This is a genomic window from Haloarcula sp. 1CSR25-25 (genome assembly GCF_032027985.1).
GTDB lineage: Archaea > Halobacteriota > Halobacteria > Halobacteriales > Haloarculaceae > Haloarcula.
Genome location: NZ_JAHYBW010000012.1, coordinates 1 through 110,124 on the forward strand (window position 1 = coordinate 1; position 110,124 = coordinate 110,124).

The window sequence follows — 110,124 nt, forward strand, 5'->3', positions numbered from 1 at the left end:
CTTTCCCGGATGCCGCGGCCCGCGGCATCCGGGCTGTAACGCCCATGACTCGGCTTCTTTCGCACACGGACCAGTCAGTACGACGTGCTCTGTGGCACGGATCATTAGTCGGTCTCTTGCGCCCCATGTCTTAAGTCACGCTCTCATGGCGTAGCAGCGTTTCCATCGAGTCAGTAATGCGCGTACCTTCAATCTCGCCTACCGTTGTGTGATGGAAGCTAGCCAAGGCTTCATTCACAAGAAGAAAGATTTCATCGCTATCAACGATGATGAAAAATCCTTGAACTGGGGCGTTTTCATGGCTGTGTAGTGGGTTAAGAGGAATCAGGAGTTAATTGCGGGTGTCGATTTCCTTCACGGTATGGTCTGCGAGCTGATAGAACTCGACTGTGTCTGGTATCACGTCCACCGTGATGCCGTGGTCCCGAATTGCACGGGCCGTCGGCGGTCCGATGGCCCCGATACACGTCTCCGCGACTCCCTGCTTAAGTGCGGAGACACCGTCTTGTTCGGCGGCAATCTCACAGAAATGGGCTACTGTTCTCGGTGACGTGAATAGGATTCCATCGAGTTGACCGTCCGTTGCGAGCGAGACTGATCGACCAGCACTCGTAGGGCGATCTAATCGATACAGCTGCGTCTCATCGATGTCTCCACCGGCGGCCTCTAATCCTTGGATCAATACGTCGCTGCCGTGGGCGCTGCGAGCGATCTCGACAGTCGACCCATCAACCTCAGCTGCGAGCTCCTCAACGAGGCCCCTGGACGTGAACATCGACGGCACAAAGTCGACTGGGACGCCGTAGTCTCGTAATGCCGACGCAGTCTGCTGGCCGACGGCGCACACGGTTGCACTGCTCGGATACCACCCTTGTTCGATAGCTATCTGTACTCCGGTTCGGCTCGTGAAGATGCAATAGTCTGCCGCCACAGGCGTCGCTCCAGTCGGTCGGATCGTCAGCATTGGATCTGCGACTGGCGAAACGCCGAGTGAGCGGAGATACTCGACTGCTTCGGTGATACGATTGTCATCGGGTCGAAGGACCGCTACAGTCGGCTTTGTCATACTTCGAGAAGTGGCATGGTTGGAGCTGCTCGTAGATTTTGAATTCGCGCGTACTGACCTACTGAATCCGTCATTTCTGGGCTCTACTCCGATCCGATTGCAGCAAGCCATGTCAGGGCTGGCCCGGCCGTAACTCGAACCGTGGCTGCGCCGAATCCAAAGGCGATGAGACTCATCAAGAGAACGAACTCGGCGTTGGCATCCTTCACACTCGCCAGGTGTGTGAGAAACGTGAGTGACCCGGAGAGCAGACAGATGGGTCCTCCGATGAGAAACCTTAGACTGGTGAACACAGGATCTGAGAAACTCATCATTGGGAATGGGAGCTTATAGATATCGGTTACATAGAGAGCACTCCCGATGTTCAGATACCCGACAAACCCGACTACTGTCACTACGCTTCCGACTGATGCCAGCCGGAACGCGCGATTTAGCGCTCGCTCAAGCGGCGTAGATGGGTGCCACGCTCGGAGAGCGGAGGGGTGAGACATCTGATTACGGCCACAACCCACGTGCTTCGTGCGCCTCAGCAATGCGGGACAGCGCCACGATATAGGCTGCATCACGCCACGTAACGTCGCGTTGCTCGAATTCTGACCGAACTGCATCCCAGGCAGCCTGCATCTCCGCTTCCAGTTCGTCGTTCACCCGTTCGAGCGACCATGCTCGCCGATTGATGTCCTGCAGCCACTCGAAGTAGCTCACGGTGACACCGCCGGCATTTGCGAGAATATCGGGAATCACGGCGACATCACGCTCAGCGAGAATCGAATCAGCCGTGGATGTCGTCGGGCCGTTCGCGCCCTCGACGACAAGATCCGCAGCGATCGCTTCCGCGTTCTCTTTCGTGATCACGTTCCCCAGGGCGGCCGGAATAAGTACATCGACGTCGAGAGTGAGCAACTCCTCGTTCGAAATCACGGTGTCCGCGTATGTGGTGACGGCTTCCGGCTCTTCGTCGTGCGATGGGACTGAGTCCGTGTCGATCCCGTCCGGCTCGTACATCGCTCCATTCACGTCGCTGATTGCGACGATGGTCGCGCCCCACTCGTCGAGGAGTCGGGCTGCATTCGCCCCGACGCTCCCGTACCCTTGGACTGCAATCGTTGTCTTCTCGAGTTGGCGGTCGTAGTACTCGCAGACCAATTGCGTGATGATCGCAACGCTCCGTCCAGGAGCCTCTTCACGGCCTTCACTGCCGCCGACGACCGGCGGCTTGCCGGTGACGACGCCCGGTGTCGTCTCGCCTTCCTGCATCGAGTAAGCGTCCATCAACCATGCCATCGTCTGCGGATCCGTTCCCATATCGGGAGCCGGGATATCCTGGTTAGGCCCGATAATGTCACGAATTTCCTGTGCGAACCGTCGTGTCAGCCGCTCCTTCTCTTCCGAACTCAGAACCTTGGGGTTGACAGCGACGCCGCCCTTGGCTCCGCCGAACGGGAGGTCCATGACAGCGCACTTCCAGGTCATCCACATGCCGAGCCCGACACACTCGTCTCTACTCACCTGGGGGTGGTACCGAAGTCCCCCTTTAAATGGACCTCTGACACTATCGTGTTGTGCCCGGTAGCCAGTGAACACTTCGACCGTGCCGTCGTCTCGTTCGACTGGAACCGTTACTTCGTGGACCTTTTTTGGATGTTTGAGCCGTTCGACGATATTAGAGTCAATATCCAAATGATTAGCAGCATGGTACAGCTGTCGGCGGGCGGTTTCGAGTGCCGATTCGGATTTGGCTGATTCTGCCGCCTCGTCGCCTGACTCGTCGTGGTTGCTCTCGGATTTCGTTGCCATGATTATTCGAGCGGCATTCGCCGGTTTCTCATCGGACCGCTACAGTCAGGGCACTGGCTAGGGCTGTTCTCTGCGATAATGATGTTGCCACACTCGAAGCACTCGTATGGGGTTTCTTCGTCGGATTCGGGGTCGATATCTATCATAGTGGGTTCACGAGTGCCAGCCGGAAATCCAGGGCACTCTATGTAGGTGTAATAAGTGTGTTAAGGAATACTCGGGCATTAACTACCAAACGGTACCTAATATTTAGGGTTAGTTATTGAACCCCCGCGACTCGCGGACTTGAAAAGTCGTTCTCCTCGAAGAGCGTTTCGAACAGTTTGCGCTGGACGGTCCGAGAGTGTTTATAAAACGCTGGCGGGGAGATTCCGAGTGTCTCCGCAACGTCTGCGCCAGTGCTCGCGCGTGGTGACTCGAAGAACCCGCTGTAGTATGCCGTCTGGATCACCTCGAGTTGCCGCTTAGTCAGCTTTTTGAGGAACTTCGAATATAAGTCGCGTTCCATGGACTGATCCAACGTTTGCTTCGAACGGAGTTCAACAGTGGAGAACGTCTCCTGGATGAGTTGTATGATCGTCCGGACATCGATACTGTCCGGGATGTCGATGACGAGGGTTGTGGATGTCGGATCGGCAGTCGCCTCGCGGAAGACGGCACCGTGATCAGCTAACTCCAGGGCGAGAAACGGTTGTGTGAGCCGAAGCCGGAGTACACCCCCCTCACCATCCGTACTGATCTGTTGCACCTCGTCAATCCCGACCAACTGCGAGGCAGCGTCTACAACGTCAGTTACTGCTCCGTCTTCGACAGTCACGAACACGTAGCTTCCCTCTGTGGATTGCTGAACGCCGCCCTGATATGAGAGTGTAGACTCTGCGTCTTGAGCGAGCCGTGAGAGAATGAATGCCGGATCATCAATGCCGAATTCGACGCGCGTCATCGATGTCGTGAGCAGTGCATTCTTTCGCTCGATAGCACTAAGCGCGGACGCGATGGTCTCGCCGAGTTCAGCAAGGACAGCCTTCGTCGTGTCGTCGAACGCATCCTGGGTAGGTGCGTAGACAGTCAACACCCCGTGTGTGAGGTCATTGTAGACGAGGGGGATGCTCAACACGGAGAGGTAGTCACGGGCGAGTGCGGCCTTCCGCCAGGGATCCTCGCGGAGTCCGGCGGCGACGTTCGTCACCATCGTCACGTCGCCAGTCGCTGCGGTCTGGCCGGCTGGCTCCCCAGCTTCCGCATCAATGGCGAACGCTTGGCTATCCAGATACCCCTGTTCGCTGCCTGCCCAAGCTCGTGGCTCGACGGTGTCGGTGGTTTGGTCAATCGTGCCGATCCAAGCGAACCTGAATCGGTCCTCGCCGGTCAACAGCTCACAGACGGTATGATCGATCTCCTCTTTTGTCTCGGCTTGGACGAGGGCTTGATCGATTTCCCGAATCGTCTCGTTGATTCGATTCAGCGCGGTAAGCTGTTCGTTTTGCGCCTGCAGTGTGCGATCTTGCTTTCGAAGTCGGGTCTCTCGTGTTACGCGGTCAAGGGCTGCCTCGGCGGTTGCAGCGAGAAGGTCAGCCAGTTCCCGGGTTACGTCGTCGAAGACGCCGACTCGGTCCGAGCCAGCGACGAACACCCCGTGGTTACCGAGTGGGATGTAGGCTGCACTACGAAGATCGGTCGCCCGGTTTTCGAGCCGGTCTGCCTCGTGAACGTCGTCGAAGAACAGCGCTTCGTCCTCGACGAAACTGTAACTCGGAAGCGTTTCGCCGTCGGCGTGTACGGTAGGGAGCGGGCCAGTAAGTTCTCTCATCCTCGCCGAGCGGGCCGCAGGTCGAAGCTCGTTGGCATCGGCATCGAAGAGATAGACCGCACTCGCATCCAGATTAAGAACACCAGGTGTGTCATCGACGACATGCTGGGCGATTTCCTGATGTGTTTCGGCGTACAGGAAATCACGCGCGGTCTCTTGAAGGGTCGCGAGCGCCTCCTCACGCTGCTTGCGTTTTGTGATATCCCGACAGCTGAAGAGGAGCGTCCCGTCTTGAATCGAGACTTCACGAATATTAACGAGGAGCGTATGTTCGCGACCCGCCTTGTCCGTCGCGGTCGTCTCGATGTTCTTCAGCACGCCGTCCTCTGCGAGCTCCTCCCGGTCGAAGAAATCCGTACCGAGGAGGTCGTCGATCTTTCCTTGCTCGTGAATTTCGTCGGCCGTGTAACCGAAAACGAAGTGCACGTTAGGACAGACGTATGTGTACTCGCCGTTCTCGTTCGTGATGAGGACGGTGTCGGTCATATTGTTGAGCGTGACACGATGGAGCTCCTCTGATTGTCGCAGATCGCGTTCCAGGCCGACGCGCTCGGTGATATCGACACCCTCGATGACGATCGAGACGATGTCACCACGTTCGTTCTCGACTGGACGTACGGAGAGATCGATGACGCGTGGATTTTCGATGTGTGGCGGCTGTGTGACGACCGCGTTGCCGAATCTCCCATCGAGGGCGTTCTCCACGATCTGCTGGACGTCTGTGTTCGCTGAATCGGGGTCTGCCCACCACGGAAGCGTCCAGAATGGTTCCCCAACGATCGTTTCGATATCTACCTTGACCATCTCCCGAGCTGTCTCATTCACACGCGCAAGTGAGCCATCTGGATCGAGCACCCACGTCGCGGTTCGCGAATCGTTGAATATGGCGTCGAACTGTCTGGCGCGGTCCCGTTGCGTGGCCGATCGCCGTGCGGATCGGATGGCCCGTTCAGTTCGTTCGATGAGTTCGTCGGCCATCTGTTCTGTCGGGTCCGTGAGTGCGATGTAATCGGTGACACCGGCTTCGATAGCCTCGCTGGCAATGGCTTCGCTCCCAGCGGCGGTACAGAGCAAGACCGGAAGCGTCGTCGTTTCGGTACGAATCTTCTTGAGGAGTTCCAGCCCCGTCGTCCCTTCGAGCGTATCTCCGCTGATGAGACAGTCAATAGTCCGCTTCCGTATGATATCACTCGTTTCTGCCGTGGTTCCAGCTGTATGCACAGTCGCGTCAGTCCGTTTCTTGAGCGTTGTAGCGAATCGCGAGAGCCAGTCGTTTGTTCCCACGAGCAGCACCGTCGACGAATCGAGGACGGATTGGGAAGCGACCATTATTCGCCCACTTGCGTACATGGAACGCGTCTCTCTGTGCCGATTCGAGCTTGGCCCCAGTTCTGCTGCTGGCCTGGGCCGGAAAGCACACACATTGCTAGTTAACTATCAAACCATTATTCGATAATAGAGTTTACCATCTAACCCTCGAAGGTATGCGGAGCGATACGTATCATGGAAACACGATCATCAGGACTCGTTGCAGGTACCTACCGATTTCCGATTTCCGCGGTTCGCCGACTGTCCACACTATCAAGTAATGACCACCCAACCGACCACCTACCCGGAAGAACCCACTAGCAGCGAACCGCAACAGACGCATCAGTCGACGTGGGGAATCGTCGCTGGAGCGAGTCTTATCTCGACAGGGTTAGCCGCCTACGAGATTGTTCCAGCGAGCGTCACCCCGCTCATTCGTGACTCGCTGGGTATCGGTCCAACAATCGCAGGCTTCCTCGTCGGCATCATGTTCGGTACTGCAGTGATTGCAAGCCTCCCAGCTGGAGCGTTGCTCGACCGAACAGACCCCAGAAATGTGATGGCACTCGCAGTTCTCACACTACTTGTCGCCGGAACGTGGGGATGGATCGCTGGACGGCAAGGGGACTACCGATCAGTGATTGCGTCGCGAGCGCTTGGTGGGGTCGCCTACGTCGTCGTGTGGAACGCTGGCATCGATATCGTGAGTCGAGCAGCGACCAGCGAGAACCGGGCAACGGCTGTCGGAATCTTCACCGCGAGTGGCCCGGTCGGCTTCGCGCTCGGGCAAGGAACCGGTCCACTGATTGCGCATCGATTCGGGTGGCCCGCGATCTTTGTCGCGTTCACGGGCCTCACAGTAGTCGGTCTAGTCATATTCTGGCCGGCAAGTCGAGGGTTTGGGAAGAGCCAGGGTGAGGCTCCCTCGATTCAGGAGTTCGGTGCGGTCCTCCGAAGCCGGAATGTCTGGATAGTCGGACTTCTCGGCTTTCTTGGGTATTCGTTATACCTGTTCGTGAATAGCTGGGGGTCGTCGTATCTCACGACCGAACTCGGACTGTTACTCGCTGTGAGTGGAGTTCTTGTGGCAGTGTTCCCTGCGATTGGCGTCATCTCTCGGATCAGTAGTGGACTCCTGTCTGATCGCGTCTTCGGTGGTCGCCGACAACCCGTCGTCCTCGGGTCCTTCGCAGCTGCCGCTCCACTCGTGCTAGTCTTCACCCGGTTTCGGTCACTTCCCCTTCTCGTTGCACTCCTGCTTCTCACCGGGTTTGCGGTCCAGCTAACGCTGGGTCTGTCCTTTACCTACGTCCGGGAGGTCGTCGATTCGAGGGTCGCTGCGACAGCCATTGCCTTCCAGACGAGTGTTGGATTGGCGGGAGCATTCCTTGCCCCGATAGCGGGTGGCGTCGTTGTCGATCTGGCTGGATTCGATACGGCGTTCCTCTTCGCTGGACTCCTCGGTATTTGCGGAATCGCGGTCGCATGGTGCGCTCCAGAGCCAGGTCACTCTTAACTGAGTGTTCATTCACTCCATTATCGGTCCTACTTCCGCTATTCAGCTCCCTTTCATGTGAGTCGGTTCAGTATCCGAGTCCAATTCTGATACGTATCCTCAACAATAACCAATCAAAAAGAGAACATATCTAAAACTCTATTTATCATCTACAAGACCTGATATGATGAGTCGCTTTATCCCACGTCGGAGGAGACCGCTGGCGGCTGGCTGTGAAATATCGAGCTTGGCGGCAACCTCGCTGAGCGTTACGTCGCGCGGTTCTTCGAAATAGCCTGCTTCGAACGCGACGAGCAGGGCCTCTCGTTGGTTGTCGGTTAATCCGGCGGCCGCGGTCACCACACTTGCATACTCGTTCACTTGTCGTAGCTCGATATCGATGTTGTTCGTTTCCGCGTAGTTCCAGAGGTTGACCAGTTTTTCTCTCTCGGGCATCCAGACTGTTATGAGCCACGCGCTGCCGTCGTTCTCCATATCGAGTGCGACACCGTTCGCTGTCGAAATTACTGGTGAGAAGGTCTTTGCTTCGTCAGTATACTCGAAGCTATAGAGTGCCTTTCCATCGCTTGTTTCGATAACTCGTTCGAATTCACTAATCGTATGATCATTCTGCAGACCATCTTCGAACCTACGGAAATCAGACGACTCAACGTGATAGAGAAATCGCTCTGAATTGGGATCAGTTCCTGCCTCTGACACCGGCTTGACTTTCGAACTATTGTCGTGCGCGATCGTCTCTGTGAGCACAATGTCAGGGTGTTCGACTCGGATGACGGCCTTAATATCGCTCATTGGCTCTATGAGGGTGTGGTTTTCACTGTTCGACCCTCAAAACAATAAATCATTATCGAGAATCTCAGTGATGAATCCCGTTTTACGACGCTTATGAACAGGATCGTAGTGATGCCAGTGCCGTGGCCTGTGTGAGTCTGGTCAGTCATGATATATAGGAACGGAACTTCGATTCACGTAGTCATTCACAGGTATGCTATCTCGAAGAATAGTATATTGAAAACTTCGGTATAAAATTTACATTCGACCGACAGTTTCGACACGCTCGGTGGCAACTATGTCAATGCTTCAGATGCGATGACTGAAGATATCCGACCAAACACGCTCGAACCAACTCGATTTAGACGATGGGCAGACCCCCGCGGGGAGATAGAATTTCGGTTCAGTGGCTTTTCCAGCACGATCGGCGTGGCTTCTCTGTGCCATACAATTGAATACATGGTTGGACCCGGCATCGGCATGAGGCTTAATCGTATAATCGGTTTACATCGGGTCTAAAAGATTCTGCTCTGCTGGATTGATGAACAACCCTAGCCTGCTCGCGCTGACGCGCTCGCTGATGGTGTTCCCGGCTGTTGGCAGTACACGGCAACGAACGTAACGGCGTAAAACCGACTAAGGCCTGTTCGATATCAATCGTATTCAGCACGAGAGTCATCCCTTGACGGAGTATCCGTTTTCCTCGAGGAGTTCGCGGACGCGCTCCTCATGATTGCCCTGCAGTTCGATGTGGCCCTCTTTGACCGTACCACCAGTTCCGAGTGCAGATTTCAGCTTGGAGGCGAGTGATTCGAGGTCGGTGTTACCTTCGAACCCCTCGATGATGACCATTTTCTTGCCATACCTCCGCTCTTCGGTCTGGACGGTCAACTGTTGTGTCGCACGGTCGAGGTCAGCGAGCGGATCCTCGGGCACATCGAGATCGTCGGATGGGTCGTCGTCTGGCATGTGTGGATCACCGAATTTACAGCCAGTCCTCTCCCCAGTCGTCGAGGGCGTCGAACACCGGGCAAAGGGCATCACCCTTCTCGGTCAGCGCGTAATAGCTCGCGACCGGGGATTCGAACTCCTTGTGATTGTCGACGAATCCCTCCGCTTCCAAGTCGTCGAGCACACGCGAAAGTGTATAGGAACTGGCCCCTGTCGACCGCTTGAGTTCGTTAAACCGCTTTTCGCCGTCACGCAGGTCGTTGAGGACGATGAGCTTCCACTTTGCCCCCATCTCCTCGACAGCCCCGACGACGTTGCAGACATCCGCATTGCGCTGTTCGACGTCGGATTCGGTGTCGGAGTCGGCTGAGTGTGGTTGGGTCGCCATTACCTGGTTATACAGTTGTTGCCTGAGCTATAAATAGATTTGGCAACAAACTAGGTAATGTAATGGAACTACAAAACTCGACGGTGCTCGTGACCGGTGCGACCGGCAACATGGGCCCGTATGTGACGGACCAACTCGTTGACCAGGGCGCCGATGTCGTCGGCACCTACGTTACCGAAACTGCGAGAGCCGATGTCGAGGATCGTGCTGAGTACGCTGAGGCGGTGTCGTACCACCAGGTCGATCTAACAGATCAGGCGGCAGCCGAAGCCTTCGCTGAGACTGTGGCCGACGAACACGGCTCAATCGACCACATCGTCGGCCTCGCCGGCGGATTCTCCATGGGCGGCGTCAGCGATACCGACGGTAAGGCGTTCCAGGCTGCCCTGAATCGCCACGCAACGACGGCGTTCCTGACCGTCAAGGCCTTCGCAGACCACCTCGGCGAGCAGAGCGGTATCGTCCTGTTCAGTTCAGACCGCGCCATCGAGCCGGTCGGCGGAACGCTCGCATACGACGTGGGGAAGGGAGCGGTCCGGACGCTGACCGAATCACTCGATGTCGAACTCAATGCCCGCGTCAATGCCGTCGCTCCGTTCCTCATCGACGTGCCAGGGAACCGCGAAGCGATGCCCGACGCCGACTTCTCGGAGTGGACGGCCCCCGAGGCCATCGTCGCTGAAGTGCTCCACCTGCTTTCGAACCAGGGCGTGAGGGGACAGATCGTCCAGATGACCGGGGGTCAGCCTGAGGTGGAGGCCTAATGGCGCTGGAGACTGCAGCTGGTGGGCTCGCCTTCCTGGTCGGCCGCCTCGTCTTCGGTATCCTGATCGGGTTCATGGGCCTGAGTCATTTCACGGGGCTCGACGGGATGAGTGGCTACGCCGACGCCAAGGGCGTTCCTGCCCCCCGACTTGCAGTCATCGTGTCCGGCCTCATGCTCATCGTGGGCGGGCTTGCCATCGCGATCGGCGTCTACCCGCTCCTCGGCGCAATAGCGATTGCGCTGTTCTTCCTCGTGGTGACGCCGGTGATGCACGACTTCTGGACGGTTGAGGATCCCGAACAGCGTCAGTCAGAGATGACGGACTTCCTGAAGAACGCGACGCTCTTCGGTGCTACGCTCGTCGTCGCTGCACTCAGTGGCACTGCATGGCCGTACGCCCTCAACATCGGCCTTTAACACACAAGAATGACCACGCAATCGACGCGACCAAATTCAGACACGCTTCCGCAGGGGACACGTATCGGCCGGACCGCGCTTCGCGTCGGTGATCTTGAGGAGATGACCGGGTTCTACCGGGATGTCGTTGGCCTCAGTATGCTCCGTACAGCCGATACTACCTCGGTTCTCGGGGTTGACGACACACCACTCCTCGTTCTGGAGGGAGCTGAAGATACCCTCCAGCGTCACCGATCAGCGGCCGGGCTGTATCACAACGCGTTCAGAGTGCCCTCGCGTACGGCCCTCGGTGACGCGTTAGGTCGGATACGGGACCAGTGGCAACTCGGTGGGGCCTCAGACCACTGGGTCAGCGAGGCGCTGTATCTCACCGACCCGGAAGGGAACGGTATAGAGATCTACCGCGACTACCCCCGCGAGGAGTGGCCCATCGCCGACGACGGTCGTGTTCGGATCAGCACCGAACCGCTCGACCTCGCCAGCATCGAAGCCGCTGCCACAGGTAATAGTCAGGTCCCGTCGGGAACGGATGTCGGACACGTCCACCTCGAGGTCTCTTCGCTCGACGCGTTCAGGGGCTTCTATGTGGACACGCTCGGGTTCGAAGTGCAGACGACCGTGCCCGCCGCATCCTTCGTCTCGGCGGGTGGATACCACCACCATATCGGAGCGAACACGTGGAATCACCGATCAAAGCCAGTCGGCGGCAGGGGGCTGTCCTGGTTCGAGGTCGTCCTCCCAGAAGCAGAGGCACTCGACGTGATCCGAGAGCGAATTTCCGACAGTCAGTACACGGTCACTGCGAGAGATGACGGAATAGCTGTTACCGGGCCAGATGAGATCGAAGTTCGACTCCGAGGGTGAAACCCTCACACCAATACCCAAACTGTGTGTACACCTCAACACTTCCACATTTCGTAGTTACTACTCCACTTCTAACTTGGTAGCTTTTCACGTTCTGTTCCGTAGTAACGGATTCCCGGTGAAAGACAGAACAAACTCCTCCAATACGCAATGACTGACCATCCCCCCGACAAGAATGGGAACGACACCTCCGGACCGCCACATAATGATCCCTATGTCTACGATATCCGGGCGGATGAATCACACAGCCAGGCTGTCGTCCGAGCTGTCGCCTCCGTTACGAACACGTCCGGAACGAACCTTGAACTGCTATACGAGGCCATTAATCCAGAAAATCTTGATGGCCTGTTCGATGGGAATATCTTACCCGAGAGTACAGTTGTATTTCACTATAACGGCTGCCAGGTGAGCGTGACTCCGGATACAGTTCGCGTCTCCGAACGAAATAAACCGGATACAGCGAGCGACACAACCTCGGACTCAAGATACTCATTTTAGTCTGAGCAGTAGCGATCCATCCACTCATCCAGTTCTCGGAACATCGGTTCGAGGTCGTTTAACATCTGTGTCATCTCGTATTCCACGCGGGGAGGGATCTCATCGTATTGTGTGCGTTCCAAGAATCCGGCTTCGACGAGTTCATCAAGCCGTCGAGACAGCGTATTCGGGGAGATATCGAGCTCATCTTCGAGTTCGCCAAACCGAATCGGTTCATCGTCGTCCAAGACGAATTCCTTGAGGATTGCCAGCGTGTGAGCCTTCCCGAGCAAGGAAAAAACCGTACTCATCCTATGGTTATGTTGCGTTTCCGCCCGATCGGATTCACTCATAGCCTTACTACGATTTCAGTGGTAATGTTTGTTGTGAGAAACCGAGTCTACATTCCTATACCCAAACTGTGCGAGTATGCTCCAACACTTCCATATCTGGTAGTTACTACTTTAATTCTAACTTGGTAGCTTTTAACTTCTAAATTCGTAGTAAAAGATACAGTGCGCACTGACAAACCCCACCAGAACCTGGCCATCATCGGCCACGTCGACCACGGTAAGAGTACACTCGTGGGGCGACTTCTCTACGAGACAGGGAGCGTCCCCGAGCACGTCATCAAACAGCACCGCGAGGAAGCTGAGGAGAAGGGTAAAGGCGGGTTCGAATTCGCCTATGTCATGGATAACCTTGCCGAAGAGCGTGAGCGCGGTGTTACGATAGACATCGCCCACCAGGAGTTCTCGACGGAGACGTACGACTTTACTATCGTCGATACGCCGGGGCACCGAGACTTCATCAAGAACATGATTACGGGCGCGTCCCAGGCTGACCACGCCGTCCTTGTCGTCGCCGCTGACGACGGCGTCGCACCCCAGACCAAGGAACACGTCTTTCTGGGCCGCACGCTCGGCATTAACGAACTGATCATCGCGGTAAACAAGATGGATCTCGTCGACTACAAGGAGTCCACATACGACGAGGTGGTCAACGAAGTAACCCAGTTGCTACAGCAAGTTCAGTTCGACACCGGCGATGCCTCGTTCATCCCCGTATCCGCCTTCGAGGGTGACAACGTTGCCGAACCCTCCGAAAACACGGACTGGTACGGTGGTGAGACGCTCCTGGAAGCGCTGAACGACTTAGCTGAACCGGAACCACCGTCGGATGCGCCCCTTCGACTGCCGATCCAGGATGTCTACACAATCGACGGCATCGGTACGGTCCCGGTCGGCCGCGTCGAGACGGGCGTCGTCAACACCGGCGACGACGTCTCGTTCCAGCCATCGAATGTCAGCGGCGAAGTGAAGACCATCGAGATGCACCACGAAGAGGTTCCGAAGGCCGATCCCGGTGACAACGTCGGGTTCAGCGTTCGCGGTATCGGCAAGGACGACATCCGCCGAGGCGACGTCGTCGGTCCTGCTGACGACCCGCCAACGGTCGCCGAGACCTTCCAGGCACAGATTGTCGTTATGCAGCACCCGAGCGTGATTACCGCTGGATACACACCGGTTCTTTACGCACACACGGCGCAGGTCGCCGGCACCATCGAATCTCTCGACCAGAAGATCGATCCCTCGTCCGGCGATATTGCCGAGGAAGGACCTGATTTTATCAAATCCGGCGATGCTGCAGTCGTCACCATCCGACCACAGAAGCCCCTCTCGGTCGAGCTCTCGAGCGAAATCCCCGAGCTAGGGAGCTTCGCCATCCGTGATATGGGCCAGACAATCGCAGCTGGCAAGGTTCTTGGAGTCACCGAGCGAGACTAAATCATCGGTGACGGACGCCATCATTGTTTGTGATGGCCTTGTCGGCCCGAGTGCCGTGCTGTTTCCCACAAAAAATCTCGATACCGTCGTCCTTGACTCCCCTTTATGCTCTCAGTAGTCCTTCTAACCAACTAGAGTGAGTAATTGTGAGTGACCAGGAACAGGAAAAGTCGGAGTCAGAGTTCCGTGAATCAATGGATCACGCCCCATCGGGAGCACCTGCAGTTGGGTGGGCGATCGGCGACCGCTTCTCAACGGAGGAAATCTTCGTTCGCGTGCTCGCAAGTGCTGAAGAAGAGATCGACACCCGCAAACAACAGCTATTTTTCAGCGGATTGACGGCCGGCTTTGCCATCGTCCTGACGTTCCTCGGCCATGCAGTCGGTGTGGCAGCATTCCCTGAGAGCCCCCTTCTGAGTGCGATTCTGTACCCGGTTGGCTTCATCTACATAATTATAGGCGGCTATCAGCTGTACACTGAGAACACGCTGCCGCCTGTCGCACTGGTCCTTTCTCGGATCGCCAGTTTCCCGATGTTGCTCCGCGTCTGGAGTATCGTGCTACTTGGCAACGTGGTCGGTGCCGCGCTCGGGGCATACGTCCTTGCAAACGGACAGGTGCTCTCGCCTGACGCAGTTCAGGCGGGTCTCGCATTTACCAGTGAAGGACTTGAGAAGGACTGGTGGGCGGTCTTTAATCGGTCGATTTTCGCGGGGTGGCTAGTCGCTGGCGTCGTCTGGCTCAACCATGCGGCGCGCGATACGATTTCTCGTTTCATTATCATCTATTTTATATTCTATCTGATCGCTGCTGCCGAACTCTATCACGTCATTACTGCAGCGTGTGAAGTGCTCTTCTTTCTGTTCGTCACTGGATTAGCGTCGGGTACTGTCGTGTCCGAATTCTGGCTTCCGATTCTTCTCGGAAACACGATTGGCGGGGTGTTGCTGTTTACCTTAGTGAACTACGCACAGACCGAGCAGCGCCGCTTTCCTACCATCCGAGAACTAAATATGCGCGAACTGTTGTTCGGTTGGCACGGCGGCACCAAGCAGCGGTCTGATTCCTTTGAACCGGCCTATCAATACTTCGAGAAAGAAGACTGACCGCTTCGTTTCGGCCTCGAATACCCGCCCAAATTACCGTGCTCTCGGATGATCCGGTAAAGGTGAGAATTTTACGGTGGATTGATCTGGAAATAGTAATGCCTCTACCTTTGTCCTGAGAGATGTCTCAGTTCTACGTGAGTCCGATGCCCTCGGCAATCAGTTCGTGCGACCGGAGTGCGTCGTCGTGGGTTGCGTGGATGTGCTGAATCATCATTTCGTCGACGCCGACACGGTCTGCAAGTTTTTCGAGAAGCGACGCGAGCGTCTCCGGACTGCCGGAAATTGCTCGTGGCCATTCACCAGTATCGAGTGTTTCGGGGGTCGGTTCGGGAACGCTATCGAGTTCGTCGATGGCTTCTTCGACGGCAGGCCTGGTTCCGACGACACCACGTTGCATCCGCTTGTACGACGCCTCGGCTACAGACCGGAGCCGTGCAGCCTCCTTGTCAGTCTCTGCGCAGACTGCATTCACCGCAATCATCCCCTCTGGTTCGTCAACGCCACCGGCCAGTGCAGACGACTGGAACTGTTCGCGGTACGCCTCAAATGATTGAGCGGCGAGCTGCGGTCGGATGAACGCGGCGAAGCAGTACGGGAGGCCGAGTTCGGCGGCTATCGCTGCACTCGACGGACTAGACCCAAGTACCCACGGATCCGGAGTTCCCGCCTCGGAACGTGGGATATGTAGGTCACTGTACGGATGGTCGACCGGGTAGTCGTCATAGAGATGGTTGACGACTGCCTCAATCTTCTCCGCGTGATCCTCATCGGGATTCTGCACGCGCGGGTCCGTCCCGAGCGCGCGGTCGGTGGCTGGCGACCCGTTCGCTCGGCCGACCCCCGCATCGATACGGCCTGGAGCGAGCGCGTCCAGCACGCCGAACTGTTCGGCGACTTTGAACGGGCTGTAGTGATTGAGTAACACCGCCCCCGACCCCAGTCGAATCGAGTCCGTCTCCGCAGCGAGGTGCCCGAGCAGCACCTCGGGCGTCGTCCCGGCAATCGAGTCTGCCATACCGTGGTGTTCGGCCACCCAGAATCGAGAATAGCCGAGTTGTTCGGCCTGCTGAGCAGCCTCGACGGTGTTCGCATACGCATCACGAGCGGTGCCACCGTCGGGAACGGGAGACAAGTCGACGACAGAGAGATCCATGTACGGACTCGGAGACTACGAGAGTTAACGGTTTGGTTAGCCACTGTTTATCCATGAGAGTGACACCCGGATTACAGGGTAGTAACCGATGATAGCGGTCTGCCGGTATTGGCGCTGGACGGTATGAGCATGGATTGGATGAGAAGGCTTTTCACACTAACTAACTAATTAGTTTGTATGGCGGATATACTCATCATCGGAGGCGGTCCCGCTGGGCTCAGCTCCGCATTGTTCACTGCGAAGAACGGGCTCGAAACAGCCGTCTTCGACACTGACGAGACGTGGATGCACAAGGCCCACCTGTTCAACTACCCAGGAATCGGCTCGATGGATGGCTCGAATTATATCGAAACGCTCCGCGAACAGGTGGACGATTTCGGCGTCACCCGGCATCAGGAGACCGAGGTTACTACAGTTACTACCGACAACGGAGGGTTTGTCGTCAAGACGGCTGACGAGGAGTACACCGCAGACTACGTCGTGCTCGCGACGGGCGCAAATCGAGAGATCGCCGACGACCTCGGCTGTACGTTCACCGACGAGGATGTCGTCGATGTAGACGTAACGATGGAGACGTCAGTCGACAATGCCTATGCGACGGGAGCGATGGTGCGGGCAGAGGAGTGGCAGGCAGTCATCTCCGCCGGCGATGGAGCCTCCGCCGCGCTCAACATTCTCTCCAAGGAGAAGGGTGAACACTACCACGACTTCGATGTACCGGCCGACGCCGAAGAGGTGTTCGGGTCGCTAGTCGACACTGACTGAGCTGGCCCTGTTGGAACCCACTTTGAGTCTATGGTCTATGACTACGCTGGTCCAGCGATCTCGTTGGAGACACCAGGCGATGATTCTCATACCGGTTGCTCCGTTCCAGCAGTCCCTGCTTCCGATTCGCGCTTTCGCGACTGTCGCCGTCGCGCTCCAGTCACTGACCTACTCCGCCCAGAACGGCCACCGCCTCTGAGAACTGTTGTAAGAGCCACGACAGCGACACACAGACTGACCAGCAACCGACTATCCCACAGCTGGGCTCACAGGAGCAGGTGTGGTATATAGTAGTCCATAGCGCTATACACTAATTCCTCGATTAGTGGGTTTATACGCCTTGAGAACGGTATTATAGGTATGATTCAACGGGTGTGGAAAACGGTCAAACAGTACCTTGACTCGGGTTCGGAGAACCACGCCGCAGTTGATACGTGTTTAGAGTGTGGGGAGCCATCCTTCCCTGGCGCTGGCCGTTGTGCTGATTGTTTGGACAACTAACGATACCGGTCCTGGGAGGTACTGTCCCTCACTGGTGACAGCAGCGCCAACACCCGAAAGGTGCAGTGTGACGTACAGTTCCAGTATGTACATTCATTCTGCAGTCTGGCAAACACTTATCCTCGACGCCAGTTGAATTTTAGATGGAAGAAACACTGTCACACGCTCCTTCCCTGCCCTTTCTATGCCTGATGACACGCAAAGTCTCGGTCGCTGCCCAAACTGTGATGAGCGCATCACGGCTGCGTGGGTCCTGGTTGAATACGAGCGAGATGATGGTACAGAAGGTATCTGGGCGGAGTGTCCAACGTGTGGTGACGTCGTTGCGCCAGAGTAGTTTCTTTTTGACGATCTCCGCTGTGAGTTGTTCTGTAGTTCGTTGAGTAACATAGTGAGCCACGTTGCCCTACCGTTTTCACCAATCACCACATACTCTTGGTCATGACCTTCGGGCCAACCTGGAACAATCTACTTGAGAATATTGAAACACTCCAGTCTGGTGCCACCCTTATTACCCCGCTGTCACGCAAAGCCTTCAGCATTGAAGATGTGCAGGACCATCGCGTACTGATTCAGTACCGAGACGACGACGAGACAATTCCACTCCAGAAAGACCAATTTGAGACGCTCTACGAGCGCGTGAGCGGCCCTCGGGGAAAATTCGATGTTGACCGCCTACCGCCGGATGCTGAGCCCTATGCAACTGTGTTGTCTCTCCATCCACGTTTCGAGGTGGACGATCGAACTGGAACACTGACCGAAAGCGACCAGTCCCTGGGGTCGCCGCTAGTAGAAGCCCAAAGCGGGAGTGAGGAACCCGACGAGACCGAGCGCGAAGAACCGGATCTGGATGTATATGCAGACGCATTACTGCTGATCGATGCGCTTGAGCGCCACGACATAGCTTCGCTGGAAGCTGTCGATACACCCGCGCTCGTGAACATTTACACCCTGCTGTCGGATGTGCAACGCAATGCAAACGATCTCCGGAAAGATGTTCGGAGCGTCTTGCTTGACCGACTCCATCACGACCAGCCAGTCTCTGGGCAGTTTGGGTCCGTCCAGCGGACGACGCGCCGGAACCGGTCGCTCAAAGACGACGAGCTGGTGTTGAACGCGTTCGAGTCCGCCGGTATCGAACGCGAGCGGTTGACGACAGTCGACTCCAGCAAAGTCGACGACGCACTCGAGGTGACCGACCTTTCCGAGTCCGATGTCTACGATATCGAACCGAGCGAGTACGTTCGCAAGGCCGACGTGGACGAACAGGAGAAAGAAACGCGCCTGCAAGGGCTGAAAGACCAGCTTGAGGCGACCGAGGGCGACGAAGCTGACGAACTCCGCACCGAAATCGAAGAACTGGAAGACCGAATCGCCGAACTGACCGAATTTCGATCGGGTCGGTCATTCCACGAATCTTCGGCCGGTGGGTAGCGTAACCACCGCCTACAACGGTTAATCAATCGTCGTCTTCGAGTGTCTCCGACGCATCCTGTAGCGCTTCCAAAGCGCGCTCAAGCTCCTCGGAAACGCCGGTGTCGTCCACGTCCTGCTTGGCAAGTCGGGTCTGTTTAATCGCTTCTTTCACTCTGTTTGTCACTTCCATGCATTATCAATCAACCATCGCTCACAAAAATATCTGAGGGTCCCTTGTGGTTCGAGTTCAGTTTTTGAGACATACCCGTAGATGAGAGTCAGCGCTGTCGACTAGATATTTGAGTAGCTTTCTAGCGTAAGGCCAGAGTCTTTGCACCACCCACCAGTACGCCAATGTGGGAACGTAAAAGCGCCCGTACAGTGCGATTCAGAACTCAGAACGCGGCAACCAGCGTTCCCAGCAACCCCGGAGTGCGGTAACTGTTCCGTGAAGGTGAAACGCGAGCACGGTTCCCGCATTTCGGGCATACAGTCCCCCAATTTCGCAAGTCAGCCGGTCCTGATTACTCATTTAGCACCCCCATCCGTCGCGGCGTGGCCGAACGGGCAGAAAGATTATATTTAAATCAGCCGTGCTATTTGATATGGAACCTATCGGCTTTCTTATCCTTGGTGTCGCCGGTGCATTGATTGTTGGTGTGATTTGGCTTTTGGGCCAGTGGTAGCGGTCGTCACATTCATCGGAAACCACCCAACGTGAGCGGCGGTACAACATCCGCCAGCGCATTGAGCACATCGCCCAGGACATAAAGAGACTCAACGGTGCCGGTGAGGAGAATTTGCTTGCGAAGTTCCACAACGAGACCGACAGCCCGGGCGATGTCGAAGCGCGATTGCAGCGGCTGGAACAGGAAGTGCATGGGGACGACGAGTAGTCTACTCGCTGTCGAAAGCCTCGGATAGTTTCTCTCGCATGAACTCCCGCCGTAGTTCGCGTTTCCGCTCGTCGGTCAGGTAGTCTTCGAAGACGACCTTTGCACTGCTGCTGCCTTGTTCGTCGGCGATATCTTGCACGTGCGTCAGGAGGTCCTCGGTCGTGCGCGAATACGCGTCGTACCAGAACCGCCGGCCCATGTGTGGCTTCCGGGCGACGCCGTTGATCTCCTCGGGCACGCCGGCCTTGTCGGCGAGGTCGTGGAACCAACCAGCCACTGTCGTTCCGGACACGTGGCCTGTCTTCGAGCGCTCGGACGGGAACAGGTAGCCATCAACCCGGGATACGTGCCGGCGGGCAACGTCCTCGCCGAAGACGATGGCAACGGTTCCCGGGCCGTTTTTTCGCTCATCGAATTGGATATAGGGTTCGTCGGCGTCGAGATACAGCTGGTCCTGGTGCAGCGCTGCGACCTCGCCGGCACGCAGTCCCCAGCCAGCGAGTGCAACGACGAGCATCCGGTCGCGGCTGGTCAGCGCAGCGTCGAACATCGCCCGGACGTGCTCCGCGTCCAGGGCGACAGGGTCGGTGTCCGAGGAGCGGGACCACGAGAACCAATCCTCCGCGCCGTTGGTGGGGTTGACCGTCGCCACACGCCGTTCGACGAGCCAGCCATACCACGTTCGGATTGCATCGTGGACACGCGCGATGGTCGATTCAGCGTACTCACCGGACATGTAGGCGAACGTCTCCCGGCAACGGTCGACGGCTTCGGTTTCCGAGATATCGCTGTCATCGTCGACGGGCGAGAGAAGATCGTCGGTGCCGTGGCGCTCTCGATAGGACCGGGCGTAGCGAGCGAGCCGATACCGGATGGTCTCACGCGTTCTGTCCGTCCAGTCGTCTGCGGCCGCTTGCTTTGCGTCGAGATACTCCTGAAAGGACTCCCGTGTCTCATCGTGTTCGATATCCCAGTCGTAGCCGCTGGCTTCGGTGTCGTACCCCAGCGTGTCCTCCCAGAACACGGCGAACGTGGTGTCGTGGTACTCTTTCAGCGCGTACGTGAGCCCGCGAAACCCGTTGTTCGAGAGCCACTCGTAGGATGGCCTGTCGGTTTCGGGGTCGTACCCGTCCCGCCGCAGCGCCGGGACGACCACAGCCTCGTAGGCGTCGGCGAGCTGGGGCTCGGTCAGCAGCGTCCAGGGGACGTCGTCGGCGGAGTGCCACGGCTTCGTCCGCTCAATCCCAGGGGAAGCGTCGTGCTTTCCGGGTTCTGAATCTGAATCAGCCGATTTCGGCATACAGAGTTAAACACATTGAATACTGATAGTTCTGTTGCCACAGCAGACGCGTGCCAGACTTATGGCTCTACGGTGGTTTGGCAAAATTTGCTTTAAAGTGTATACCGCTGTATAGAATGATCGTATATTCTCTCCCACAGTTTCCGAGGATGGGGTAGTTTCGAGGAGAATCGACGACTACTTGGGTAGATTTCGTGGGATTAGTCCTCGGGACCAGCACCGGATGACCTCTCCTCCGGAGCGTGCATCAATAATTGGCAGAAATTGGTGATTCTGTACAGTATTGCCACTCAACTACGACGAGCGTTCGAGTGTGCGAGTATTCAGTCGGGTGGTATCAGCGCCGAGGCGACGATCTCGACACACTCGGCCGCGGTCAATACGCGTAATCCATCTCCACATCGACACCCGCTTTCAGCAGGAAATCAGTTAACCGCCAGATGTTGTAGAGTAAGACCGCGAAGAGGAAGTAGAACAACCGCACGCGGTAGTCTTTCGAGGAGGTGTTTGCGAGGAAGTCGTGTTTGATGGACTTGTACTCGTTCTCGATCTGCCAGCGGCGGCTGTAGCGGCGACAGAACGACTCGGCCTCCTCCGGGCCGACTCGGAGATTCGTGGCAAAGACAGTCGTCCCCTCACCACTCGTCGACGGCACGTACAGGAACTGCATCGAGTGACTGCCCGACTCGACGTGAACGGACGCCGATTCAACCGCCACTCTTTGTCCATCGGCTTCCATCGTCTCGAAAACCTTACGCTCAGTGCTATTGATCCGTGTGGGAACGAGGGAGTTCACCCCAAGATTCGAGAGCGTCTGATAGACTCGCTTAGAATCGAACTCACGATCACACAGCACAGTCTCGACAGGGACGTGTTCTTTCGCTCGTCGAACGAGTCGCCGGACGACACGGTGAACCTGATTCGGTGGATTCCTATCCCAGGCTGAGCTCTCCTGAATCGGTTCCACAGCGAGCACCAGCGGGATGTTTTCACCGACAATCGACAGCGTCGCGAATTTGAAGGCTCGCTTTTCCTCGCCCTGCATCCCACTGACCATCGACATTCCTTCTACATCATCGTAGTACGGGATTGTCGTGATGTCGATTGCTGCAGTGACCGGCCGCCGAAACGATGTCTCCGAGGCAATAGCCGAGAGCAATCGGTCGCTGGCCTCATCGAAGCCCTCGATCAGCGCTTCCGGCTCGAATTGTTTGACCGCCCGCAGATGCGTATCACCGTGCGGGCCGTACTCCTCACCACGCTGGAACTGAAAACGAGCGGCTCCTTGAGCGGTGCCACAGCCGATCATTCCCATGAACGTCTGTAACTCGAAGAACTGCGTATCCTCGTAGGAGGCGTTCTGCGCTCGGCCAGAGTCGAATCCGTCAAATCCGTACTCACGAGCGAGTCGTGTCGTTCGGTGGATCTGCTTGTTGGAGAACTCAGCACCCACAGACTCGTCCTGTTCATCACCTTCGGTCGATTCCGACTTCGAGTCGGTGACTTCCGTTTTTGCGCGCACCGCGGGGCCCTCGGGACCGTAGTCGTGGATCTCTTTGACCACGTAGTGAGCGGCGACGCTCACGTATTCTCGGACCCCGTCGTCGAATCGATTCCGCCAAGAACGAGAGAGCACAGACTCGTCGGGGACGTGCTCTAACCCGAATGATTCAGCGAGTTCCTGATAGGTTTCTAGCGACCGATAGCTGTCGCCCGTGATTTCACGGTAGATGAACAGCCGGAGCGTCCCCTAGAACGAGTCGGGCGCTGGGTGCCAGTCCGGGTACCCGTCTTCGAGATGCTCCGGGTAAAGCGTGACCTCGCTCACAGCCACTCGGAGGCACACTCCATCTCGCAACATTTCGGTGAGCTCGATTCCCGTTTTGTAGGCATGGGTCAGCCTGCAGGCATGGTCCGACAGCGGGTCCAGCAACTTCGACATCGATTCACGCTTGTGTCGGCGGGATAGAAGTGGCCGTGGTCTCGTCTACATCAGCATCGGTCGTTGACACAGATTCTCCGTAGGGAGTTTACAACCAGGCACAGAACTACCGGAACCAGATCAGCCGCCAATGCCCAATCGCCTGACTGCTCTTCTCGAGGGGGTAACCCACGAACAGGCGGCTGAGCCGACCGGGGTGATCGACCCGAGCGTGGTTAAACGAATAACGACCGTGCTACCAGTTGTGGGACTACACGAGTAAAATGGGTGGCATCGAGAGTGTCGCCCCAGTACTCCCCAGAGCGTCTACCTCCCGCCGGCCTGACGTAGATGGAGTTCTATTCTCTTCCCGAACCGACTGGTGAGCGGGGGTTTCTCAATTCTTAGGATATGAGAAGCCACGCAGCCCCGAACGCAAGAAGAGAGATGGTCAGATTGCCGAGCGCATTCATGAATGCATCTCTCTGTTCGCCCTGCTCCCAGAGGCTAACAGTCTGAAAGCTAAACGACGAGAATGTCGTGAATGCCCCACAGAATCCGACACTCACCAAGAGGAGGATGTCGGAATCACTTACCCCAAAAATGACTGAGCCCAGGATGAAGCTTCCGAGCGCGTTCGCGCTGAGTAGTAGCCGTTGCGGAGGATCTGCTCACCGCTGATCACCGCGCCGGCGAAGTAGAGCAGCTCGGCGGTGCCGAACTCCCGCCCGACGACATTGACGAGCGTCACGTCGAGGCCCGTCAGCAGGAAATCCAGAATGAGGCCGACGACGAGCAACCCGCCGCCGATCCACGTCTTGATAGCACGTGGACTCAGCCAAACGTCTCTCGCCCGGCTGTCCTCGACGAGATCCCCTTCGTCGGTGTCCGGGCCACTGTCCTCGACGGCGTAGCCCGCACTCTCGATGGCGGCGACGAGGTCGGCACGCGAGGTCTGCTCGGGATCGTACGTGACGATGACGGTGCCGGTGGTCGGCAGCGTCTCACGGTCCTGAATCCCCGCGACAGTGTCGAGGGCGTTCTCGATCTTCCCAGCGCAGGACGCACAGTCCATCGTGGGGACGTCGAACCGTTCGGTCTGGAGGTCGTCGCGTGACTCGACGTCGTAGCCGGCGGCCTGGACACGTTCGACGACGTCGTCGACACCGACGTTTTCGGGGCGATATTCGACGTGGACGGTCCCCGTCATCACCTGGGGTTCGACGGTGACGACACCATCGAGTGTCGAGACGCTGTTGACGATCTTCTCGGCGCAGGAGGGACAGTCCATCTCGGGGACGTCCAAGGTTACGGTTCGGACGTCGAGATCATCCGACCCAGACGCATCTGTAGTCATTATCCACAGTGACGAGCCCAGCCGACAAGCCGCTTTGGTTGGTGTGTACCAACTCCTGTTAGGCGTCGGGCGACGAAAGGTGGGGAGACGAAGAGTGATCAGCAACGTAGGATTCGGCCAGTTGGGCCTCAGCACGGCGGAGTCGGTAGGAGAGGGTGGAGCCGGGGATATCGAGTTTCTCGGCGAGCTCGTAGGTCTCAATTTCGCGCGGCGTCTTGTAGTAGCCGTGTTCGACGGCAGCCCGGACGGCCGCATCCTGTTCGGGCGTCAGTGACGTGGCACCATCGTCCGGCGCGGCGTCGTCTGCGTCGCCGACCCGAACGAATGTGACTCCGGTCGTGTCGTCGATTTCGCTCTCGATGGCGCTCCGGAACGCGTGGTAGGTGGTGTCGCCGGGAGCGATGATGCGCCATTCGTAGCGGCGGCCGACCCACGTCGTCTCGAAGATGAGGCCATCGCCGAAGTGATCGAGGGCGAGATGCGGGATGGAGGTACACGACGGAGTGCGGGACCAGTAGGAGTAGAGGACGAGCGCGTCGTCTGTGCGGTCGAGGACCTGCGTTTCCCAGTCGGCTTCGCAGTCACGCCGGGCCAGACAGTCAGTGTAGTACTCGGCGTCGGCGACGGTCTCGGCGATGTCGTCGAGTGCGCTTTCTCTCCCAGTTACGTAATCGACGCGCCAGAGGGTATCGGGGGAAACATGGCAGGAGAGCGACCGGATTTTCGTCTCCGGGTTGTCGGCGAGAATGTCGGCGACAGCATTCGTCCCCGGAGTGTATTCCAAGGCGAAGACGAGTTCACGCATACTGTTCTCTAACGCGGAGACGGATATGAACGCGTTGACCGACACGCCTAGGACGTGTAGAGAGCGTCGGGTGTCTCACGATCCGGTTTTTCCTGCCCCCGGAGAGGGCGAGGGCTCCATCGAGGGTCCTCATCCAGAGGTGAATTCCGTGAGTCAACAACAGAGCGCCGACAACGTCTCGATCGACGAGATCCCCGTCGATATCGACACCACGCAATCAGCGGAGGTCGATTCCGCCGACGTCCCCGACGAAATCGAATCCATCACCCGTAGGCTCGCCGGTAAGCAGCCGCCAACGAATCCGCTGGTCGTGCTGAAAGCGGCCCGGTGGTGGTACATTCACGGCAAGGGCGGCACGGATCCCGCCTTCCAGTGGGCCATCGAGTGGGCACGTCACCTGGCGTCCGACACGCCCAGTGACGTCGAGCGGTTCGATGAGTTCCTCGAGTATCTCGTCACGGTCGGCTTCGCTGACGAACGCCACGAACTTCGGTGATCTAAGTCCGTGGTCTGGATTGTCGCACCGAGCGTTCAGTCACTCTGCCCAACATCGAGGTCAAATATCTGGTCAGGAGCATCTGGGACCAACCACGCGGGGACGACTCGTGTGAGGACGACCATGCCCGTCAGTTCGACGAGCGTCTGGGTGACCACGACCGCTGGTGCGAGCGCATAGCCAGATGGCAGCGCCAGCGCCAGCGGAAGAATGACCAGCGAGTTCCGCGTGACGGCGGTGAACACGAGCGCTCGGCTCTCGCCAGCCTCCATCCCCAGCACGCCCGCTACGAATCGACCGAGCAGCGGCATAATGACCAAGAACGCCACGTAGACGGGGACGACCGACGCGATCTGTCCGATCGAATCCTGTACGCGCGGCAGCTGGGAGGCGATCACGACGAACAGCGTCGCCCCCATCATCGGGACCGGCAACCACCCCATCGTGTCCTGCCACTGTGCGCCGCGGCTGGAGCGCTCCGCCCAGTATTCGGTCGCCCATGCGAGCGTCAGTGGCAGCGCGATGATGACGACGAACGCCTCGATGAACGGCCCGGCCTCGATGAACTCGGCTACCTGCTGACCCATGAACAGCCAGAGATACAGCGGGAGCAACAACAGCTGGATGAGCATCAGCGCCGGCGTCGCGGCCGTGATCTGCTCGGCGTCACCGCCTGCGAGTTCGGTGAACGTGATGACGTAATCGATACACGGCGTCAACAACACCATGAACGCGCCAACGAGGATGACCGGCTCCTGCGGGAGAAACCGCGTGAGGCCGAACACGACGATCGGCACGACAATGAAGTTCAGCCCGAGCGCGGCCGTCATGAACCGGCCGTTTCGGAACGCCCGCCGAATCCGGACGAACGGAATCTCGAGGAACGTGACGTACAACAGCACCGCGAGCACGGGGTTGATGAGCGGTTCCAGCACCGAGCTCGCGCTTGGAAGTCCGAGGCCGACACCAATTGCGAGGATCACTCCGACGGCGTAGATGCCGACTTGATTGTGCTGTACCCACTGTTTCGAGAGCCGTGTCATACTGTGAGTGTAGGAAGGCGACTGTGTGTGTCTATTGTAGTCGAATTCATTTGTGATGCGTGTTCGTCTATTCGGGGAGAGGACAGCCAGCGATTTCACCGCCTCGCATTCCGTCAGCTAACCAGTAGAGCGAGAGCAGCAACATGACCACCGCGAGCACGCTGAATTCAAGCCCATCGAGCGGTAGCGCGAGGAGGAGTCCGGACGCACCAGCGACCGAGAGGAGCCCGGCGAGCACCGCCGACCCGCATGCCGCACACCCAGCTCCGAGTGTTCCGAGGACGATCCCGCCGAGGCTCCCGGATCCTTGGCCGACCGACAACCTGTGTTCGCGGACGTGGTAGGTCGCGACGGACAAATTGATGCCGATGAGGACCGCTGTTAGGAGGAGTACTGTTCCCTGGAGTGCGGTATATGCAGTCCCAACGAACGGATACAGTTCAACGATGACCGTCGCCCGACTCTCCCACGGTAGACGGCTTCTAAAGACGACCTGCTGGAGGAGGGCAACATTCCGGGAGAACACGAACATCGAAAGCCCGAGGACAGCATATCCAGTTGCCAGGACGACGTACTGCGGGAGGGAAAGGACGAGTCGGACCGTGCGGCCAACCAGTCGCCACTCGGCAACGCTGGTCGGTATCCGCGGACGGAGGGTAACAGCCATCCGGAATCACACTCCGAGTGAACTCGCGAACACGTCGTACGATTGCGGACCGACGATTTTGGTTGCGAACGAACCCTCGCTAAACAGGAAAAACGTCGGTGTTCCCTGCACGCCCGCATCTTGCGATGCTTGTAGATCTACATCTACTACATCTCGTGGCATTTCGTTTTGTACATCGCTGATGACAGCGGCCGCGTCAACGTCGGTCTGGTCAGCCAGGTACTGCCTGGTGACCTCTTGCACGTTCTCCATCCCGATGTTCGCCTGTTCTCTGTAGTAGAACGTTTTGAGTCCCCAGAACGCCGCAACACTGCGGCTGTGGGTCGCCTCGAGAGCCAGAACAGCAGGGTCACCCCACTGGTAGACGACGGGGATCCCGCGGAACACGAACGAGACTCGCCCTGGGTCGATGAGTTCGGATTTCAATCGAGGGAACGTGGAGCGCTCGAACCGGGCACAGGCCGGGCACGACGGGTCCTCGAACGCGACGATTGTTCCCTCGGCCTCCGACGGCGACGGTCCAAGCGTTGGCTGCGCCCCGAGCTTCGTCGCCGCGGGGTGCTCCGCCAGCGACTTCCCACCTCCACCACCTGAGTCACTGAGGAGCGTCGCCCCAGCGACGCCACCAAGACCGAGGGCTCCTCCATACAACAAATGTCGCCTGCTCAGACTGGCGTTCGCGACCGCACTGGCGGGTCCTTGATATTCGAGCCGGTCGCGAAACGTCAGTTCGCCCACTTCGGCCGTTGCCCGCGCTCGCGCTTTGTTCGACAGGCTGTCGCCGTGGACTGCAAGCCAGTGTGCATACAGCGCGTTCTGGTCGTCAAACTCGGTGCCGCAGTGGTGACAGGCGCCATGAGCATCCCAGCAGTGGTCGTCGAGGCTGGATTCGGACGTGAAGCCGGCATCGCAAATCGGACAGGCGTGATCTGTCATACGAATCGAATCACCTCCTGGTTGTCAAGGCCGATGAGTATGACTGCTCCTACGAGGACACCAAGGTTCTGCCAGGTAGGCCCCGCAGTACTTGCGGCAACGATCATAATCGGGATAGTTAGGAACGCCGCCAGCCAAGAGCGCCGGTCGAGCAGCAACATCCCAGCAGCGACGAGCTCGATACCGCCGACGACCGGGACCAGCACAGTTGGGGCCGGGAGTCCCAGCGACCCAAAGAACCGAACCGACGTTCCGTAGGTGATGAATTTACTCGCTCCCGGCACGAGCAATAATGCCGCGATACCGATGCGGAGAACCGGGCGGAGATTACGTCGGAGACCGATGTCCCCGTCCTCTATTTCGTGAGCCATCGATCAGTTCCGAGGGTGCCCCTGCTCGTCGAGCGCCTCGCGAATCTCCGCAAGCGTCCCGTTCGTGGTGTACTCGTCGACCCACGCGCGATGTGCCTCATCTCGGCGGGCTTTCTCTTTGAGATGCTCTGCAACCTTGGCTCTCGCGAACTGTGCCTTCGCGTCCTCCGAGGAGTTACAGACCGGACAGTCTTCCTCAACGACGTCCGTCATGCGTAGTGTTCCTCCAGGTAGGCGACGATGTCGTTGGATTCGTACATCGTCACGCCGCGCTGGTGGTCGATAATGAACGGAATTTGGTCTCCCCCACCAAGCGTACGCAGCTGATCGTGGGTCTGTTCGTTCCGGGTCTCACCGGCGGCAGAGCGCGGGTTGTGGACGACGTACGAGACACCCAAGTCGGTCAGTGTCTCGCGGACGTTAGCCGAGTATTGGCACCTCTCTGCCTGATAGAGTTCTAACATGGAGCGTATGAGATAGCGGCTACACTGGGACGCTCAGGCGTGTGCGTGAGCGCGGTCGTGGACAGCTTCAGTGATTGCTTCGAGGTCGATCTCGCCGTCGTGCTCGTCTTTGTCCCAGACGAGGTCGTCGTCCGCGTGGACTTTGAACACGCCGTCGTGGCCGGGCTGGAGCCGGACGCCGTCGAGATCCTGCCCGAACTCTTCGAGCAATGTTTCCTGCGTCTCGACGGCGTATTCGAGCAGACCACACGGCACACAGTATTCGATGTTGACTTCCGTCATTACAAATCACCCGAGGAGCGCCGGGAGTATAATTATCATGTACCTGTTACGAAATGAGGTTTCGTCGGCGAAACCGTAGTTTCGTTTGTATACGACGTATCTTTGAGGAACTCCTATCCGTGGGGCTGTCCAACAGAGCGGTATGAGTGATTCGGCCGAGGTTCCGGAGGACGAATGTCTGGCAGTCTGGTGCGCGGGCGACGACTGGTGTGCAGTTACGTGTGCGATGGACGTTATCGGGAAGAAGTGGCACCCGGTTATCATCCACCGCCTGCTGCAACACGACGAACTCCGGTTCAACGAACTCAGTACCGAAGTCGGCGCGATTACGAACAAGATGCTCTCGCAGAGTCTCGACGACCTCGAAGAGAAGGAACTGGTCGACCGGGAAATCGTGAGTGAGAAGCCCGTCGCCGTCGAATACTCGCTGACCGATCGGGGAGAGTCGCTGCAACCAGTGATCGACTCACTCGAAGAGTGGGGGAAAACGTATCTCCGGCCTGCGGAAAGTGAAGAAGATGCTGCCTGCCAGACCGGGCGTTAGTGGGTGGTAATACACCCAGAAGGTCCAGGAGAAAGATCAGCCCCGCAGCAGTGTGCGTTGATCTTCACGATAACTGCATTCTAAGAAATTAGGAGCGCACCAACAGCTGACGATATCAAGAATATAGCACATGAGAAATTATATGTTTAGCCTAGTCTAATTCTTTCACAATGCTGAGCGCGGTCATGGAGGATTATCTCAAAGCGATTTATTACCTTCAGGGCGAAACAGACGACCGAGTACGAACCTCGGCTCTCGCTGAGTACATGGACGTTGAACAACCCTCCGTCACCAGCATGGTGAAAAAATTGGCCGAGCGTGATTTGGTACATCATGAGCCCTACAAGGGGGTTGAACTCACAGACACCGGCATTCCTATCGCGCTCGAAATCGTTCGCCACCACCGGCTTTTAGAACGATATCTGACGGATCACCTTGAGTACGATTGGGCTGAGGTGCACGACGAAGCAGATCGCCTCGAACACCACATCAGCAATCAATTCGCGGACCGGATAGCTGAGCAGTTAGGCGATCCCGCAGTTGACCCACATGGCGACCCGATTCCCACCGCGGAGCTGGATATTTCTGCACCGAAATGCGGTGAAACACTGGCCGATCAACAAGTGGGCGACAGCGTTCGAATCGAACGCGTGCCAGACGAAGACGCTGATCTACTCCGATATCTGTCCGAACACGGGATTCACCCGGGAACTGAAGTAGAAATCGTTGAGGTCACCTCATTTGGGATGGTGACACTCGATCTCGACGGTGGCGACGAACCAGTTGCACTTCCCGAGAAAGTCGCCCGCTCTGTATCCGTTCTATCTGTGTCTGAGGATACAAGCTAACCTAGTCGGAACCTCACCTGGCAAGATATTAGTTTAGACTCAATCAAAGTTTAGATGAGTCAAATATATACGTTGGATAGGTCAAAAGACTCTTATGGGCATCCAGAGGCTTGACCAGCGGAGGAGATCATGCCATCGATAGATTACAGTAGCGCAGCAGACGTCACAGAACGGCTCGAAGAGCGACTGGTCGAATCACTCACCGGTGAGACGAGCGTCAGTCGCCGCACGGTGCTCGGCGGTCTCGGTGTTGCCGGGAGTGCAGCCGTCGGACTCGGGAGTTCTCGGGCAAGTGCCGCCTCCGATCACGACGATGAGGATGAACATGGTAACTTCGGTGCGGTGGGCGAATACCGGGATTTGGATTTCGACCCCCACGAGTTCCTCACCGCATTCAATACGGGGGACAGCGGGCAAGATAACGTTCCCCAACAGGTCTACGAGGAGAATGGCCGAACCGTACGAGAGTTCGAATTCACCGCCGTCGACACCACGATAGCAATCGCTCCGGGCGTTGAGTTCCAGGCGTGGGCGTACAACGGCCAAGTACCGGGGCCGACGATCCGCGCCGTTGAGGGCGACCTGATCCGCGTGAAGTTCACGAATCTGGGACGACACGCGCACACGATCCATCCACACCTGAAGAACCTCAACCCGCGAATGGACGGGATCCCCCAGAACGGGCCTGGCGTCCTCGATACGGGCGAGTCATTCACCTACGAGTGGATCGCCCAACCCGCCGGCACGCACTTCTATCACTGCCACTCACTCCCGTTGAAAGAGCACATCCACCGCGGACTCTACGGCACGATCATCGTCGATCCGGACCCCGAACGCGTCAGGGAGAATCCACGCGAGTACGTCAACTACCCGGGCCCGATTACCGATGACTTCCGAGAGCAGCTCGTCGAAGAGGCGAAGAGCCGGAATCACGAGTACGCCGAAAACGACGCCGTCAACGAGATGGTCATGGTGATGAACTCGTTCGACACCAACTTCGACGGCGGTAACGAGGTCTACGCGGCGAACACACGGGCGTTCGGATACGGAGTCGGTGATACCGACGGCGAGGGCAACTGGACGGCGGGCGAGACGAAACGTCCCATCCAGATCGACAAGAACGAACGCCAGCGCGTGTATCTCTCCAATGCGACGGAGTTTGACCTCATCAATTCGTTCCACACCCACTCGCAGTTCTTCAACTATTACGACCACGGGACGACGCTAACGCCGACGCGCAAGACCGTGGACACGATCATGCAGTGCCAGGCCCAGCGCGGTATTCTCGAGTTCGATTATTCGGACCACGAGCCCGGGCTGTACATGTTCCACGCCCATCAGTCGGAGTTCGCCGAACTCGGCTGGATGAGCTTCTTCGAGGTGGTCTAACATGACGGACAAGACACGGGGTTCGACAACGGACGGTGGTGTACCAGCTGAGAACGAAATCACACAACCGCTCGGCCTTCCGAAATGGGTCAGTGCGTTACTCCCGATCGTGTTGCTCGTGCTCGTCCTGGGCGTGTTTGCGTTCACGTCACCGCTCGCCGGGGTTCAGAGCGGCGAACCACTTCCTGACGTAACGGTCACGCACACGACGCTTCCGAGCGACGAAACGGTCGTCCTGCACGTGACGAACAACGGGCCCGAATCCGTGACGATATCACAGGTCCTCATCGACGAGGCGTACTGGGATTTCCGGGTCGAAGGAGCCGGTGATGACCAAACGCTGGCCCCGATGGAAAGCGCACAGATCGTGATTCCGTATCACTGGAATCCGGGGTGGGACCTCGAGGTCGCGCTCGTGCTCTCTGACGGAGCGACGTTCCATAACACGATCGTCGCGCCGAGTCAGTCGCCCGGGTTTAGCCTCAGTCTGCTCGGGACGCTCGCAGTCATCGGACTGTTCGTCGGCGTCATCCCAGTCGCATTAGGGATGCTCTGGTTCCCCTACATCAAGACGATGAGCGATCGGTGGCTGCACGCCGTGCTCTTGTTCGCGGCCGGCGTACTGGGCTTCTTGGCGTTTGACGCTGGGTTCGAAGCGTTCGAGCTCGCCGAACGAGTTCCAGGTGCGTACGAAGGGAACCTCTTGGTCGTCTTCGGGATCTTCGGCGCACTCCTGCTCGTCCAGGCGATCAGTGCGTGGCGTGAGGGGCGTGTCGCCGCTGGTGATAGCCGGGCGAGTAGCGGTCTCTGGATCGCCTATCTGGTCGCAATCGGAATCGGCCTGCACAACCTCGCGGAGGGGCTGGCAATCGGGAGTTCGTTCGCACTCGGACGTGTGTCGCTCGGCGCATTCCTCGTGATCGGGTTCATGCTCCACAACGTGACGGAGGGTCCGGCTGTCGTCGCGCCGGTCGCCCGCGGAGAACGTCCAGCTCTCAAGCATTTCGTAGCGCTCGGCGTCATCGCCGGCGCACCGGTCATCCTCGGTGGCTGGATCGGCAGTCTCGCATACTCGCCGACGATCGGTGCCTTCTTCCTCGCGATCGGGGTTGGCGCAATCCTGCAGGTCGACTGGGAGATCGCGCGAATGGTTCGCGATGCCGGCGGTCGCGTGGCGAGTGCGACGAACCTACTCGCGTTCCTGTTCGGCCTCGCTATCATGTACGTGACTGACCTCTTCGTGGCGCTCTAATCGGCACCATCCATCTCTGTATCAATGTCACCCGAATTCTATGATCGGCGGACGGTGTTGCGACTCAGCACTGCCACCCTAGCGACGCTCAGCACCGCTGGCTGTTTGAGCGGGCAGGCGTCGTCGGGCCAGACCGTCACGATGCCCGCCAACCTCACGTTCGAGCCGAAGACTGCGACGGTCGAAACAGGTGGGACGGTAACGTGGACGAACGAGAGCGACATCGAGCACACAGTCACAGCGTATGAAGACGAGATTCCAGACGGGTCCGCGTACTTCGCAAGCGGTGGGTTCGAGTCAGAACGCGCAGCGAGGAACCGGGTCACCGAAGGGCTCATCGCTCCGGGCGAGAACTACGAACACACGTTCGATCAGCCGGGAACGTACGGATACTTCTGTATCCCACATGAGGGGTCTGGGATGGTCGGGACAGTGCGAGTAAAGTAAGCGGACAACCGAATTGCTATTCTCCAAACCGCTGACCTCCCTATCACACACATGGTTGAGGGCGTCACTCATGCTATACTTATATTCCGTGACGGCATACAAAGGGTATGTTCGTCGGACATTTTCTGGCTGCGTTCGCCATAGCGGCGACCCTCGCCGCCTGGCGAGGGTGGCCAGAGGAGCGTGCGCTTGCGGTTGGAGCACTGGCTGGCTCGTTTGCAACGCTCCCAGATATCGATATGCTGTACGCCGTAGTTGGGCTTGTCGGCAGCCTGGAAGGCGCATTCATAACTTCCGACGCGTTCTGGGATGTCGCAAACGAAATTCATCGGGGGGCCACCCATTCGCTTATCGTCAGTGTCATTGCAGCAATCGGATTTGCCGCTTGGCGCGCTCGTGATGACTACGGCTCCCGAGTCGGCACACTTGGGGGACTCATCTTCGGCGGCCTTATTGTCATCGTCACAGTCGTTGATGGAATCGCCCCGGGCGCTGTGGTCACCGCGTTCGTCCTTGCTGGAGTTGGGCTGGTTACATTTGCCGAGCGCGTCGGCCTCGGTCCGACAGCAGTTCTCAGCGCTGGAGTCCTTGGGCTCGTATCGCATCCGTTTGGCGACGTATTAGCTGGTCCGTCGCCGGCACTATTCTATCCTCTTCCGATCCAAGCCGGTTTATTGAACGGTCAGATTCTCCTCAATTCCGATCCGACGCTGCATCTCCTCGGCGCATTCTTCATTGAACTCACGATAATTTGGGCGGGGTTACTTGTCGTTGCAAGGCTGCGAGGATGGCGCCTCATGCGGCATATCAACCGGCGTGCAGCGCTCGGGGTTGCTTATGCAGGAGCGGTCTTCGCGATTCCCGCACCGACTGTTGAGACCGCGTCACCGTTCGTATTCAGCGTCCTCACAGTTGGTTTTATTGGTACTCCGAGTCGTTCGAGGTGGCGAGAGGACAGATCTACCCAGCTAATTGATGCTATTACGACTGCGCTGGCTGCTGTTACGCTCGCAGCCGCCGCGTACGCCGTGATGTATCTGATACTGTTCGCGTAGCCACACTGGCACCTCACAGTGGTGAGCCAAAAGATAAGACACAAATCCGGACGGCTTCAAAATTACATTCGAAGCCAAGCTCATGGAAGAGAAACACCTCCTACTGACGGTGTTACTCGGTGTTGTCTCACTGCTAGTACTCACCGTATTCGTCGTCCGATTGGTATAGGGTACACAGGATGGTCAATGATGTAGTTACGGATGCCTCCAGCTTACGACAGTGGGCTTGAATTAATATGAACCAACAAATCATAACATCGCAAATGAGACGATGAATCGACGAATGTTTCTCAAACAGGGAGCTGCACTCTCAGGTGGACTGCTGCTGTCTGGGTGTCTGGATCGTCTCGGGTTCGAGACGCAGTCTGCATGGCGAGATCCACCGCTCGTGGAAGATCGACCAGACGCCGTCTACTATCCCGCCATCATCGAAGGGATGGGAATGTACGGGACGACGACAGCCGGCGATATCGGATTTGCCTTGATGCACTCATTCCCGCATCGCTTCTGGAACCTCACCGGCTCTCGCAAAACGAAAGTCGTCGTTCGATCTGATGATTCGGTACATCTGATGGTGAGTGTCTGGGACACCGAGACGGAGACGATTCTCCCAGTCGACGTTTCTGTCGAAATCAACAATAGCGACGGTCGAGTGTCATCGACCACCCTCTGGCCGATGATTTCGCCGAATATGGGGTTCCACTACGGCGACAATATCGCTCTCCCAGGGGAAGGGCAGTATGATGTGACGCTTCAAGTCGGCCCGTTGCAGACATCTCGTACGAATCCATTCGACGGGCGATTTACAGAGGGACAGTCTGCCACGATGCAATTCACGTTCGATACGGATGAGACGTACAATTTGGAAATTCGCCGGTTGGGAAAAAAAGCGGGCACTCGTGGGACAGTCGATCTAATGGATATGGAAATGATCCCTGAACCGGTCGTACCGACAAAATCTGAGCTTCCTGGTCGACTTCTCCACGAAGGGCAATCTGGTGATGCGACGATATTCGTTGCTCTCGTTGATGGTGACCATCGGTTTAGTGAGAGTGGCGGACCCTTCTTGATCGTCTCTCCTCGAACACCTCACAATCGCGTAATGCTCCCGAGGATGGCTCTGTCTGCAACACTCAACCGAGGGGGAGACACAATTGCTCAGGGCTCACTCCAAGCATCTCTTGATCCCGGCCTCGGGAGTTTCTATGGCATGAGTCTTGATGAACTCAACTCCGGCGATACGATCAGAATTACGGTAGAGTCACCGCCCCAACTGGCGCGCCACGATGGCTACGAAACCGCGTTCCTCAACATGGCGCCGATTGAATTTACTGTTGAGTAAAGTTCCTATTGGACTGTGTCTGTCAGTCAGTATGGGAGTGGCTATACCATCGAAATTTGAATGAAATATAGAGGGGTAGTTCGGTGATTTGATTATTGTTCTGTGACTTCTCTGCGTTGTCCATAGAATTACGCAAGATCGCTCATCCGTAGCACATTGTTGATTTCACAACGTTGCTCGAAGAGCGTGTTTGAGAGCGTCTCGGCCGGGTTTCCGAAACAGCTCTCGGCGTAGTTGAAACGCTCTGAGATACTGTGTTAGCTTGTCTTTGGAGATACCTCGGTGGGGCGAGAGCCACCGTCGCACCCGCGACGCGTGGCTCTCGCAGGTGTTGACGTGCACCTCGTCGTCGGCGTATTCGCCGTCGCCGTGGACGACGTATTCGCGGTCGAATGCGTCGTCGTCTTCAAGCGGTTCGTACGCTCGAAAGCCGTCGGTATAGACAGTGAGTGACTCCTGCTGGCGGTCGGCCAGCAGGAGTCGAATCGTCGATTCGTCTGCGGCTTTCGCTGGAATCACGTACCGCTGTCCGGTGCCACGGTCGGCGATGATGAAGATTGGTGGCTTGTCGCTGCTATACGAACCACGCCCGCGCGTGGACAGGCCACGCGAGCGCGACTCCCGGTCGCGCTCGCGGCCTTTCTTCCCGGCAGAAACGTACACTTCGTCGATTTCGACCGGGCCGACGAGATTGAGGGAAGGCGCATCGAGCGCTCTGACAAAGCGCTCGATGCGCCGGTGCATCGTTTTGTGTGTCACCTCGATTTCGCACTGTAGTTGGCGGAGACTCGTGTTAAACCGGAGAAACGCGTAAATTGCGAACAGCCACCGTCGGAGCGCAATCTTCGAATGAGCGAAGATTGTGCCAGTCTTATCGTTGAACGTGCGGTCGCAATTCTTACAGAGATACCGTTGAAACTCTCTGTAGCTGCCGTTTCTGACCGTCCGGTCAGAACGGCAGCGAGGACAGGTAACACCATCACGCCAGCGAACCTGCTCCAACAGGTCCGCTGCGACCGATTCCGACCCAAACACATCTAGCGGAATCATTCGTGTCGGGCACCGCTGACGCGGTGTCCTTGTCCTCTTCGACTCCGCAGCCACCGCTCTGCAGTATCAACAATCTCCTACGCAAGAGCGACGCAAGATAATTATATTGCAGCAGCCAATGATCAGTACAAATGATGCCATGGGGACATTTTTTGATTGCCGTTATTCCTTATATAAGCTACAGCTTAATTCGCCATCGAAAGATGCCGAACGGACCGATATTACTGGTTTTATTATTCGGAACACAATTTCCAGATCTCGTTGATAAGCCACTCGCGTGGCAATTTGATGTGCTCATCAATGGCCGTATCTTCATGCACTCGCTCGTATTTGCGGTCCCCCTTTCAGTTGCCATACTCCTGCTGGCATGGATATATGACCGCAGGACGATAGGTGGAACCTTCGTTTTCGGTTATTTATTACATATCCCTGGCGATTTCTATACAGCGTTTATACGGAGTGGACTACACATTCCTAATAATATGCTCTGGCCTCTCTTTTCCCCAAGTCCAATTTCTAAACCTGAATTCGTAACCCAGCCAGGCTTGTTAACATTTACTGGGTGGGACATCGTAGCAGTCGGGATTGGAACGGTTCTGATTGGGTATACATTCATAACGACTATTAATTCAGCTCGAAAATATAGTACATCCCTGCGAATAATATAGCAAGAATCCAACAGTTCACTCGCAGTCTTTACGAATGATGGTTGTGCGATATTAAATTGGAACCGATAGATTAGAAAATAGTTCAGTCTAAGAAAGATATGGGGGGATAGCTCCAGTCAATGAGAGAATCCAGAGACTTACCGCAGTATATCCGATCATCACAAGAACAAATGGGTACTGGCTCCGAATTGCGACCATTCGACTGGAGAACGTGTTGTACGCGACCCCGTGAGCAGTAAAAACAGCTAACAAATGCCCAATGAGAACTGCTGCGATTTTTAATCCATCGAACCATGCTGGTATTGATAACACTGTGGGATTGGCTGGAGGCGAAAGTGGTGATAAAAGCCCCGTAGCCAATGCAGGAGCTAAAGTGACGAATAGTTCGGCGTAATGAGCGAAATGATAGCCGGCAGCAATTGCTATCAGCGGAGGTGCAAATCGGAATGCAATTTCGGTACTGTCGATATATGTTCTGGTCCACCGCCGCGACAATTGACTGGCATACCAATACGCATAAAAAAAGACTAGGTATCCCCCTATGAGAAGTAGGGTGTAAACTGGCACAGCAATATATTCAACTGCGAGCCCAACACTGGGGACAACAGTAACTATCGTCTCAATAACCGTTGCCCCAGTCTGCGTTGTTATGAACCCGCTGAATGTGAGTTCCCAAATAAGCGCTATAATGAATGCTATATCAGATAGATCTTCCAAGAAATCCGAATCTGTGAGTGCACTTGCGGGAAGTCTGAGGCCGATTCCATTGTTGTCACGATAAACTGGGGCGGCAGTTCCGAAGAATCTAAATAGTACTGACCAGGGATCAGCATTTTTAAACCACGATTTCGGCCCAAATATAATCCCCCCACTTATTGTGACAACCGAATAGACTGCAATTACTGCCACAAGCGTTCCAGGAACCGTACTAATTGGGAATATAAGTTCAACCCACACAAGGAGGAGTACACCAACTACTGCAGGCCACCGGTGCCAGGAATCTGGGTACTTGAGAAACCCAGATGGGACAACTGTTACTATCGTATGCCATGGGTTTAGCGCTGACCAGGCATTTCCTACTAAATATGCGAGTATCGGCAGCCCTGCACGTGCCCCGGCAAACGTAACCAAGATAGCAAGATTGGACGTTGGGAGAGAGGGCCCCGTGTAGCCCACGTACAGAACAAGGATAAGAATACTAACTCCAAGGAGTTGCGTGACCCGACGTAGCACTCGAATCCAGCTATGCTCAGCAATGAGGTGACGGTGGTATCGTTCGAGCCGTTGGATGAAGAACCGATCAGTAACGAAACTGGCCAAGAGCGCCGAAGCGCCAATCGCAGCGCTGCCCGTCATAAGATATAACCACTTCGGAATACTGAGGGTGTCTCGTGGCTGTTTTGAGAGGGTTAGACCGTTACCGGCAGCTGCAGGTCCTACTATTAACAAGAATACGCATACAGCCGCGACTCCGCCAACAATGATTGAGCTTCGAGCAGTTAGTGCCGATAGAGGTGTTAACAAACGGGTGGTGGAACTCTGACTTTCGTCGCCCCTATCCACAGGTGGCCTCTTACGCGAAGATGGCATACATAATGAGGAATGTGAAATAGATGAGCACTATCACAATCATACCCTTCAGCCGGAACGATTGAAGTCGTTCTTCTTCTTCTTCGTACGCTTGCTGAAATGCTTCCTTTTCTTCGTCGTCTAATTTAGCTGGGTGTTCCAGTCCCTTGTGTAAGACGAGTCGCTCGCGCTCTGGATAGGGATGAGCACAGTATTGACATGTGTAGGCAGGTGAGCGACTTGGAGGTATGTCGGGTTTCACGTCGACCATGGCCAGTAGTGTATTGTCGGATCTTCACTCTGGATAAATGAGTTAGTTGTGATTTGTCCTATGTGGTCAACCACGTAATGAACACTAATATTACCAACATTAAGATAGTGATATATTTGTATAGTACAAGTAAAGTCACAGCTTAAGATGTCCGCTCAAATATTGGGGTGGAACAATAGCATGGGAGAGAATTATAGCTCCAGAAAGCGCAAATATAGACGATACAAGTCGAGTCAATTTGATATCGCGGTCCGTTGGAACGGGGTTTTCATCATAGTGACCGCGAGTTCGATACTCAATCTTTTCCGCGAATCTGACAGTGTTAGCCGGTGCAAAAATTCCATACACTCCAAGTAGTAACAGGAATCCCCCGGCCATCATATATACATGTGGTGTTACCATATCTAACTATTAGTCCCGATGATTTATTCAAGTTTGTAGGTCTTCTCAGTATTCAGGCCCAGCCAATAACTTGGAGGGTGCAAGTGCAGAATCCAAGTTTGCTCCTCGGCGACCGGTCCTGACGATTCAATTATTTCCTCTCTCGCACTCATCCGTCTGCTGTGGATCGTGTATACGTTAGAGTAATTCGGTTGCTTGCGAGTTCTGAGCTTCCAATCGCCTCGCTTGCTTCTTCATTCGTCGTACCAGCAGGGGCATCTAACATCTGATCAAGCGCATATATCTGAAAACGATGTTCGTACGATTGACCACTCGGTGGACAAGGTGGCTTGTATCCGACGGTTCCACCTCGCTGCCGCCCTTGCCGTGCTCCACCGAGAGATTCGACTCTTTTTGTTCGTGGGATTCCAACCGGGATTCGTTCAGTTTCTGGTGGGATATTCCAAATCGTCCAGAACCGGGGCTCATTAATAGGCCCTTTGCTCCACTCACCAGTGATTGCCAGTGATTTCGTCGGCTCTGGAATTCGGTTGACAATGAACGGCGGTGACTTACCTGTGCCTTCGCAGGTAAACTGCGAGGGTAGTGTGTCCCCAGATTCAAATGCTGGACTAGAGCTAACGAAGGCAGGTTTTTTTGACTCTGATTTCCCGATGCACCCTGATATCACACTGACCGAAGTGGTGCCGAATATCTCCAAGAAATGACGTCGGCGCACGGTTACTGTTCGGTCGCAAGATACTTTTGGCCGTTGGTATCAATTTGCCCGATACCAACAATCTACGCCACAGGGGCATTCGATTAACGATGGCCAGGTTCGGTAATGCTGGTAAGCGTCGGCCTCACCTTCTTTGGAGTCCTTGCGCTTCTCCGGGAAATCAAACACAAGTAGTAACGAGCTACCCTGGCTGGGTCCGGAGAATGGAACGAATTAGCGGCCAAGTTAATAACTTAATCCAATTCTTTTATTAAGCTATGTCATATTTAGGCCGTTTAGTAGCAGTCGATTTAATAAACATGTAGTGGTTAGCAGTATGTAATGGCCTCACCTGAGGAAGAGCCTCATAGTAGAAGTAGTGGCCCACCCGACCACGAGGACCACAAGCACGGAGAGGATTCTCACGAGCATAGCCATACACATGACCACGATCACGAGGACCAAGAGCACACCCAGCATACCGGACACGATGGCGATGATAGTGCTCTACCGCTAGATCAAGAAGACGTAGCACAGTTCTCAGTCCCGGAGATGGACTGCCCATCGTGTGCAGGAAAGGTCGAAAACAGTGTCGAAAAGCTGGACGGCATCGACAGCGTCAATCCGCAAGTGACGACGGAAACATTAATAGTATCGTACGACCACGAGAAAACGAGTCCCACCGCGATAGCTGATCAGGTTGAAAAAGCGGGATACACCGTGGAGAACACTGGCGAAGTAACCTCGAAATTCACGGTCCCAGAAATGGATTGCGCATCATGCGCGGGCAAAATCGAAAATGCCCTCAACCGGGTTGGTGGAGTGACAACATACGAGACGCAGGCGACGACCGGAACCGTCGTCGTCACGTATGATTCGTCAAGGGCCGGGGTAACTGACGTCATCGACGCGATCGAAAACGCTGGGTACGAGGTCACGGACACGACAGGTGACGAATCGGGACGTCAGGAAGCAGGCGGAGAGCGCGAGAGCATCTGGACGAGTTCGCGCGCACTCAAAACGTGGGTGAGCGGTGGATTCGTCGCCCTCGGCTTACTTTTCGAGTTCTTCTTGACCGGCCAGAATATACAAATCGCAGGTCTTCTCGGGACGGATCTACTGGTCGCTGGCGTCCTGTTTCTGATTGCAGTGGCCACCGGCGGCCAGGAGATCCTTCGCAACGGCTACTACTCGGCGCGGAATCTGAACCTCGATATCGACTTCCTGATGTCGGTGGCTATCCTCGGCGCACTCGTTGCGAGTCTTGTCTTCGGTGAGGCACTCTACTTCGAGGCCGCCACCCTCGCGTTCCTGTTCAGCATCGCGGAACTGCTGGAGCGGTACTCCATGGACCGCGCCCGGAACTCCCTCCGCGAACTAATGGATCTCTCACCGGATGAAGCAACCGTCAAGCGGAACGGGAGCACGGAGACGATTCCCGTCGACGAGGTCGCCGTGGGAGACATCGTCGTCGTCAAGCCAGGGGAGAAAATCCCGATGGACGGAAGCGTCGTCGACGGTGAGAGCGCCGTCAACCAGGCACCGATCACGGGTGAAAGCGTCCCTGTCGACAAGACGACGGGCGACGAGGTGTACGCCGGTACTATCAACGAGGAGGGGTATCTCGAGGTCGAGGTCACCTCCGAGGCCGGCGACAACACGCTCTCCCGCATCGTGGAGATGGTTGAGGACGCCCAGTCGAACAAGACCGAACGCGAACAGTTCGTCGAGCGCTTCTCGACGTACTACACGCCAGTCGTCGTCGGCTTCGCCATCCTGACGACGGTAGCAAGCCCGTACATCTTCGGCACGACCTGGTCCACGGCCGTCGTCTACGGACTGACGCTGTTGGTGTTGGCCTGTCCATGTGCGTTTGTCATCTCAACGCCTGTCTCGGTGGTGTCGGGAATTACGAGCGCCGCGAAGAACGGCGTCCTGATCAAGGGCGGGAATCACCTCGAAGCGATGGGTGCGGTCGATGTCGTCGCGTTCGACAAGACGGGAACGTTGACGAAGGGTGAGCTCACCGTCACCGACGTCGTTCCCTTGAACGGGAACTCGGAGGAGGACGTGCTCCGGTGTGCACGGGGACTCGAACAACGGAGTGAACACCCCATCGGTGAGGCGATCGTCGCCGAAGCCGGCAGCGCAGGGGTCGCCGAGCGCCAGGTCGATGACTTCGAGAGCATCACCGGGAAGGGTGTTCGTGCCGATCTCGACGGGACGCCTCACTTCGCAGGCAAACCGGGTCTGTTTGAGGAGTTAGAGTTCGACCTTTCGCACGTTCACGCGACGACCGACGGTGGCGTCGTGACACAGACAGCCCGGCAGATGTGTAACCAGAACAACTGTCTCGACCTCCTCGAAGAGACCGTCCCAGAACTCCAAGCTGAAGGCAAGACTGTCGTCCTCGTTGGGACCGAAGACGAACTCGAGGGCGTCATCGCAGTCGCCGACGAGATTCGTCCGGAGGCCAAGCGAACGGTAACGCGACTCAAGCAGCTCGGCGTCTCGCGAACGGTGATGCTGACGGGCGACAACGAGCGGACAGCCCGCGCGATTGCCGAGCAGGTCGGCGTCGACGAGTACCAGGCCGAATTACTCCCCGAACAGAAGGTCGACGCTATCGACGAACTCGTTGAGGAGTACGACGGCGTTGCGATGGTCGGGGACGGGATCAACGACGCACCGGCGCTCGCCACCGCCACAGTCGGCGTGGCGATGGGGGCTGCCGGGACTGATACCGCATTGGAGACCGCCGACATCGCCTTGATGGGTGATGACCTCGCGAAGCTCCCGTACCTCTACGAACTCGCAAACGATGCGAACGGGGTCATCCGGCAGAACATCTGGGCAAGTCTCGGTGTCAAAGCCGGGCTGGCGGTCGCAGTCCCGTTCGGATACGTCCCGATCTGGCTCGCGGTTCTCGCTGGCGACGCCGGAATGACGACGGCCGTCACCGGGAATGCGATGCGACTCTCTCGAATTACGCCGGACACAGACATCGAAACCAACAATTCGGAGGGGTAAAATGGGTGCTGAGAATGAGGGAAATGCAACATCCCATACGGAGGGAGATCAGCACGAATACCCGTTCGGACTTTCGTCTCCGCAGTTTGCCGTCCTCATTGTGCTCGTTGGGCTCATCGGTCCCGGTTTATTGGTATACACCCTCGAACAGGCAAATCTCTCTGTCGTAGCTGATCTCGTGTGGATCCTCGGCTACGGCACGACCATATTCGTTGTCTGGTTCATGTGGATCCGTCCGTTGGATATCGTCGGATCCTCTGCGCAAGACGTGTCTCTCACCGAGGAATCAGAGCAGTCCGATAAAGCAACTGAGGAAGGCGATAGCGAGCCTGCACTCTCGGACCGTACTGAATCCTCGACGGAGAATTCGACGTTGGCGACCGAAGATAGGTCGAAGGAGTCCACTCAGGGAAACCCAGAGTTCTCAGATTCGAAATAGCTCTCCCGCCAAAGTGAATGTATGACGCTCCACGAACACACACAAGAGGATACGGCAGGACACGAACACCCGTCTGAAACAAGTGGTAGCACGCGTCGGCTTGCGCTCGTCGCGGTCGTTAATTTCCTCGGGTTCGTTATCGAACTGACTGGTGGACTCCTGTTCGGGTCGGTCGCCCTCATCAGCGACGCACTCCACATGTTGTTCGATATGCTTGCGTACGCGATGGCGTTTGGCGCGAGCTACACCGCAGAACGGTTCGAGGGTGGCGAGGCATGGTCGTACGGTCTCCACCGACTGGAACCGATTGCGGCCTTCCTGAACGGCGTCTTGCTCATTCCCATGGTCGGATACATCGTCTGGGAGTCCTACCAGCGGTTTCTCGAGCCAGTCGCGATCAATCCAGAGTTGACGCTAGTCATCGCGACGGGTGGCCTGCTAGTGAACATTGGCTCCGTGTACGTGTTGCAGGGTGGTGAGATGAGCCTCAACGAACGGGGGGCGTTCTACCACCTGCTCGGTGACGCCGGTGGCTCTGTTGCGGTAATCGTCTCGACTGCCGCCGTCGCAGTGTTCGACCTCCCTATTGCAGACCCTGTGGCGGCCGTACTCATCGGGCTCCTAGTGCTTGCGTCGGCTGGGAACGTCCTCCGGGAAAGCACCTCGATCCTGCTGGAACGGAGCCCGGTGTCGTCTGAAGAACTCCGGGGTGAATTGACTACACTCGACGGCGTCGACCAGATCGAGGATCTCCACGTCTGGCAAGTCTGTAGTCAACTCACCGTCGCAACCGTCCGGCTCACCGATACGGCGACCACACTTGAGGAGCAACGGACAATCCAGTCACAGGTCCACAACCATCTCACGGATCTAGGAATCGACCACGCAACCGTCGAGCTCGTCGGATATACCGACCCCGATACCGAACCTGTCGGTACTACGAACCATTCCCACTAATGATGTCCCACACAGCATCCAGTCGAATGTTCGAGCTGTTGGATGAAACGAGTGAGAACGTCATTGCGATTCGCGTCGAGGAGGGCACGCGAACCGGATATCAAGAGCTGTACTCGCTGTTCGTCGAAAAGAGCGACCAGTACGGGCGTATCCACGTGTACGAGGAAGTTCCAAACTGGACGTTCGGGACGTTTCTCACACACCTCCACGGGGTGATTCCGGATCTACGATACGGTCCTGAGTTCGATATCGACCGGTACGCCGGAGTCGGCGATACACGATGGGCGAAACTCCTGTTCGACTGGTGGCGTGTTATCCGGCCAATCTGGCCGGTCGCGCCCGACGAGATGCGCTATTTCGACCGGACCGAGAGCGAGAAGGCACTCGTCTGGCTTTCGAAGGAAGGATAGATGGCAGGCTGGACCCTGTTTCCCCTGCTGGGAAAAGAAAATCACGCGAAGCTGGTCGGGCTACTCGGGGTGAGTGGTGTCGCCTGTGTCGCAATTGGTATAGCGGTGCTCGTTTCTCCGGTGCCCATAGCAGCCCAGATCGGATACGAGTTCTCGACTCCTGGCGGTCAAGGAGAGTTTATGACGTTCTACGGTGGGTTCTACGCCGGTATCGGGCTATTCCTGCTGGCGGCCACGCGGGCCCGATCGTTGCGTCCCGGCGCGGTGGCCTTCTTAGCCTGCTCCGCCACGATAGCGATCCCGGTCCGGGTGTACAGTCTCACTCAGTTCGAAACGACAGCCATCGTGTTCTATCAACTGTTGGCGGGTGAGATCTTGTTCGCAATCGCCGGTTGGATTGGCTGGTACTGGGTCCGCCAAGCACGGCCAGTCTCAGGAGCTGAAGGGACGGGAGGACGTGTGTGAGTGGCTTGATAGAGATACGAGCGCATACCCCCGCTTCCCGTGAGTGACGAGTGTTCCGACAGAGCGTCGGAACCGAGGAGCGAACAGGCGGGGGTTGAGCGGACAGCATAGTGTGACAATCCACCGTTCTATTGCAGGGGATTTCCCACCGTTCCCACAGATATTTTTACACGATACGACTTTAGTGTGTAACACGGATGAAGACCACACGGAACGCAACCTATAACCTCAATTACCACATAGTGTGGCTCCCGAAGTACCGCAACGCGGTACTGACGGACGAGGTTGCCGTTCGTGTGGAATCCATCCTCCACGAAATTGCCGACGAGAAGGGTTTGGACATTCAAAACCTGACTGTTCAGCCCGACCACGTTCACCTGTTCGTCAGTAGCCCGCCTAAACACAGCCCATCACTGCTCGCCAACTGGTTCAAAGGAATTTCCTCACGGAAATACAACCACCGCCACGCCGACCACGACGGCGAGAAAATCCGGTGGGCACGCGGCTACTACGCTGGCACAGCCGGGCACGTCTCCAGCGAAACTGTCGAGAACTACATCAACCGACACAAGGAGGCCGAAGCGTGACCGAACTCACGAAAACGCTTGAACTGAAGCTTGTGGACCCGAACGTCCACAAGCGACAGAAGCTTCGTGAGACAAAAGACGCGTACCAGCAGGCACTTCAAGCCGCCTTCGCCGCTGGCTGTGCCACACAGTCAGCGGCCAACGACGTGGTTGTCGAGTACGACCTGAGCGGCTACGCAAAAAACGCTCTCAAAAAGTACGTCCCACAACTGCACAACAGCTACGACGCCAACGAGCTTCACGACGACCACCCGGTGCGGTTCACCAATGAGGGACTGCAACTTGACCACCAGCCACAGAACGCTATCGAGTGGTACGTCAAAATCCCGCACCACGAGGATTACCACCTCTGGATTCCAGCACGCGCCAACCCCGAACAGCGGGAGTGGCTCGAAGCGGTGTACGCAGACGACGCCGAGATGGGTGAGAGTCGGCTGTTCGAGCGGGATGGAACGTGGTATCTCCACGTCACCGCTACCCGTGACGTGGAGGACCAATCTGAGGCGTCCGCCGACGAGCGGACGCCGGTTGGTGTGGACATCGGAGAAGCGAGTCTCGTCACGGTGTGTCACCGCGACGAGAGCGGTTCCCCTGTTCGCCCTCGACTGTGGGCCGACGACGGCAAAGCCGTTCGTCGGCTCCGCAAAACCTACTTCACCGCCAAGCGACGGCTTCAGAAGCGTGGCAGTGAGCGAATCGCAGAGTCCTACGGTGACGCACTGTGGGACCAGATTGAGGATGTGTTCCACCGTGTGACCAGCGAGGTCGTGGAGTACGCCGAATCTGTCGAGAACCCAGTTCTGGTGCTGGAAGACTTGACGTACATCCGCGAGAACATGGACTACGGCGAGTACATGAATCGACGGTTGCACGGGTGGGGCTTTGCGAAGCTCCACGCACAGATTCGCTACAAAGCCGCCCAAAGGGGGATTCCCGTCGAGACGGTGAATCCCCGGAACACGTCGAAGGCGTGCCACGCCTGCGGTGAACACGGCTACCGGCCACGACAGGCGACGTTCCGATGCTCGAACGACGGCTGCTGGGTCGGTGAGTATCAAGCCGACGTGAACGGGGCGATAAACATTGCAGACCGCTACCGTAGTGGAGAGAGTCACCACCGAAGCGACCGGGTTTCCCGGCAGAAGGCCGGTGACGATGACTCGGCTACGGATGGGGCCTCTTTGACCGGGCCACAAGACAGCCACGCCGATGCTGAAACCCAGCAGACGACGCTTGGAACGTATGCGTCTTGAAACCAACGGGCCGTTACACTTGGCCTGAAATCCCGTGGTGGGATTCCTCCGCCACGCGGAGGAGGAGGTCAAGCATTAGCTAAATTCTCGTTCAGGGTTAGTTCCCGGGATCAGCCGCAGAGTTGGGTTTTGAGACAATCATTGTTGTATGTAGAGAGAGTACATAATGACCGCGAGGCCAACAGCGACGAACACGCTATTAGCGAGTACACCAGTTTCCAACGAGACGGAAAAGAACTGATTAGCCACCCCAGTCAGGATTGCCCCGAGTGTAATGATACCGAACCCGACACCAAGGACGCGTAGCGATTCCGCACCTGTACGTCGATAGGCTTTAAATGCGATGTAGGTAATCCCGCCGCCGAGAAGCAGGATCACAAACTTGACAACTGCAATTGCCGTGATGACGCTGTTCATACTTCGTCCCCCATCATCGACCAGAGATCTGCAAGCCGTTCGTCGGTAGACTGCGGTGGCCGATCAACACTCACCGAAAACGCGCCTGTGTCGTCCATAGAGATCGTGACGTCCTCGAACGATCGCTCGTAGTAAGTAACCCGTCCACCGCCGGGGTTGATCGTCTCCTGTTCTCGAACGAGGGAAGCAGAACGGAGGAGTTCTAATTTTCGATACAGCGTCGACTTGGTGATGTCACATGCGTCAAGGAGTTCGTTCGCAGTCATTGGTTCGATAGTCTCCCGGAGAATAGCCCGACACGCGGGATCATCCAGCGCATCAAGGACATCCTGTACCTCCGGAGTGTCCTCGGACGACACTGAATTACTCCCCATTATTCGATAATACGTGGTCCTCGGGATATGGTGTCCGATTGTTGGAGAGGCATCCCATCGGTCCCACAAATGCAGCCGAGAGCGTGGTTCCAGAGTCATGACGACCGATCCATCGAAATAGTGGAGACATGGTGACACAGTTGTGGAGCGGTTATGAATCGTGCCGAATCTCGAGTCGTTGTTCGCCCGCGTCGGTAACCTCGTAGAGACCGTTGCTGATCGGAGCAATATATCCCTGACTATGGAGGTGAGTACACGCTTGATCGATGGTGATCGGATGTCCATCGACAGCGTTAGTGATCTCCGTTCTGTGGCAAGGTGACTCCTCAACGAGCAACTCCAATACCTCGAACTCGATCTGTATTGAGAGCTCGCTCATGGTGCCGATTGTGTTATGAGCCACTCAGTGGCCGTATTTCGCCCGGCAAGGATCATCTGTTCAGTCATGCTCTTCGTAGACTTCAAGAAGCTCTTGGTATCGATTCCGGATTGTGACACGACCGACGCGGGCGACATCACTCACTTCCTCTTGTGTGAGTTGCTCGTTCGTGAGGTATGTCGCAGCGTACAGAGCGGCAGCCGCCAACCCGGCTGGACTCTTTCCACTGTGGATGGCATTATCTGTAGCTACCTCAAGTAATTCCCGAGAGCGCCGTTCTGCTTCGTCACTCACATCAAGCGATGACGCGAATTGTGGAATATATTGGATTGGATCCTCTGGCTTGATCTCCAACCCAAGTTCTCGGGACAGGTATCGGTAGGCTCGCTGAATTCGAATTTTCTCGACACGGCTCACGTCGGCGAACTCAGTCAGGGGCCGTGGCATTCCGTGCTGTCGAGCAGCCGCGTACAACGACGCTGTGGACATTCCCTCAATCGAGCGACCAGGGAGCAGATTCTCCTCTACAGCACGCCGGTACAGGGCGCCTGCAGTTTCCCGAACCGATTCCGGAAGTCCCAGAGCGGATGCCATGCGACTGATCTCCCCCAAGGCTTGCTTAAGATTCCGCTCGTGGGCATCCTTCGTCCGGAACCGCTCGTCCCACGTCCGGAGGCGCTGTAATTGTGCACGTTTGCGGCTGGAGACAGCCTGGCCGTGTGCGTCCTTGTCCTGCCAGCCGATAGTCGTGCTTAACCCCCTGTCATGCATCAGCTGCGTCGTCGGGGCACCGACCCGACTTTTTTCATCGCGTTCCTCGGAGGTAAATGCACGCCATTCTGGGCCGTGGTCGATTCGATCGTCTTCAAAAACCAACCCACAGCTTTCGCAGGTCGCCTCACCGTTGTCACTGTTCCGGGTAATATGACCTTGACACTCGGGACAGGTGCTGTAATTGGCAGACTGTACGTCATGGTCTCTTTCATCTGTCGACTGTTCCGAGGTATGTTCTTGAGTCATCATACTATCGGCGTATAGGGGTTTCCCTACAAACCGTGGGTCTTCTTAACAGTGCCGAGGGACGGCTCCTCAATGAATAGCAGGCGGTGTCCCACTCGCTGGGAATCCGGCCTAACACTTTGTCTCCAAGACATCAACTCGTCACACCGCCAGTTAGCGTCCCTACCCAATATTATGTCTCAAGTCCGACTCCGCTGGCACGACGTACGAACCACGATTTCACAGATTCCGGTTGAGTACAGGCATATCGCCGGTTTCACGCTACTAGTGACGTACATCGTAATGCTTCTCGGCGCCTACACCAGTGCAATCGGTGCTGGACTTTCCTGTCCCGATTGGCCGACCTGCTACGGGACGTGGGTTCCCTTCCTTCAACCCGAGATCATTGCTAACTCGCCATACTCTGCACTCCAAATCTTCGCAGAGTGGGCTCACCGTGGACTGGCGATGACGGCCGGGGTTCTGATCGTCGGCACGACTTTGGGAGCGTGGGTGACACACCGGAATACTCCGATTGTCAAATGGTCGGCCACGGCTGCTCTTGTCCTGCTTCCGTTACAGGTTATCCTCGGAGGACTGACCGTCACGGAAAATCTCCAACCGATCATCGTGACGACTCATCTCGGCGTGGCAATTCTTATTCTCCTCTGTCTCCTGACGACCTTCCTTGTCGGATATCTCCGCCGCTAATGACAACTTGAGAATGAAAAATACCTCAGAGACCGACAATTCAACTCACTATGAGAATGGAACACGAAGCCTATGAATTTGCCACCAGGAGTAGTGATCACGAATGAGTGCCCATACCTGCCCGATCTGTACAGATCAATTCGAAACAGTTGGAGCAGCGCGTGATCATACATGGAGCGCTCACAGCGCCTGCCACTATTGTGGTGAACAACTCGGTGACGAAACTGACGAGCAGCTCTACAGACACTGGCTCGCCGCGCATCCCGACGACCTCTCACGTGTGGACTACAAACGGGCGGATACAGCCGTTGATTCACTCACTTTCTCAGAGCGGCTCTCTGAGAGAGGTGGCGGAGCTGCTGTCGGAGGATTGACCCGCCGACAACTTCTCCTCGCCGGTGGTGGTGCCGCCACTGCCAGTGTCGTGATCGGCGCCACCGCTCTCTCTACCAATACGAGTCCTGAACCGGATGACGGCGCGAATACTGGAGGTGATGTGGGTGCCGTTACCACTGCTTCAATTCCTGAAACGCCGGGCGAATTCCGGTATGCGACGATGGGGTCCGCTGATGCTAATATCACGGTCACGTACTTCGGGAGCTGGAAGTGTCCGTACTGCGCCCAGTTCAGTACGGGGATGCTCTCACAACTCGTGACGGACTACGTGGAATCAGGAACAATCGCGCTCGAGTTCCGCAATCTCGCATATATCGGTGGCGACCCGTTTTTGGGCCCCGATGCACCCGCAGCCGGGCAGGCCGGATTAGCCGTTTGGAACACTGACCCAGCCTCGTACTGGGGGTTTCACGAATACGTGTTCCGGAATCAGCCACCCGAGAGCGACCAGTGGGCGACCGCCGAGAGATTGGTCGAGTTTGCTCAGGCCGCAAGCGTCTCGGAGACTGCGTCGATCCGCAGGGCGATCCAAGAAAAGCAGTACGACGACGCGCTGCGGGCGACTGACAGGGCTGCGAGCGATTCCGGTGTTGACGCCACACCCACACTCCTCATCAATGGCACGACGATCAATCCACTCGGAAACGAAGAGCGAACAAGACAGTTGATCGAAGATGCAACTGGATCAAACTGAATCATGGATGTCCGACGGTCGATTCTGGCTTGTAGGCGGGGCAACCGTCGCGACGGTTGCGACCTTGGGAAGCCTCTGGTTCAGTCTCGGCCTCGGTCTCCTTCCGTGTACCCTCTGCTGGTACCAACGTATCCTCATGTATCCGCTCGTCGTCATTCTCGGTGTTGCTGCCCTCGAGAGTCACAACACAGTCTGGCGAACGGTCATTCCACTAACCGTAGTGGGCGCTTCAATCGCGGGATATCACTCCGTACTCCAAGCAACGACGGCCTCATGCACCTTTGCTGGCCCCTGTGCAGTCGTCCAGTGGCAGGCTCCGGTGCTCGGACTTACGATTCCGAATCTCTCACTCATCGCGTTCGTGCTCGTGACGATTACAGTCCTCGCTGGATCCAACCTCGTCGAACCTGAACGTCAACCATGAACAAAATCACTACCACAGAAAGTCTTGGAATGAAGAGCACCGAAATGGACCTATCAAAGCCAACTTGTAGGGTAGAGCCTATAATTTCATTTGATTGATGTCGCCGACAACTCCCTTCCGGTCTGTTGCCTCTGCAATTGGCCTCACGTATGGGTCGTACGTCGTAGGAAGTATGCTACTCCTTGCGGTTGTAACGGTCATCGGGTTGTTCGGAATCGACCTCGCGTCGCGCCCAGCCCTCAGACTGGTTGTGGGTACGTTCTTCCTCCAAGGAGTGACGTTTGGGGGCATTGCTGTCCTCTATCTCAAAGGCCGTGGTCTCGGATTGGGATTCGTCCCAGTTCGTCTCCCTGACAAGCGTGATGGGGCGGTGATTATCGGGGGGAGTATAGCGATCCTGGGGTTACTCTTTGTGGCGTCCGCAGTAATCACGGCCCTCGGTCTGAACTCGGCTGAGAATCAGATCGTCGAAGTCGGGCGACAAAATCCGAGTGTATTCCTTCTTCTGATCCCTCTCCAATTCCTGTTGGTCGGTCCGGGGGAAGAACTGTTATTTCGGGGCCTCGTACAGGGCACCCTACGTGAAAGTCTCCATCCGGCTCGTGCAATCATCCTCGCAAGCGCTCTGTTCGCATCAATCCATCTCTTCTCGTTGTCAGGGGAAGGCAAACTGGTGTACATCGGTATCGCATTCGTCCTGGCCTTAGTACTGGGAGCAGCGTACGAGTACACGGACAACCTCACAGTGCCGGCTGTGATTCACGGGACGTATAACGCGGTGCAGTTCGCAGGGGCCTATCTGACGGCGACGGGCGGACTCTGAAAATCTGACCACTTTATCGCCCCAACTTTGAACTCCTAACGGCGAACAAGTATAGGTGAAAAGCCGCCATCTTCATTCGCCTTGTGCCGAACATATCCACGCGCTGTCCCGTGAATTGGGACACCGCAGTCATCCTATGTTTAGTCCAACCAAAATGCCGAGTGTATCATGACTACACGTTTCGGCGCACCCGGAACCGGACTGTCCCGGCGTGAGTTTCTCGCGGCAACTGGTGCGACAGGTATCGCTTCGTTAGCAGGCTGTTCTGTGGGCGGCACCAACGAGCCAGCAGTAACGAGCGATACGCCCACGCAGGCACAAACTGACTCGCCTGATCTCCCCTACACCAGCCCTCCAACAGTCGTCAACGTCGACGAACAGGGCGGCGAAGTGACGATGCGGACTCAGCAGGCCCGCCACGCCGTCCACCCGCTCGATACAATGGGTGGGCCCGTGGAATTCCCACGCGTCTGGGCGTTCCAGGCCGACGACAACGACCCCAGCGTCCCCGGCCCAATTCTCAGAACGACCGAGGGTAACGCGATGGAGGTGACACTCGACAACACCGATGGTCGACGTCCCCACACGATTCACTTCCACGGGGTTCGCAAGACGTGGGAGAACGATGGCGTCCCGACGACGACCGGCATTCAGGTCCCGCCAGGGGAGACACACACCTACGAGATTCCCGCGAACGTCCCTGGAACGCATTTCTACCATTGTCACTTCCAGACCCACCGGCATATCGACATGGGCATGTACGGGATCTACCGAGTCGATCCCGAGGGCTACGAACCGGCGGACCGCGAATACTTTATGACGATCAAGGACTGGGATTCGCGGGTTCCACGGAAGTGGGCCGGTGAGGCGGACTTCACCTACAATTCGGCCAGTCGCAATCCAGACGTGTTCACCGTCAACGGGAAGAGCGCGCCCCGGACGCTGCACCCCGAGGAAGGGTCGCCGATCATCGTCGACGAGGGCGACTCGGTTCGCATCCACCTCGTCAACGGCGGGTACATGTCGCACCCGATGCACATCCATAACCACCGCTTCCAGCGTGTCGAAAAGGACGGCGGGACGATTCCGGAGGCTGCCCGACACGACATGGACGTCACGAACGTTGCCCCTGCTGAACGACACACGATCGAATTTACTGCCGATGCTGATCCCGGTATCTACTTGATGCACTGCCACAAGGTCAACCACGTGATGAACGGCACGTTCTATCCTGGTGGGATGCTCACCGGCGTGGTCTATCGGTCCGTCATGGATACGGACATCTTCAACCAGCTTATGGAGTACGCCGGCTACACCGCGTAGAGACGTTCTATACGACAACCAAGACTGGATCTAACTGAACGATAGTGGTTAACCGCCCCTGGTGGACTCCTGTTGGTTCGACACCGTCCCGCTGAAACAGCCGTCGGTGGGACTGCGAACCGGTCATCGAAATAAATCTGAATCAACACCAGCTGGGGGCTAGCATGGACCGAAACCCAGCGAATTTCGGCGACTGGGTCGGCCTGTTACGGACTGGCGCGGAACTCGCCGTGTTTCATTCCGAAGAAGAACGCGATGACTGAGAAGACGATCATCGAGGGCAGAACCATCATGAAAACTGTTGAGGAGGTCATCACGGTCGTGAGCGCAATCGCCGCGATGGCGACAATTACGACGAGGGGAGCCACCGAGCGCACAAAGTCGAATTCCATGTGTACTGTTGTGACCGGATAGACAAAACCGTTAACAAAGTAGATTTGCTGGAAACCGGCACTGACGACTGAGTAGGAGGTGAAAGAGGGAACTACTCATATTGGGAAATGATTTCCAAGATATCGACAAACGTCGTCAATACCGGATAATCAACCTCCAGATCCTCATAGAGATATGAACAGAGATCAGTGTAGGCATCCGCATCTGCTGACCGATCGATTCGATGAGCGTGGATTTCCTCCTGCCGTTGCTGGATCCAGCTCTGACATTTATCATTCAACGTGTGAAGGGTGTCGTATCGGTCGATCAGTTCAGTATCTGAGAGGCCCTGTAATTCCGTCGAATCAAGTTCTGCTATCGCCTCTCGAATTTCCTGAACTGTGGATTTCGCGTCTTTGAGCGTGGTGAATTCGTCTTGGAGAGTTTCTAGAAAGACCCGCCGGTTGTCAATACACTGCTGTGTGGCCTTGAGGAGTCGTTGTTTGATGAGCGGTGAGAACGTAGTCGCTTCTGAGATCAGAAGCAACACATCGACCCCGAATTCGGCACTGAGGCTCGCCTCGAACGAACCACCGTACACATCGCCGTAGTGGTCGACCGCCATCACAGTATCATGATACCAAGGCTCGATGGCATCACGGATCGACTTCTCTTCGGATGTAAAGTTCTGATTCACTCCAACAACGGACCGTTCGAACCGAGGAGTCTGTGTGTCGACTGTCTGAATACGCTGGCGAAACCGTTGGAATGCTCGACATTCGCGTTCGACCTCGCGTCGTTCTCGCCGAACACTATCGAGGGCAGCATCCGTGTATGTCGGCCACGAGCCTTGTGCGAGCGTCATCGACAGCGTATGTCTCCATACTGGAAGTCCGAAGCAGAGTCAATGTCGGCCATATGGTGTACAAGCGATTCCAGAGTGCACAGCTCGCAGTATACGCGGCCGCCTACCCGGAGAACGAACTGTACGAGACGCTGCCTTGATCGACGATGGTCTGGCTTTCGGGAACGTCTCCGTCCGGCGGCATACTCTCCTCCGCGGGACCGCCGGGTTCGCCGACGACGATCCGGCCGACCATCCCCAGGGTCTTGTGCGGGATACAGAAGTAATCGTACGTCCCCGTGGTCCCGAACGTGTGCTCGTACGTTGCGCCCTGTTCACTCAGCGTTTCGCTATTGAACGTTTCTGCGCTTTCAGGAATCCGGGTAACAGATGCTGTGCTCGTTCCCTCTTTGTAGGCGGTTGCCGAGTGGCTCCCACTCTGGATTTCGAACGTTACAGTTTCCCCGGGTTGGATGAACAGGCCGATAGGATCGAAATAATACTCGCTCCCTTCGGTGACCATCATAACCGTATTCGAGTCTCCTGACCCACCACCTGTCTCCTGCGTCTGAGTTGCGGTCGGCTCACCGCCACTATCTCCGTTCTCCGAACTACTGCATCCGGCAAGACTAGTTACGCCACCTGTCGCGAGAATTCCAGCCGTCTTGAGAATCTTTCGACGCTCCATACCACGGTATCAAAGCCCCCATGATAAGAGGAAAGGGCGGATTCCCATTAAGTAGAACACCGGTCGTATTTCAAATACTGAGGCCCCAAGTTAGAAATGCTCCGTTGGTATAGCTCGGCCAATCATCTTGGCAACTCACACCGAGGACCGAGGTTCAAATCCTCGACGGAACATCCCTGATGCATTTCAATACTCTTCTCATAATCCGTACAGATGGCTACCGCACAACAAGGAACCGAGGGAAACATTTTGACCCGCTATACCGCCGTAGAGATCGGGACAAGCACCAGTCCGTATCTGGTTGTTCTTGCCATCGCATCGGTAGTATACAGTTGGCCACTAACCGTACTCGGCTGGTGTGTATCCGGCTTGCTCGGACTTCTTGTCGCAGTAGCTTCCGGCCGGACATCGGCGATCAAGCTTAGTCTCATCAAGTGGCCCCGGCCTGAGGCGAGAGGCGATTTAGCGGTGAATGCCATCGCATACAACGGCGTCTTGATTATTGGAACCGTACTTGCACAGATCGTATGGACGGCCTCGAATAGTCTCCTACTCGCTGCAGGGGTTGGAGCCGTTCTTCCGATCTGGTTCCTCAAACATATACAGTTCCTCGTTTTTCTGGATGACGAGTGAATTCACCGTGCTGGTCATACCTTTACACGAGGATGATTTTACATCCAACATGATACAACGACGGACAAATTCAGAATATCGAAAATGAATCAGTCAGGTAGAAGTGGCTCCTTGCCTAAGACAGAATAATGTCACCGGAAGAGTGTCAACCACGGAATGGACCTCCCTCTGGACAGACCTCTCGGATCGGGTCAGTTCGGTTACCCTCTGTATTTCTCGTCGCGATCGTTACGCTCACTCAAGTCCCTATTGCGTCCGCTCACGGTACAACCGGAAGCGGTGGAATCTCGCAAGGACACGGTGTTATTCTTGGTCTCGTCGGTGTCGCTATTCTCGGCGGATTCATCCTGCTCAAACGGACAGATCGGATCACTGCGACGGCGGCGCTTTACGGCGTATTTGTCGGAATCACAATCACTGCGCTTGGAGCCGTGCTCTTCGAAGGGCTCTCTCCGGATCCGACATATACTGCGCGCTCAATGCCGTTCCCTCGATCCTGGTATCAACCACTGGCACTGCTGAGTGGCTTAGGCATCGTTGCTGTGAGCTTCGTCATTGGACGACTCCGCTGGCCATCTCGCCCTCGGTACACGTTTCTCGGCATCCTCATGGGATTTTGGATCGCATACCCCTACCTTCTTCCTGGACCGGCAAGCGATACACATCCACTCGGGTACGCCATTGTCCTCGGCACGCCAATCTTGGTCGGTTATGTCGTTTGGAAGGATGCAGGAAGCGTTATTCGCGCAGTCATGCGTGATCCGGTTGCACGTCGCTTCGGAATCGGCGTTGGTGTCGTGTTAGCGCTCTTTTTCGTTTCCGTGACGGGGTACCTCTCGTTTTTCCCCGACGAAGGCTTTCCCGAGAAGGTGACGGTCGTCGTTCTGCCCGCAATCTATCAGTTGATGTCGTGGCCGACGCTCGAAATCGCGATTCCCCATCTCCCGTTCATACATATCCCGTTCTTCCTGGCCGTGTCACCCGGCCAAGTCATAGTCGTCGGGACGCTGAGCGCACTCATCGGATTGAACGCTGCCCTTATCGCCCGTCACTGGCGCGTTAAAGAACGAGCTGGTATGACCGAAGGAACCGCCGGGAGTGCTGCAATCGTCGGGACGTGTACTTGTGGCTGCTGTGGGCCACTCGTCGCAAAGATTGCGGTGCTTGCTGCCGGACCATCGATTGCCGCCCCCCTCTACTGGGTGTTCGTCGATTCGGCATCGCCGCTCAGTGCAGTATTCATCGTTGGGAGCTTCGTCCTCTTCACTGGGAGTCTGATCTACTCGGTTCAAACAGCCCGACAGCCCGATCAATCGGCCGCCATCATCCCCGCCGACTGAGGTGAGGTATCTACCGTAACACGGTACTCGGAATGGACGAATGGGTCAAGATATGAAGAGGAAGCGCCGACAGTACGTATTTTTGGGGACTAGCAGCGGTACTGATCGTTGTCGGCAGCCTTGCGACCGGCTTCCTCCCGTCGACGCCGTTCTACCAGGTCCTCTCTGGAGGCATCATCGCCGCGGGCTTTGCGACCGGGTACGTGGGTCTCGGTGCCTTCGAATTTCTCGAATGAAACGATAGGTACCGTCTTCACCGGTTGCAGCAGGTATCTGCCGCTTCGAAAGGATGAAACCGCTACTCGTGAAGCAGGTCTCGAAACGAATTTGCCGCCAGGAGACCGCCGGTCGCCACGACCGCACCCATCGCGAACACCGGATTCAGCAACCCCGTCGCTGCGAGGGACATCGTAACTCCATTGTAGAGCAGCGCTAGCCCATTATTCTGTTTGACACGCCGACGAGCTGCATCTGCGAGGTCAAACGTCGTCTCCACCGCCGCGAGGTCGTCACCGACGATAGAAATATCCGCGGCATCGGACGCGAGTGCCGTTCCACCACCAAGCGAGATCCCCAAATCTGCGGTCGCAAGGGCCGGGGCATCGTTCGTCCCATCACCGACCATCGTAACCTGTCCCCGGGACTGTAACCGCCGGATTGTCGCGGTCTTGCCTGCGGGTGGGACCCCCGCGAACACGTGATCGACGGCAGGATGGCTGTCGAGAAAATCAGTGGCAGCCTCATCATCACCGGTCAGAACGACGATCTCGATAGCACGGTCACTCAGTTGCGTGAGTGTGTCATCCCAGCCCGAGCGTGGTTCATCGCCCACGACGATGACACCCTCTGCATGACCGTCCCGACCGACGACGACCGGAAGGTGACCGGCCGTTCGTGCCTCTGCGGCACGCGTCTCGATCTGCTCGCTAACCGACCACCCCAGTTCCGCGAAGAGATGGAGATTCCCAACGAGAACGTGTGTATCCGCGACGACTCCTTCGACGCCAGTCGCGTGGCTCGTGAATTCAGTGATGTCCTTTGCGTGCTCGTGATCACTTCCATCGGCAACACCACCATCGGCTCTCGACCGGTCGCCGTCGTGACTCCCTTGTGCGAACGCATTCACGATCGCGTCGGCCGCCGGGTGGGATGCTCGCTGTTCGAGGGCCGCGACGATTTCAAGGAGATCCGACGGTACATCTGCCTCGAGGACATCCATCTGGCCGGTCGTGAGAGTCCCCGTTTTATCGAAGACGACGACGTCGACGTTCCGAAGGCGCTCGAAGACGGTCTCGTCGAAGATGACGATGCCCCGATCTACCGCTTGTTCGATACTGGTTGCCACCGAAAGCGGGGTTGCCAGACCAAGTGCCCACGGACATCCAACCAAGAGAACCGCCAGCGCCGTCAGAACGGCGACGGGAACGACAGTCCCCATCACCAGCGACCCCACTCCGGCGAGTACCGCCCCACCGACGACGAGCAGGATGATGACCGACGCGAACCGATCGGCCTGCCGCTGGACGCCGTGATCCCCACTCTGGAGATTCCAAACAGAGGTGATGAGGCGATCGATACTACTGGTTGTCCCATCGCTCACTGTGAGAACAGCAGCACCATTTGTGACGACCGCCCCGCCGACGACCTCGTCTCCCGCTTGCTTCGATACCGGGAGCGACTCGCCCGTCACGATCGCTTCATCGACCGTACACTCACCCTCAGCGAGAACTCCATCGACCGGGATTCGTTCGCCCTCGCGGACGAGGACACGCTCCCCGGGTTCCAGATCGTGTACGTCGACCGTCGTCGTCCCATCGACGCCATACCGCCTGGCTTCGGTGACGTGAGAGATAGTGAGATTCGTCAGGCGATCCATCGCCCGCTGCTTGCTCAGTGATTCGTAGAAGATAGCGGCCACCACACTCGCGGCAACCACAATCGTGAGGTCGTAGAACACATCGAGCCGCCCGAGGAGGAAGGCAATCGTGCTATACACGTAGGCACCCACGATGGTTAGTGCGACGAGCAGGTCGGTGTTCGGCTGTCGCATCTTCAGACTGACATACGCACCCTGTAACAACGGCAGGCCGGTGAACAACAGAACAACCCCTGTCAAAACGAGAAAGAGCGGCAGGATCAACAGGCTATCTCCACCACCGAGTCCGGACGCACTCGCGTACATATCGAGCGTCCCGTCACCAAAGAACGACGAGAGCTGCGCCGGATAGAGGAGGGCCGCATATGGGAGGAGCATGAACGTCCCGAAAATGACGCCAACAGCGTAACGGAATCCCAGCACCTCGTCAATGCCTCGTTCATTCGGCTCGTCAGATCGCCGTGACTGTCCGATTACAGTCGGTGCGCCATCATTCCCTCCAGCACGAAGGGTTGCCGAATAGCCGAGCGTACTCAAGATATCACAGAGAGTCTCCTTCGAGACGCGATCAGGGTCGTATGTGATACGGACCGTCTCGGTAACGTAACTCGCCGCGGCGTCAGTGACGCCCTCACAGCTCTTGGCGACTGATTCGAGAAATGCTTCACACGTCGCACAGTGCATCCCATCGACTTGGAAGAAAACACGTGACTCGGTCGTCGATTCAGTGGAGCCTCCAGCGTGCTGAATTTCTTCAACGCTGGGAGTGTGCCTCACTCCGGGTGTTGTGTCCATCCGTCCAGGTTCCGGTTCCTCATCACCAAGGACACGATAGACGCTCTGACACCCTGTACAACAAAAGAGAGGATCGTCAGCACCGACGACTCGGTGGTCGGGTACGGTTCCATCACAGAGCGCGCACGTGGGAGGTGATGAATGAGATGGAGACATAACTGCTCACCACCGGCGTAGAGAGGTGCAGCCTCGGCCGGGGAACGCAGGTGCCAATCTCAGTCGAACGGCCATTACTGGTGGTACAGATGCGTCGATATTAATGCTGTCCGGAGAACGCGACTTAGTCCTTGGACATCGCGGAGAGCTCCGGTTGGAGGAACATGACGTTCACGCGTCCGACGGCATCGAAATCTCGGAGGCGGTACACCAACTCCCGGATTCGTGCTGCAGAGCCCTGACAGAAGAGCGTCTCAAGACACCACTCCCCGTGGTGCATATGTTGTGTGTTACTGATGACCTCCTCAAACTCGTGCTGAACCGTATGGAGTTCACCGATGACGAGTGTGTGCTCGTAATCGAACGCCAGCGCTGCGACGACAGGGCCTTCCAACTCTTCCAGCTCCGTGTGACGCTCGATGTATTCCTGAATCGCCTCACGGACGGCACGGGAGCGTGATTCCAATCCTTCGTCTTGCCACGTCGTATCGAACGACTCGAGAACCTCTTGGGGAATGTTCAAACTCGTTCTCATACCTCAGCTATGGATGGCACTCCTCAAGAGCGTCATTATTACGAACTCCCGAATCGGGTCATAACAACCCGTATAAGCAATTCTCACTCTACTATCGAGTAGATGGCCAACGGAGTGTTCGCACTCGCACTCGGGGCAACTGCCCTCGGTCTCACGCACGGTCTCGCGCCGGGCCACGGATGGGCAATTGCAGCGAGCTACGCGCTCGACAAACCGAACAAATGGGTCTCCGGGACTGCATCGAGCCTCATTCTTGGGATTGGACATCTCATCAGTAGTATTGCAATGGTGGTCGTCTACTTCTGGGCGCTCTCGTATTTCGGCCTCACCCAGATTCCCTGGATGAACTACGTTGCCGGGACGCTACTCATCGTCCTCGGAATCTGGCAATACGTCAGTGGGCACGACCACACCACGTCAAATCACGATGACGACCATAGTGACCACCACGAGCACCACGATCACGCCCACGACCACGGTCATGCCCACGTCGACGACGATACCCAAGGATGGATCGCTCGGGCTCGGCGGATAGTTCCGTTCGTAAGCCAGTCCGGCTATTCCCACTCTCACGACGATCTTGAGGAGACCTCCGATCGTGGGCTCTACGGGATGGCAGCCCTTGCGTTCGCCCTCGGATTCACCCACAACGAGGAGTTCGATATTATTGCGATCTGCACCGGCTCGACCTATTGCCTCGAACTGATGCTCGTCTACTCGCTGGCCGTCATTACGTCACTCGTCGGTGTGACGCTGGTGCTCGTGGCTGGCTACCAGCGCTACGAGGACCGGCTTGAAGATTATGCCGAGTACCTGCCAGCGTTCACGGCGACAATCCTCATCGTGATGGGTATTGGATTCATTCTGGGGATCTTCTAGGGTTTAAAACGGGCATTCCGATTCCAGAACCGTTGTCCACCCGAAAGAATTCATCCGATGTGAGCAGCGAGAGAGCAATCTTCAGTCAGCGGGTTGAGCGTCAGTAGGCGGAGTCGCACTTGGGAGCTCGGGAATGGACAGGTCCACGCGCCGAAGCAGCTGTGCGTTGATCGCGACGATGACCGTACTCAGCGACATCAGGAGCGCTCCTACGGCGGGAGACAGCAGAATCCCGATTGGTGCCAACACGCCTGCTGCAAGCGGAATCGCGAAGACGTTGTACCCCGCTGCCCAGACAATGTTCTCCTGCATCTTCCGGTAGCTCGCCTTGCTCAGCTTGACCAGTCGAACGACATCCATCGGGTTGTTCTGGACGAGGATGACGTCCGCCGACTGGACGGCGACGTCGGTACCGCTCCCGATGGCGATACCGACGTCGGCCCGCGTCAGCGCCGGCGCGTCGTTGACGCCGTCACCGACCATCCCCACGAGCTTGCCCTGGTCCTGGAGCTCCTGGACTTTCTCGTCTTTGTCTTCGGGGAGAACCTCTGCGAACACCGTGTCGATGCTCAGTTCGTCAGCGACGGCGTCGGCGACGTCCTGGGAGTCGCCAGTCAGCATCGCCACCTCGATCCCCAGATCATGCAGGGCGTCGACGACGCGGAAACTCTCCTCGCGGATCACATCGGCCATCGCGAAGGCGGCGATCAGGTCTCCATCGCGAACAAGGTACACCACGGTCTGGGCGTTCTGTCCGGCCTTGTCAGCGAAGTGCTGGAGGTGGTCAGGCCTCCCGCTGTCGAGTTGGGTCAATAGGTTCGGGCCGCCGACGTACACCTCGTTGCCGTCGACGTTCGCGCGGACCCCTCGTCCTTTGATTGCCTCGAAGCTGGACGCGTCAGGGGCATTGAGATCACGCTCGTCAGCTGCCTCGCGGATGGCTCGCGCGATCATATGTTCGGAATCGCTCTCGACAGCTGCCGCCAGTGCGAGCGCATAGTCCTCGTCGACGCCGTCGACGGTCGCCATATCGACGACGCCGTGCTCGCCTTCGGTGAGCGTTCCCGTCTTGTCGAAGATGATGGCGTCCAGATTCCGCGCGTCCTCCATCGCGATCCGGTCGCGGACGAGCATCCCGTTGCGCGCCGCCAGGGAGGTGTTGATCGCGACCACGAGGGGGATGGCAAGTCCAAGGGCGTGTGGGCAGGCGATGACGAGCACCGTCACGACGCGCTCGATGACCGTCGCGTTGAACGAGACTGCGACTGTCCACGCGAGTGCGGTCACGACTGCCGCGCTGAGGGCGACGTAGAACAGCCAGCCAGCCGCGCGGTCGGCCAGCACCTGGGTCTTCGACTTGCTCTGCTGGGCTTCCTCGACGAGCCGCATAATGCCCGCGAGCGTCGTCTCCTCGCCCGTCGCGCCAACACGGACGCGGAGACTGCCGTCGCCGTTGATGGTGCCGCCGATGACCTCGTCGCCAGGCTCCTTCGAGACGGGCTTGGACTCACCCGTGATCATCGCCTCGTTGACGTCCGAATCGCCTTCCTCGACGACGCCGTCGGCGGGCACGCTCGCGCCCGGCCGGACGAGCACGAGGTCGCCCTCGGAGAGTTCACTGACAGGGACCTCTTCGGTCTCGCCGTCCTCGGTGAGTCGTTCCGCCGTGTCGGGCATCAGTTTCGCCAGCTCGTCGACGGCGCTCGAGGCCCGCCGCACCGACCGCATCTCGATCCAGTGGCCGAGCAGCATGATGTCGATGAGCGTCACGAGCTCCCAGAAGAACGCCGACTGCGCCGGGAAAACCACGCTCGCGAGGCTGTAGACGAACGCGACGGTGATCGCCATCGAGATCAGCGTCATCATCCCCGGCGCCCGGTCTTTCAGCTCCGGTACCGCCATCTGAAGGAACGGAATCCCACCGTACGCGAAGACGATGACCGCGAAGACGGGGTTGATCCATTCACTCCCCGGGAAGGCTGGGACGGAGAACCCGAGCCACTCCTGGAGCATTTCGCTGTACAGGAGGACGGGAATCGACAGGAGTATCGAAACGAAAAAGCGCCGCCGGAACATCTGCTCGTGGCCTTCGTGCATCCCGCCATGTCCCTCACCGTGTCCCTCGTGGGAACCGTGGCCGTGTCCTTCGCCCTCGTGGCCGGCGTGGTCGTGCTGCTCGTGGAGCGCCTCACCCTCCGCCGCAGCAGGGTGAGCCTCGTCCTCCAGTAACTCCTGTTCTACCCGTTGCTCGTCAGACTCAGCGACCGCTTCATCGTGCTCGCCGTGTTCATGCTGGTGACTGCTGGTGTCCTGCTGGTCCTCTCCTCCCGGGGAATTCTCAGTTGTATCTTTGTGATCGTCCATAGATCATATGCTCTTTAGAGCTGGATCCGCCGGCTTCCTGAATCTTCGCCCCTGAAACCGTACAGCAGGGCCAGCGTAGGTAATCTTCAAAGACAACGGATGGCCGAGGTCTCGAAGCTGTCCATGCTATCCGCAGATCACGATACTCAGGCGTGAGCGGTGTACCCTGCGTCTTCGACGGCCTCCACGAGGGCCGTAACCTCTGCCTCACCGTCGACACTTGCCTGTTCGCCCTCCCTGTCGACGGTCACGGCAGTCACGCCAGAGACCTCTTCAAGGGCCTCTTCGACCGTCTGCTCACAGTGACCGCACGACATTCCTTCCACGGTGATGGTCGTCGTCATACAGGGGTACATACGGTCCCCTCTCTTTAGCGGATTTCCCCTTCGATCATGGTGATATACTCTAGGGGAAACTTTGGATTCGAAGTTCCATCCAGCTATAACGAAATCACCCTCCGGATCGCCAACTATCGAGATCAAGGATGTTTAGCTGGAGTATGGGAGCCTTCAGACGTCCGTTAGTGATCGTGCCCCTCCATCACCATCGGATGCCCTGTGGCGTATTCGTCAGGGTCCTCTTCGAACGTCTCCTTGCAGGTCTGCGAGCAGAAGTAGTACGTCTCGCCGTCGTGCGTCGCCGCTGGCTCGCTGTCGTCGATCCGCATTCCACAGACGGGGTCGCGGTACTGGCCGGGCGCACCGAGACCGCGACGATAAACATACAGCAGGAATCCGGAGAGCACGAACGCGATGAGGTTGAGGTAGAATGTGTAGTTTAGTTCGAAGTACGTCTGTTCGGTCGCCGTCTCGCCACCGGCTAAATCGGGGACGATGCCGAAGGCGTCGAACAGCAACTCCATGAGGAAGCCCGTGAACGCCATCGTCACGAAGAAGACGCCGAGAATGTACAGCATGACCTTCCAGCCGTAGTACTTCCGGTAGACGTTCAACACGGGAATTGTAATGAGGTCGGCGTAGACGAACGCGATGACGCCGGCGAAGCTGATGCCGCCGCCCCAGAGCGCGACGGCGAACGGGACGTTGCCCATGCTCCCGACGAAGCTGATGACGGCGATGGCGACACCCATAATCGCGTTCTCGGCGGTCACGAGAAGCCCGTCGCCCTGGATGAACAGAGTGTTCCAGACCCACTGGGGGACGAAGACGATGACGAACCCGGAGATGAGGAAGCCAGCGATAACGTCTTTCCAAATCATCGACCACTCCTTGCGGTACTGATTCCCGACTTTGTACCAGCCACCCCACGACAACAACTCGTCACGCCACCCGCCACGACTCGACGTCTCCTGGCGGTAGGTCTCCATACAGCCCTCCGAGCAGAACTCTAGCGTCTCGCCGCCGTCTGTGGTGAGGGTGTACTCGTCGCTGCCCTCCATCCCGCAGGTCGGGTCCTCGGTGACGCCTGACTCACGGTCGCGTTCGTTGAGCGCCTCCCGGACCTCGTCGAAGAGGTTCTCTGGCAGTGTGAGGTGGACGAGGACGGCCATTACGGCGATGAGGATGAGGCCGCCGAGCAGTTCCGCGAGGAGGAACTCCCAACCCAGTAGAATCAGGATCATCAGTCCCAGTTCGACGATGAGGTTCGTCGACGCGAACATGAATGCGAAGAAGTTCACCGCGTGCGCCCCCTTCTTGAACAGTCCCTTCCCAATGGCGACGGCGCCGAAACTGCACCCGCTACTTGCCGCCCCGAACGCGGTTGCCTTGGTGAGCCCGCCCAGGTTACCATCGCCCAGCACTTGTGCCATTCGCTCCTTGGAGACGTAGACCTGGACGAGGCTCGTAACCGTGAGCCCCATGATGATCGCCCACGCTGCCGTCCAGAGAAAGCCGACTCCGATGCGTAGGGCTTCAATGATACCATCGATCATCGTCGCCACCATAGGTGTCATTTCGACGGGATCATCTATTGCAGTTTTCCTTCAGATAGTTCGGCCCAAGGCCGTGGGAAGTGGGAATTCCAAAGAATACGAGCGGTTAGAACGTACAAATCAAAGGCACAACCGCATTGAATAGTCAGGACGTAGTAGTACTTGAGACCCAAACTCACGGAGGGAATGCAATATGCCTACAAATTCAGACGATACGCGACTTGTCACGCTCCTCCTCGTTATCATCGTGGCGTTCGTCATCTTCCCGCTGCTCTTCATGGGCTTCGGGATGATGGGGTTCGGCCCAATGATGGGCGGGATGTGGGGCGGTCATATGTGGGGCGACGGGACGATGCCTGGCTGGATGTTCATCGTCGGCATCGTGATGCAGTTACTGTTCCTCGCCGCCCTCGTCGGCGGTGGTTACCTCATCTACCGTGCGATTACGGGAAGTGAAGGTAGCTCAGACCAAGCCCTCGAGGAGCTCCGGCTCGCCTACGCCCGCGGTGAGATGACCGATGAGGAATACGAACAGCGACTCGAAGCACTCGAACGAGATCCCTGATTCCCGTCCAGCAAACTTGAACGATGATCAGATTCTCCGACCGCCGTCAACAGTCGACGCGTCCGCAGCTTCCAGCGTGGCTTGACCGATACACGTCGCTGGGTCTGTACGGACTACTCGTCGGGACTGTCCTCTGTCTGGTGCCGTTTCTCACGAATCCAGTCCCCGACCCCTCGTTCCCGTGGGCGACGCTGCCCGAGTCTCTACGATTACCGATTGCACAGCCCCGGATCGAGCACTGGCCGGTGACCTACACTATCGGCATCTGGCTGTGGGTTTTCTGCTTCCCCGCACTCTTCCTCGCCGGATACCGGCGATACGGCGACAGGAGCCGTGGGGCACCGGTATGGCTCGTCGGGTTGTCGACCCTGGCAATGCTAGGCTGGACCACGTACTGCCGGTTCTTCTGGGCGAAACTCCATCCCCCAACCTGGAACGCCCCGGCCTACACGTTCGTTTGCTGGCTGTACTGTTCGACCTACGACGTGCTCTGGAGTGATCTTGCCTATCTGATTGCGTTCGTCGGCGTCGTCGCGACAGTCCAAGCCGTGAGACGCTGGCAGGGAGCCGTATACGCTCTGATCGGATTCGGGCTCCTGGCACTCCCCCTCGGATTGCCAGCAGCCTATCAGGGATATCGTCGAACAGTATAATCGACTATCATCGCCCCTCCACAGGTGCGCATTCACGGACTACAGTCGTCGGTGGCTCAAGGCGCGTGCCATTTACCGATCTCAAATCTCCTGGACATCACGAAATGTGCCATCTCTTCGTTATGTTCGGGAGCAGTAAATTTCAGTTTTTTGGGAGTGGGAGAAAATGATATCAAACTCAATCAACCAGACTATTCGATGACTGTACGACGATTCGATAGCTGGACGCAAATGCACTTTACAACCGTGTGTCTCTGCTCGATTGCAAACAATGCGCCTTCCCGTTCCGAACAACCGACTCGTCGCATTCACCCTCGTCGGTGCACTGCTAACCACACTCGTCGCTGGGGGGCTCGCGTTCCCTGGCCTCGGCCTCGGACAGGCGGCCGATCCCGTCAGCGACGACACTAACGGACCCCAGCAGGTCGGAGCTGACGCTCCCACGCCCAATCAGGACTTTACCCCCGCTGTGCAGACACAGTCCGGGTACGACGAGGACCACGAAGAAGAGTACGAGGAACATGAGGACGAAGAGTACGAAGAGGAGCACGAAGAAGACGAGGAGGAGTAAGTACAGAGGATGGCCGGTCTCGAAACAGCATACGAACGAGTAGGAGCCACGCACCGTGATTTTCGGTGTTGTGATACGTCGTTTCACATCGAAGTGAAGGGAATCCGCGCCGCTGCTGCGGCGGACGCCGCCCGGTGCACGGTCAAGGACCTTGAAGACGAGCTAAACGCGTTCGATGCCGATAGCGCAGTCGGTCGACTCAACAGCCAGGGCGCAGTCGAGAACGAACACGTCGCTCGCCTCGTGCATCGTGGACTCGAATACTACGACCGAACCGAGAACGTCTTCGACATTCACCAGGGCCGTGTCGAGCACTCGCTCAAGGCGTATCTACGAGGGGACGATGACGCCGTCCCAGAAACGTTCGATACCGGGATGATCAGTATCAGCGGTTACCACGTCAGTACCGAGGTCCCTCTTGATCTCAACGGTATCGCAAAGGGATACATCGTCGATCGTGCAGCAGAGACGCTCGCTGGACTCGGCCGACGTGGCTTCGTCAGCGGCGGTGGCGATATGTCGCCCCCAGTCGGGCCAATCGCCGTCGAAAGTCCATACGGTGACACGAAGCCGCTCAAGATCCTCAAGACGGACTGGGCCGTTGCCACCTCCGGAAACTATCGCCGCGAACGTGCCGGTACTGACCACATCTACGATCCTGCGACCGAGCGATTCGGCTCCCGACACGAATCGGTGACTGTCCTCGCTGAGCGGGACTGTATGGAAGCGGATGCACTTGCGACGACGCTCGCTGCACTTCCGCTCGAGGAGGCCAAAGCACTCGCAGACAACTGGGATGGTCTTGAGGCACTCATCGTTCACGACGGCGTCTTCCACCCGACAGACGGCTTTGACACCCATGTCTTGGACGCGTAAACAACGCATCACGATCGCCGCACTCCTCCTGTTGGTCGTCGCGGTCCCCCTTCTCTGGCAGATCGGGGACGTCCGGGCGACACAGGCGACCGAGCAAAAACAGGCAAACCTCGTCAACCAGACTGTCGCAACGCGCCAAGCACCTGACGACTACGACGGGGACAGTATCCCCGACTCACAGGACCAGTGTCCAACGCGGCCAGAGACAGAGAACAACTTCCAGGACGGGGATGGCTGTCCTGATGTCGTCGCAACGACGGGGGCCTCGTGATGTCCGAAGTCGTCTGGCTTCTCGACCGCGGCGCTGCGCTGATCGCATATCCGGCATTGTATCTCGCAGTTCTCACCGGTATTCTCTACAATACCGAATCGTTCGGTATTCTCTACCGGGCGGCACAACGCGTTCATGTCGAACTCTCGGTGTTTGCGATGGTCGTCACCCTCCTCCACGCTGGCCTTGGACTCCTCGACACCTGGTTCGTCGTCACCGGCCAAGCTCCGGCACCGGCGTACTCGCTGTCATACTTCCTCGGAGGGGGCGCCGTCGGTGTCGGAGCACTACTGCTGCTCGTCGTCGCTGTGCTTGGATTCACGGATGCGACGCGATTCGGCCAGCCGTGGGGGCCTCGGGTTGTTCACGCGTTCGCCTACGGCGGGTTCGTATTCGCCACGCTTCATGCGGCCGCCGTCGGCACCGATCTGGCGGGCCTCATCGTCCCACTCCTCGGGCCGACGATCATGTTTCTCGTGTACGTGCTCCTGTTACGGCTGTTCGTGCTCCGTGGAACGATTACGGTCGGGGCATCCGCTCAATAACCCTCCCAGAGGTCCAATAGCCGGTCGACCACGCGGTCCGTGAACGACTGACGGTGTATCGTGTAGAGATACGTGACGCGGTCCGCGTCGGTAACTTCGTAGATGACGCGCCGGCCATCCCGCTCTTTTGTGACGAGGCCGGCATCAGCAAGGTTCGAGAGATGCCAGGAGACTGTCGACTGGGCTTTGTCCAGGCGCTCGCTCAGTTCGCTCGTCGTGAGCGGCCCATCCGCGAGGAGATGGGCGAGGATCCGACGGCTGTACTCGCGCCGGAGGGCGTTCATTACGGTCTGATCGTCCTCGTTGAACTCAGCGGCCGGGTAGTAGCGGGTATACTGACCATCGTCGGACACCTCTATGAGCCCTTCCTCTACGAGCCACCGGAGCTGGTACTGGAGCGTCCCCTGCGCGTACTCGAGTTCGTCAAGGAGCTGGCGGAAGTGAACACCTGGATTGTCGGCGACGTTCTGGTAGATCGCCCGGCGGGACGCCAACTCCAGATCTGGCTCCGACATTGCTCACGTTCTGGTAAGGGCGACAAAGAATGTCAGCAGGCCGCCCAGAATGAGGAGCGCACTGGCGTGTTCGAGCAGTTCGAGGGTCGCGTAGGGGAGGTACGGGATCAAGATGTATTCGAGGAATACGATGAGCCCGTAGAGGCCGAACATACCGTATCCGACTGCAATGATCCGCATTCGCGGGTCACGCTCGCGGCGCCACGCGCGGTAACTGAACGCGCCGAGTACGGCAGCTACCAGGAAGACGCCGAGGCTGACATACTGTTCGAGGAGCTGTGCGAGTTCGAGGAGTTGTGCCGATTGCATAGAGTTCCCACCGGGTGGGCGAACACAGTGTAGTGGTCCCATTCCCAAAGTGGGGAAGGTTCGGGGAAAACGGTTGGCGTCCAATCGTCGAATTTACGTTCGTTCGGTCGTCTTTCGTCGGACGGACCGCCAAAGGGCAGTAGCTGGTGGTTCTTAGTTTCGGTACGAACGGACGAACGCACGCCGCAGGACGGTCAGGAGGACGTACGTCTCGTATTTCTGGGTCCGGCAGTGTTCGCAGGGCTGCATATCCGCGACGATCTCCTCGATCGCGTTGTCGTACTCCTCCGTGAGCGTGGTGAGTGCGTCCGTAATCTGGGGCTGGACGGCGTCGATCATCTCCTCGACGGCGTCGTCGGCCGAATCCGGTAGTGAGTACGAGAGGACGATCGTGTTTGCGTGATAGTACTTCGTCGTCCCGCCGCGCCCCTCCTCGAAGCGAACGACGTCGACGAGGCCCGCGTCTCGGAGCTCGTTGATGTGGTGTCGAACCGTGTTCTCCGTCCGCTCGACACCGCGATCCTCTAGGCGTTCGTGGACCTCGGTCGCGGTCAGGGCCTCCTCGGCCAGAATATCGAGGATCATCGCTCGCATCGGTTCATCAATCGCATCGGAGACCCGCGTATCTCGAACGGCGATATCCGCGAGTTCGTGGTCGGACGTGCTCATATGTGAACCGACAGCGTGTACAGGCTAAGTAGTGGCGACCATCGCACGGACTCCACCTGATGCCCGCCTTCGGTAACCTGTCAAAGCTCTAGATAACTCGTTTGTCCGTTCAAACATCCCGTATCTATATTCGAACATGTCATCTAAAAAATACTTTAGTGGGTATGGGCACTACGTAGAACTGTGATGAGCGAAACAACGCAACTCCGCGTGATGGACTTCGACTGTCCGAGCTGTGCCAGTACCGTCGAACGCGCCCTTGCGAATCAGGACGGCGTCGAAAATGTTGAAGTTCACTACACGACTGGCCGGGTCGAGATTGAGTACGACGACAACGTTACCGATCCCACCACGTTCGAACAGACCATCGAAAACCAAGGCTACACGCCCCAGCCCGCCTGAGGAGGAAAGCCATGGATACCCAATCAGTCAAACAGTACTATCGCAAACACCGGAAGGCCATCATCGTCGTGGTGAGCGGCCTGCTGTACGCCGGCGGTTGGACGCTCGGCTACGTCTCCGCCTTCGACACGGCGAGCGCCGCAATCTTGATCCTCGCAGCGATCGTCGGCGGCTACGACATCGCCAAAACCGCCTACCACGAGGTCACAAGCCGGACACTCGGCATCAAGACGCTCGTGACGCTGGCCGCTGTCGGCGCAATTGTCATCGGCTCGTACTGGGAAGCCGCAGCAGTGGTCTTCCTGTTCGCACTGGGATCGTACCTCGAAGGGCGGACAATGCGCAAAACGCGCAACGCCCTGGAAGAATTGCTGGAGATGACGCCCGACACGGCCACCGTGCGCCGTGACGGCGAGCAACGAGAGGTGCCGGCCCGTGAGGTCGAAGACGGCGAGATCGTCATTGTCAAACCCGGCGAAAAGATTCCCGTGGACGGGGAGGTCGTCGAGGGAGAAAGCGCCGTCAACCAAGCGCCGGTGACCGGCGAGAGCGCCCCCGTCCACAAGGTCGACGGCGACGAAGTCTACGCCGGCACGATCAACCAGGAAGGTTCCCTGGAAGTGCGGACGACCGGCTCCGGGACGGATACGACGCTCCAGCGGATCATCCAGCGCGTCGAAAAGGCCCAGGAGGCGCAGTCACCGACCGAGAGCCTCATCGACCGGTTCGCCAAATACTACACGCCAGGCGTGATCGCGCTGTCCATCGGGGCCTACGCGGTCACGCAGAACGAGATTCTGTCACTAACCCTTCTCGTCATCGGGTGTCCGGGCGCGCTGGTGATCGGGCCACCGGTCAGCATCGTCTCCGCCATTGGCAACGCCGCACGCTCCGGCGTCTTGATGAAGGGCGGCGAACATCTCGAACGGGCCGGCAAAATCGACCTCGTCGCGTTCGACAAGACGGGCACGCTCACGAAAGGCGAGACCACCGTCGCCGGCGTTGCCGGGTTCGACGCCGAAGCCGGCGATGTGCTGGAACTTGCAGCCATCGCCGAGAAGAAGAGCGAGCACCACCTCGGTGACGCCATCCTCGAGGCGGTGCAGAACCGGCAGGACCCCGTGACCGATGGCGGGAGGACGACGATCCGGCCGGATGACGGTTCAGAACCCACGAACGCGCGGTCGCTCCCTGACCCGGACGATTTCGAGGTGGTCGCCGGGAAGGGCGTCACCGCCCACCACGACGGCCGCGAAGTCGTCGTCGGCAATCGAAAACTGCTCGATGAACGCGGGATCGACGTTCCCGACAAGGTCGCCGACTACGTCCGCAAGCGTGAGGAACGCGGCGAGACTGTCGTCCATGTCGTCCGTGATGATGTCGTCATCGGCGCTATCGCTATGCGTGACGAACTACGGGAGGCGGCTGCCGGCGTCGTCCAGGAGCTCCAGGATGCCGGTATCGAGACGGTGATGCTGACCGGCGACAACGAGCTCGTCGCGGCCGCGGTGGCTGAGGAGGTCGGCATCGACGACTACCGCGCGGAACTGCTCCCTGAAGACAAGCAGGCGGCCATCGAAGAGTACCGCGAGAACGGCCACGTCGTAGCGATGGTTGGCGACGGCATCAACGACGCGCCCTCGCTGGCGACCGCCGACGTTGGCATCGCCATGGGCGCTGCCGGGACGGACACGGCCATCGAAACGGCCGATATGGCACTGATGGCCGACGACCTGGAGCGCATCCCTTACGCGGTGACGCTGAGCAAAGCCACCCGGTGGAACATCTACGAGAACGTCGGCCTCGCAGTGCTGACCGTGAGCCTGCTGCTGGCCGGCGTACTGACGAGCTACGTCACGCTCGCGCTAGGTATGCTCGTCCACGAGGCCAGCGTCCTCGCAGTCATCCTCAACGGCATGCGCCTGCTGCGCTACTAACAGCACAGAGCCACAACTACACGCGAGAATCCACGACCAATGTCAGAAACCACGAACCCGACAGACACGAACCGTACTGAAGAACACTGGACCGTCGAATACGATGTCGAACCGATCCGTATCCGCGACCCCGTTGCGGAGGCGCTTGCAGTCCTCGAACCTGGCGAGCCGTTCGTCGTCACCTACGAGGACGTAGTGAAGGCGGCAGGGCACTCCTGTCCGACCGCATCCGGCGCCTATCGAATCGTACAGGTGGGTCTCGATGCGCTGTATCCCGACGGCCATCCGGTCCGAAGCGAGATCGAAGTTCGTGCGGCAGGGCCGCGCGACGATACCACCTACGGCGTCATGAGTCGGCTCATCTCGTACGTGACCGGCGCAGCGCAGGAGGACGGCTTCGGCGGCCTCGGTGGTGGCCACGGTGACCGTCAGAACATGCTGACCTTCGACGCCTTCGAGCCCGACAGCGCAGCACCGACGTTCCGCTTCCACCGAACGGATACGGGCGCGACCGTCGAGGTGGCCTACCATATCAGCGATGTGCCGAATGGCGGACCGGCACTCGGCAACCTTCAGCAGATCATCGACGGGACGGCCAGCGAGGAGGACCGCGAACTGTTCGCGAAGGCCTGGCACGGCCGCGTCCAGAAAATCCTCTCCGACGACTCGCTGTTCACTATCGAAGCGGTGTGAACGCAGCGGTGTACCACTATACTCGAAAGGAATTTATCGCGGTATACTGTCGATCTCCTCAAGCGCTTCTGTGGCAACATCACCTAGCTCTCCGGCCTCGATATGCGAATACCGCTCGCGAACCATCTCCTCCGAATTGTCGAGATATCGGGCTGCGACCGTGTACCCGAACGCGCGGACGAGGACCTCACCCATCCCGCGTCGACCACCGTGCGGAGCAAGATAATCGTGCTTCGGATGGTCGATATCAATCTCTGCGGTCTCCGAGAGCCGCTGCAGAATCGACCGTGCGCCGTCCGTCGTGATCGACGTCGCCGACGAGCCGATCGACACCGCCGACCCGTTTGACGACGAACCGCTGCTCGCCCCGCAGGCCGACCGGACCCAGGTTGACTGTTTTACCGGGGACTCGGCGACACACCGCTGTTTCGAGTACGAGGGCCGGGTGTACGCCGACTACTAGACAAGCGAGGAAGCGACCGTCTACATCTCCACACAACTCGACGGTCGCAACGAGTGGTTCTCTGGGGGCTGGACCGGTAACGAGTACCGCGAGTGGTCCCGGGTCGAACTCCGTGGTCCTCAGTCAGGCTGGATCCTCACGGACGGCGAACTCGAGATCGGGAGCGGCACATACCGGGACTGACGATCCACACCGATGAATCGACACGAACTCCTTGATATTGCGACGATCCGACTTAGTTCCCTCTTCCTGGGTGGTACGAAGTTCTTCGCGCACTCCATCGATTCGCCACCGCTCGTTGAGGTCAGCACGGAGACGACGCCACCGATCGACGATCTTGGCGATCCAAGTACTGCTGGTCGACACGACGTCGTGGTCGACACCCCGTTAGGAGAGTTCGAAGCGGCGTATCTACCCTGGCGATGGCTCGGAGCGGAGTATCCAACGCTCATCTACCACCATGGCAGTGGGGAGCAACCGTTCGATGTCGGCCGGTTCAGCAACCACGTCTACGATCCGACCACGGAATCGCTCGGCCCTCGTCACGAGTCCGTTACTGTCGTCGCGCGCCGAGACTGCATGGAAGCTGATGCCCTGGCGACGACGTTGGCTGCGCTTCCACTCGCCGAGGCACGCGAATTAGCAGCGGAGTGGGAGGGGCTTGAGGCACTCATCATCCACGACGGCGTCTTTCATACGACCGAGAGGTTCGACACACATGTCATGGACGCATAAACAGCGGATCACCGTCGTCGCGATCGTCGTCCTGGTCGTGGCCGTGCCAGTCCTCTGGCAGATCGGCGACGTCCGTGCCACCCAGGCGACCGAAGAGAAACAGAGTGACCTGGTCAGTCAGACGGTTTCGACGAGACAGACACCAGCCGATTACGACGGCGATGGGATCGACGACTCCGCCGATCGGTGTCCAACGCGACCGGAGACAACGAATGGCTTCCAGGACTCGGACGGGTGTCCCGATGTCGTGGCGACCACGGGGGCCTCGTGATGTCGGCGATCGTCTGGTATCTCGACCGCGGTGCCGCGCTCGTCACGTATCCATCACTGTATCTGGCAGTTCTCACGGGCATCCTCTACAACACCGAGTCGTTCGGCGTGCTCCACGAGGCCGCCCGACGTGTCCACATCGAACTGTCCGTGTTCGCGATGATCGTCACGCTGCTACACGCGGGGCTCGGCGTCCTTGACGCCTGGTTCGTCGTCTCCGGACAGGTCCCGGCACCGGCGTACTCGATACCGTACTTCCTCGGCGGCCTCGCCGTCGGCGTGGGGGCGCTGCTCATGCTCGTCGTCGCGGTACTGGGCTTCACCGACGCAAAACGCTTCCAGCGCCCGTGGGGGCCACGCGTCGTCCACTCGTTCGCGTACGCCGGGTTCGCCTTCGGGACGATTCACGCGGCCGCAATCGGGACTGATCTGACGGAACTCGTCCGTCCCCTGCTGGGCCCCTCGGTGGCGTTTCTCGTATACGTGCTCCTGTTGCGCCTGCTGGTGCTTCGAGGGATACCGTCGAGCGCGACCCCGAGTTAGTAACTGTCCCAGAGGCCCAGAATACGGTCGACGACTTTGTCGGTGAACGAGCGCCGGTGAATCGTGTAGAGGTACTTGACCCGGTCAGGATCGCTGACCTCGTAGACGACGCTCCGGCCGTCGCGCTCTTTCGTCACGAGGTCGGTCTCGGCGAGCTTCGAGAGGTGCCACGAGACGGTCGATTGTGCCTTGTCGAGGCGGTCACTCAGTTCGGTCGTCGAGAGTGGGCCGTCCGTGAGCAGGTGTGCGAGGATGCGGCGACTGTACTCCCGTCGCAACGCGTTCATCACTACCCGATCGGCTTCGCCGAACTCGGCGGCCGGGTAGTACCGCGTGTACTTGCCATCATCCGAAACCTCGACGATCCCCTCGTCGGCGAGCCACCGGAGGTGATACTGGAGTGTTCCTTGCGCGTACTCGAGGTCGTCGAGGAGCGCCCGGAAATGAACCCCCGGCGTGTCGGCTATCCGCTGGTAGATCGCTCGCCTGGAGGCCAGTTCGAGGTCCGTGTCCGACATTGCTCAGTCCCGCGTGAGAGCGACGAAGAAGGCCAGGAGGCCACCGAGGATCAGGATTGCACTCCCGTGTTCGAGTAATTCCAGCGTCGCGTACGGGATGTACGGGAGCAGCGGATACTCGAGAAACACGATGAGTCCGTAGACGGCGAACATCGCGTATCCGAGCGTGACGATTCGCATGCGACCATCACGTTCCCGTCGCCACGCAAGGAAGCTGAGGACGCTGAGCCCTGCAGCGAGGACGAAGATACCGAGACTGACGTACTGTTCGAGGAGTTGAGCGAGTGGCATACGTTGCTATCTGTGCACACGGCCGATGCGGCGTGCTCGGCGATCGATACAATTCGACTGAAGAAGGTACCGGGGAAAACGATTGGCGTTCAACCATCGAATCCAATCGAATAGAGTTCTAAGATCCCGGTAACCGCACAGGTCGGGACCCCTGCGGCGGTCCGGTACGTCGAGAGCGGAGGCATCTTGCATTACGTCCTACGCGGCCTGCTCACCGAAGTATAAGCGGATTCTCGATCGGTTCAGGATTCGGGATCTGCGGCGAATCGGTTGTATAACCGCGCTACGACGTACGCGTCGACAATTCCGTCGAGAAAGGCGAAGGCACCGCCAATGACGAGGCCTGAAGCGCTCTGATTGTATCCCGGGTAGATGTCTTCAAAAAGCGCTTCCCAACGTGTCCCCCAGCCGAACCGGGAAGCAATGCCGACGAAAACGACTAGGCCGGACCAGAACACAGCCCATGCTTTCGCGAGCGCTTTAGCATCAAGCCTACCTGACTGAGTCATACCCAATTGTACACGTTCAGCACACATATAGGATGAGGAGGGTCAGCACCTCCATCGGCCGTCATCGCGTGTTCCACCAGAGCTGTTTGAGCGCCGTTCAACGAAATGGTTCGAGCAGTTCGGATCGAGGACATCACATTGGCTGCGTGTTCTGATAGCGTAACTCGGTCTCTATGTCCAGCGGTGACGGACGCTCCATCGACATCGTCGAAAGATGGGAGATGCGAGGGGATTACGTTCAACAATAGTAACAAAGAATCTCGATAGAGCCGAGCGTTTCACCCTGTGACTACGGTTAGTGTGTGAATTTCGTGGGAAGAGCCCTACATTCGCTGCGAACGGCTATATTAGATGCAGACACAGCTGGAACACACGGCTACCCCCCAGCTGGTCGACCACAGTCTGAAAGAATCATGTACAAGAACGGACACCGAGGCGTCACTCCGGGGCATTCAGTCCTCTCGACTCATCAGGCGCAACGAAGTCGAGGCCTCCGTCGGGTAGCGGTTTCGAGGCGAGCCGTTCGGTCCCATACTGCCAGACGAGGATCGCCACGACCGCCCAGACGGCGACCAGGAGGCCGACCTGTGAGACGACTTCGTCACCGACCACACCGGTGGCAGTCGTGACGGATACAGCGTTCGAGAGCGTGTGAAAGCCGACCGGAATCAATACGCGTCCGCCAGCGGCGTTGTAGAGCCACGATGCGATGACGCTGATGCCAACGACGACCGGCGCGTACAACCAGAACGGCGTTCCCGCCTGTGAGCTTCCGGGCATCAAGAACAGCGGCACGTGCCAGAGTGCCCAGATCACTCCGATGGCAATGCTCGCCCAGAACGCGCCGATAGACCGCTGGAGAACCGGGAGTGCCAGCCCGCGCCAGCCGGGTTCCTCGAGTCCGCCTCTGATGAGCGTCGCGAAAACGACGGCTGGAACCGCGGCTGCCGGCAGGACGTTCGCACGGTCGAACCCGCCACCGAAGAGCAAGAGCACGCCGAGCGCGAGTACATAGAGCGCGACCGGAACCAGTACGGCAGCCGTCCAGACACTCAGCGGAGCGCTGACGTCGACGAGGTTTCCGAGCCACGACCGGAGGTCACCGCCGGCGGCGGCGACGAGTACGGCCGCGAGGAACGGCCCGAAGCCGCCGATCAGGACGAGCGTCGCCACGATCGGCGGCCGACCGGTCCGCAGCATCCACGCGACCGTGATCCACGGGAGCCACGTCAGAACGAACGTGAGGGTGACGAACGTCGAGAATCGGTGCCGGCGGACGAAGTGTCGGAGCGGGAGCACGGTCTGATTACGAGCGATGTTTGTCTGTCGACAAGATAAATTGATGACTTCTATCGCGGTTCAGAGTAACCTCTCGACGATCGGTCAGGTACACGTCTCCGGGCGACTCCAGAGTGCAGTCTTGAACGAGTTCTACTGATGGATCGTTATCGTGAGGGGAGTCCGGCGACTGCTGAGCAATCTTCGAGTCGCTGTATTACTCCGACAACGTCGATCACGACCGTCGGTTCTCGGCGAAGAGGAACCTGAAGAACGTTCATGTGGAAGTGGTAACACTATCTCCGTATGGTCCCCAATATCCGAGGACAATTCAGTGAACATCCCGTGGCAACGTTCTTCATCCTCACGTACGCCCTCTCGTGGACCGCGTGGTCTCCACTGGTCTTTGCGGAGTGGTGGGTGACGTGGTCACCCCTGCTCTTGGCAGGTGACATCCAGACGATGCTCTTCATCATGATCGGGGGGTTCGGCCCGCTCGTCGCTGCAGCTCTCGTTACGTGGGGCATCGGTGCGAGCGTTCGTGAGTGGGCAGGCCAGCTCCTCCGGTGGAACGTGTCTATCCGTTACTGGGCGTTCGCGTTGCTCTTCCCCGCCGTCGCTATCGTCACCGCAAGTGCCGTCCACATCGTGGTCTTCGACGGACGGTTCGATCCTGCCTCTATGAACACGTTGATGCTCTATCCGATCCTGTTCGTTCAGGTGTTCCTGGTCGGCGGTGGCAACGAGGAACTGGGTTGGCGTGGGTTTGCCCTCCCGCGACTTCAGCGATCGTATTCGGCGCTCGTCGCGAGCCTCCTCATCGGCGTGGGCTGGTTTGCCTGGCACCTGCCGCTGTTCGTAGTCGCGGGCTCCTCACAGGCTGGCGTCCCGGTGTACTACTACGGACTGGCGGTCGTCTCCCTCTCTGTCGTGTTCACCTGGCTCTACAACGAGACAGGCGGGAGCGTCCTGCTGACGATAGTGCTCCACGCGTCGGTGAATACCGGCGGTATCCTCTACCTTGCTGGTGGCGGCGCTGCGCTGCAGACCGAACTACCGAACGCGCTCTACGCCGCCGTCTTCCTCCTTGCCGCGCTGGCTATCGTCGCAGCCTACGGTCCCAAGTGTCTCGCCGACGCCGAGGTTCCGTCCAGTCCGTCCGGAAGCCAGCGGTAACGTCGTTCCCCAACCGGTAACGTCCCGTACGGTCCCCCGCCGGCACCGTCGTTCGACAGTTATAGCGAACTCGAGGATGCGGTAGAGTTCTCCCGCTAGGCCGACGAATAGCGGGCTAGAACGGGAATGCACGGATCCGTCGAGATCAAAGTTTCACGACGACAGTTCGGAACGTGATTCTTCGACTCCGACCCACATCATCAGTGACGGCCAGGTCAAAAAGATGGCGAGGACAACGAGCAGGAGTGAAACCAACACGATCCCACCCGCGTCCACGAGGAGGACGGGATCGTTGACGAGCGCGTGGAGGCCGATCGTGACGAACAGGTTTCCGGTTCGAGCATAGATGAGTGCGAACAACACACCGAGTACGAACGGCGCTGCGAGGAAAATCGGGAGATTCCCAATCTCGACACCGGCTGCGAACCGCCCGGGGACGTGAACGAGTGTGAAAACTGTCTGAGAGGCCAGGAGTGCCAAGAGGAACGCGGTTCGTGGCGACCCGATCTTGGACGTTCGTGTGAACTTCTTCGCGAGCTGTGGCAGGAGGAACGCCCGATACACGGTCTCCTCGTAGAGCGCGTTTCCGAGAACCTGTCAGACGAAACCACCGAGAACAGAGAGCATTCCGAACCGGGTCAGCGAGTCGGCGAGCGCGAGCGGCTCGCCCTGGAATATCAGTGCCGCGGCACCGGTCACTTGCATGAGTATCCACGTTCCAGCGGTGATTCCGATGCCGATGGGGATATTCTCCCAGACGAGTCCGATGTCCCGTGGTCGAAGATTGCCGAACTGGAGGACGATTCCACCGACGAGAATGACGACGAACGCGAGGTTGGCGAGGAGTGTCACTCCCACGAGGCCCCCCGTCGCGTCGAACACCGGGGCGAGTACATCCGAAATCGTCGGCAGGGTCAGATGGAACAGTGTCACTGCTGCCCCACCGGCGATCACGACGGCAGCGATCGTGGCCCAGGACGTTTCCCGTACAGCTTCTATAGTAACAATTGAAACGATTTACACACCGACCGCACTGCAGTCGTGCGGTCGGGTGTGCATTGATTTTCAATGGCTACTATAGGTCGAGCACTATCCGGTCCAACACTAACGGGTCGCCGCCCGTGGAATCACGTTCTGATACCGTGTCCGGATCGTGGCTCACAGGGACATTTCCACGATCACCGACAAGAAACGATTGGCCCGATCCCACGAGCAGTGGGATTGGACACCGACGGATGAGGCAGTGTGAGTTCGACTAGCATCATATGACCGGTCTACGCGTCGGGCGGAAGCGGCGGGTGAGGCACTTCGTCGGCGGTCGTCATGATCTCCGCCCCCTAGATCGCGCATGCAAGGATCGCGAAATCGCCTCGCAGATCGGCATCGACGAGGCCGCAGTATTTATTGGTTAACCGACAGAATGTCAAACGACTATGTGGCATCGACGACCGGCGGTAATCGTTCTGGTAGTGTGTGCCGTCGCTCTCGCCGGAATCGCTCCCGGAATTCTGACGACTGGTGTCGCAGCACGGCACGGGAATGGAGGGACGGATGGGGGCGGCCCGCATGGCGAAGATGACGGCCACAGAGGCGGTCACAACGTCTCGGTCGGTCCAGGCCCGAGCGGCCACCACTCAGTTCACGTCCAGAACGTCGGCGCACACGAGCAAATTCACGTCCGTTTCCAGTACGATCCGGGGGCGTTCGATACGGGTGTCCGTATGCACGAGATGACGATAACCACCAATCGAGGTGGAGACTACCAGTTCACGGTACGGGCGATGGCCAACGTGAGTCCTGGAATCCATCGATTTTCCGGACCAGCGCCGTTCGGCTACTTCAACGTCACACACGCATTCCCACGCCAGAACGTCTCCAATGCCTCGATGGTGTTCGCTCTCAACCGGACCCGGTTGCAACAGCGGAACGTCGCCGCCGAACGGATTGCTCTTCACCGGTACGACACCGGGAATGGGACGTGGAGGCGTCTCGGGACTCGTGTCGTCAACCGGAACGCCACACACGTGACCTTCCGCGCGGAGTCGCCCGGGCTCTCGGTCTTCGCCGTCGCCCCGACAGCCGAAGCGACGGCCACCCCGACCACGACGGCAACTCGAGAACCAACGGCATCCCCGACGCCGACTCCAACGTCGACAGAGACTCGAACCCCGACAGCATCCTCTACGTCGACCTCGACACCGACGACGGGTAATGGGCCCGGATTTGGCCCCGTCATCGGCGTCGTTGCCCTCCTGATCGTCGTCGTTCGCCTGTGGGAGTCGAGCGGTCGCTGAACGTTCATCCCGTTCGGTCGTCTCCAGTCGCTCTGACGTCCACTCCCGTACTGCGTCACCTCGGCTTCCGAAGAGGTGTCCGGTAACTGAGCTTTTGACCGACGACGACGTATTTCACGTATGCGCTCGCTAACGAAAGCCGTCCTCGGGATTCTCGGCGGACTGTTCACGCTGTGGGTTGGGTGGGGGGTGTACGACAGTCGGACGATCGAACGTGTCCCGTACGAACCCCTCGAAAAGTTCGACGGCGTCGAACTTCGCCGATACCCACGGACGGTGCTCGTCGAGACGACGGCGGCCGATTCGGGAACTGCCTTCCGGCGACTTTTCCGGTACATTACGGGAGCGAACGAAGAGAGCGAAACGGTCGCGATGACGGCGCCCGTCACCACCCGAAGCGAGGCGATATCGACGACTGCGCCCGTCCGAACGCTTCGTCGTGAAGGTGCGGCCGTACCTATGACGGCTCCCGTACGTACGGATCGGGAAGCGGAGACGGTCACCATGGCGTTTTACTTGCCGCCGACGTACACGGCCGAGACGGCTCCCGTCCCCACCGATCCGGACGTTCGACTCGTCGTCGAACCGTCGCGGACGGTCGCGGTGGGGCGGTTCTCGTGGTACGCGACCGACGACCGTATCGAACGGGAACGCCAGCGACTCTTCGCCGCCCTCGACGAACGAGGTATCGAGAGACGCGGTCAGGGGGCAGTGCTCCAGTACAACGACCCTTGGATGCCGCCGTTCATGCGGCGGAACGAGGTGTCCGTTCCCGTCGAAGAGCCCGCAAGCGGCGCGTGACGGGACTACGCTGGCGACGGGTCGTCTCCAGTTCGTCCGGTCCGTTCGGCACGCGCTTTGATGCCGCGCATCATTCCCCGTTCCATGACGAAATGGGGGAGTACACACCAGAGAAGCGAGACGAAAACGACCGCGAGAAAGTACTGGGCCGGCTCACGCCGAGGGCATTGCACGAACTCTACATCGAGACGAAGAATCTCTCTGTTGAGCAGCGGCAGATGGGCCACCGCGCCGAGTGTGATCTGTGCGGGGAGATGGTCGATCTGGACCAAGCGATTCCGAATGCCCGAGGAGAGCCCTGTCACAAACGATGCTGGGCCGAGTACACGGGCGCACCAGACTGGTTCAACGAGTACGTCTAATCGGGGAGATCGGCAAGCCTCCGGCCGACTTCATATGAGTCCTTGCTGCTGGGAACGCTCCTCAGTTTGGTCTTTGAGGATGTGCTTGAACTCCATTCTCACAGAAGTCTATGCCGCTCCAGGTTGTTGACAGGGAGCCAAGCAAGTCGTTCGAGGGTCTTATATAACGGTTCACATACCCGTTCTTCGCTCTTCCTCGATTCGGTCAGCACAGCGCGCGTATCTTGCACCGAGAGAATCACAATTAGTAGGGATCGCAATTGGTCGATACAGGTGAAAGAATTGTCTACTCTTAGACACCCAATTCATTGAGTAGATCTCATCTGTTGAAATCTTCAACTGCTAACAATATTGAGCGGCGATCTGGTAAGTCAAGCACCGGCTAAATCTTGTTCCCTGTGAGTATCGGCGTGCCGTTAGCCCGAGTCGTCGCCTGTCAGCGCAACGACGCTGCCCTGTTGCCCACCGACGTAGAGCCGATTACTCGTCATCATCACGTCTTGGGGAGCGACCGAGAAGGTGGAACGCCACTGGACGCGACCCGCCGCACGTGAGAGCGCAACTACCTCGCCCCTCCCCGTTCCCTGCTCAGGATTGTTTCCGTATCCGACGACCAGCGTCTCACCGATCACCGCAGGCTGACAGAGCCTGAATTCACCATCAGCACCGACCGTCACGTTCCGGTCCGTGAGTGACTTATGCTGGGACCATTCCAGTTTCCCCGTTGCCGCCTGCAATGCGAACACGACTAACTGCTCCTGCTTTTCGTGGCTCGCAGCAACGAATACGCGGTCGCCATCAGTTGCCAACGGCGAGTAGGCTGCCGCACCCTCGCCCGCATGCCCGGGGAACTGCCATTCCACATCCTCGCCAGCCACACCGACCGCCAACGTCTCTTGGGGACTTGTCCCCCACACAATATCGTGTGTGAGGACTGCTTCTCGGTCACCCGTGACCACCGGAAGTGACGGAAATTCGAACGGCAGGTGCGTCCGCTCGACTTCGAGGCTGCCGTCAGTCAGCCGGACCGTGAACAGTGCCTGCACGTGGCCACCATAACTCGCCCACACCTGTCGGTCAGTCACCGCCAGACCGTAGGGATCTTCAAGGGAAGCTTCATCAATATGATCGCCCAGATACAACCGCCACCGTTCGCTTCCATCTTCGGGTTTGAGCCCGTGCAACCCGTAACTACTCTGAATATACACAGTCTCTGGTGTCGCTACTGGAATGGGTGAAAAGCCCACCGCAGAGTTAGACGGGGACAGGAACTTCTCGGGCACTGCGTTGGCGACCCGGTCGTAGAGGTTTCGTCGCCAGCGAACCGTGCCGTCGGCTGCATTCACGGCGAGAACATCAGTACCGCCGTCAGTCATGTAGAGTGAGCCATCGACAAGGCCGCCGAGTCGGGGTGTTCGACGCCCTGGCTGATACTGGATACGGCGGTTCCATCGGAGCTTGCCATTGATACCACCGTAGGCACGCAGGTGAACTTCGCTGTCGAACCGACCTGCAGTAATCACTTGGTCAGCGGTCGAAGCGACTAGCTCGCCAGCGATTAGCGAGGCTGAGGGGGTATCAGTAATGCGGTGCTGCCACTCAATGGTCGGTGGGGTCTGAATCTCATGGGGACTCCGTGCTGTATTCTGTAAATTCGCGTACTGGAAGCGCCAGTCTTCCGTCGAGGGCAACCAAGACGTTCCTAATGAATCTGGTGGGCGTTCGTTCGATCCATTGCCGAGATCAAGTGAACTGCAACCAGCGACGCTAGCTACGCCGGCGAGACCAATTGTTCGGAGGGCATCACGACGGGACAGGGAGGGCATTGACATTTGGCTAGCACCTATAGAAAAAATATCTGGCGACGACCGTACGGATGAGTAGTATCCCAGTTAGGAGAACACTCTATCGACCGTTGCTCTGCCCTTCACTATAACCGATCACTCCCGCTACCGCCGTCGTTTTGAGGATTCTACCGCACCCCACGAGAGTCCGAACCAGGAGGATTCCTCCACCGACAAAAATCAAACACCTCGAAATCCCGATCCCCCGAGAGATACGGACGCAGGAGTAATTACCCCGAAAGAGCGTGATCTCCTGGCGCTGGCACGGGAAGGGAACCGAGTGGACGACATCGAAACGGTTGATCTCGGAACGCTCACCGAGAATTGTTGGAATAACGTCGCAACTGGCGAGGCAACGTTCTCCGTTGACATTGATCGGACGATTCGCTCTGACCAGAGCCGACTCCAACAGCTTCTGGAAAACCTCTACCGCAACGCCATCGAACACGGTGGCGACGACGTGGCCGTGTCCGTAGGTGCCCTCCCCGACGGCTTCTATATCGAGGACGACGGCCCAGGGATTCCCGTCGATGAGCTCGAGGACGTGTTCGATGCGGGATACTCGACCACAGAGGACGGAACAGGATTCGGGCTGAGCATCGTGCAACAAATCGCCGACGCCCACGGCTGGGACATTCGAGTCACTGACGGTTCCGACGGCGGGGCACGCTTCGAGGTCACGGGTATCAAGGTTGCTGAATAGATGCTCTGTATCGGTCACGCCGTTACTGACAGATACTGATTAGTTCGAAACGGTACTGCTACATACACATCGCGTATCAGCCACCAGTTCGGCACTCGATGTGTGCTACTCGAACTGCTCAGTATAGGGACTACAGTTAGCATGTGTACCACGGCTCAATTGTATTATCTTGACGCAGCGTGAGTCCGATGTCTTTGAGTTCACAATCGAACTCTGGTGGCAAATCGGGTGCATATTTCCATGTGCGAGAGACGCCATCTGCGGTGAAAACATGTATTTTTGCGGGAGTTGTTTTGATGGCTCCGCGTCCAATCATCTTTCCAGATTCAACGGAGAACACGTGGCTGAAAAGAGTCTCCTCTTCGCTATCTATAACACGGACTGCTATCGCTACCTCTGAGTCAGTCTCATTCCCGACAGTTACCTCGATAGAGTCATCATCACTATTGGAGTCGCTACCCGGAATCACTGCACTGCAGCCAGCAGTTGATATGGCCGCCATCGTCCCGAGAGTTGCAAGTATTCCTCGTCGAGACGGTCGGTTTTCTTGGAGAGGGGGTGATGAGGGGTCAGAGGGCATTCATAAATCAGCAGATTCTCTAGGAGAAAATAAATTCCGGGCTACGTATAGTAAGCAATGAGCACACCTATTGGGCAGGTGGTTCATCCCCAGCAGTCTTGAAATCAATCACCTTGGTAACTGGCCTCTGACATCCCGAGTCGGTCACCAGTGATGTTGGGCCGCTGCCCAACACACTTACAGTGTTGGGAAACAGACCAACAGGTAGCGGATGCCCACAGAGCGGACTTTCCAGTATACCCATGTCGAAGCCGGGCTCGTCGAGAACGTTGTTGTCCGGCGGACGGAGGATACTGAGACATACCCCTCAGGCTGGAAGTACACGCTCCATCTGGGCACACTGGAAGACCTGACGCTCGTCCGGTACGACAACGCACACGAAGACACCAAAGGCCATGAACATCATACCGCGGCTGGCGATGTCGATGACGTTGCGTTCCCCGGAATGGAAGAACGCCTCATCGAATTCTGGACGAGTGCAGACGAGTACTGGGATGCCGTCGACGGCGGCCCGGATCGGCCCTACTGACCACAGCGACCAACCAGACAATCATGACGACACTCCACATCACCGCCGGCGACCGAGAACAGCTCCGTGAGGACGCACTGCAATTCGTTCAGGACGTGGAGTCGAACGAGCAGAGCGAGCACGATGAGAAGGTAGTCATTCAGTTCGGGAGTTACAACGACCTCGTTGACAGCCTCACCCCCCTTCGCCTGGAGCTTATCCAGGCCATCGCCGAGAACAACCCCCAGAGCATGCGCGAGGCCGCCCGTCTCGTTGATCGCGACGTCTCCGATGTCCACTCGGATCTCAAACATCTGGAGGTCCTCGGAATACTCGAACTCGAAGAGGGTGGCCCCGGTGGCGCGATGCAGCCAGTCGTCCCATTCGACCGGATCGAGATGCACATCGATTACCCGCTCGTCGACGACATCGATACCACACCGGCCAGTGCGTGAACGGGCGACCACAAGCAACTACTTCTCAACTGGCAGAGCCCACGCTACCACCGATGTCGATTCCCCGCATCGCGATGGGACTGGGACTCCTTCGCCGCTATCGAGTCCTACCTGAACGCACCGAATGAGGATGTCATCGACGAGGCCTTCGCAGAAGCCGTCCTCTGACTGAAGCAGGACTACGGTGCGACAGTGTCGGTATTCTCGCTCGATCCATGAAACGGGATGTCGATTTCGAGACCATCGTAGGCTAACAGTGGCTTCTTCGCCTGACCCGACCCGCCACCTTCGAACTCGATAATGTCGATGGCTGCCAGTTCGGAGATGTTCCGGTGGACCTGCTGAAGAAGGGGCGCTTCATGCGACGTTCCAGCGCTTGTCTCGGCTTGACGATGAGTACGGGACCCGGAAAATCTATGAGTGGCTCAGTGAGACCGCTGTTGAGACGCATGTCTATGGCATACAAGATGATCCAACTGTTGTCGAAGGTCTCAATGCCACTGTCCATGAAGGGTCATCGGTAGAGTACCGCCGGTCGTGGGTTGTACTCTTTCAACCGCCAGATGGCAGTCGTACCGACGAAGCTCGGAAAGGGCCAATGGCATTAGTTGCCGTCGAAATTGATACAAATGTCTGGCGCGGGCTGTGGACATACAATGCAAACCGGGTTAGTCGCCTACAATCATATATGACTCATGCGTTTTGATTGATGACCTTTCTATCGGAGTTCTCTCACCAGACCCAATAATAGTGTTTCAGAGCAATCAGAGGTGGCTGCTCTCCCCAAGATATTGGTCATGCTTCTCGACGCATGCAGGTGGGTTCAATCGGCTTGGCACCATCGGCCAGCAATCAATTGCGTTCTCCGCCGGTTCAAATAGAATCGATCTCGTTGATTGCTTCGGTCGCGAGCTCACCTAACTCGTCGGCCTCAATGTGCGAGTAGCGGTCACGAATCATCTTTTCCGAGTTGTCGAGATACCGGGCGGCAACCGTGTACCCGAATCCGCGGACAAGAATTTCTCCCATTCCCCGTCGTCCACCATGGGGAGCTAGATAATCGTGCTTCGGATGCTCGATATCGACCTCCGCCTCGTCTGAGAGCCGCTGGAGAATCGACCGTGCTCCATCCGTCGTAATCGACGGCGGGTGGATGTTCTCGTCGAGAGCCAACAAGAAGTCCCGAGCGTACTCGTCACGTTGCTCCTCGATTGTACCTGACCCGTCTTGGACGAGCGTCGCGAGCGTCCGCTGGTCGAACGTGGGGAACACTGGCCATTGTACCGTCGGTGGGTCCATCAGCCTTCGATAGCTCCGAAGGGGCGCAATCACTGGCCCGGGGAGACTTGCAACATCCCACTGCTGTTTCTTCCGGTAGACATCCATGCTCCCGTCGTCTAGCGAAATCTCTCCCCACTGGACCCCACGCCGCCGTGGATCGTTCGGGTCACGAAGGATTTCACCAACTCGAACAGCTGTGTATGCGATAACAAAGACAAGAGCGCGATCACGGGCCGTCTTCAGAATCCTGTATCGTGCTCGCTGCCTGTCAAGGGAATCAACATCCTCTGGGAGCGTTCTGTACGTTTCGATTGTATCGCGGACTTGGTCGTCGACGTATCGGGTGAGTGTGTGGCGTTGCTCGGAGGTCCAGATCTGCTGGTCGCCAGGTTTGCGGCCGTCCTCCTCTGGGAGCGGGGCCATCGCGCTCGCCCGTCGGGCGAAGTGCCCCTCAAGATATCCCTCGTTCACGCACCAGCCACACCACGCAGAAATGTAGTGATAGTACGTGTGGATAGTGTTTTGCTTGAGTGCGCGGTCACTGCCGAGATACCGGGCGTACGCCCGGAACACTCGTTCATCCAGATCTTGGAAGGTCAGGTCGCGGTCGACATTGTCGGGCAAGATTCCCGTCCACTCGCTCCGACCACGGTCACCGGCAGCCCACTGAGCGAATCGTTCGAGTTCCCGGGCTGCATTTCGTCGGTAGTTTCCGCCGTTTCCATTACGGCCCTTACCCGTGTCTTGGAGGTAGCGCTCGAAAGAATCCACAAACAGTGTCGAACCATCGGATGTCGCAGGGCTGATTTGAATCATCCGGTTCGGTACGGGGACAGTCAGATGAATAGTTGCTCGATTGATTGTCGGACAACTGTTGAATCGACCCCTATGAGACTCCCAGCCTGCTGGTACAGGCCGTCGGCAACAGCTCGCTGAAACGTGTCTACGTCGTCATCTGGAACACGGTCACGTGCAGCCGACCGCATGTCTGCATAATCCCCAGTGTACCAGAGCAGCGCATGGAGGTCGGCGAGGTCTTTCAATTGCTTGTGGCTCTTATCACGTTCAGGAAACGCGCGAATTTTCATGGCTGCAAGCGAAGCGGCTGGGGCGATTAGGGCCGCTTCCGGTGCTGACCAAGATACGTACTCATCGAGCGCGTCACCCTCGTTGTCCCGGAACACAGGGGCAAGAAGTGGCTCTGCTGGAGGGCGAAATCCAAAGCTGTCTTCGAACGCGTCGAGTGCTGTCGTGTCCGGAATGATGTCGATATCCACCCGAAAGATGTTATGTGCCGGCTGTCCCCGCGCTTCGTCCTCGGTGAGGCGATTACCGGTTTCACGGTGGAACTGCTGGTAGAACCCGAATCGACCACGGCGATAGCCAAGTTCGCCTTCGATTCGTTCGAGCGTCGTCGCGACTGGGGTCGCTACAAGTTCTGCTTCCGACCATTCCGAGTCAATATGGACGCCGAGGTCAATATCTCGCGATCCGATGTATGGACGGCCGTGTGCCTCCTGGAATCCGTCGGTGACGTGTAAATGGACAGCCCACCCGCCCAGCAGACACGCTGGAGGTTCAGCTACTGCAACAACATCTTGCAGCTCTGTCTCCGAGAGTGTCGTGACGGCTTCCGCGTATTGGCTCTGATCCGCGTTACTCATCGTTCACACCATGATGAGTCTCTATGAGACGATTCGCGGCTTGAACTGCAGGCCCATCCTCGTCAAGGAGATCGACGATCAGCTGTGGGACTGAGACAGTCGTGACATCGTTGATTGTCTGTGCGTTATAGAAGACGTGTTCGTCAGTTGCTCGAAATTCCGTGTTTCCACCGCCGATCAAGCCGTTCTCTTCGATGATGTCGAGCCACGTCGGGATATCATCTTCCCGGATGTAGAGGTCAGTCGAGGAACTGAAAAGAAATCCCTGGTGGACCTGTTCGGCCTCGTACGTCGTGAGTGCATAATCGAGGGCAGCGTCGCGTATCTGCGAGAGTGGTTGTTGAAACGAAACACGGACAGTATTCGGTTCGATGCGTGTCTCGAGCCAGTGATGGTAGAGATCTTCAGGGTCTGTGACTGTTGAATCTTGAAGTAGTCCCTTTGATTCAAGCTGCTCGAAATAATCGTAGGCCCATCCCTTCGAAACCTTCGCACGCTGCGTAATTTCGTACCGGCTCAGTTCCTCAGCGGGATGATTCAGGAGTACCCGGTGAAGACGCTCTTTTTTATATCCCCGTTGCCGGGCCGGTTTCTCGAGCAGCATGCTATCTAGGTTATCAGCTATACTTATATACTTAACCGAACGTTCGGCTATCACACAAACTTATATCGCTAACCGAAACACAGACTCGGGAAGCTTTGTAGGGGCGTCGCTCGTGATTATTTCGGCATGCTCGACCGAGGCACCCAACGGCCAGTACACGCGCAGTATCTTGCATAGCTACTGGGAAATCTCAATACATGGTTCCGAAGCGACATCACCTTTCGTGAGGTCCTATCCCTCGAAACAGGCCACTGGGTCTCCGTCCGCCCAGGGATCGGGGTCAAACGCATCAGTTCCCTCGAAATCGTACTGCGTCGTTCTGGCCCGGACCACGCGTTTCGAATCGACATAGTACGTGACGTACTGGGTGACATAATCGAACTCCGAACCGGAGTGAATAGCTCCGGAGCCGATGTACTGTAGTCGGACAACGGACGAATCCGAGGGGCCTGCAGCGACCCAGGAGTTCTGGACAGTGATGTCGAACCGCGTCACGTATCTGTCATTCGTCACGTCGTTGTTCGCTTCCATCTCGGCGTTCTGCCGGAAGGCCACCTCAAACCTGGTGACATACTCTACCGCAGCCTCGCCTGCTGGTTCTGATGGCGGCTGTCCAGGATACTCTCGGGGTGCAGGCGCCTCTTCACGGTCGACCGACTCGGCCATCGGCCGGGAAACGGCCGAGCAGGACACTTCCGGGGGCGTCTCTGGAATATTCGTTGCCCATCCACCGGTCGACGTCGGCGCCTCTGTCTGCGTATCTATGCCTGCTGGTGTTTCTGTTTGTGCCTCTGTGTCGCTTGGGGTCCCGTTTGAAGCAGTCCCATCGAGAGCAAGACACCCGGCTGTGGAAAGAACTGCACCACTGCTACCGAGTGCCTCCACGAGACGACGACGTGTAATCGGCATTGTATAGATGGCCGTACCGTCTCCGAAAATAAACGGTTTCACGATGGTCAAACAGGTATGTGAGCCATACCCTGCTTGGTGTGGAAAATTCGCCCATTCTACGTGGCTCGCCCCGAGAGGTGCGATGGGTCGCATATCCGAGGTAAACGGGCGTCCTTTCTACAGGCCACCCGCCACAGGATATTCAGACGACTTCGTCTTCCGTGATGACGAGACGCTTCGCGTCTCGCACCCCTTGAATCTGGATCTAAAGGCCCTACGCTTATTTAATTCTGCCATGTCTAAGTGGATTTTGGTGCACCTGCCCCCGTAGCGACGAGTACAGTTGCGACGTGGGTTGATAAATTGGGTCCGAAGCAACTGCTCGTAGAGAAGTTGCGACTGGTCGTCTCAATGCATAAGATTGGATTCGATGGTTGAACGCCAATCGTTTTCTCGTACACCTCCATCTGTTGAGTTATACCGATAACTGAGTGCACCGCACCGGCCGTATATACAGATAGCAACGTATGCCCCTCGCGCAACTCCTCGAACAGTACGTCAGTCTCGGTATCTTCGTCCTCGCTGCAGGGCTCAGTGTCCTCAGCTTCCTCGCATGGCGACGGGAACGCGATGGCCGTATGCGAATCGTCACGCTCGGGTACGCGATGTTCGCAGTCTACGGACTCATCGTATTTCTCGAGTATCCGTTGCTTCCGTATTTTCCGTACGCAACGCTCGAATTGCTCGAACACGGGAGTGCAATCCTCATCCTTGGTGGCCTCCTGGCGTTTTTCGTCGCTTTGACGCGGGACTGAGGAATGTCGGACCCGGACCTCGAACTGGCATCTCGGCGGGCAATCTACCAGCGGATAGCCGACACGCCAGGCGTTCATTTCCGGGCGATCCTCGACGAACTCGAGTACGCGCAGGGGACACTCCAGTACCAGCTCAGATGGCTCGCCGACGAGGGCCTAATCGATGTCTCGGACGACGGCAAGTACACGCGGTACTATCCGGCCGCCGAGTTCGACGAAACTGATCGGACAGTTATGAACGCGCTGCGGCGGGAATACAGTCGCCGCATCCTCGCACATCTTCTCACGGACGGCCCGCTCTCGACGACTGACCTGAGCGACCGCCTCGACAAAGCCCAGTCGACCGTTTCGTGGCATCTTTCGAAACTCGCCGAAGCCGACCTCGTCACGAAAGAGCGCGATGGTCGAAGCGTCGTTTACGAGGTCAACGATCCTGATAGGGTCAAATACCTCTACACGGTTCACCGGCGCTCGTTTACAGACAAAGTTGTCGACCGTATCCTAGGCCTCTGGGACAGCTACTGACCCGGCGTTGTGTTCGACGGTATCCCTCGAAGCACCAACAGGCGCAACAGGAGCACGTACACGAGAAACGCCACTGAGGGTCCCAGCAGAGTACGGATGAGTCCCGTCAGATCAGTCCCGACTGCGGCCGCGTGAACCGTCCCGAACGCGAACCCAGCGTACGCGAACGAGTGGACGACGCGTGGGCCCCAGGGGCGCTGGAAGCGTTTTGCGTCAGTAAAGCCAAGCACTGCGACGACGAGCATGAGCAGTGCCCCCGCACCTACGGTGATGCCGCCGAGAAAGTACGGCATCGAGTATGCCGGCGCTGGAACCTGGCCGGTGACGACGAACCACGCGTCGAGGACGCCCAGCCCCGCGTGCAGTAGCGTGACGAGCATCGCGAACACGGAGAGTTCGATGTGGATGCGTTGAGCGGTCTCGTGGAGCACGCCGAACGACTCGGTGTTGGAGAGAATCCCCGTGAGAACCGCCAGATACAGCGACGGATACGTGACGAGCGCGGCACCTCGGTCGAGGAGCCAGACGAGCTGTGACATCAGGATGCTCCCGTCGTTTCGACGACATCTGGACAGCCGTCCGCGTCCTGGAATCCGTTCGTTGTTTCCGGTCGTCTCGGACATCTGTCGGCGGAGTCGTTGATGCCGTCACCATCGTAATCGGCCGGGGCCTGTCGCGTCGACACGGTCTGCTCGACGAGGTCGCTTTGCTTCTCTTCGGTCGCTTGGGCGGCACGCACGTCTCCGATCTGCCAGAGGGCAGGGATAGCCACCACCAAGACGACGATCGCCACAACGGTGATTCGTTGTTTATGTGTCCAAGACATGTGTCTCAAACCCTTCGGTCGTATTAAAGACACCATCGTGGACAATGAGTGCCTCCAGCCTCTCCCACTCCGCCGCTAATTCGCGTGCCTCGGCAAGTGGGAGCGCCGCAAGCGTCGTCGCCAGGGCGTCGGCTTCCATACAGTCTCGGCGCGCCACGACGGTGACGGACTCGTGACGAGCGCCGAGCGACTCGGTGGTCGGATCGTAGATGTGGTCAGTGCCGTTTCGCGAGCGTCTGTATCCGCCGGATGTAGCGACGTACCAGTCCGTGTCGAGGAGCTTCAGCGGTGTGTCGTCGCCGTACGGGCTTTCGATAGCGACCGGGCCCGTCGGTGGAGACATATCCCCACCACCACTGACGAACCCACGTCGACCAACACCACCGAGTGCCTCGCTGGCCCGGTCAACGATGTATCCTTTGGCGAGACCATTGAGGCCAAGTTCGACGTCGGTAGTGACGTGCGATCCACTAATTCGGACAGTTCCGGCATCAAACTCCGTTGGTGGTGTTTCACTGTCACCACGTAGGAACGTTTTGAGATCGTGTTCGACGCGGCCCTGATGAATATCGAACACCCCCTCAGTCCGGTCGTTGTATTCGAGCCCTCGGCGGACGATACGCGCGACGTGTTCGTTTGCGACCTCGCCGTCACCGTTGAGCTGGCTGACGGCACTGGCCGCATCGAAGGCATTCAGCTGTGCTTCGAGTGATTCTGCCGTTTCTTGAGCCGCAGTCACCGCAGCGTCGGCACGGACGCCCGCCGCCTGAACCCGAAACGTCGTGTCACAACAGTTGAACGCGCGGTGGGTATCCCCGAACCGTTCGTACACCGATGCGAGCGAGCCCATCATCTCGGTCACTCGTCCTCTTTGTTTTCGTCGTCCTCGTATTCCTCTTCGTATTCCTCCTCCTCCTCTTCATGTTCGTCGTCTTCTTCGTACTCCTCGTGGTCCTCGTCCTCGTAGCCGGACTGGGTCTGGACTGCCGGGGTGAACTCCTGATACGGCGTCGGCGCATCTTCGGCGACCTGTTCTGATGCGTTCGACGCGGTCGTATCTGGCGAGCCAGGTTGCCCACCAGCCTGTGAGAGGCCGCCACCGGGCAGCGCAAGGGCCCCGGCGATACCGGCTGTGAGGAGCGCACCGACGAGCGTGAAGGTGACGAGTTTGTTTTGCGGGACGGGAACGCGCATGATTAGCTACCTCTCGGTTTAGAATCGGTATCTTCGACCTGTCTGTCGTTGCGTTCTGCCATTGCAAATAGCGGGTGAAGACAATCGTAGTAAGTCGTTCGCGTCCAAGCATCGAATTTTCGTACAGCTATCGAATCGGTTCAATATGGAGCGATCTCAGCCAAGAGTTATAGACCAGAGATTGCGCGTATATGCGATGATCCAAACACACTGCACTTCCCCGGATCCTGGGAGATTGATGAGTTGGTAGCTGACTGCTGTGACCGTAGTTTCAATAACGCTGCAACTTGTTACCGTACATGGAGACCGAACGGTCAGCTGACGAGGTCTTCGGGCTCTTGTCAGACGAAATCCGACTCGACATCCTCCGAACGGTCGCACTCGCACAGAACGAAAAGAAGCAAACTGGCATGGCTTCGCTATCGTTCTCAGACATTTACCACCGGGTCGAGGTCGATAATACGTCGAAACTGTCGTACCATCTCGGAGAACTAACCGGGACATTCCTCCGCAAGCACGACGACGGCTACGCGTTCACTCACGCCGGCGAGCAGATGGTTCGATTCGTCCTGGCCGAGAACTATCACCAGCCATCCGATATTGGATCCATCGAGACAGAAGGCGGGTGTCAATTCTGTGGTGAAACGACTGTGCGGGCGGTGCTTGAAGATCAGTATTTCATGGTGTACTGCACGGTCTGTGACCGTGGTGCAAACGCATATCGTGTCCGGCCGGCGCAGGTCCGTGAACGGAGCGGTGACGACTTGATCGACGCTGTCATCAGGGAACAGGCTGCCGACTTGCTCAAAGCTCGTCGTGGTGTCTGTCCGGATTGTGCAGGGCGCATCGAGACCGAGGTATGGGACGCTGCGGATATTCCGTTTCCTGAAGAAGGGCTAGTCTCCTTTATAACTGTAAATGAATGTCAGGACTGTCTGCGGTTTTTGAGCCTTCCGCTGCCGGCCGCTGCCGCGTATCATCCGGAGTCGATATCGTTCCATTGGGAACATGGGGTCGACATCTTGGGGTCCGGCGTGTGGGAGTTCAACCGCTACCTGCACGACGGAAGATGGTCCTCAGAACGGGCCGATACCAACTCCGAAAAGTATCGCGTCGAGTTGCGTCGTGATACCTCCTCGCTCAGATTGTTCCTTGACGAGAGTGCAGGCGTCACGCGAACCGAGCGCGTCCGCCGTAGAGATCAAAACGAATCCCAATCATAACAGAATATTTTCAAAAGTAAGTTTTAGCGAATCCAGCCGCATTGGGTTGTAATCGACAAATTCGCTCCAAATTATCGCTTTTCTCTGTTGAGCCACTCAAACGAAATTTTGAAACAGACTCGATAATATATCAATTATTCAATAACTCTTATGGGTGCCACGTGTGACATCCCAAGTGCGGAACACAGTGATCGCCCTGATGACGGCACCTGAACCCACCACGGACCACCGCCCCATTGAACAGTTAGCCAACTACCTACAGCAACTCGCCGATGCACATGGTGTCTCCGGTTACACGGAGACACCCGATGAAACGCTCGTCTATGCAGCCTACGGCGACAATGGCTACGATCTGCACACACCCAGCGACCAACTCACCGATGTCGACGGTGACATCACGTTCCCACAGTGGCTCGACAGCCGCGGAACGATCCTCGCTCGTCGCGATGAACAGGGTAACGAGCAGTACGACCTGCTGGAGATCGACCCGGATAGCGGCGAAATAACGCCGGTCCTCGACGATCAATTCATGAACGTCAAGGCCCGCCAGCATCCCACAGACCCGACTCAGGTCGGGTTCATCTCGAACCGCGACCGCTCGCTGGACCTGTATACAGTCGATCTCGACGACAGCACGGTTACGAAACACTCCACGGTCGACGAACCGGTCATGGGATACGCGTGGTCTCCCGAAGGCGACCGCCTCGTCTACCAGGCGGGCACGCTCGAGAACACGTCCCTCCGTGTCGTAGACCGTCGCCTCGACCGAGACGACGTCTTGATCGACGAACCCGATTCGGAACAGTCGTTCGCGCTGACCGACCATGGGTACGGTGCCTGGTCCGAGGAAGGCATCGTCTTCACGACCAATCACGAGACAGGCCACCGGGAACTCGCGGTCGCAGATCCGGACGGTGAGTACGAACTCCGGTACGTCAACAACCGCGACAAGTACGACCCCCAGTGGACGGCCGACGGCGACATCGTCTTCTTCGAGAGCCACGGCGGCGACCGCCGGGTGTGCCGGCTCAGTGAGGGGCGAGTGACGACGATTGAGCAAACTGGCATGAACATGGGCCTGACGTGTCGCGACGGCAGCGTCTACTACAAGCATTGGAGCCCTTCGACGGCCGGCGAACTCCGGCGAGATGGGGCGACAACTGTCGACGAAGGCCGAATTAACGTTCGGACTGTCACACCCGAAGAGATCAGCTACGAGTCGTTCGACGGGACAGCGATTGCGGCACGGCTCTACGAGCCAGAGGGCGACCCTGTCGGCGGCGTCGTCAAGGCCCACGGTGGGCCGGAGTCCCGACACTACAGTCGTCTAGATATGTCCACGCAAGCACTGGTGCGTGCCGGATTCGAGGTTCTTGCTCCGGACTTCCGCGGGAGCATCGGCTACGGCCGCGCGTTCCGGAAGGCCAGCGACGCCGATCTCGGCGGTGACGACCTCACGGATGTTGTCGCGGGCGCAGCGTATCTTCGCAACCGTGGCCGCGAAGAAGTCGGCATCCTCGGTGCGTCCTACGGCGGCTACATGGCACTGATGGCTGCCGGTGCGACCGACGCCTTCGATATGGGTTCGAGCGTCTGTGGCGTGGTCAACTGGGAGACGACTATCGAGGATGCCCGGGAGTACGTCGGCGACATGCTCATGCGAAAACTCGGTGGAAGGCCCGACGAAAAGCCAGCTCTGTACGAGGAGCGGTCACCGATCACCTATGCTGAGGACATCGACGTGCCGCTTCTGGTCGTTCAGGGTGGCAACGACCCGCGAGTTCCACAGAGTGAGGCGGAGCAACTCGTCTCCGCTCTGGAAAAGCGGGACATCGATCACGAGTACCTGTTGTTCGACGATGAAGGCCACGGCGTCGTGCAGACGGAGAATCGAATCGAGTACATCACGCGGGTTGTCGAGTTCTTCAGTTCACACGTCTGAACCACCCAGAGCATACCAATGACATCAACAGAACACGCGGAACACGTCCGAGCGCATGGACCGGACCAACAAACTGACAGCGGCCCGGCAGCGAACCGACCGATGTCGGTGTCGGAAATCAAAGATTCGTACGCCGACGTCGCGGACAGGATGGGCTGGTTCGAGTGGCTGGATCGACTCGTAATTGGCGGCCATCGCCGGGACCGATTCGGAGATGTCGAGGGCAGGGTGCTGGATGTCGCCTGTGGTACCGGGACGAACTTCCAATACGTTCCGGAGACGGCCGAACTCGTCGGCATCGATATCAGCCCGGAGATGCTGGCAAACGCGGACGCGAAACTCGATGACCTCGGCAGAGACGGAACGCTCCGTGAGATAGACGCTCAGAGTCTCGACTTTGCAGACGATAGCTTCGATTCGGTGATTTCGGCCCTCTCGACCTGTACGTTCCCCGATCCCGTCGCTGCTCTCCGGGAGATGGACCGGGTCTGCAAGCCCGATGGAACGATCCGCCTGGTCGAACACGGCCGGAGTGACGTCGATCCGTTCGCGCGGTTCCAGGAGTGGCGCGCGGATGCCCACTACGAACAGATGGGCTGTCGATGGACCCAGGAACCACGCGAAATCGTCGACGCCGCAGGCCTCACTGTCGAGGAGATGTCGACCGGATTGTTCGGCACGATAACCACTTTCGAACTTACCCCCACCCAGACCAATGACTAACAGCTCACCAGTCCTGAGTTCCCTCCGACAGACGCCCAAGACCCTCACAGAGAATCCAGTCGTGTTCCTGCCGGTAGTGATCGTGATGGCGTTGCAGCTGCCGCAAGTTGCACTGCCAACGACTAACCCGGTTCTCAGTGGTGCCATGTCACTGGGCGTTTCGGCCATCCTCCTACTCGTAATGCCGTTCCTTCAGGGCGGACTGATCGGAATGGCCGACGAAGCGCTCGATGGCCGGACCACTATCCAAACGTTCGTTGCTGCCGGCAAATCCAATTACGTCTCGATTCTCGTGGCGTATATCGCACTGATGGCGGTCAACTTCGCCCTCGGGATACTCGTGTTACTCGTGGCGGTTTTCGGTGGCGCAGTGGCCCTCCAAGGCGGCATGGAAGCTGCTAACACCACCGTCCTCGTCGGAGTTGGTATCGCCGCCAGCATCGTCGTTTTCGCATATCTCCTGCTCACCTTTTTCGCACAGTTCTACGGGCAAGCGATTGTCCTCGAAAACAGAGATGTAGTGGACGGGTTCAAGCGGAGTGTCTCCGTGGTTCGCCACCATCTCGTGAGCACGCTCGGCTACTCACTCATCGGCGTCGTGATCAGTGTGCTCGCCGGTGGTCTCTTCGCAGTCGCATCCAGTCTCATATCGCCGCAGTCGACGCCGCTGTTTGCTTTGCCCGAGCCATCTCTCCCAATCGTGGTCGGGACGGGACTCGCCATCGTCGTTGGCGGGATCCTGTTCGGCGGCTTCTCTGCAGTGTATTCTGTGTCGTTCTATCGCACAATCACTCAAAAACCGAAAGCGGTGACTGCCTGAATAAGTGACAGGCCGAGATTTACCGGTCGTTCCCTGTGAACGACCAACCGGACCCCTAGAAGACTAATCCTACATCACCAACTCTTGTAGACCTACAATGGACTGTCGGAATTTTCTCGGCAGGGATGGTTTCGGCACAAGTGAATATTCATCAAGGGTACTCTTTTTTGATTGTATCCTTGCTTTTGGCATGAATTGGTTCAGATCAAGCCTGGTATTTTTATTTTTCTGGGTGCTCGTGGGGCAGTACGTGTATCGAAGGGCGAACGAGCAGAATCGTTCGTCTCCGGAACTACGGGGGCTTTTCTGGGGGCTGATCGGGATACTTGGGGCAGCTGCTTATCTTCTCCACATCCGAGACAACCAGAAACACCGTTTAGTATGGATCGGAGTTTCAGTACTGTTATTCACAGTATGGGCAGTCGGAACAGTCGGTTTCTGGGGAGTAACCGAAGGATTCCATCTCTGGGCAGCGTTGTCCGCCAGTGTATTTATTCTGTACTGGCAGTTTGATATTGAAACGGGCGTTGAATGACCCAGCCCATTGTGCGTTCTCGAAATAGTCTCCCTCGTGTCGTAACCGGACGACTGTGCTGTAGTTGCCCGTGAGAGAACGGCAAAGCCGCCTCACTCGGTGATACGCGAATAGGTTGGGTTGTCGGTCAGATCACTCCATCCAGACTGGTGGAGGCACTCTTCCGAGGGCAGTTACTCGTATCCATAGGCTGTTCTGCTCACCTTGTGTATTGGTTGACGACACCGCGACCGTACTGTTTCATCACTCTCAGCAGGGGTCGTCCGGAAACGCGCCGAAGGATTGACTTGTCTGGGGGTGTGCTGCCACCAAGTGAGGTTTCCCAGCCGGTATGTGTCTGGAGGCGGTCTCGCTCCCGTTTTGCGGCTGCACGAACATTCTCGACATCCAGGGATGTTACCACTCGGTCCTCCATGAGAACCTCACCGTCAACGACGACCGTCTCAACGTCCCCAGCGGTTACTGTGTTCATCAACACTGAGGGGAGATTACTATAGGGCTGGTGACGGGGGGTATCGACATCAATTACGATGAAATCAGCTCGCTTTCCGGGTTCAAGACTCCCGACTTGGTCGTCTAAACCGAGTGCGCGTGCAGCATCGATGGTGAGCATTCTGAGAAGGTCGTACGATGACCATTGTTGCGCTCCGTATTCGAAATTGGACAGCAGTCGGGCATGTTTGGCTTCCTGAATTAGATCCCAAGAATCGAACCAGAACGGATCGTCTAGGCCGATGACTACGTTCGCACCGGACTCCTTGAGTGCCGGGAGCGGGAACCATGTTCGCTCCCCAGCTTGGAAGTAGCTGTATACGGTCGGGCAGTGCAGCACGTGCGCTCCCGCATCGGCAATACGTCGCGCGTCCAATTGATCCGCGTGGAGGAGGTGGGTCAGGAGCGTTCGCTCATCGAGAAGATTGAACGTTTCGAGCAGATCCAGCGGGTCGTCGGCACCGCTTCCAGCCGCCAACGTGCCTGCCTCTGAGGAGTCGTATAGATGGGTGTGCAGGCGGAGGTCCGGGTACTCCGACCGGAGTTCTTCGACTCCCTCCCAGAGCTGTCGTGAACAGCCGGCCTCGCCGCCGGGCGCGATACTCGCTCTGACACGCCCGTCGTGGGTGTCGTGATGCGTCTCGATGAACTCCCGAGCATCTGCGAGTTGCTCGGCCGGCGAGTCGGCTTTCAGAAAGTCCGCGAGCTCCGGTCCGATCACCCCTCGTAACCCCGCCTTCCCGATGGCGGCCGCACCGAGTTCCGGTGTGAAATCCATCGCGTTGACCGTCGTGACACCGTGGGTGAGTTGTCGTAGACAGGCGAGGTCCCACGCAGTCTCGAAAAACGATTCCCCGAGCGCCTCCTCGGCGGTGTGGTACAGCGACATTGCCTCCTTGAGCAGTTCCTCACCGTCGAGGTCACTGAACAGGCCTTGAACGAGCGTGAAATCCGTATGTCGATGCGCATCGATGAGGCCCGGCATCACGACCTTGCCATCGGCATCGACCACATACTTCGCCGCCGAGGGTCGACTGCCGGGCTTGGTTGGTTCAACTGACCGTATCACCCCGTCAGTCACCCGAATGGAGCCGTTCCGAAAGATTTCGTGGTTTTGATTCACCGTGACAACAGTCGCATCGTGAATCAGGAGATCAGTCATGGTCGTTTAAGATTGATTATCAGTTACGTTTCCAGAGGAAGCCGGTCACCCTTGCGATGACGGTGTCAGCGTTCCCAGCGCCCGTTTCGTCGATAATCGGTCCGTCATTGCTGCCCGCTCGCCTGGTCTAATCCGTTGATTCTGGTCGTCGGTGTCGGTCATCGCGAATCACACTCGCTGTGGTGGTCTGCCGCTGCGTTGACGGGGGGACGGTTCTGTCGGGGGCATGTGCAGGTATCAGCAGACTATTTGCCCTTCCAGCGCTGTGCACCCCCCTTCCTCGCCGAAACATACTCACAGTTGATGAGTATACCGTGACCAAACTTGAACCACATATCTGCGTTTCTCGGGCTGAAACACGGCCAGTCGTTTTTCGGGGTGGTCGTCCAGCGTCGCACATAGCTGACGGATTGCAGGGATCTACACGCCTGTTCATGATGTTGAGAGAGTCCCAGCTCCGCCTTCACGGACTTGTCAAGATGCCTCGGATTTGGAGAACTCTCTAACTTAACGAGCACGCCTCCAGTCATCGATACGGAGGCGGTCGGCACCCATTACCTCACTCGCAACTTCGTGAATACGTCTGCAGTCGCACCTGTTCGTCGCGGCTTAGGATAATATCCACACCCATACAAGCAGTGTTGGACGAGGCTGGCAGCTCAGTGGTTGCCCAGTTGTTACTGTTTGCTTCGCTGGTAATATCGGCGTCTGCGTAAACGCTGTAGCTGCCGGGTTCCGAAACGGGGTCGGTCCAGACTGTTCGTCCGACGGAATCGAGTTTGTCTGTCTCGCCATCGACCGTCGCTGCCGGCGCATCGAATCGATTCCAGTACACCACACGGTCTGTGTTATCATCTCGAACTACCACATCGATGCGGTGTGAGGCGGTCGCACGGTTCAACACGGTTATTTCGGTCAAACGGACGCCATCTGGGTCAGGGGTCGCACTGAGTTGGGAGCCACAACCGGCTAATCCGCCACAGAGAGCGCCACCCGCCATTCCGAGGACTGAGCGGCGTCGGTAGTCCACAGACGATTCCAGGCCGTCACTTCCCAGTGTGATCGGTCGACAAAATCCGTCCATTGACTGTCTCATCCTGCTATGTCAGTTGTGGTGTCCATGTGTTCAGTCGGTAAATCATCCGCAGTACGTCAAGTACGATGGCCGCCTCGACCAGCGGATTGAGATACGATGGTACACCAGTCACGGACGCAAGCAGGCCGAACGTGAAGACGGCTATACCGATACGGAGAACGGTGTTTCCCGCCATATCCTGGACCACGTCGTCTGGGACAGGCGACGTCGTGTCGTATCCTGCCAAGAGAAACGTCCACCCTCGGAACTTTACCAGCGCTCCCGCGATTGCCACAAGGCCGCCAGCAGCGAGCCATTCGAACGCGAGCGCGGAGGGTTCTATCACCGAGCATCACCCCCGAGTTGCGCGATCTTGCGGATACTGGTGGTGTCACAGCTGTTCGGAACCAGGTCAGCATGGTCCACATGTGTAGGATACATATCTTCAGCGTCTCAGTTCCGTTCAATGTCGTCGGCTGCCCGGCTGCAGAACCGTCTGAGGAACGTTTTGCGGTCGGTTCGGCCGGCGTCAGCCGCCATGAGTGTCTCTTCGAGACCGTCCCGATTCTGGGTGCAACACTCACGGTGACAGGGCTTACAGAGATACTCGAACTCCTTGCCATCGCGGTCCCAGCGGTCGCCGTATTTGTCGTACTCGCGGGCGTCTTCTCGACTGAGTGTTTCACCGCAAGCGATGCACGTCACCTGTCGCTCTGAGCTGTCACGCCACAGTGACGAGGGAGACATCGTTACCGATCCACCTCCCCCATAATGGTGTCGAGACTCCCAAGCGTCGCGACGAGGTCGGCGACGTACTCGCCTTTCGCCATGGCGGGGAGCGCCGAGAGATTCGAAAACGACGGCCCGCGAATTTTGAACCGAGCAGGGGTGTCGGTGCCGTCGGCACGGATATAGATACCGAGTTCGCCTTTCGCACCCTCGACAGCCCTGTAACACTCGCCAGTCGGCTTCAGCGTCCGCGGAACGTTGGCCTGACAAGTGCGCTCGTCTTCCGGCCAGTCTTCAAGGAGGTCGACACATTGGGCCACGATAGCCGCCGACTCCTCTATTTCCCGTAATCGGACGAGCACGCGAGCGAAGTTGTCACAGTCGTCTTCCGTGACGACGTTCCACTCGAGGTTGTCGTAGTAGCCATAGGGGTCGTCCCGTCGGATGTCGTAGTCGATGCCGGAGCCACGAGCGACTGGCCCGGTGACCCCGTACTGTTTTGCGACCTCCGGCGGAAGTTCACCAGTGTCGACACAGCGAAGCTGGAACGTTTCGTTCCCCGTGAGCAGGGTATGATACTCCGTCAATTTCTGAGGCAGGTCGTCAATGACACCGCGCACTTTCTCGAAGAACTCCGCTCGCGGTTCGGGGATGTCCCATGCGACCCCGCCGACCCGGAAGTAGTTGAACATGAGCCGCTGGCCAGTCAGGTCTTCGAGGATGTCTTGCACCGCCTCGCGGTCTCGGAAGCCGTACATGAACGCTGCGGTGAATTCACCGTTGACGTCTAGAGCGTACATGGCGGTGAACAGGAAATGTGAGAGGATTCGAGACAGTTCAGCGCTCATCGTCCGGATGACCTGCGCGTATTCCGGGACATCGATGTCGGCGAGATCTTCGATGGCGCGTGCGTATCCCCACTCGTTGAGCAGACCCGCCCCGCCCCAGTCCCAGCGGTCCGGGTACGGCATGATCTGGTGGCGGTAGGTCCCCTTCTGGCACATCTGCTCCTCGCAGCGGTGAATATAGCCGATGTCCGGTTCGACATCCGCAACTGTCTCCCCGTCGAGTGTGACGTTGAGGTGGAGCACCCCGTGGGTCGAGGGATGATGGGGCCCGATGTTCAGGTGCATCGTATCGGTTCCCTCTCGCTGGTCTTGTTCCAGCGGGTTGGCATTTTCTCTGAGCGGAACGATCTGGGGCTGGTTCTGATTGAAATCCTTCGACAGCGGATGGCCCTGCCAGGTCTCCGGCAGCAGAATCCGCCGCAGGTCAGGGTGTCCCTCGTACTCGATACCGACGAGGTCGTATGCCTCCCGTTCGTGCCATTCGGCCGTACTGTAGACCGGTGCAGCCGACTCGCTAACTGGGTTCTCCTTCGTCGTCGGGATCACGACCGATAGCTCGCGTGTCCGATCGTCGTAGCTGGTGAGATGATACACCGTCTCGAAGCGGTCTTCGTACTCCTGAGCGGTCACACACGAACAGTGATCGAATCCCGCATCTGATCGGAGTGTCGAGAGAACTGTCTGGACGTGATCGGCCCGAATCACCACGGCTGGGGCGTTCTCGTGGGTAGCTCGACCGACAATAGCATCAGCAGGGAGTGTCGAAATCGCGTCTTCGATGGGTCGATTGACGGAGGGGTGGTCTTGTTGCTGCATCGTTCACAGGTGTTTCATCTCGGCATAGAACAGTAGGCAACCTGCCACACTCATGGTGGAATATAAATACCCAGAATCAATGGCAATTTACACTAACACGTTCTCAGTGGCAGTATGCGGTATCTCACGGTACTGGCCAAACCGAACGAGGATGGCGCGTTCCATCCACTTGGTGAGAAGCTGACAAACGAACCTTCTATCAGGCGACGAGCGATCCATCATATCGAACTTCTCGATGACGATACCGTACTTCTGTTCGCCGAAGCAAGCGGTGATAAGCAACGCTACGAGGAAATCATGGAAGACTCGGAGTATGTTATCAGTTACCTCACCGCTGGAGAGAGCCGTTGGACGGCCGTGAGTCAGTTTGAACCGACCGAAAACGTACGCCGGGCGCTAGAACTACAGCGGGAATCGCTTCTGGTGGTCGATACACCGATCCGGTTCACTTCCGAAGATAACCTCAAGATAACGTACCTGGGGACCGAGGAGATATTCAAGAAGCTATACGACTATGCCGAAGAAGCGGACCATATGTCGTTTGATATTCTGGCAACGGGTGAACACGACACCGACGGGAAAGCGTTCAGCAGCATGATCACATCTCGGCAGGAAGAAGTGCTTGAAGCTGCGGTTGAACTGGGATACTACAACGAACCCCGGCGGGCATCGCTTGAGGATATCAGTGAGGCTGTCGGAGTTACCCCTGGAACGGTTGGGGAACACCTCCGAAAGGTCGAACAGCGTGTCTTTAGCGAAATCATCCGTTGAGTTGGTATCACAATTGTTACCCACTAATAGCAGCCACAGTGACATTGCTCTCTTCCGCAGTCTGATCACCCCCGTCAGGGGTGTCCACCGTAGTAGTCGGAGTCCGCTGTGATTCTGTCGGCGCGTCCTGTTGTGGCAGCTGTACCGAGCCAGTTGACACACCGATACCACCAGCGCCCACAACAGAATGGCGACTAACGTGGCTTTCAGCGATTCAGAGTTCATTGTCTCCGGTACGTGTCCCTGAACTTGATTAAAATCGCCACCAGCGTTGCTCCGGGAGAGGTGCTAGAATATTATACGAGACCCTCCGCGCTGTAGGTTATTATGAGTGCCCTGCAAAATTTAAAAGGAGCCACATCGGTGGGGCAGTTCTCGTATTCAGTTTTGCCTCATATTTCTACTTACACGATGTCAGTCACCGAATCATCCACGCCCACGACCGGCAACACGGTCACAAACACTGATGCATCGTTACTCAGCGATCCTGCTGTCGAGTCCACCTATCGAAACATCAACGACGTGCAATTACACGTCGTCACCGCCGGCGACCCCGATGCGCCACTGGTCGTCCTCCTGCACGGACATCCCGATTTCTGGTACGGCTGGCGCAATCAGATCCGTGCGCTCGTCAAGGCCGATTTCCGTGTGGTGGTCCCTGACCAGCGGGGCTGTAATCTGAGCGACGCACCCGACGGGATCGATGCCTATCGACAATCGAAACTCGTAGCTGACGTGCGCGAATTAATCCGTAGTGAGGGACGAGAATCGGCCCACATCATTGGCCACGACTTCGGTGGGTTCGTCGCATGGAACGTCGCACTCCGTCACCCCTCCATGGTCGATCGACTCGGGATATTCAACGTCCCACATCCGACAGTGTATCGAGATACGTTACGATCCAGTCCCCAGCAAATCGCACGGAGCTGGTACGTCTGGTTCTATCAGGTACCGAAACTCCCCGAGTGGATGTTGGCTCGAAAAGATATGGCCAATATGGTAGATTCTCTCGAAATAACCTCCAACCCCGGAACGTTCGACGAAGAAACGATTACCTGGTATAAGTCGGCCTGGCGCCACACTGGAATCAGACCGAGAATTAATTGGTACCGTGGATTCCGTCGTTCGGACAGTCCACCACGCGACACCGTCACTCAGCCGACGCTGATTTGCTGGGGAGAGGACGATATAGCACTTCTCCCCTCAGTGGCCGAAAAGAGCGTCGACTACTGTGACGACGGTCGGCTACAGATGTTTCCTGACGCGTCACATTGGGTACATCATGAACGTGACGAGGTTAGTGAAGCGCTATGCCGCCATCTCTCGTAAACAAAGTCAATTCTATGCATCACTGCAAGTGGCATCCGATACGATTCAATCCTACAGTCGTCCGTTTCAGCAGTACGGTTGCATACAGTGAAACACGGATGCTGGAGTTATTGTGCGACCCCCGAAACTGGAGAGTATGACTCCCCAGACAGAGAGTCGAAACAGGACATGGCAGGGTGGTGTTGTCGCGGGCAGCGCTGCAATTATGTTTGCTGCTGCAGCAACGACCGAAGGGCTGTTTTCAGGTGTAATGCTTGTCGCAGCGATGGGGACGATTCTCTCCGCGCTTGCGCTGTATGCAATCGCGTACCGGGAGAGAAAGAACTGATCACGAAGGCACACTACTCGGTTCGGTTGTTCATCGGTTTTTTGATGTGTTCGTAATCATCTCATGCTGTATACGCACACTGAGCAGTTGGCTCGTCTCACCAGCTCTGAAATTAACTATGTGAGTACTGTCTGTGCCACCGTATCTACATGATCAATTTCCGCTCGTGTGTCTCTCGTTAATAACGGTGACAGCTCTCTCGAAGGAACTGCTCCTGATTATCTCTACATGCTCCTCTCTAACGTTCAGTACTGGGCGTCGATCTCGCACAGAGGCATATCTCCCTTTCAGCCAGACGCAGTGCTCGGTAGAGGGGAAACAGGTGTAAGCAAAAAATATACGACCATCTCGATTCATGGTGAAATTGTCCTGAAAAGGACCTATCCGAGCCCCAGTATCTGGTTGCTCGGTATAGTGCCGGGCTCGCATCCCGATATCACTGCTTTCCTCAGAAGCGCCATGTCGCGTTATTCAGAGGCCCAACCGTGTTCAATACAGACGACTCCAGTATCGGTTACTGAGAAGAGTAACTACACAAAACATTTGTCTCCAAGATTGGAAATACTGAAAGAAGATGGATTCCGACTTCTCAGTCACTACGTACGCCCTCGGTGGTGGTCTCGGACTCCTCATAATGGGGTACGCGACACAAACATACCTCTGGTACGGTTACATGCAGGCAAATCCCGAAATTGGGGGAGTCTCCACGTCGCCCGGATTTATTCTGGTACATGCAATCATCTTCCTTCTCGGGACCGTTATTGCGTTCTCAGGCTTCTCAAAAGGACTTGCACATGTCTTCAACGAGGACGCTACTGCGGACCCGGTAACTGACTAATTCCCAGACCCACTGAGCAGCTGGTTCGTCCGAAGGGTTCTGAAATCAATTCTGTGGGTACTGTCCTTTGGCTCGGTATCTGTGTATTTGATTGCCACCTGTGCCTCTCAGGCTAAGCACAGGGAGCAGCTCTCTCTAGGAAGCTGGTCGTGCTTCTCTCGGCATGCTTGACCGAGTTCTCTATCGATTGGTAGAAGACATTTATTAGCCAATCCACACGTACGGCCACTCAAATGGACAAAAAACAACAGAGGTCGGTGATAGGGGCCCTAATGGTTGTTCTTGGGTTCGTTCAAGCGACGTGGGCCATCTCTTCTAGCGACTTGGTGTTTGCCGGATTGGGCCTCACGTACGCCGGTTTCGGTG

122 protein-coding genes and 6 pseudogenes are annotated in these 110,124 nt (G+C 57.5%); 65 read left to right on the forward strand and 63 right to left on the reverse strand.

The genetic code is table 11. From position 1 onward, the window contains the following. Nucleotides 1-331: 331 nt before the first annotated feature. The 5 genes from KZ498_RS22610 to KZ498_RS22630 form a co-directional block, all read right to left on the reverse strand. Entirely contained in the window at nucleotides 332-1,066 is a 735-nt protein-coding gene (locus tag KZ498_RS22610) for a uroporphyrinogen-III synthase (RefSeq protein ID WP_312621796.1), read from the reverse strand. Nucleotides 1,067-1,149: 83 nt separating this feature from the next. Next, the gene (locus KZ498_RS22615; protein ID WP_312621798.1) at nucleotides 1,150-1,461 is read right to left on the reverse strand and encodes a hypothetical protein; all 312 of its coding nucleotides are present in this window, start codon (nucleotides 1,459-1,461) and stop codon (nucleotides 1,150-1,152) included. Between the two features lie 100 nt (nucleotides 1,462-1,561). Then, complete coding sequence (gdhB, locus tag KZ498_RS22620; protein WP_396276187.1) at nucleotides 1,562-2,869, reverse strand: glutamate dehydrogenase GdhB; 1,308 nt, start codon at nucleotides 2,867-2,869, stop codon at nucleotides 1,562-1,564. Beyond that, nucleotides 2,866-3,009, reverse strand: a complete 144-nt coding sequence (locus tag KZ498_RS22625; protein WP_312621800.1) for a rubrerythrin-like domain-containing protein — start codon at nucleotides 3,007-3,009, stop codon at nucleotides 2,866-2,868. Before KZ498_RS22625 ends, gdhB begins: the two co-directional genes overlap by 4 nt. A 113-nt stretch (nucleotides 3,010-3,122) precedes the next feature. Further along, nucleotides 3,123-6,002, reverse strand: coding sequence for a bacterio-opsin activator domain-containing protein (locus tag KZ498_RS22630; RefSeq protein ID WP_312621801.1), 2,880 nt, complete (start codon nucleotides 6,000-6,002; stop codon nucleotides 3,123-3,125). Between the two features lie 259 nt (nucleotides 6,003-6,261). Here KZ498_RS22630 and KZ498_RS22635 point away from each other — a divergent pair, with 259 nt between their 5' ends. Next, a complete protein-coding gene (locus KZ498_RS22635) occupies nucleotides 6,262-7,497 on the forward strand; it encodes an MFS transporter (protein ID WP_312621802.1) in 1,236 nt (411 codons plus the stop codon). 138 nt (nucleotides 7,498-7,635) lie between these two features. On the opposite strand, the gene KZ498_RS22640 is transcribed toward KZ498_RS22635, so the two are convergent. The 3 genes from KZ498_RS22640 to KZ498_RS22650 form a co-directional block, all read right to left on the reverse strand. Further along, complete coding sequence (locus KZ498_RS22640) at nucleotides 7,636-8,289, reverse strand: helix-turn-helix domain-containing protein (protein ID WP_312621803.1); 654 nt, start codon at nucleotides 8,287-8,289, stop codon at nucleotides 7,636-7,638. A 654-nt stretch (nucleotides 8,290-8,943) separates the two neighbouring features. After that, the gene (locus tag KZ498_RS22645; RefSeq protein ID WP_312621804.1) at nucleotides 8,944-9,237 is read right to left on the reverse strand and encodes a translation initiation factor; all 294 of its coding nucleotides are present in this window, start codon (nucleotides 9,235-9,237) and stop codon (nucleotides 8,944-8,946) included. Nucleotides 9,238-9,253: 16 nt separating this feature from the next. Further along, nucleotides 9,254-9,607 (reverse strand): helix-turn-helix domain-containing protein, encoded by a 354-nt coding sequence (locus KZ498_RS22650; RefSeq protein ID WP_312621805.1) that lies wholly within the window; start codon nucleotides 9,605-9,607, stop codon nucleotides 9,254-9,256. A 62-nt stretch (nucleotides 9,608-9,669) separates the two neighbouring features. On the opposite strand from KZ498_RS22650, the gene KZ498_RS22655 reads away from it, so the two are divergent. The 4 genes from KZ498_RS22655 to KZ498_RS24805 all read left to right on the forward strand — a co-directional run bounded on the left by KZ498_RS22655 (nucleotide 9,670) and on the right by KZ498_RS24805 (nucleotide 12,152). Then, nucleotides 9,670-10,371: an SDR family oxidoreductase gene (locus tag KZ498_RS22655; RefSeq protein WP_312621807.1), complete on the forward strand. Its 702-nt coding sequence runs from the start codon at nucleotides 9,670-9,672 to the stop codon at nucleotides 10,369-10,371. Continuing rightward, complete coding sequence (locus KZ498_RS22660; RefSeq protein ID WP_312621809.1) at nucleotides 10,371-10,790, forward strand: DoxX family protein; 420 nt, start codon at nucleotides 10,371-10,373, stop codon at nucleotides 10,788-10,790. Before KZ498_RS22655 ends, KZ498_RS22660 begins: the two co-directional genes overlap by 1 nt. Before the next feature lie 9 nt (nucleotides 10,791-10,799). Further along, nucleotides 10,800-11,654 (forward strand): VOC family protein, encoded by an 855-nt coding sequence (locus KZ498_RS22665; RefSeq protein ID WP_312621810.1) that lies wholly within the window; start codon nucleotides 10,800-10,802, stop codon nucleotides 11,652-11,654. Between the two features lie 150 nt (nucleotides 11,655-11,804). Next, nucleotides 11,805-12,152 carry a HalOD1 output domain-containing protein gene (locus KZ498_RS24805; protein ID WP_396276180.1) on the forward strand — a complete coding sequence of 116 codons (348 nt, stop codon included), beginning with the start codon at nucleotides 11,805-11,807 and terminating at the stop codon, nucleotides 12,150-12,152. Here KZ498_RS24805 and KZ498_RS22670 read toward each other — a convergent pair. Further along, complete coding sequence (locus tag KZ498_RS22670) at nucleotides 12,149-12,484, reverse strand: helix-turn-helix domain-containing protein (RefSeq protein ID WP_312621812.1); 336 nt, start codon at nucleotides 12,482-12,484, stop codon at nucleotides 12,149-12,151. The genes KZ498_RS24805 and KZ498_RS22670 overlap by 4 nt on opposite strands. A gap of 162 nt (nucleotides 12,485-12,646) precedes the next feature. On the opposite strand from KZ498_RS22670, the gene tuf reads away from it, so the two are divergent. After that, nucleotides 12,647-13,918: a translation elongation factor EF-1 subunit alpha gene (tuf, locus tag KZ498_RS22675; RefSeq protein WP_312621814.1), complete on the forward strand. Its 1,272-nt coding sequence runs from the start codon at nucleotides 12,647-12,649 to the stop codon at nucleotides 13,916-13,918. A 194-nt stretch (nucleotides 13,919-14,112) separates the two neighbouring features. Beyond that, nucleotides 14,113-15,024 carry a formate/nitrite transporter family protein gene (locus tag KZ498_RS22680; RefSeq protein WP_396276188.1) on the forward strand — a complete coding sequence of 304 codons (912 nt, stop codon included), beginning with the start codon at nucleotides 14,113-14,115 and terminating at the stop codon, nucleotides 15,022-15,024. A gap of 133 nt (nucleotides 15,025-15,157) precedes the next feature. Here the strand turns inward: KZ498_RS22680 and KZ498_RS22685 are convergent, their stop codons facing one another. Further along, nucleotides 15,158-16,180, reverse strand: coding sequence for an LLM class flavin-dependent oxidoreductase (locus KZ498_RS22685; RefSeq protein WP_312621817.1), 1,023 nt, complete (start codon nucleotides 16,178-16,180; stop codon nucleotides 15,158-15,160). Nucleotides 16,181-16,357: 177 nt separating this feature from the next. Between KZ498_RS22685 and KZ498_RS22690 the strand changes: the two genes are divergently transcribed. Both KZ498_RS22690 and KZ498_RS22695 read left to right on the forward strand, forming a co-directional pair. Beyond that, nucleotides 16,358-16,945: an FAD-dependent oxidoreductase gene (locus tag KZ498_RS22690; RefSeq protein WP_312621818.1), complete on the forward strand. Its 588-nt coding sequence runs from the start codon at nucleotides 16,358-16,360 to the stop codon at nucleotides 16,943-16,945. Nucleotides 16,946-17,887: 942 nt separating this feature from the next. Further along, the gene (locus KZ498_RS22695) at nucleotides 17,888-18,880 is read left to right on the forward strand and encodes a hypothetical protein (protein WP_312621819.1); all 993 of its coding nucleotides are present in this window, start codon (nucleotides 17,888-17,890) and stop codon (nucleotides 18,878-18,880) included. 25 nt (nucleotides 18,881-18,905) lie between these two features. Here the strand turns inward: KZ498_RS22695 and KZ498_RS22700 are convergent, their stop codons facing one another. From KZ498_RS22700 to KZ498_RS22725, 7 genes and pseudogenes are all read right to left on the reverse strand, one after another. After that, nucleotides 18,906-19,052 (reverse strand): hypothetical protein, encoded by a 147-nt coding sequence (locus tag KZ498_RS22700; RefSeq protein ID WP_312621820.1) that lies wholly within the window; start codon nucleotides 19,050-19,052, stop codon nucleotides 18,906-18,908. 508 nt (nucleotides 19,053-19,560) lie between these two features. Then, the gene (locus tag KZ498_RS22705) at nucleotides 19,561-19,743 is read right to left on the reverse strand and encodes a hypothetical protein (protein ID WP_312621822.1); all 183 of its coding nucleotides are present in this window, start codon (nucleotides 19,741-19,743) and stop codon (nucleotides 19,561-19,563) included. A 16-nt stretch (nucleotides 19,744-19,759) separates the two neighbouring features. Continuing rightward, the gene (locus tag KZ498_RS22710; protein ID WP_312621824.1) at nucleotides 19,760-21,058 is read right to left on the reverse strand and encodes a hypothetical protein; all 1,299 of its coding nucleotides are present in this window, start codon (nucleotides 21,056-21,058) and stop codon (nucleotides 19,760-19,762) included. Between the two features lie 323 nt (nucleotides 21,059-21,381). Continuing rightward, a pseudogene (locus tag KZ498_RS22715) lies at nucleotides 21,382-22,796 on the reverse strand (transposase). 587 nt (nucleotides 22,797-23,383) lie between these two features. After that, nucleotides 23,384-23,599: a fluoride efflux transporter FluC gene (locus KZ498_RS24810; protein ID WP_396276189.1), complete on the reverse strand. Its 216-nt coding sequence runs from the start codon at nucleotides 23,597-23,599 to the stop codon at nucleotides 23,384-23,386. Then, nucleotides 23,572-24,336 (reverse strand): copper ion binding protein, encoded by a 765-nt coding sequence (locus KZ498_RS22720; protein WP_312621828.1) that lies wholly within the window; start codon nucleotides 24,334-24,336, stop codon nucleotides 23,572-23,574. The genes KZ498_RS24810 and KZ498_RS22720 overlap by 28 nt, the downstream gene beginning before the upstream one ends. Before the next feature lie 58 nt (nucleotides 24,337-24,394). Then, a complete protein-coding gene (locus KZ498_RS22725) occupies nucleotides 24,395-25,141 on the reverse strand; it encodes a helix-turn-helix domain-containing protein (RefSeq protein ID WP_312621830.1) in 747 nt (248 codons plus the stop codon). Nucleotides 25,142-25,289: 148 nt separating this feature from the next. On the opposite strand from KZ498_RS22725, the gene KZ498_RS22730 reads away from it, so the two are divergent. Then, on the forward strand, nucleotides 25,290-25,637 hold the full coding sequence (locus KZ498_RS22730) for a hypothetical protein (RefSeq protein WP_312621831.1): 348 nt from the start codon (nucleotides 25,290-25,292) through the stop codon (nucleotides 25,635-25,637). Nucleotides 25,638-25,672: 35 nt separating this feature from the next. On the opposite strand, the gene KZ498_RS22735 is transcribed toward KZ498_RS22730, so the two are convergent. The 7 genes from KZ498_RS22735 to KZ498_RS22765 form a co-directional block, all read right to left on the reverse strand. Then, nucleotides 25,673-26,680 (reverse strand): arsenic resistance protein, encoded by a 1,008-nt coding sequence (locus tag KZ498_RS22735; RefSeq protein WP_312621832.1) that lies wholly within the window; start codon nucleotides 26,678-26,680, stop codon nucleotides 25,673-25,675. Nucleotides 26,681-26,747: 67 nt separating this feature from the next. Beyond that, nucleotides 26,748-27,347: a hypothetical protein gene (locus KZ498_RS22740; RefSeq protein WP_312621833.1), complete on the reverse strand. Its 600-nt coding sequence runs from the start codon at nucleotides 27,345-27,347 to the stop codon at nucleotides 26,748-26,750. A gap of 6 nt (nucleotides 27,348-27,353) precedes the next feature. After that, a complete protein-coding gene (locus KZ498_RS22745; RefSeq protein ID WP_312621834.1) occupies nucleotides 27,354-28,283 on the reverse strand; it encodes a thioredoxin domain-containing protein in 930 nt (309 codons plus the stop codon). Then, entirely contained in the window at nucleotides 28,280-28,654 is a 375-nt protein-coding gene (locus KZ498_RS22750; RefSeq protein ID WP_312621836.1) for a DoxX family protein, read from the reverse strand. The genes KZ498_RS22745 and KZ498_RS22750 overlap by 4 nt, the downstream gene beginning before the upstream one ends. Before the next feature lie 3 nt (nucleotides 28,655-28,657). Beyond that, entirely contained in the window at nucleotides 28,658-28,867 is a 210-nt protein-coding gene (locus KZ498_RS22755; RefSeq protein WP_312621837.1) for a hypothetical protein, read from the reverse strand. After that, the gene (locus KZ498_RS22760; protein ID WP_312621838.1) at nucleotides 28,864-29,118 is read right to left on the reverse strand and encodes a glutathione S-transferase N-terminal domain-containing protein; all 255 of its coding nucleotides are present in this window, start codon (nucleotides 29,116-29,118) and stop codon (nucleotides 28,864-28,866) included. Before KZ498_RS22760 ends, KZ498_RS22755 begins: the two co-directional genes overlap by 4 nt. Nucleotides 29,119-29,151: 33 nt before the next feature. Beyond that, entirely contained in the window at nucleotides 29,152-29,400 is a 249-nt protein-coding gene (locus tag KZ498_RS22765) for an Rdx family protein (RefSeq protein WP_312621839.1), read from the reverse strand. A 142-nt stretch (nucleotides 29,401-29,542) separates the two neighbouring features. Between KZ498_RS22765 and KZ498_RS22770 the strand changes: the two genes are divergently transcribed. The 7 genes from KZ498_RS22770 to KZ498_RS22800 all read left to right on the forward strand — a co-directional run bounded on the left by KZ498_RS22770 (nucleotide 29,543) and on the right by KZ498_RS22800 (nucleotide 36,277). Further along, complete coding sequence (locus tag KZ498_RS22770; RefSeq protein ID WP_312621840.1) at nucleotides 29,543-29,944, forward strand: helix-turn-helix domain-containing protein; 402 nt, start codon at nucleotides 29,543-29,545, stop codon at nucleotides 29,942-29,944. Between the two features lie 170 nt (nucleotides 29,945-30,114). Next, a complete protein-coding gene (locus KZ498_RS22775) occupies nucleotides 30,115-30,792 on the forward strand; it encodes a metal-dependent transcriptional regulator (protein ID WP_312621841.1) in 678 nt (225 codons plus the stop codon). A gap of 129 nt (nucleotides 30,793-30,921) precedes the next feature. After that, on the forward strand, nucleotides 30,922-32,181 hold the full coding sequence (locus KZ498_RS22780) for a multicopper oxidase domain-containing protein (RefSeq protein WP_312621843.1): 1,260 nt from the start codon (nucleotides 30,922-30,924) through the stop codon (nucleotides 32,179-32,181). 1 nt (nucleotide 32,182) lies between these two features. Then, nucleotides 32,183-33,433, forward strand: coding sequence for a metal transporter (locus KZ498_RS22785; RefSeq protein ID WP_312621845.1), 1,251 nt, complete (start codon nucleotides 32,183-32,185; stop codon nucleotides 33,431-33,433). 24 nt (nucleotides 33,434-33,457) lie between these two features. Further along, complete coding sequence (locus KZ498_RS22790; protein ID WP_312621846.1) at nucleotides 33,458-33,880, forward strand: plastocyanin/azurin family copper-binding protein; 423 nt, start codon at nucleotides 33,458-33,460, stop codon at nucleotides 33,878-33,880. 107 nt (nucleotides 33,881-33,987) lie between these two features. Then, nucleotides 33,988-34,935 (forward strand): metal-dependent hydrolase, encoded by a 948-nt coding sequence (locus KZ498_RS22795; RefSeq protein ID WP_312621848.1) that lies wholly within the window; start codon nucleotides 33,988-33,990, stop codon nucleotides 34,933-34,935. Nucleotides 34,936-35,206: 271 nt separating this feature from the next. After that, complete coding sequence (locus KZ498_RS22800) at nucleotides 35,207-36,277, forward strand: iron transporter (RefSeq protein WP_396276181.1); 1,071 nt, start codon at nucleotides 35,207-35,209, stop codon at nucleotides 36,275-36,277. Between the two features lie 165 nt (nucleotides 36,278-36,442). Here KZ498_RS22800 and KZ498_RS22805 read toward each other — a convergent pair whose 3' ends face one another. Then, complete coding sequence (locus tag KZ498_RS22805) at nucleotides 36,443-37,327, reverse strand: IS1595 family transposase (RefSeq protein ID WP_312621852.1); 885 nt, start codon at nucleotides 37,325-37,327, stop codon at nucleotides 36,443-36,445. Nucleotides 37,328-37,461: 134 nt separating this feature from the next. Here KZ498_RS22805 and KZ498_RS22810 point away from each other — a divergent pair, with 134 nt between their 5' ends. After that, nucleotides 37,462-37,995, forward strand: a complete 534-nt coding sequence (locus KZ498_RS22810) for a metal-dependent hydrolase (protein ID WP_312621972.1) — start codon at nucleotides 37,462-37,464, stop codon at nucleotides 37,993-37,995. A gap of 87 nt (nucleotides 37,996-38,082) precedes the next feature. On the opposite strand, the gene KZ498_RS22815 is transcribed toward KZ498_RS22810, so the two are convergent. Then, on the reverse strand, nucleotides 38,083-39,171 hold the full coding sequence (locus tag KZ498_RS22815) for a hypothetical protein (RefSeq protein ID WP_312621853.1): 1,089 nt from the start codon (nucleotides 39,169-39,171) through the stop codon (nucleotides 38,083-38,085). A 1,214-nt stretch (nucleotides 39,172-40,385) separates the two neighbouring features. Next, nucleotides 40,386-40,955, reverse strand: coding sequence for a YbhB/YbcL family Raf kinase inhibitor-like protein (locus tag KZ498_RS22820; RefSeq protein WP_312621855.1), 570 nt, complete (start codon nucleotides 40,953-40,955; stop codon nucleotides 40,386-40,388). Nucleotides 40,956-41,276: 321 nt separating this feature from the next. Here KZ498_RS22820 and KZ498_RS22825 point away from each other — a divergent pair, with 321 nt between their 5' ends. The 7 genes from KZ498_RS22825 (at nucleotide 41,277) to KZ498_RS22855 (ending at nucleotide 48,075) form a co-directional block, all read left to right on the forward strand. Further along, entirely contained in the window at nucleotides 41,277-43,964 is a 2,688-nt protein-coding gene (locus tag KZ498_RS22825) for a heavy metal translocating P-type ATPase (RefSeq protein WP_312621857.1), read from the forward strand. Nucleotide 43,965: 1 nt separating this feature from the next. Then, complete coding sequence (locus KZ498_RS22830) at nucleotides 43,966-44,403, forward strand: hypothetical protein (RefSeq protein ID WP_312621859.1); 438 nt, start codon at nucleotides 43,966-43,968, stop codon at nucleotides 44,401-44,403. A 21-nt stretch (nucleotides 44,404-44,424) separates the two neighbouring features. Then, nucleotides 44,425-45,360: a cation diffusion facilitator family transporter gene (locus tag KZ498_RS22835; protein ID WP_312621860.1), complete on the forward strand. Its 936-nt coding sequence runs from the start codon at nucleotides 44,425-44,427 to the stop codon at nucleotides 45,358-45,360. 26 nt (nucleotides 45,361-45,386) lie between these two features. Further along, nucleotides 45,387-45,770: an STAS/SEC14 domain-containing protein gene (locus tag KZ498_RS22840; protein WP_312621861.1), complete on the forward strand. Its 384-nt coding sequence runs from the start codon at nucleotides 45,387-45,389 to the stop codon at nucleotides 45,768-45,770. Continuing rightward, nucleotides 45,771-46,235, forward strand: a complete 465-nt coding sequence (locus KZ498_RS22845; protein WP_312621862.1) for a DUF4345 family protein — start codon at nucleotides 45,771-45,773, stop codon at nucleotides 46,233-46,235. Between the two features lie 197 nt (nucleotides 46,236-46,432). Beyond that, nucleotides 46,433-46,822: an IS200/IS605 family transposase gene (gene tnpA, locus KZ498_RS22850; protein WP_312621863.1), complete on the forward strand. Its 390-nt coding sequence runs from the start codon at nucleotides 46,433-46,435 to the stop codon at nucleotides 46,820-46,822. After that, nucleotides 46,819-48,075 carry a transposase gene (locus KZ498_RS22855; RefSeq protein ID WP_312621864.1) on the forward strand — a complete coding sequence of 419 codons (1,257 nt, stop codon included), beginning with the start codon at nucleotides 46,819-46,821 and terminating at the stop codon, nucleotides 48,073-48,075. Before tnpA ends, KZ498_RS22855 begins: the two co-directional genes overlap by 4 nt. A gap of 138 nt (nucleotides 48,076-48,213) precedes the next feature. Here KZ498_RS22855 and KZ498_RS22860 read toward each other — a convergent pair whose 3' ends face one another. From KZ498_RS22860 to KZ498_RS22870, 3 genes are all read right to left on the reverse strand, one after another. After that, nucleotides 48,214-48,492 (reverse strand): hypothetical protein, encoded by a 279-nt coding sequence (locus KZ498_RS22860; protein WP_312621866.1) that lies wholly within the window; start codon nucleotides 48,490-48,492, stop codon nucleotides 48,214-48,216. Beyond that, nucleotides 48,489-48,866 carry a helix-turn-helix domain-containing protein gene (locus KZ498_RS22865; protein ID WP_312621867.1) on the reverse strand — a complete coding sequence of 126 codons (378 nt, stop codon included), beginning with the start codon at nucleotides 48,864-48,866 and terminating at the stop codon, nucleotides 48,489-48,491. The genes KZ498_RS22860 and KZ498_RS22865 overlap by 4 nt, the downstream gene beginning before the upstream one ends. Nucleotides 48,867-49,305: 439 nt before the next feature. After that, a complete protein-coding gene (locus KZ498_RS22870) occupies nucleotides 49,306-50,268 on the reverse strand; it encodes a transcription initiation factor IIB family protein (protein WP_396276183.1) in 963 nt (320 codons plus the stop codon). 171 nt (nucleotides 50,269-50,439) lie between these two features. Here KZ498_RS22870 and KZ498_RS22875 point away from each other — a divergent pair, with 171 nt between their 5' ends. From KZ498_RS22875 to KZ498_RS22895, 5 genes are all read left to right on the forward strand, one after another. Beyond that, complete coding sequence (locus KZ498_RS22875; RefSeq protein WP_312621868.1) at nucleotides 50,440-50,955, forward strand: COX15/CtaA family protein; 516 nt, start codon at nucleotides 50,440-50,442, stop codon at nucleotides 50,953-50,955. Between the two features lie 103 nt (nucleotides 50,956-51,058). After that, the gene (locus tag KZ498_RS22880) at nucleotides 51,059-52,045 is read left to right on the forward strand and encodes a thioredoxin domain-containing protein (RefSeq protein WP_312621870.1); all 987 of its coding nucleotides are present in this window, start codon (nucleotides 51,059-51,061) and stop codon (nucleotides 52,043-52,045) included. After that, nucleotides 52,026-52,469: a disulfide bond formation protein B gene (locus tag KZ498_RS22885; protein ID WP_396276184.1), complete on the forward strand. Its 444-nt coding sequence runs from the start codon at nucleotides 52,026-52,028 to the stop codon at nucleotides 52,467-52,469. Before KZ498_RS22880 ends, KZ498_RS22885 begins: the two co-directional genes overlap by 20 nt. A gap of 172 nt (nucleotides 52,470-52,641) precedes the next feature. Further along, nucleotides 52,642-53,292 (forward strand): type II CAAX endopeptidase family protein, encoded by a 651-nt coding sequence (locus tag KZ498_RS22890; protein ID WP_312621873.1) that lies wholly within the window; start codon nucleotides 52,642-52,644, stop codon nucleotides 53,290-53,292. 168 nt (nucleotides 53,293-53,460) lie between these two features. Next, nucleotides 53,461-54,615 carry a multicopper oxidase domain-containing protein gene (locus tag KZ498_RS22895; protein ID WP_312621875.1) on the forward strand — a complete coding sequence of 385 codons (1,155 nt, stop codon included), beginning with the start codon at nucleotides 53,461-53,463 and terminating at the stop codon, nucleotides 54,613-54,615. 206 nt (nucleotides 54,616-54,821) lie between these two features. Here the strand turns inward: KZ498_RS22895 and KZ498_RS22900 are convergent, their stop codons facing one another. The 3 genes from KZ498_RS22900 to KZ498_RS22910 form a co-directional block, all read right to left on the reverse strand. Further along, nucleotides 54,822-55,007 (reverse strand): hypothetical protein, encoded by a 186-nt coding sequence (locus KZ498_RS22900; RefSeq protein ID WP_103428016.1) that lies wholly within the window; start codon nucleotides 55,005-55,007, stop codon nucleotides 54,822-54,824. Nucleotides 55,008-55,099: 92 nt separating this feature from the next. Continuing rightward, the gene (locus KZ498_RS22905) at nucleotides 55,100-55,852 is read right to left on the reverse strand and encodes a hypothetical protein (RefSeq protein ID WP_312621879.1); all 753 of its coding nucleotides are present in this window, start codon (nucleotides 55,850-55,852) and stop codon (nucleotides 55,100-55,102) included. Nucleotides 55,853-55,955: 103 nt separating this feature from the next. Further along, complete coding sequence (locus tag KZ498_RS22910) at nucleotides 55,956-56,357, reverse strand: plastocyanin/azurin family copper-binding protein (RefSeq protein WP_312621881.1); 402 nt, start codon at nucleotides 56,355-56,357, stop codon at nucleotides 55,956-55,958. 375 nt (nucleotides 56,358-56,732) lie between these two features. Between KZ498_RS22910 and KZ498_RS22915 the strand changes: the two genes are divergently transcribed. Both KZ498_RS22915 and KZ498_RS22920 read left to right on the forward strand, forming a co-directional pair. Further along, nucleotides 56,733-57,152, forward strand: a complete 420-nt coding sequence (locus KZ498_RS22915; protein WP_312621883.1) for a hypothetical protein — start codon at nucleotides 56,733-56,735, stop codon at nucleotides 57,150-57,152. Nucleotides 57,153-57,904: 752 nt separating this feature from the next. Then, complete coding sequence (locus tag KZ498_RS22920; protein WP_312621885.1) at nucleotides 57,905-58,492, forward strand: hypothetical protein; 588 nt, start codon at nucleotides 57,905-57,907, stop codon at nucleotides 58,490-58,492. 298 nt (nucleotides 58,493-58,790) lie between these two features. On the opposite strand, the gene KZ498_RS22925 is transcribed toward KZ498_RS22920, so the two are convergent. Then, nucleotides 58,791-61,319 (reverse strand): heavy metal translocating P-type ATPase, encoded by a 2,529-nt coding sequence (locus KZ498_RS22925; RefSeq protein ID WP_396276185.1) that lies wholly within the window; start codon nucleotides 61,317-61,319, stop codon nucleotides 58,791-58,793. Nucleotides 61,320-61,443: 124 nt separating this feature from the next. Next, a complete protein-coding gene (locus KZ498_RS22935) occupies nucleotides 61,444-61,854 on the reverse strand; it encodes a ribbon-helix-helix protein, CopG family (protein ID WP_312621887.1) in 411 nt (136 codons plus the stop codon). A gap of 102 nt (nucleotides 61,855-61,956) precedes the next feature. Between KZ498_RS22935 and KZ498_RS22940 the strand changes: the two genes are divergently transcribed. Next, entirely contained in the window at nucleotides 61,957-62,733 is a 777-nt protein-coding gene (locus tag KZ498_RS22940; protein WP_312621888.1) for a hypothetical protein, read from the forward strand. Nucleotides 62,734-62,814: 81 nt separating this feature from the next. Here KZ498_RS22940 and KZ498_RS22945 read toward each other — a convergent pair whose 3' ends face one another. The 3 genes from KZ498_RS22945 to KZ498_RS22955 all read right to left on the reverse strand — a co-directional run bounded on the left by KZ498_RS22945 (nucleotide 62,815) and on the right by KZ498_RS22955 (nucleotide 67,003). Then, nucleotides 62,815-65,097, reverse strand: a complete 2,283-nt coding sequence (locus tag KZ498_RS22945) for a copper-translocating P-type ATPase (RefSeq protein WP_312621889.1) — start codon at nucleotides 65,095-65,097, stop codon at nucleotides 62,815-62,817. A gap of 146 nt (nucleotides 65,098-65,243) precedes the next feature. Further along, nucleotides 65,244-65,441 (reverse strand): cation transporter, encoded by a 198-nt coding sequence (locus KZ498_RS22950; protein WP_312621890.1) that lies wholly within the window; start codon nucleotides 65,439-65,441, stop codon nucleotides 65,244-65,246. Nucleotides 65,442-65,617: 176 nt separating this feature from the next. Beyond that, nucleotides 65,618-67,003: a permease gene (locus KZ498_RS22955; protein WP_312621891.1), complete on the reverse strand. Its 1,386-nt coding sequence runs from the start codon at nucleotides 67,001-67,003 to the stop codon at nucleotides 65,618-65,620. A 181-nt stretch (nucleotides 67,004-67,184) separates the two neighbouring features. On the opposite strand from KZ498_RS22955, the gene KZ498_RS22960 reads away from it, so the two are divergent. The 6 genes from KZ498_RS22960 (at nucleotide 67,185) to KZ498_RS22985 (ending at nucleotide 70,472) form a co-directional block, all read left to right on the forward strand. Next, nucleotides 67,185-67,556 carry an SHOCT domain-containing protein gene (locus tag KZ498_RS22960; RefSeq protein ID WP_312621892.1) on the forward strand — a complete coding sequence of 124 codons (372 nt, stop codon included), beginning with the start codon at nucleotides 67,185-67,187 and terminating at the stop codon, nucleotides 67,554-67,556. Nucleotides 67,557-67,579: 23 nt separating this feature from the next. Next, nucleotides 67,580-68,209, forward strand: a complete 630-nt coding sequence (locus tag KZ498_RS22965) for a hypothetical protein (protein ID WP_396276186.1) — start codon at nucleotides 67,580-67,582, stop codon at nucleotides 68,207-68,209. Between the two features lie 271 nt (nucleotides 68,210-68,480). Further along, nucleotides 68,481-68,780: a hypothetical protein gene (locus KZ498_RS22970; RefSeq protein ID WP_312621895.1), complete on the forward strand. Its 300-nt coding sequence runs from the start codon at nucleotides 68,481-68,483 to the stop codon at nucleotides 68,778-68,780. 9 nt (nucleotides 68,781-68,789) lie between these two features. Next, nucleotides 68,790-69,656, forward strand: coding sequence for an FAD:protein FMN transferase (locus KZ498_RS22975; protein WP_312621897.1), 867 nt, complete (start codon nucleotides 68,790-68,792; stop codon nucleotides 69,654-69,656). After that, complete coding sequence (locus KZ498_RS22980; protein WP_312621898.1) at nucleotides 69,640-69,927, forward strand: hypothetical protein; 288 nt, start codon at nucleotides 69,640-69,642, stop codon at nucleotides 69,925-69,927. The genes KZ498_RS22975 and KZ498_RS22980 overlap by 17 nt, the downstream gene beginning before the upstream one ends. Continuing rightward, nucleotides 69,927-70,472, forward strand: coding sequence for a hypothetical protein (locus tag KZ498_RS22985; RefSeq protein WP_312621900.1), 546 nt, complete (start codon nucleotides 69,927-69,929; stop codon nucleotides 70,470-70,472). Before KZ498_RS22980 ends, KZ498_RS22985 begins: the two co-directional genes overlap by 1 nt. Here KZ498_RS22985 and KZ498_RS22990 read toward each other — a convergent pair. The 3 genes from KZ498_RS22990 to KZ498_RS23000 form a co-directional block, all read right to left on the reverse strand. Continuing rightward, a complete protein-coding gene (locus KZ498_RS22990) occupies nucleotides 70,466-70,987 on the reverse strand; it encodes a metalloregulator ArsR/SmtB family transcription factor (RefSeq protein WP_312621902.1) in 522 nt (173 codons plus the stop codon). The two genes, KZ498_RS22985 and KZ498_RS22990, sit on opposite strands and share 7 nt — an antisense overlap. 3 nt (nucleotides 70,988-70,990) lie before the next feature. Next, on the reverse strand, nucleotides 70,991-71,296 hold the full coding sequence (locus tag KZ498_RS22995; protein ID WP_312621904.1) for a hypothetical protein: 306 nt from the start codon (nucleotides 71,294-71,296) through the stop codon (nucleotides 70,991-70,993). Nucleotides 71,297-71,449: 153 nt separating this feature from the next. Beyond that, entirely contained in the window at nucleotides 71,450-71,965 is a 516-nt protein-coding gene (locus tag KZ498_RS23000) for a helix-turn-helix domain-containing protein (RefSeq protein ID WP_312621905.1), read from the reverse strand. 186 nt (nucleotides 71,966-72,151) lie between these two features. On the opposite strand from KZ498_RS23000, the gene KZ498_RS23005 reads away from it, so the two are divergent. The 3 genes from KZ498_RS23005 to KZ498_RS23015 are packed head-to-tail and all read left to right on the forward strand — an operon-like array spanning nucleotide 72,152 to nucleotide 74,997. Then, the gene (locus KZ498_RS23005) at nucleotides 72,152-72,367 is read left to right on the forward strand and encodes a heavy metal-associated domain-containing protein (RefSeq protein WP_312621906.1); all 216 of its coding nucleotides are present in this window, start codon (nucleotides 72,152-72,154) and stop codon (nucleotides 72,365-72,367) included. Between the two features lie 11 nt (nucleotides 72,368-72,378). After that, nucleotides 72,379-74,304: a cation-translocating P-type ATPase gene (locus KZ498_RS23010; protein WP_312621908.1), complete on the forward strand. Its 1,926-nt coding sequence runs from the start codon at nucleotides 72,379-72,381 to the stop codon at nucleotides 74,302-74,304. A gap of 39 nt (nucleotides 74,305-74,343) precedes the next feature. Beyond that, entirely contained in the window at nucleotides 74,344-74,997 is a 654-nt protein-coding gene (locus KZ498_RS23015) for a hypothetical protein (RefSeq protein ID WP_312621910.1), read from the forward strand. 33 nt (nucleotides 74,998-75,030) lie between these two features. On the opposite strand, the pseudogene KZ498_RS23020 reads toward KZ498_RS23015, so the two are convergent. Then, nucleotides 75,031-75,306, reverse strand: a pseudogene (locus tag KZ498_RS23020) (site-specific integrase); the annotation flags it as partial. Here KZ498_RS23020 and KZ498_RS23025 point away from each other — a divergent pair. The 4 genes from KZ498_RS23025 (at nucleotide 75,299) to KZ498_RS23040 (ending at nucleotide 77,008) form a co-directional block, all read left to right on the forward strand. Further along, nucleotides 75,299-75,460 carry a hypothetical protein gene (locus KZ498_RS23025; protein WP_312621912.1) on the forward strand — a complete coding sequence of 54 codons (162 nt, stop codon included), beginning with the start codon at nucleotides 75,299-75,301 and terminating at the stop codon, nucleotides 75,458-75,460. The pseudogene KZ498_RS23020 and the gene KZ498_RS23025 sit on opposite strands and share 8 nt — an antisense overlap. Nucleotides 75,461-75,655: 195 nt before the next feature. Next, nucleotides 75,656-76,195 (forward strand): FAD:protein FMN transferase, encoded by a 540-nt coding sequence (locus tag KZ498_RS23030; RefSeq protein ID WP_312621913.1) that lies wholly within the window; start codon nucleotides 75,656-75,658, stop codon nucleotides 76,193-76,195. Beyond that, nucleotides 76,179-76,466 carry a hypothetical protein gene (locus KZ498_RS23035; protein WP_312621914.1) on the forward strand — a complete coding sequence of 96 codons (288 nt, stop codon included), beginning with the start codon at nucleotides 76,179-76,181 and terminating at the stop codon, nucleotides 76,464-76,466. Before KZ498_RS23030 ends, KZ498_RS23035 begins: the two co-directional genes overlap by 17 nt. After that, on the forward strand, nucleotides 76,466-77,008 hold the full coding sequence (locus KZ498_RS23040) for a hypothetical protein (RefSeq protein ID WP_312621916.1): 543 nt from the start codon (nucleotides 76,466-76,468) through the stop codon (nucleotides 77,006-77,008). The genes KZ498_RS23035 and KZ498_RS23040 overlap by 1 nt, the downstream gene beginning before the upstream one ends. Here KZ498_RS23040 and KZ498_RS23045 read toward each other — a convergent pair. The 4 genes from KZ498_RS23045 to KZ498_RS23060 form a co-directional block, all read right to left on the reverse strand. Continuing rightward, the gene (locus KZ498_RS23045; protein WP_312621917.1) at nucleotides 77,005-77,526 is read right to left on the reverse strand and encodes a metalloregulator ArsR/SmtB family transcription factor; all 522 of its coding nucleotides are present in this window, start codon (nucleotides 77,524-77,526) and stop codon (nucleotides 77,005-77,007) included. The two genes, KZ498_RS23040 and KZ498_RS23045, sit on opposite strands and share 4 nt — an antisense overlap. Nucleotides 77,527-77,529: 3 nt before the next feature. After that, on the reverse strand, nucleotides 77,530-77,817 hold the full coding sequence (locus tag KZ498_RS23050; protein WP_312621919.1) for a hypothetical protein: 288 nt from the start codon (nucleotides 77,815-77,817) through the stop codon (nucleotides 77,530-77,532). A 242-nt stretch (nucleotides 77,818-78,059) separates the two neighbouring features. Next, nucleotides 78,060-78,326, reverse strand: coding sequence for a bacteriophage holin (locus tag KZ498_RS23055; RefSeq protein ID WP_312621921.1), 267 nt, complete (start codon nucleotides 78,324-78,326; stop codon nucleotides 78,060-78,062). 438 nt (nucleotides 78,327-78,764) lie between these two features. Further along, nucleotides 78,765-79,625, reverse strand: coding sequence for a type II CAAX endopeptidase family protein (locus tag KZ498_RS23060; protein ID WP_312621923.1), 861 nt, complete (start codon nucleotides 79,623-79,625; stop codon nucleotides 78,765-78,767). 285 nt (nucleotides 79,626-79,910) lie between these two features. Between KZ498_RS23060 and KZ498_RS23065 the strand changes: the two genes are divergently transcribed. Further along, nucleotides 79,911-80,780 (forward strand): type II CAAX endopeptidase family protein, encoded by an 870-nt coding sequence (locus KZ498_RS23065; RefSeq protein WP_312621924.1) that lies wholly within the window; start codon nucleotides 79,911-79,913, stop codon nucleotides 80,778-80,780. Between the two features lie 153 nt (nucleotides 80,781-80,933). On the opposite strand, the pseudogene KZ498_RS23070 reads toward KZ498_RS23065, so the two are convergent. Next, a pseudogene (locus KZ498_RS23070) lies at nucleotides 80,934-81,362 on the reverse strand (lysostaphin resistance A-like protein); the annotation flags it as partial. 15 nt (nucleotides 81,363-81,377) lie between these two features. Continuing rightward, nucleotides 81,378-81,713, reverse strand: coding sequence for a hypothetical protein (locus KZ498_RS23075; protein WP_312621926.1), 336 nt, complete (start codon nucleotides 81,711-81,713; stop codon nucleotides 81,378-81,380). 500 nt (nucleotides 81,714-82,213) lie between these two features. Between KZ498_RS23075 and KZ498_RS23080 the strand changes: the two genes are divergently transcribed. The 3 genes and pseudogenes from KZ498_RS23080 to KZ498_RS23090 all read left to right on the forward strand — a co-directional run. Continuing rightward, complete coding sequence (locus KZ498_RS23080; protein ID WP_312621927.1) at nucleotides 82,214-83,074, forward strand: PGF-pre-PGF domain-containing protein; 861 nt, start codon at nucleotides 82,214-82,216, stop codon at nucleotides 83,072-83,074. Between the two features lie 120 nt (nucleotides 83,075-83,194). Continuing rightward, nucleotides 83,195-83,875, forward strand: coding sequence for a heme-binding protein (locus KZ498_RS23085; protein ID WP_312621928.1), 681 nt, complete (start codon nucleotides 83,195-83,197; stop codon nucleotides 83,873-83,875). A 101-nt stretch (nucleotides 83,876-83,976) separates the two neighbouring features. Beyond that, a pseudogene (locus KZ498_RS23090) lies at nucleotides 83,977-84,237 on the forward strand (hypothetical protein); the annotation flags it as partial. A 416-nt stretch (nucleotides 84,238-84,653) separates the two neighbouring features. On the opposite strand, the gene KZ498_RS23095 reads toward KZ498_RS23090, so the two are convergent. Beyond that, nucleotides 84,654-86,069 carry a PQQ-binding-like beta-propeller repeat protein gene (locus KZ498_RS23095; RefSeq protein WP_312621930.1) on the reverse strand — a complete coding sequence of 472 codons (1,416 nt, stop codon included), beginning with the start codon at nucleotides 86,067-86,069 and terminating at the stop codon, nucleotides 84,654-84,656. Between the two features lie 292 nt (nucleotides 86,070-86,361). Between KZ498_RS23095 and KZ498_RS23100 the strand changes: the two genes are divergently transcribed. Then, a complete protein-coding gene (locus tag KZ498_RS23100; RefSeq protein ID WP_312621932.1) occupies nucleotides 86,362-86,784 on the forward strand; it encodes an ATP-binding protein in 423 nt (140 codons plus the stop codon). A gap of 136 nt (nucleotides 86,785-86,920) precedes the next feature. Here the strand turns inward: KZ498_RS23100 and KZ498_RS23105 are convergent, their stop codons facing one another. Beyond that, nucleotides 86,921-87,364 (reverse strand): hypothetical protein, encoded by a 444-nt coding sequence (locus KZ498_RS23105; protein WP_312621933.1) that lies wholly within the window; start codon nucleotides 87,362-87,364, stop codon nucleotides 86,921-86,923. A 211-nt stretch (nucleotides 87,365-87,575) separates the two neighbouring features. On the opposite strand from KZ498_RS23105, the gene KZ498_RS23110 reads away from it, so the two are divergent. From KZ498_RS23110 to KZ498_RS23120, 3 genes and pseudogenes are all read left to right on the forward strand, one after another. Further along, a complete protein-coding gene (locus KZ498_RS23110) occupies nucleotides 87,576-87,893 on the forward strand; it encodes a DUF6516 family protein (protein ID WP_312621935.1) in 318 nt (105 codons plus the stop codon). Between the two features lie 23 nt (nucleotides 87,894-87,916). Continuing rightward, nucleotides 87,917-88,327, forward strand: a complete 411-nt coding sequence (locus tag KZ498_RS23115) for a hypothetical protein (protein WP_312621937.1) — start codon at nucleotides 87,917-87,919, stop codon at nucleotides 88,325-88,327. An 81-nt stretch (nucleotides 88,328-88,408) separates the two neighbouring features. Then, nucleotides 88,409-88,495 (forward strand): annotated as a pseudogene (locus tag KZ498_RS23120) (site-specific integrase); the annotation flags it as partial. A gap of 11 nt (nucleotides 88,496-88,506) precedes the next feature. Here the strand turns inward: KZ498_RS23120 and KZ498_RS23125 are convergent. The 5 genes and pseudogenes from KZ498_RS23125 to KZ498_RS23145 form a co-directional block, all read right to left on the reverse strand. Next, nucleotides 88,507-88,671 (reverse strand): annotated as a pseudogene (locus KZ498_RS23125) (transcriptional regulator); the annotation flags it as partial. Nucleotides 88,672-89,200: 529 nt separating this feature from the next. Beyond that, nucleotides 89,201-90,424: a phage integrase SAM-like domain-containing protein gene (locus KZ498_RS23130; protein WP_165897579.1), complete on the reverse strand. Its 1,224-nt coding sequence runs from the start codon at nucleotides 90,422-90,424 to the stop codon at nucleotides 89,201-89,203. A 20-nt stretch (nucleotides 90,425-90,444) separates the two neighbouring features. Next, the gene (locus KZ498_RS23135) at nucleotides 90,445-91,272 is read right to left on the reverse strand and encodes a nucleotidyl transferase AbiEii/AbiGii toxin family protein (RefSeq protein WP_312621942.1); all 828 of its coding nucleotides are present in this window, start codon (nucleotides 91,270-91,272) and stop codon (nucleotides 90,445-90,447) included. Continuing rightward, the gene (locus KZ498_RS23140) at nucleotides 91,265-91,876 is read right to left on the reverse strand and encodes a hypothetical protein (protein WP_312621944.1); all 612 of its coding nucleotides are present in this window, start codon (nucleotides 91,874-91,876) and stop codon (nucleotides 91,265-91,267) included. The genes KZ498_RS23135 and KZ498_RS23140 overlap by 8 nt, the downstream gene beginning before the upstream one ends. A 231-nt stretch (nucleotides 91,877-92,107) precedes the next feature. Further along, nucleotides 92,108-92,785, reverse strand: coding sequence for a hypothetical protein (locus KZ498_RS23145; RefSeq protein ID WP_312621946.1), 678 nt, complete (start codon nucleotides 92,783-92,785; stop codon nucleotides 92,108-92,110). 509 nt (nucleotides 92,786-93,294) lie between these two features. Between KZ498_RS23145 and KZ498_RS23150 the strand changes: the two genes are divergently transcribed. Together KZ498_RS23150 and KZ498_RS23155 are read left to right on the forward strand one after the other, a co-directional pair. After that, complete coding sequence (locus tag KZ498_RS23150; protein ID WP_256290875.1) at nucleotides 93,295-93,582, forward strand: hypothetical protein; 288 nt, start codon at nucleotides 93,295-93,297, stop codon at nucleotides 93,580-93,582. A 3-nt stretch (nucleotides 93,583-93,585) separates the two neighbouring features. After that, a complete protein-coding gene (locus KZ498_RS23155) occupies nucleotides 93,586-94,107 on the forward strand; it encodes a metalloregulator ArsR/SmtB family transcription factor (protein WP_312621949.1) in 522 nt (173 codons plus the stop codon). On the opposite strand, the gene KZ498_RS23160 is transcribed toward KZ498_RS23155, so the two are convergent. Genes KZ498_RS23160 through KZ498_RS23175 form a run of 4 tightly spaced genes read right to left on the reverse strand, consistent with a single transcriptional unit; the run spans nucleotide 94,101 to nucleotide 96,127 of the window. Further along, on the reverse strand, nucleotides 94,101-94,646 hold the full coding sequence (locus KZ498_RS23160) for a hypothetical protein (RefSeq protein ID WP_312621950.1): 546 nt from the start codon (nucleotides 94,644-94,646) through the stop codon (nucleotides 94,101-94,103). The two genes, KZ498_RS23155 and KZ498_RS23160, sit on opposite strands and share 7 nt — an antisense overlap. Then, nucleotides 94,646-94,933 carry a thrombospondin type 3 repeat-containing protein gene (locus KZ498_RS23165; protein WP_312621951.1) on the reverse strand — a complete coding sequence of 96 codons (288 nt, stop codon included), beginning with the start codon at nucleotides 94,931-94,933 and terminating at the stop codon, nucleotides 94,646-94,648. The genes KZ498_RS23160 and KZ498_RS23165 overlap by 1 nt, the downstream gene beginning before the upstream one ends. Beyond that, nucleotides 94,917-95,786: an FAD:protein FMN transferase gene (locus KZ498_RS23170; RefSeq protein ID WP_312621952.1), complete on the reverse strand. Its 870-nt coding sequence runs from the start codon at nucleotides 95,784-95,786 to the stop codon at nucleotides 94,917-94,919. The genes KZ498_RS23165 and KZ498_RS23170 overlap by 17 nt, the downstream gene beginning before the upstream one ends. 5 nt (nucleotides 95,787-95,791) lie before the next feature. Next, nucleotides 95,792-96,127 (reverse strand): hypothetical protein, encoded by a 336-nt coding sequence (locus tag KZ498_RS23175; RefSeq protein WP_312621953.1) that lies wholly within the window; start codon nucleotides 96,125-96,127, stop codon nucleotides 95,792-95,794. A 299-nt stretch (nucleotides 96,128-96,426) separates the two neighbouring features. Between KZ498_RS23175 and KZ498_RS23180 the strand changes: the two genes are divergently transcribed. The 5 genes from KZ498_RS23180 (at nucleotide 96,427) to KZ498_RS23200 (ending at nucleotide 101,370) form a co-directional block, all read left to right on the forward strand. Then, on the forward strand, nucleotides 96,427-97,350 hold the full coding sequence (locus KZ498_RS23180; RefSeq protein ID WP_312621954.1) for a hypothetical protein: 924 nt from the start codon (nucleotides 96,427-96,429) through the stop codon (nucleotides 97,348-97,350). Nucleotides 97,351-97,513: 163 nt separating this feature from the next. After that, nucleotides 97,514-99,292 (forward strand): alpha/beta fold hydrolase, encoded by a 1,779-nt coding sequence (locus KZ498_RS23185; protein WP_312621955.1) that lies wholly within the window; start codon nucleotides 97,514-97,516, stop codon nucleotides 99,290-99,292. Between the two features lie 18 nt (nucleotides 99,293-99,310). Continuing rightward, entirely contained in the window at nucleotides 99,311-100,015 is a 705-nt protein-coding gene (locus KZ498_RS23190) for a class I SAM-dependent methyltransferase (protein WP_312621956.1), read from the forward strand. After that, the gene (locus tag KZ498_RS23195; protein WP_312621957.1) at nucleotides 100,008-100,835 is read left to right on the forward strand and encodes a hypothetical protein; all 828 of its coding nucleotides are present in this window, start codon (nucleotides 100,008-100,010) and stop codon (nucleotides 100,833-100,835) included. The genes KZ498_RS23190 and KZ498_RS23195 overlap by 8 nt, the downstream gene beginning before the upstream one ends. Before the next feature lie 97 nt (nucleotides 100,836-100,932). Continuing rightward, nucleotides 100,933-101,370: a hypothetical protein gene (locus KZ498_RS23200; RefSeq protein WP_312621958.1), complete on the forward strand. Its 438-nt coding sequence runs from the start codon at nucleotides 100,933-100,935 to the stop codon at nucleotides 101,368-101,370. 199 nt (nucleotides 101,371-101,569) lie between these two features. Here KZ498_RS23200 and KZ498_RS23205 read toward each other — a convergent pair whose 3' ends face one another. The 4 genes from KZ498_RS23205 to KZ498_RS23220 form a co-directional block, all read right to left on the reverse strand. Further along, nucleotides 101,570-102,874, reverse strand: a complete 1,305-nt coding sequence (locus KZ498_RS23205) for an amidohydrolase family protein (protein WP_312621959.1) — start codon at nucleotides 102,872-102,874, stop codon at nucleotides 101,570-101,572. A 1,250-nt stretch (nucleotides 102,875-104,124) separates the two neighbouring features. Next, nucleotides 104,125-104,445 carry a DUF3784 domain-containing protein gene (locus KZ498_RS23210; protein ID WP_312621961.1) on the reverse strand — a complete coding sequence of 107 codons (321 nt, stop codon included), beginning with the start codon at nucleotides 104,443-104,445 and terminating at the stop codon, nucleotides 104,125-104,127. 107 nt (nucleotides 104,446-104,552) lie between these two features. Continuing rightward, complete coding sequence (locus KZ498_RS23215) at nucleotides 104,553-104,846, reverse strand: hypothetical protein (protein ID WP_312621962.1); 294 nt, start codon at nucleotides 104,844-104,846, stop codon at nucleotides 104,553-104,555. 2 nt (nucleotides 104,847-104,848) lie between these two features. Continuing rightward, nucleotides 104,849-106,492 carry an NADH-quinone oxidoreductase subunit D gene (locus tag KZ498_RS23220; RefSeq protein ID WP_312621964.1) on the reverse strand — a complete coding sequence of 548 codons (1,644 nt, stop codon included), beginning with the start codon at nucleotides 106,490-106,492 and terminating at the stop codon, nucleotides 104,849-104,851. A gap of 114 nt (nucleotides 106,493-106,606) precedes the next feature. On the opposite strand from KZ498_RS23220, the gene KZ498_RS23225 reads away from it, so the two are divergent. The 4 genes from KZ498_RS23225 (at nucleotide 106,607) to KZ498_RS23240 (ending at nucleotide 109,758) form a co-directional block, all read left to right on the forward strand. Beyond that, the gene (locus KZ498_RS23225; RefSeq protein ID WP_312621966.1) at nucleotides 106,607-107,263 is read left to right on the forward strand and encodes a helix-turn-helix domain-containing protein; all 657 of its coding nucleotides are present in this window, start codon (nucleotides 106,607-106,609) and stop codon (nucleotides 107,261-107,263) included. A gap of 411 nt (nucleotides 107,264-107,674) precedes the next feature. Then, the gene (locus KZ498_RS23230) at nucleotides 107,675-108,592 is read left to right on the forward strand and encodes an alpha/beta fold hydrolase (protein WP_396276190.1); all 918 of its coding nucleotides are present in this window, start codon (nucleotides 107,675-107,677) and stop codon (nucleotides 108,590-108,592) included. A gap of 136 nt (nucleotides 108,593-108,728) precedes the next feature. After that, entirely contained in the window at nucleotides 108,729-108,920 is a 192-nt protein-coding gene (locus KZ498_RS23235) for a hypothetical protein (RefSeq protein ID WP_312621969.1), read from the forward strand. A 574-nt stretch (nucleotides 108,921-109,494) separates the two neighbouring features. Continuing rightward, nucleotides 109,495-109,758 carry a hypothetical protein gene (locus KZ498_RS23240; RefSeq protein WP_312621970.1) on the forward strand — a complete coding sequence of 88 codons (264 nt, stop codon included), beginning with the start codon at nucleotides 109,495-109,497 and terminating at the stop codon, nucleotides 109,756-109,758. Nucleotides 109,759-110,124 lie beyond the last annotated feature (366 nt).

Coding starts and splice junctions, on each gene's coding strand:
- KZ498_RS22775 (WP_312621841.1), top strand. CDS start 30,115: ATGCTGAGCGCGGTCATGGAGGATTATCTCAAAGCGATTTATTACCTT.
- KZ498_RS22935 (WP_312621887.1), bottom strand. CDS start 61,854: ATGAGAACGAGTTTGAACATTCCCCAAGAGGTTCTCGAGTCGTTCGAT.
- KZ498_RS22810 (WP_312621972.1), top strand. CDS start 37,462: ATGCCATGGGGACATTTTTTGATTGCCGTTATTCCTTATATAAGCTAC.
- KZ498_RS22705 (WP_312621822.1), bottom strand. CDS start 19,743: ATGCACTTCCTGTTCCAGCCGCTGCAATCGCGCTTCGACATCGCCCGG.
- KZ498_RS22645 (WP_312621804.1), bottom strand. CDS start 9,237: ATGCCAGACGACGACCCATCCGACGATCTCGATGTGCCCGAGGATCCG.
- KZ498_RS22640 (WP_312621803.1), bottom strand. CDS start 8,289: ATGAGCGATATTAAGGCCGTCATCCGAGTCGAACACCCTGACATTGTG.
- KZ498_RS23240 (WP_312621970.1), top strand. CDS start 109,495: ATGGATTCCGACTTCTCAGTCACTACGTACGCCCTCGGTGGTGGTCTC.
- KZ498_RS22940 (WP_312621888.1), top strand. CDS start 61,957: ATGGCCAACGGAGTGTTCGCACTCGCACTCGGGGCAACTGCCCTCGGT.
- KZ498_RS22825 (WP_312621857.1), top strand. CDS start 41,277: ATGGCCTCACCTGAGGAAGAGCCTCATAGTAGAAGTAGTGGCCCACCC.
- KZ498_RS22765 (WP_312621839.1), bottom strand. CDS start 29,400: ATGACGGAAGTCAACATCGAATACTGTGTGCCGTGTGGTCTGCTCGAA.
- KZ498_RS22795 (WP_312621848.1), top strand. CDS start 33,988: ATGTTCGTCGGACATTTTCTGGCTGCGTTCGCCATAGCGGCGACCCTC.
- KZ498_RS23045 (WP_312621917.1), bottom strand. CDS start 77,526: ATGTCGGACACGGACCTCGAACTGGCCTCCAGGCGAGCGATCTACCAG.
- KZ498_RS23145 (WP_312621946.1), bottom strand. CDS start 92,785: ATGCCGATTACACGTCGTCGTCTCGTGGAGGCACTCGGTAGCAGTGGT.
- KZ498_RS23005 (WP_312621906.1), top strand. CDS start 72,152: ATGAGCGAAACAACGCAACTCCGCGTGATGGACTTCGACTGTCCGAGC.
- KZ498_RS23080 (WP_312621927.1), top strand. CDS start 82,214: ATGTGGCATCGACGACCGGCGGTAATCGTTCTGGTAGTGTGTGCCGTC.
- KZ498_RS22985 (WP_312621900.1), top strand. CDS start 69,927: ATGTCCGAAGTCGTCTGGCTTCTCGACCGCGGCGCTGCGCTGATCGCA.
- KZ498_RS23050 (WP_312621919.1), bottom strand. CDS start 77,817: ATGCCACTCGCTCAACTCCTCGAACAGTACGTCAGTCTCGGTATCTTC.
- KZ498_RS22725 (WP_312621830.1), bottom strand. CDS start 25,141: ATGCGTGAACTCGTCTTCGCCTTGGAATACACTCCGGGGACGAATGCT.
- KZ498_RS23105 (WP_312621933.1), bottom strand. CDS start 87,364: ATGCCCTCTGACCCCTCATCACCCCCTCTCCAAGAAAACCGACCGTCT.
- KZ498_RS22695 (WP_312621819.1), top strand. CDS start 17,888: ATGACCTTCGGGCCAACCTGGAACAATCTACTTGAGAATATTGAAACA.
- KZ498_RS22660 (WP_312621809.1), top strand. CDS start 10,371: ATGGCGCTGGAGACTGCAGCTGGTGGGCTCGCCTTCCTGGTCGGCCGC.
- KZ498_RS22835 (WP_312621860.1), top strand. CDS start 44,425: ATGACGCTCCACGAACACACACAAGAGGATACGGCAGGACACGAACAC.
- KZ498_RS23200 (WP_312621958.1), top strand. CDS start 100,933: ATGGACTGTCGGAATTTTCTCGGCAGGGATGGTTTCGGCACAAGTGAA.
- KZ498_RS23150 (WP_256290875.1), top strand. CDS start 93,295: ATGCCCCTCGCGCAACTCCTCGAACAGTACGTCAGTCTCGGTATCTTC.
- KZ498_RS23165 (WP_312621951.1), bottom strand. CDS start 94,933: ATGTCTTGGACACATAAACAACGAATCACCGTTGTGGCGATCGTCGTC.
- KZ498_RS23175 (WP_312621953.1), bottom strand. CDS start 96,127: ATGCGCGTTCCCGTCCCGCAAAACAAACTCGTCACCTTCACGCTCGTC.
- KZ498_RS23000 (WP_312621905.1), bottom strand. CDS start 71,965: ATGAGCACGTCCGACCACGAACTCGCGGATATCGCCGTTCGAGATACG.
- KZ498_RS23230 (WP_396276190.1), top strand. CDS start 107,675: ATGTCAGTCACCGAATCATCCACGCCCACGACCGGCAACACGGTCACA.
- KZ498_RS23015 (WP_312621910.1), top strand. CDS start 74,344: ATGTCAGAAACCACGAACCCGACAGACACGAACCGTACTGAAGAACAC.
- KZ498_RS22870 (WP_396276183.1), bottom strand. CDS start 50,268: ATGATGACTCAAGAACATACCTCGGAACAGTCGACAGATGAAAGAGAC.
- KZ498_RS23140 (WP_312621944.1), bottom strand. CDS start 91,876: ATGCTGCTCGAGAAACCGGCCCGGCAACGGGGATATAAAAAAGAGCGT.
- KZ498_RS22760 (WP_312621838.1), bottom strand. CDS start 29,118: ATGTTAGAACTCTATCAGGCAGAGAGGTGCCAATACTCGGCTAACGTC.
- KZ498_RS22800 (WP_396276181.1), top strand. CDS start 35,207: ATGAATCGACGAATGTTTCTCAAACAGGGAGCTGCACTCTCAGGTGGA.
- KZ498_RS22805 (WP_312621852.1), bottom strand. CDS start 37,327: ATGATTCCGCTAGATGTGTTTGGGTCGGAATCGGTCGCAGCGGACCTG.
- KZ498_RS22720 (WP_312621828.1), bottom strand. CDS start 24,336: ATGACTACAGATGCGTCTGGGTCGGATGATCTCGACGTCCGAACCGTA.
- KZ498_RS22755 (WP_312621837.1), bottom strand. CDS start 28,867: ATGACGGACGTCGTTGAGGAAGACTGTCCGGTCTGTAACTCCTCGGAG.
- KZ498_RS22995 (WP_312621904.1), bottom strand. CDS start 71,296: ATGCAATCGGCACAACTCCTCGAACTCGCACAGCTCCTCGAACAGTAT.
- KZ498_RS22845 (WP_312621862.1), top strand. CDS start 45,771: ATGGCAGGCTGGACCCTGTTTCCCCTGCTGGGAAAAGAAAATCACGCG.
- KZ498_RS22735 (WP_312621832.1), bottom strand. CDS start 26,680: ATGACACGGCTCTCGAAACAGTGGGTACAGCACAATCAAGTCGGCATC.
- KZ498_RS23160 (WP_312621950.1), bottom strand. CDS start 94,646: ATGTCACAGCTCGTCTGGCTCCTCGACCGAGGTGCCGCGCTCGTCACG.
- KZ498_RS23190 (WP_312621956.1), top strand. CDS start 99,311: ATGACATCAACAGAACACGCGGAACACGTCCGAGCGCATGGACCGGAC.
- KZ498_RS22650 (WP_312621805.1), bottom strand. CDS start 9,607: ATGGCGACCCAACCACACTCAGCCGACTCCGACACCGAATCCGACGTC.
- KZ498_RS22950 (WP_312621890.1), bottom strand. CDS start 65,441: ATGACGACGACCATCACCGTGGAAGGAATGTCGTGCGGTCACTGTGAG.
- KZ498_RS23035 (WP_312621914.1), top strand. CDS start 76,179: ATGTCATGGACGCATAAACAGCGGATCACCGTCGTCGCGATCGTCGTC.
- KZ498_RS22960 (WP_312621892.1), top strand. CDS start 67,185: ATGCCTACAAATTCAGACGATACGCGACTTGTCACGCTCCTCCTCGTT.
- KZ498_RS23010 (WP_312621908.1), top strand. CDS start 72,379: ATGGATACCCAATCAGTCAAACAGTACTATCGCAAACACCGGAAGGCC.
- KZ498_RS23085 (WP_312621928.1), top strand. CDS start 83,195: ATGCGCTCGCTAACGAAAGCCGTCCTCGGGATTCTCGGCGGACTGTTC.
- KZ498_RS23040 (WP_312621916.1), top strand. CDS start 76,466: ATGTCGGCGATCGTCTGGTATCTCGACCGCGGTGCCGCGCTCGTCACG.
- KZ498_RS22745 (WP_312621834.1), bottom strand. CDS start 28,283: ATGACAGATCACGCCTGTCCGATTTGCGATGCCGGCTTCACGTCCGAA.
- KZ498_RS22670 (WP_312621812.1), bottom strand. CDS start 12,484: ATGAGTGAATCCGATCGGGCGGAAACGCAACATAACCATAGGATGAGT.
- KZ498_RS22975 (WP_312621897.1), top strand. CDS start 68,790: ATGGCCGGTCTCGAAACAGCATACGAACGAGTAGGAGCCACGCACCGT.
- KZ498_RS22980 (WP_312621898.1), top strand. CDS start 69,640: ATGTCTTGGACGCGTAAACAACGCATCACGATCGCCGCACTCCTCCTG.
- KZ498_RS23055 (WP_312621921.1), bottom strand. CDS start 78,326: ATGACTCAGTCAGGTAGGCTTGATGCTAAAGCGCTCGCGAAAGCATGG.
- KZ498_RS22630 (WP_312621801.1), bottom strand. CDS start 6,002: ATGGTCGCTTCCCAATCCGTCCTCGATTCGTCGACGGTGCTGCTCGTG.
- KZ498_RS22625 (WP_312621800.1), bottom strand. CDS start 3,009: ATGATAGATATCGACCCCGAATCCGACGAAGAAACCCCATACGAGTGC.
- KZ498_RS22970 (WP_312621895.1), top strand. CDS start 68,481: ATGCGCCTTCCCGTTCCGAACAACCGACTCGTCGCATTCACCCTCGTC.
- KZ498_RS23130 (WP_165897579.1), bottom strand. CDS start 90,424: ATGATTCAAATCAGCCCTGCGACATCCGATGGTTCGACACTGTTTGTG.
- KZ498_RS23215 (WP_312621962.1), bottom strand. CDS start 104,846: ATGTCTCCCTCGTCACTGTGGCGTGACAGCTCAGAGCGACAGGTGACG.
- KZ498_RS23235 (WP_312621969.1), top strand. CDS start 108,729: ATGACTCCCCAGACAGAGAGTCGAAACAGGACATGGCAGGGTGGTGTT.
- KZ498_RS22710 (WP_312621824.1), bottom strand. CDS start 21,058: ATGCCGAAATCGGCTGATTCAGATTCAGAACCCGGAAAGCACGACGCT.
- KZ498_RS22790 (WP_312621846.1), top strand. CDS start 33,458: ATGTCACCCGAATTCTATGATCGGCGGACGGTGTTGCGACTCAGCACT.
- KZ498_RS22910 (WP_312621881.1), bottom strand. CDS start 56,357: ATGATGGTCACCGAAGGGAGCGAGTATTATTTCGATCCTATCGGCCTG.
- KZ498_RS23180 (WP_312621954.1), top strand. CDS start 96,427: ATGGAGACCGAACGGTCAGCTGACGAGGTCTTCGGGCTCTTGTCAGAC.
- KZ498_RS23030 (WP_312621913.1), top strand. CDS start 75,656: ATGAATCGACACGAACTCCTTGATATTGCGACGATCCGACTTAGTTCC.
- KZ498_RS22925 (WP_396276185.1), bottom strand. CDS start 61,319: ATGTCTCCATCTCATTCATCACCTCCCACGTGCGCGCTCTGTGATGGA.
- KZ498_RS22690 (WP_312621818.1), top strand. CDS start 16,358: ATGGCGGATATACTCATCATCGGAGGCGGTCCCGCTGGGCTCAGCTCC.
- KZ498_RS22920 (WP_312621885.1), top strand. CDS start 57,905: ATGCGTGATCCGGTTGCACGTCGCTTCGGAATCGGCGTTGGTGTCGTG.
- KZ498_RS22750 (WP_312621836.1), bottom strand. CDS start 28,654: ATGGCTCACGAAATAGAGGACGGGGACATCGGTCTCCGACGTAATCTC.
- KZ498_RS22895 (WP_312621875.1), top strand. CDS start 53,461: ATGACTACACGTTTCGGCGCACCCGGAACCGGACTGTCCCGGCGTGAG.
- KZ498_RS23170 (WP_312621952.1), bottom strand. CDS start 95,786: ATGATGGGCTCGCTCGCATCGGTGTACGAACGGTTCGGGGATACCCAC.
- KZ498_RS22860 (WP_312621866.1), bottom strand. CDS start 48,492: ATGAACAGCGTCATCACGGCAATTGCAGTTGTCAAGTTTGTGATCCTG.
- KZ498_RS22880 (WP_312621870.1), top strand. CDS start 51,059: ATGAGTGCCCATACCTGCCCGATCTGTACAGATCAATTCGAAACAGTT.
- KZ498_RS22955 (WP_312621891.1), bottom strand. CDS start 67,003: ATGGTGGCGACGATGATCGATGGTATCATTGAAGCCCTACGCATCGGA.
- KZ498_RS22905 (WP_312621879.1), bottom strand. CDS start 55,852: ATGACGCTCGCACAAGGCTCGTGGCCGACATACACGGATGCTGCCCTC.
- KZ498_RS22685 (WP_312621817.1), bottom strand. CDS start 16,180: ATGGATCTCTCTGTCGTCGACTTGTCTCCCGTTCCCGACGGTGGCACC.
- KZ498_RS22840 (WP_312621861.1), top strand. CDS start 45,387: ATGTTCGAGCTGTTGGATGAAACGAGTGAGAACGTCATTGCGATTCGC.
- KZ498_RS22740 (WP_312621833.1), bottom strand. CDS start 27,347: ATGGCTGTTACCCTCCGTCCGCGGATACCGACCAGCGTTGCCGAGTGG.
- KZ498_RS23220 (WP_312621964.1), bottom strand. CDS start 106,492: ATGCAGCAACAAGACCACCCCTCCGTCAATCGACCCATCGAAGACGCG.
- KZ498_RS23225 (WP_312621966.1), top strand. CDS start 106,607: ATGCGGTATCTCACGGTACTGGCCAAACCGAACGAGGATGGCGCGTTC.
- KZ498_RS22890 (WP_312621873.1), top strand. CDS start 52,642: ATGCTACTCCTTGCGGTTGTAACGGTCATCGGGTTGTTCGGAATCGAC.
- tnpA (WP_312621863.1), top strand. CDS start 46,433: ATGAAGACCACACGGAACGCAACCTATAACCTCAATTACCACATAGTG.
- KZ498_RS22885 (WP_396276184.1), top strand. CDS start 52,026: ATGCAACTGGATCAAACTGAATCATGGATGTCCGACGGTCGATTCTGG.
- KZ498_RS22900 (WP_103428016.1), bottom strand. CDS start 55,007: ATGGAATTCGACTTTGTGCGCTCGGTGGCTCCCCTCGTCGTAATTGTC.
- KZ498_RS22785 (WP_312621845.1), top strand. CDS start 32,183: ATGACGGACAAGACACGGGGTTCGACAACGGACGGTGGTGTACCAGCT.
- KZ498_RS22680 (WP_396276188.1), top strand. CDS start 14,113: ATGGATCACGCCCCATCGGGAGCACCTGCAGTTGGGTGGGCGATCGGC.
- KZ498_RS22610 (WP_312621796.1), bottom strand. CDS start 1,066: ATGACAAAGCCGACTGTAGCGGTCCTTCGACCCGATGACAATCGTATC.
- KZ498_RS23115 (WP_312621937.1), top strand. CDS start 87,917: ATGACGACACTCCACATCACCGCCGGCGACCGAGAACAGCTCCGTGAG.
- KZ498_RS22965 (WP_396276186.1), top strand. CDS start 67,580: ATGATCAGATTCTCCGACCGCCGTCAACAGTCGACGCGTCCGCAGCTT.
- KZ498_RS22655 (WP_312621807.1), top strand. CDS start 9,670: ATGGAACTACAAAACTCGACGGTGCTCGTGACCGGTGCGACCGGCAAC.
- KZ498_RS22665 (WP_312621810.1), top strand. CDS start 10,800: ATGACCACGCAATCGACGCGACCAAATTCAGACACGCTTCCGCAGGGG.
- KZ498_RS24805 (WP_396276180.1), top strand. CDS start 11,805: ATGACTGACCATCCCCCCGACAAGAATGGGAACGACACCTCCGGACCG.
- KZ498_RS23110 (WP_312621935.1), top strand. CDS start 87,576: ATGCCCACAGAGCGGACTTTCCAGTATACCCATGTCGAAGCCGGGCTC.
- KZ498_RS22780 (WP_312621843.1), top strand. CDS start 30,922: ATGCCATCGATAGATTACAGTAGCGCAGCAGACGTCACAGAACGGCTC.
- KZ498_RS22770 (WP_312621840.1), top strand. CDS start 29,543: ATGAGTGATTCGGCCGAGGTTCCGGAGGACGAATGTCTGGCAGTCTGG.
- KZ498_RS22945 (WP_312621889.1), bottom strand. CDS start 65,097: ATGGACGATCACAAAGATACAACTGAGAATTCCCCGGGAGGAGAGGAC.
- KZ498_RS23155 (WP_312621949.1), top strand. CDS start 93,586: ATGTCGGACCCGGACCTCGAACTGGCATCTCGGCGGGCAATCTACCAG.
- KZ498_RS23195 (WP_312621957.1), top strand. CDS start 100,008: ATGACTAACAGCTCACCAGTCCTGAGTTCCCTCCGACAGACGCCCAAG.
- KZ498_RS22990 (WP_312621902.1), bottom strand. CDS start 70,987: ATGTCGGAGCCAGATCTGGAGTTGGCGTCCCGCCGGGCGATCTACCAG.
- KZ498_RS23065 (WP_312621924.1), top strand. CDS start 79,911: ATGGTCCCCAATATCCGAGGACAATTCAGTGAACATCCCGTGGCAACG.
- KZ498_RS22915 (WP_312621883.1), top strand. CDS start 56,733: ATGGCTACCGCACAACAAGGAACCGAGGGAAACATTTTGACCCGCTAT.
- KZ498_RS22875 (WP_312621868.1), top strand. CDS start 50,440: ATGTCTCAAGTCCGACTCCGCTGGCACGACGTACGAACCACGATTTCA.
- KZ498_RS22635 (WP_312621802.1), top strand. CDS start 6,262: ATGACCACCCAACCGACCACCTACCCGGAAGAACCCACTAGCAGCGAA.
- KZ498_RS23095 (WP_312621930.1), bottom strand. CDS start 86,069: ATGTCAATGCCCTCCCTGTCCCGTCGTGATGCCCTCCGAACAATTGGT.
- KZ498_RS23135 (WP_312621942.1), bottom strand. CDS start 91,272: ATGAGTAACGCGGATCAGAGCCAATACGCGGAAGCCGTCACGACACTC.
- KZ498_RS22865 (WP_312621867.1), bottom strand. CDS start 48,866: ATGGGGAGTAATTCAGTGTCGTCCGAGGACACTCCGGAGGTACAGGAT.
- KZ498_RS22830 (WP_312621859.1), top strand. CDS start 43,966: ATGGGTGCTGAGAATGAGGGAAATGCAACATCCCATACGGAGGGAGAT.
- KZ498_RS22700 (WP_312621820.1), bottom strand. CDS start 19,052: ATGGAAGTGACAAACAGAGTGAAAGAAGCGATTAAACAGACCCGACTT.